Source organism: Gordonibacter massiliensis (ex Traore et al. 2017) (genome assembly GCF_019731765.1).
Lineage (GTDB): Bacteria > Actinomycetota > Coriobacteriia > Coriobacteriales > Eggerthellaceae > Gordonibacter > Gordonibacter massiliensis.
Genome location: NZ_JAASIO010000002.1, coordinates 56291 through 171633, shown reverse-complemented (window position 1 = coordinate 171633; position 115343 = coordinate 56291). Strand labels below are relative to the sequence as shown.

Annotated in this window: 99 protein-coding genes and 5 tRNA genes (1 of these 104 cut by a window edge); 77 read left to right on the top strand and 27 right to left on the bottom strand. The window is 67.8% G+C overall.

Features of this window, described 5'->3' with window-relative positions; all coding sequences use genetic code 11:
• Positions 1-599, bottom strand: partial view of a hypothetical protein gene (locus HCH03_RS04620; RefSeq protein WP_221688554.1) — the 5' portion only. The gene continues 346 nt to the left of window position 1, outside the view; only the first 599 of its 945 coding nucleotides appear in the window; its start codon is at positions 597-599; its stop codon lies beyond the left edge, outside the window.
• Positions 600-696: 97 nt separating this feature from the next.
• Here HCH03_RS04620 and HCH03_RS04615 point away from each other — a divergent pair, with 97 nt between their 5' ends.
• Positions 697-2541, top strand: coding sequence for a sensor histidine kinase (locus HCH03_RS04615; RefSeq protein WP_221688553.1), 1845 nt, complete (start codon positions 697-699; stop codon positions 2539-2541).
• A 190-nt stretch (positions 2542-2731) separates the two neighbouring features.
• A complete protein-coding gene (locus HCH03_RS04610) occupies positions 2732-3400 on the top strand; it encodes a DUF1847 domain-containing protein (protein ID WP_221688552.1) in 669 nt (222 codons plus the stop codon).
• A 42-nt stretch (positions 3401-3442) separates the two neighbouring features.
• On the opposite strand, the gene HCH03_RS04605 is transcribed toward HCH03_RS04610, so the two are convergent.
• From HCH03_RS04605 to HCH03_RS04595, 3 genes are all read right to left on the bottom strand, one after another.
• Positions 3443-5788, bottom strand: a complete 2346-nt coding sequence (locus tag HCH03_RS04605; protein ID WP_221688551.1) for a cation:proton antiporter — start codon at positions 5786-5788, stop codon at positions 3443-3445.
• Positions 5789-6003: 215 nt separating this feature from the next.
• Positions 6004-7041, bottom strand: coding sequence for a DUF5692 family protein (locus tag HCH03_RS04600; protein ID WP_221688550.1), 1038 nt, complete (start codon positions 7039-7041; stop codon positions 6004-6006).
• Positions 7042-7172: 131 nt separating this feature from the next.
• Complete coding sequence (locus HCH03_RS04595; RefSeq protein ID WP_080142910.1) at positions 7173-7778, bottom strand: TetR/AcrR family transcriptional regulator; 606 nt, start codon at positions 7776-7778, stop codon at positions 7173-7175.
• 201 nt (positions 7779-7979) lie between these two features.
• On the opposite strand from HCH03_RS04595, the gene HCH03_RS04590 reads away from it, so the two are divergent.
• The 4 genes from HCH03_RS04590 to HCH03_RS04575 are packed head-to-tail and all read left to right on the top strand — an operon-like array spanning position 7980 to position 11649.
• Complete coding sequence (locus HCH03_RS04590; protein ID WP_221688549.1) at positions 7980-8525, top strand: cytochrome c3 family protein; 546 nt, start codon at positions 7980-7982, stop codon at positions 8523-8525.
• A gap of 52 nt (positions 8526-8577) precedes the next feature.
• A complete protein-coding gene (locus HCH03_RS04585; RefSeq protein ID WP_221688548.1) occupies positions 8578-9075 on the top strand; it encodes an FMN-binding protein in 498 nt (165 codons plus the stop codon).
• Positions 9072-10922, top strand: coding sequence for an FAD-binding protein (locus tag HCH03_RS04580; protein ID WP_221688547.1), 1851 nt, complete (start codon positions 9072-9074; stop codon positions 10920-10922). Before HCH03_RS04585 ends, HCH03_RS04580 begins: the two co-directional genes overlap by 4 nt.
• A 1-nt stretch (position 10923) precedes the next feature.
• Positions 10924-11649 (top strand): hypothetical protein, encoded by a 726-nt coding sequence (locus HCH03_RS04575; protein ID WP_221688546.1) that lies wholly within the window; start codon positions 10924-10926, stop codon positions 11647-11649.
• 403 nt (positions 11650-12052) lie between these two features.
• On the opposite strand, the gene HCH03_RS04570 is transcribed toward HCH03_RS04575, so the two are convergent.
• Positions 12053-12997: a MarR family winged helix-turn-helix transcriptional regulator gene (locus tag HCH03_RS04570; RefSeq protein WP_221688545.1), complete on the bottom strand. Its 945-nt coding sequence runs from the start codon at positions 12995-12997 to the stop codon at positions 12053-12055.
• Positions 12998-13456: 459 nt separating this feature from the next.
• Here HCH03_RS04570 and HCH03_RS04565 point away from each other — a divergent pair, with 459 nt between their 5' ends.
• A complete protein-coding gene (locus HCH03_RS04565; RefSeq protein WP_221688544.1) occupies positions 13457-15787 on the top strand; it encodes a GHKL domain-containing protein in 2331 nt (776 codons plus the stop codon).
• 139 nt (positions 15788-15926) lie between these two features.
• Here HCH03_RS04565 and HCH03_RS04560 read toward each other — a convergent pair whose 3' ends face one another.
• Positions 15927-18767: a cation-translocating P-type ATPase gene (locus tag HCH03_RS04560; RefSeq protein WP_221688543.1), complete on the bottom strand. Its 2841-nt coding sequence runs from the start codon at positions 18765-18767 to the stop codon at positions 15927-15929.
• Positions 18768-19180: 413 nt separating this feature from the next.
• Here HCH03_RS04560 and mtnA point away from each other — a divergent pair, with 413 nt between their 5' ends.
• From mtnA to HCH03_RS04405, 32 genes are all read left to right on the top strand, one after another.
• Positions 19181-20278 (top strand): S-methyl-5-thioribose-1-phosphate isomerase, encoded by a 1098-nt coding sequence (gene mtnA / locus HCH03_RS04555; protein ID WP_080142918.1) that lies wholly within the window; start codon positions 19181-19183, stop codon positions 20276-20278.
• A gap of 64 nt (positions 20279-20342) precedes the next feature.
• Positions 20343-21386, top strand: coding sequence for a deoxyguanosinetriphosphate triphosphohydrolase (locus HCH03_RS04550; RefSeq protein WP_080142919.1), 1044 nt, complete (start codon positions 20343-20345; stop codon positions 21384-21386).
• 410 nt (positions 21387-21796) lie between these two features.
• Positions 21797-25552, top strand: a complete 3756-nt coding sequence (locus HCH03_RS04545; RefSeq protein WP_221688542.1) for a S8 family serine peptidase — start codon at positions 21797-21799, stop codon at positions 25550-25552.
• Positions 25553-25621: 69 nt separating this feature from the next.
• Positions 25622-26314: an AzlC family ABC transporter permease gene (locus HCH03_RS04540; RefSeq protein WP_185905450.1), complete on the top strand. Its 693-nt coding sequence runs from the start codon at positions 25622-25624 to the stop codon at positions 26312-26314.
• Positions 26314-26649 carry an AzlD domain-containing protein gene (locus HCH03_RS04535; RefSeq protein WP_221688541.1) on the top strand — a complete coding sequence of 112 codons (336 nt, stop codon included), beginning with the start codon at positions 26314-26316 and terminating at the stop codon, positions 26647-26649. The genes HCH03_RS04540 and HCH03_RS04535 overlap by 1 nt, the downstream gene beginning before the upstream one ends.
• A gap of 354 nt (positions 26650-27003) precedes the next feature.
• Positions 27004-27351: a 50S ribosomal protein L19 gene (gene rplS / locus HCH03_RS04530; protein ID WP_185905448.1), complete on the top strand. Its 348-nt coding sequence runs from the start codon at positions 27004-27006 to the stop codon at positions 27349-27351.
• A gap of 408 nt (positions 27352-27759) precedes the next feature.
• Complete coding sequence (locus HCH03_RS04525) at positions 27760-28548, top strand: ribonuclease HII (RefSeq protein WP_221688540.1); 789 nt, start codon at positions 27760-27762, stop codon at positions 28546-28548.
• A gap of 330 nt (positions 28549-28878) precedes the next feature.
• Positions 28879-29409, top strand: a complete 531-nt coding sequence (locus HCH03_RS04520) for a YraN family protein (RefSeq protein ID WP_221688539.1) — start codon at positions 28879-28881, stop codon at positions 29407-29409.
• 5 nt (positions 29410-29414) lie between these two features.
• A complete protein-coding gene (locus HCH03_RS04515) occupies positions 29415-30908 on the top strand; it encodes a YifB family Mg chelatase-like AAA ATPase (protein ID WP_221688538.1) in 1494 nt (497 codons plus the stop codon).
• Positions 30899-31945, top strand: a complete 1047-nt coding sequence (gene dprA, locus HCH03_RS04510) for a DNA-processing protein DprA (protein WP_246599652.1) — start codon at positions 30899-30901, stop codon at positions 31943-31945. Before HCH03_RS04515 ends, dprA begins: the two co-directional genes overlap by 10 nt.
• A 46-nt stretch (positions 31946-31991) precedes the next feature.
• Positions 31992-32258: a DUF4160 domain-containing protein gene (locus tag HCH03_RS04505; protein ID WP_114601480.1), complete on the top strand. Its 267-nt coding sequence runs from the start codon at positions 31992-31994 to the stop codon at positions 32256-32258.
• Positions 32259-32274: 16 nt separating this feature from the next.
• Complete coding sequence (locus HCH03_RS04500; protein ID WP_080142926.1) at positions 32275-32568, top strand: DUF2442 domain-containing protein; 294 nt, start codon at positions 32275-32277, stop codon at positions 32566-32568.
• 199 nt (positions 32569-32767) lie between these two features.
• The gene (trmFO, locus tag HCH03_RS04495) at positions 32768-34225 is read left to right on the top strand and encodes a methylenetetrahydrofolate--tRNA-(uracil(54)-C(5))-methyltransferase (FADH(2)-oxidizing) TrmFO (protein ID WP_221688537.1); all 1458 of its coding nucleotides are present in this window, start codon (positions 32768-32770) and stop codon (positions 34223-34225) included.
• Entirely contained in the window at positions 34218-35183 is a 966-nt protein-coding gene (locus tag HCH03_RS04490) for a tyrosine recombinase (protein ID WP_221688536.1), read from the top strand. Before trmFO ends, HCH03_RS04490 begins: the two co-directional genes overlap by 8 nt.
• Positions 35184-35333: 150 nt before the next feature.
• Positions 35334-35834, top strand: coding sequence for a hypothetical protein (locus tag HCH03_RS04485; RefSeq protein ID WP_221688535.1), 501 nt, complete (start codon positions 35334-35336; stop codon positions 35832-35834).
• A gap of 155 nt (positions 35835-35989) precedes the next feature.
• Positions 35990-36592 carry a TetR/AcrR family transcriptional regulator gene (locus tag HCH03_RS04480; RefSeq protein WP_221688534.1) on the top strand — a complete coding sequence of 201 codons (603 nt, stop codon included), beginning with the start codon at positions 35990-35992 and terminating at the stop codon, positions 36590-36592.
• Between the two features lie 5 nt (positions 36593-36597).
• On the top strand, positions 36598-37062 hold the full coding sequence (locus HCH03_RS04475) for a hypothetical protein (RefSeq protein ID WP_221688533.1): 465 nt from the start codon (positions 36598-36600) through the stop codon (positions 37060-37062).
• 132 nt (positions 37063-37194) lie between these two features.
• Positions 37195-37863, top strand: a complete 669-nt coding sequence (locus HCH03_RS16750; protein ID WP_080142931.1) for a response regulator transcription factor — start codon at positions 37195-37197, stop codon at positions 37861-37863.
• A gap of 16 nt (positions 37864-37879) precedes the next feature.
• Positions 37880-38905 carry a sensor histidine kinase gene (locus HCH03_RS04465; protein WP_221688532.1) on the top strand — a complete coding sequence of 342 codons (1026 nt, stop codon included), beginning with the start codon at positions 37880-37882 and terminating at the stop codon, positions 38903-38905.
• Between the two features lie 114 nt (positions 38906-39019).
• Positions 39020-39844, top strand: a complete 825-nt coding sequence (locus HCH03_RS04460) for an ABC transporter ATP-binding protein (RefSeq protein WP_221688531.1) — start codon at positions 39020-39022, stop codon at positions 39842-39844.
• Positions 39834-42026, top strand: coding sequence for an FtsX-like permease family protein (locus tag HCH03_RS04455; RefSeq protein WP_221688530.1), 2193 nt, complete (start codon positions 39834-39836; stop codon positions 42024-42026). Before HCH03_RS04460 ends, HCH03_RS04455 begins: the two co-directional genes overlap by 11 nt.
• Positions 42027-42035: 9 nt before the next feature.
• Positions 42036-42218 carry a hypothetical protein gene (locus HCH03_RS04450; RefSeq protein WP_221688529.1) on the top strand — a complete coding sequence of 61 codons (183 nt, stop codon included), beginning with the start codon at positions 42036-42038 and terminating at the stop codon, positions 42216-42218.
• A gap of 595 nt (positions 42219-42813) precedes the next feature.
• Complete coding sequence (locus HCH03_RS04445; RefSeq protein ID WP_246599650.1) at positions 42814-43167, top strand: nitrous oxide-stimulated promoter family protein; 354 nt, start codon at positions 42814-42816, stop codon at positions 43165-43167.
• A gap of 132 nt (positions 43168-43299) precedes the next feature.
• Positions 43300-45438 (top strand): PTS sugar transporter subunit IIC/EAL domain-containing protein, encoded by a 2139-nt coding sequence (locus HCH03_RS04440; protein ID WP_221688528.1) that lies wholly within the window; start codon positions 43300-43302, stop codon positions 45436-45438.
• 223 nt (positions 45439-45661) lie between these two features.
• Positions 45662-48538, top strand: a complete 2877-nt coding sequence (gene uvrA, locus HCH03_RS04435; protein WP_221688527.1) for an excinuclease ABC subunit UvrA — start codon at positions 45662-45664, stop codon at positions 48536-48538.
• Between the two features lie 141 nt (positions 48539-48679).
• A complete protein-coding gene (locus tag HCH03_RS04430) occupies positions 48680-50266 on the top strand; it encodes a GNAT family N-acetyltransferase (RefSeq protein WP_221688526.1) in 1587 nt (528 codons plus the stop codon).
• Positions 50267-50426: 160 nt separating this feature from the next.
• Positions 50427-52013: a GNAT family N-acetyltransferase gene (locus tag HCH03_RS04425; protein WP_221688525.1), complete on the top strand. Its 1587-nt coding sequence runs from the start codon at positions 50427-50429 to the stop codon at positions 52011-52013.
• Positions 52014-52129: 116 nt separating this feature from the next.
• Positions 52130-52663 (top strand): GNAT family N-acetyltransferase, encoded by a 534-nt coding sequence (locus tag HCH03_RS04420; protein WP_080142938.1) that lies wholly within the window; start codon positions 52130-52132, stop codon positions 52661-52663.
• A gap of 80 nt (positions 52664-52743) precedes the next feature.
• Positions 52744-53673: an alcohol dehydrogenase gene (locus HCH03_RS04415; protein ID WP_221688524.1), complete on the top strand. Its 930-nt coding sequence runs from the start codon at positions 52744-52746 to the stop codon at positions 53671-53673.
• Positions 53674-53827: 154 nt separating this feature from the next.
• Entirely contained in the window at positions 53828-54325 is a 498-nt protein-coding gene (locus HCH03_RS16305) for a hypothetical protein (protein ID WP_246599649.1), read from the top strand.
• A complete protein-coding gene (locus HCH03_RS04410; RefSeq protein ID WP_246599647.1) occupies positions 54322-55374 on the top strand; it encodes a GGDEF domain-containing protein in 1053 nt (350 codons plus the stop codon). The genes HCH03_RS16305 and HCH03_RS04410 overlap by 4 nt, the downstream gene beginning before the upstream one ends.
• Positions 55371-56705, top strand: a complete 1335-nt coding sequence (locus tag HCH03_RS04405; RefSeq protein WP_368042419.1) for a diguanylate cyclase domain-containing protein — start codon at positions 55371-55373, stop codon at positions 56703-56705. The genes HCH03_RS04410 and HCH03_RS04405 overlap by 4 nt, the downstream gene beginning before the upstream one ends.
• 138 nt (positions 56706-56843) lie before the next feature.
• On the opposite strand, the gene gdhA is transcribed toward HCH03_RS04405, so the two are convergent.
• On the bottom strand, positions 56844-58175 hold the full coding sequence (gene gdhA / locus HCH03_RS04400) for an NADP-specific glutamate dehydrogenase (protein WP_185905429.1): 1332 nt from the start codon (positions 58173-58175) through the stop codon (positions 56844-56846).
• 296 nt (positions 58176-58471) lie between these two features.
• Between gdhA and HCH03_RS04395 the strand changes: the two genes are divergently transcribed.
• The 3 genes from HCH03_RS04395 (at position 58472) to HCH03_RS04385 (ending at position 61042) form a co-directional block, all read left to right on the top strand.
• Positions 58472-59941, top strand: coding sequence for a DUF2130 domain-containing protein (locus tag HCH03_RS04395; protein ID WP_221688523.1), 1470 nt, complete (start codon positions 58472-58474; stop codon positions 59939-59941).
• A gap of 451 nt (positions 59942-60392) precedes the next feature.
• Positions 60393-60716 carry an antitoxin PHD gene (locus HCH03_RS04390; protein ID WP_221688522.1) on the top strand — a complete coding sequence of 108 codons (324 nt, stop codon included), beginning with the start codon at positions 60393-60395 and terminating at the stop codon, positions 60714-60716.
• On the top strand, positions 60713-61042 hold the full coding sequence (locus HCH03_RS04385; protein WP_221688521.1) for a type II toxin-antitoxin system RelE family toxin: 330 nt from the start codon (positions 60713-60715) through the stop codon (positions 61040-61042). The genes HCH03_RS04390 and HCH03_RS04385 overlap by 4 nt, the downstream gene beginning before the upstream one ends.
• 14 nt (positions 61043-61056) lie before the next feature.
• Here HCH03_RS04385 and HCH03_RS04380 read toward each other — a convergent pair whose 3' ends face one another.
• A complete protein-coding gene (locus tag HCH03_RS04380) occupies positions 61057-61551 on the bottom strand; it encodes a YaiI/YqxD family protein (protein ID WP_221688520.1) in 495 nt (164 codons plus the stop codon).
• Positions 61552-61783: 232 nt separating this feature from the next.
• Between HCH03_RS04380 and dltA the strand changes: the two genes are divergently transcribed.
• The 18 genes from dltA to gpmI all read left to right on the top strand — a co-directional run bounded on the left by dltA (position 61784) and on the right by gpmI (position 83021).
• Positions 61784-63334, top strand: a complete 1551-nt coding sequence (gene dltA, locus HCH03_RS04375) for a D-alanine--poly(phosphoribitol) ligase subunit DltA (RefSeq protein WP_221688519.1) — start codon at positions 61784-61786, stop codon at positions 63332-63334.
• Positions 63335-63346: 12 nt separating this feature from the next.
• Positions 63347-64519, top strand: coding sequence for a D-alanyl-lipoteichoic acid biosynthesis protein DltB (gene dltB, locus HCH03_RS04370; RefSeq protein WP_221688518.1), 1173 nt, complete (start codon positions 63347-63349; stop codon positions 64517-64519).
• Positions 64512-64766 (top strand): D-alanine--poly(phosphoribitol) ligase subunit DltC, encoded by a 255-nt coding sequence (dltC, locus tag HCH03_RS04365; protein ID WP_080142949.1) that lies wholly within the window; start codon positions 64512-64514, stop codon positions 64764-64766. Before dltB ends, dltC begins: the two co-directional genes overlap by 8 nt.
• 15 nt (positions 64767-64781) lie before the next feature.
• A complete protein-coding gene (gene dltD, locus HCH03_RS04360; RefSeq protein ID WP_221688517.1) occupies positions 64782-66095 on the top strand; it encodes a D-alanyl-lipoteichoic acid biosynthesis protein DltD in 1314 nt (437 codons plus the stop codon).
• Positions 66095-66268, top strand: a complete 174-nt coding sequence (locus tag HCH03_RS04355; RefSeq protein WP_185905420.1) for a hypothetical protein — start codon at positions 66095-66097, stop codon at positions 66266-66268. The genes dltD and HCH03_RS04355 overlap by 1 nt, the downstream gene beginning before the upstream one ends.
• Before the next feature lie 16 nt (positions 66269-66284).
• Positions 66285-67916 (top strand): serine hydrolase domain-containing protein, encoded by a 1632-nt coding sequence (locus HCH03_RS04350; protein ID WP_221688516.1) that lies wholly within the window; start codon positions 66285-66287, stop codon positions 67914-67916.
• A gap of 41 nt (positions 67917-67957) precedes the next feature.
• Positions 67958-70150 (top strand): ATP-dependent helicase, encoded by a 2193-nt coding sequence (locus HCH03_RS04345; protein ID WP_246599646.1) that lies wholly within the window; start codon positions 67958-67960, stop codon positions 70148-70150.
• A 207-nt stretch (positions 70151-70357) separates the two neighbouring features.
• The gene (locus HCH03_RS04340) at positions 70358-71245 is read left to right on the top strand and encodes a hypothetical protein (protein ID WP_221688514.1); all 888 of its coding nucleotides are present in this window, start codon (positions 70358-70360) and stop codon (positions 71243-71245) included.
• 298 nt (positions 71246-71543) lie between these two features.
• A complete protein-coding gene (locus tag HCH03_RS04335; RefSeq protein ID WP_185905415.1) occupies positions 71544-71957 on the top strand; it encodes a hypothetical protein in 414 nt (137 codons plus the stop codon).
• A gap of 3 nt (positions 71958-71960) precedes the next feature.
• The gene (locus HCH03_RS04330; protein ID WP_221688513.1) at positions 71961-72344 is read left to right on the top strand and encodes a helix-turn-helix domain-containing protein; all 384 of its coding nucleotides are present in this window, start codon (positions 71961-71963) and stop codon (positions 72342-72344) included.
• A 77-nt stretch (positions 72345-72421) separates the two neighbouring features.
• On the top strand, positions 72422-74752 hold the full coding sequence (gene uvrC, locus HCH03_RS04325) for an excinuclease ABC subunit UvrC (protein WP_246599644.1): 2331 nt from the start codon (positions 72422-72424) through the stop codon (positions 74750-74752).
• Positions 74745-75713: an RNase adapter RapZ gene (gene rapZ / locus HCH03_RS04320; RefSeq protein WP_185905413.1), complete on the top strand. Its 969-nt coding sequence runs from the start codon at positions 74745-74747 to the stop codon at positions 75711-75713. Before uvrC ends, rapZ begins: the two co-directional genes overlap by 8 nt.
• 11 nt (positions 75714-75724) lie before the next feature.
• Positions 75725-76849, top strand: coding sequence for a gluconeogenesis factor YvcK family protein (locus HCH03_RS04315; RefSeq protein ID WP_221688512.1), 1125 nt, complete (start codon positions 75725-75727; stop codon positions 76847-76849).
• Entirely contained in the window at positions 76828-77757 is a 930-nt protein-coding gene (whiA, locus tag HCH03_RS04310; RefSeq protein ID WP_080142957.1) for a DNA-binding protein WhiA, read from the top strand. Before HCH03_RS04315 ends, whiA begins: the two co-directional genes overlap by 22 nt.
• A 250-nt stretch (positions 77758-78007) precedes the next feature.
• Entirely contained in the window at positions 78008-79009 is a 1002-nt protein-coding gene (gap, locus tag HCH03_RS04305; protein ID WP_221688511.1) for a type I glyceraldehyde-3-phosphate dehydrogenase, read from the top strand.
• 61 nt (positions 79010-79070) lie between these two features.
• Positions 79071-80255, top strand: a complete 1185-nt coding sequence (locus HCH03_RS04300) for a phosphoglycerate kinase (protein ID WP_221688510.1) — start codon at positions 79071-79073, stop codon at positions 80253-80255.
• A 203-nt stretch (positions 80256-80458) separates the two neighbouring features.
• Positions 80459-81229, top strand: a complete 771-nt coding sequence (gene tpiA, locus HCH03_RS04295; RefSeq protein WP_185905410.1) for a triose-phosphate isomerase — start codon at positions 80459-80461, stop codon at positions 81227-81229.
• Positions 81230-81449: 220 nt separating this feature from the next.
• Positions 81450-83021, top strand: a complete 1572-nt coding sequence (gene gpmI / locus HCH03_RS04290; RefSeq protein ID WP_368042418.1) for a 2,3-bisphosphoglycerate-independent phosphoglycerate mutase — start codon at positions 81450-81452, stop codon at positions 83019-83021.
• A 52-nt stretch (positions 83022-83073) separates the two neighbouring features.
• Here gpmI and HCH03_RS04285 read toward each other — a convergent pair whose 3' ends face one another.
• Both HCH03_RS04285 and HCH03_RS04280 read right to left on the bottom strand, forming a co-directional pair.
• Positions 83074-83409, bottom strand: a complete 336-nt coding sequence (locus HCH03_RS04285) for a branched-chain amino acid transporter permease (protein WP_185905408.1) — start codon at positions 83407-83409, stop codon at positions 83074-83076.
• A complete protein-coding gene (locus HCH03_RS04280) occupies positions 83406-84218 on the bottom strand; it encodes an AzlC family ABC transporter permease (RefSeq protein ID WP_221688509.1) in 813 nt (270 codons plus the stop codon). The genes HCH03_RS04285 and HCH03_RS04280 overlap by 4 nt, the downstream gene beginning before the upstream one ends.
• 239 nt (positions 84219-84457) lie before the next feature.
• On the opposite strand from HCH03_RS04280, the gene secG reads away from it, so the two are divergent.
• From secG to HCH03_RS04260, 4 genes are all read left to right on the top strand, one after another.
• On the top strand, positions 84458-84712 hold the full coding sequence (gene secG, locus HCH03_RS04275; protein WP_041238829.1) for a preprotein translocase subunit SecG: 255 nt from the start codon (positions 84458-84460) through the stop codon (positions 84710-84712).
• Between the two features lie 74 nt (positions 84713-84786).
• A tRNA-Leu gene (locus HCH03_RS04270) sits at positions 84787-84875 on the top strand.
• A gap of 70 nt (positions 84876-84945) precedes the next feature.
• Entirely contained in the window at positions 84946-85851 is a 906-nt protein-coding gene (locus tag HCH03_RS04265; RefSeq protein WP_221688508.1) for a cation diffusion facilitator family transporter, read from the top strand.
• A 119-nt stretch (positions 85852-85970) separates the two neighbouring features.
• A complete protein-coding gene (locus HCH03_RS04260) occupies positions 85971-86669 on the top strand; it encodes an HAD family hydrolase (RefSeq protein WP_221688507.1) in 699 nt (232 codons plus the stop codon).
• Positions 86670-86809: 140 nt separating this feature from the next.
• On the opposite strand, the gene HCH03_RS04255 is transcribed toward HCH03_RS04260, so the two are convergent.
• The 6 genes from HCH03_RS04255 to HCH03_RS04230 all read right to left on the bottom strand — a co-directional run bounded on the left by HCH03_RS04255 (position 86810) and on the right by HCH03_RS04230 (position 89527).
• A complete protein-coding gene (locus HCH03_RS04255; protein WP_221688506.1) occupies positions 86810-88180 on the bottom strand; it encodes a radical SAM protein in 1371 nt (456 codons plus the stop codon).
• Positions 88181-88450: 270 nt separating this feature from the next.
• Positions 88451-88526, bottom strand: a tRNA-Gly gene (locus tag HCH03_RS04250).
• 47 nt (positions 88527-88573) lie between these two features.
• Positions 88574-88647 (bottom strand) — tRNA-Cys (locus HCH03_RS04245).
• Between the two features lie 70 nt (positions 88648-88717).
• Positions 88718-88793 (bottom strand) — tRNA-Gly (locus tag HCH03_RS04240).
• A 345-nt stretch (positions 88794-89138) separates the two neighbouring features.
• Positions 89139-89213 (bottom strand) — tRNA-Val (locus HCH03_RS04235).
• A gap of 161 nt (positions 89214-89374) precedes the next feature.
• On the bottom strand, positions 89375-89527 hold the full coding sequence (locus tag HCH03_RS04230; protein ID WP_114602490.1) for an FmdB family zinc ribbon protein: 153 nt from the start codon (positions 89525-89527) through the stop codon (positions 89375-89377).
• A 302-nt stretch (positions 89528-89829) separates the two neighbouring features.
• On the opposite strand from HCH03_RS04230, the gene HCH03_RS04225 reads away from it, so the two are divergent.
• Positions 89830-91029, top strand: a complete 1200-nt coding sequence (locus HCH03_RS04225) for a GAF domain-containing sensor histidine kinase (protein WP_221688505.1) — start codon at positions 89830-89832, stop codon at positions 91027-91029.
• Positions 91026-91667 (top strand): response regulator, encoded by a 642-nt coding sequence (locus HCH03_RS04220; RefSeq protein WP_080142970.1) that lies wholly within the window; start codon positions 91026-91028, stop codon positions 91665-91667. Before HCH03_RS04225 ends, HCH03_RS04220 begins: the two co-directional genes overlap by 4 nt.
• 94 nt (positions 91668-91761) lie before the next feature.
• Here the strand turns inward: HCH03_RS04220 and HCH03_RS04215 are convergent, their stop codons facing one another.
• From HCH03_RS04215 to HCH03_RS04185, 7 genes are all read right to left on the bottom strand, one after another.
• Complete coding sequence (locus HCH03_RS04215; RefSeq protein ID WP_221688504.1) at positions 91762-92685, bottom strand: 4Fe-4S binding protein; 924 nt, start codon at positions 92683-92685, stop codon at positions 91762-91764.
• Entirely contained in the window at positions 92682-92939 is a 258-nt protein-coding gene (locus tag HCH03_RS04210; protein WP_185905397.1) for a chaperone NapD, read from the bottom strand. Before HCH03_RS04210 ends, HCH03_RS04215 begins: the two co-directional genes overlap by 4 nt.
• Positions 92940-93212: 273 nt before the next feature.
• Positions 93213-93545 carry a nitrate reductase cytochrome c-type subunit gene (locus HCH03_RS04205; protein ID WP_221688503.1) on the bottom strand — a complete coding sequence of 111 codons (333 nt, stop codon included), beginning with the start codon at positions 93543-93545 and terminating at the stop codon, positions 93213-93215.
• A gap of 5 nt (positions 93546-93550) precedes the next feature.
• The gene (napA, locus tag HCH03_RS04200) at positions 93551-96112 is read right to left on the bottom strand and encodes a nitrate reductase catalytic subunit NapA (protein WP_221688502.1); all 2562 of its coding nucleotides are present in this window, start codon (positions 96110-96112) and stop codon (positions 93551-93553) included.
• 80 nt (positions 96113-96192) lie between these two features.
• The gene (locus HCH03_RS04195) at positions 96193-96798 is read right to left on the bottom strand and encodes a 4Fe-4S dicluster domain-containing protein (RefSeq protein WP_221688501.1); all 606 of its coding nucleotides are present in this window, start codon (positions 96796-96798) and stop codon (positions 96193-96195) included.
• A 146-nt stretch (positions 96799-96944) separates the two neighbouring features.
• Complete coding sequence (locus HCH03_RS04190; RefSeq protein ID WP_185905394.1) at positions 96945-97721, bottom strand: teichoic acid transporter; 777 nt, start codon at positions 97719-97721, stop codon at positions 96945-96947.
• A 274-nt stretch (positions 97722-97995) separates the two neighbouring features.
• On the bottom strand, positions 97996-98451 hold the full coding sequence (locus HCH03_RS04185; RefSeq protein WP_221688500.1) for a hypothetical protein: 456 nt from the start codon (positions 98449-98451) through the stop codon (positions 97996-97998).
• Positions 98452-98825: 374 nt separating this feature from the next.
• On the opposite strand from HCH03_RS04185, the gene HCH03_RS04180 reads away from it, so the two are divergent.
• Positions 98826-99926: a TerC family protein gene (locus tag HCH03_RS04180; protein ID WP_221688499.1), complete on the top strand. Its 1101-nt coding sequence runs from the start codon at positions 98826-98828 to the stop codon at positions 99924-99926.
• A 193-nt stretch (positions 99927-100119) separates the two neighbouring features.
• On the opposite strand, the gene HCH03_RS04175 is transcribed toward HCH03_RS04180, so the two are convergent.
• Positions 100120-101031 (bottom strand): diacylglycerol/lipid kinase family protein, encoded by a 912-nt coding sequence (locus HCH03_RS04175; RefSeq protein WP_080142978.1) that lies wholly within the window; start codon positions 101029-101031, stop codon positions 100120-100122.
• A gap of 77 nt (positions 101032-101108) precedes the next feature.
• Between HCH03_RS04175 and rnd the strand changes: the two genes are divergently transcribed.
• The 6 genes from rnd (at position 101109) to HCH03_RS04145 (ending at position 107138) form a co-directional block, all read left to right on the top strand.
• Positions 101109-102254, top strand: a complete 1146-nt coding sequence (gene rnd, locus HCH03_RS04170) for a ribonuclease D (RefSeq protein WP_185905391.1) — start codon at positions 101109-101111, stop codon at positions 102252-102254.
• Between the two features lie 371 nt (positions 102255-102625).
• On the top strand, positions 102626-103300 hold the full coding sequence (locus HCH03_RS04165) for a zinc metallopeptidase (protein WP_221688498.1): 675 nt from the start codon (positions 102626-102628) through the stop codon (positions 103298-103300).
• A gap of 42 nt (positions 103301-103342) precedes the next feature.
• Complete coding sequence (xseA, locus tag HCH03_RS04160) at positions 103343-104881, top strand: exodeoxyribonuclease VII large subunit (RefSeq protein WP_221688497.1); 1539 nt, start codon at positions 103343-103345, stop codon at positions 104879-104881.
• Positions 104868-105122 (top strand): exodeoxyribonuclease VII small subunit, encoded by a 255-nt coding sequence (xseB, locus tag HCH03_RS04155; protein WP_080142982.1) that lies wholly within the window; start codon positions 104868-104870, stop codon positions 105120-105122. The genes xseA and xseB overlap by 14 nt, the downstream gene beginning before the upstream one ends.
• A gap of 59 nt (positions 105123-105181) precedes the next feature.
• Entirely contained in the window at positions 105182-105535 is a 354-nt protein-coding gene (locus HCH03_RS04150) for a histidine triad nucleotide-binding protein (protein WP_221688496.1), read from the top strand.
• A 361-nt stretch (positions 105536-105896) separates the two neighbouring features.
• The gene (locus HCH03_RS04145; protein WP_185905387.1) at positions 105897-107138 is read left to right on the top strand and encodes an acetate/propionate family kinase; all 1242 of its coding nucleotides are present in this window, start codon (positions 105897-105899) and stop codon (positions 107136-107138) included.
• A gap of 166 nt (positions 107139-107304) precedes the next feature.
• Here HCH03_RS04145 and pta read toward each other — a convergent pair whose 3' ends face one another.
• Positions 107305-108306, bottom strand: a complete 1002-nt coding sequence (gene pta, locus HCH03_RS04140) for a phosphate acetyltransferase (RefSeq protein ID WP_221688495.1) — start codon at positions 108304-108306, stop codon at positions 107305-107307.
• Positions 108307-108491: 185 nt separating this feature from the next.
• Here pta and glf point away from each other — a divergent pair, with 185 nt between their 5' ends.
• The 3 genes from glf to HCH03_RS04125 all read left to right on the top strand — a co-directional run bounded on the left by glf (position 108492) and on the right by HCH03_RS04125 (position 112005).
• A complete protein-coding gene (gene glf / locus HCH03_RS04135; RefSeq protein WP_221688494.1) occupies positions 108492-109706 on the top strand; it encodes a UDP-galactopyranose mutase in 1215 nt (404 codons plus the stop codon).
• A 4-nt stretch (positions 109707-109710) separates the two neighbouring features.
• Positions 109711-110733: a glycosyltransferase family 2 protein gene (locus HCH03_RS04130; RefSeq protein ID WP_221688493.1), complete on the top strand. Its 1023-nt coding sequence runs from the start codon at positions 109711-109713 to the stop codon at positions 110731-110733.
• A 204-nt stretch (positions 110734-110937) separates the two neighbouring features.
• Positions 110938-112005, top strand: a complete 1068-nt coding sequence (locus HCH03_RS04125) for a hypothetical protein (RefSeq protein WP_368042417.1) — start codon at positions 110938-110940, stop codon at positions 112003-112005.
• Positions 112006-112097: 92 nt separating this feature from the next.
• Here HCH03_RS04125 and HCH03_RS04120 read toward each other — a convergent pair whose 3' ends face one another.
• Together HCH03_RS04120 and HCH03_RS04115 are read right to left on the bottom strand one after the other, a co-directional pair.
• Positions 112098-112436 (bottom strand): hypothetical protein, encoded by a 339-nt coding sequence (locus tag HCH03_RS04120; protein WP_221688492.1) that lies wholly within the window; start codon positions 112434-112436, stop codon positions 112098-112100.
• A 178-nt stretch (positions 112437-112614) separates the two neighbouring features.
• Entirely contained in the window at positions 112615-114342 is a 1728-nt protein-coding gene (locus tag HCH03_RS04115) for an OPT/YSL family transporter (RefSeq protein WP_221688491.1), read from the bottom strand.
• A 177-nt stretch (positions 114343-114519) separates the two neighbouring features.
• On the opposite strand from HCH03_RS04115, the gene HCH03_RS04110 reads away from it, so the two are divergent.
• Complete coding sequence (locus tag HCH03_RS04110) at positions 114520-115338, top strand: type III pantothenate kinase (protein WP_221688490.1); 819 nt, start codon at positions 114520-114522, stop codon at positions 115336-115338.
• Positions 115339-115343 lie beyond the last annotated feature (5 nt).

The window sequence follows — 115343 nt, the reverse complement described above, 5'->3', positions numbered from 1 at the left end:
ACGGGACGATCGTTCTCGCCTTGGCCGATGCCCCCCTTGTCGCCGCTTCCGCCGCCGCCTTCGTCGGCAGAGCCCCCGCCGGCGTCCTCGCCCGGCTTCGCATCCTCGGGGACGGTGAAGAGCACGGGCGCGAACGCTGTTTCGACGGGTGCGCCGTTTACGGTGGACAAGGCGCGTGCGCGCAGATAGAAGGAGCGGTAAGACGTTTGCATCTCGAAGTAGTCCACGATGGGAACGTCGCCGTAGATGCCGCCGAAGTAGATGCTCTGGAACTCGTCTTCGAGCGCGGAGTACATGCCCCAATAGGGGAACCACGCGAACGTGTAAACGAGGCTCCAGGCGTTCGCGTCGTCGGCCCAGGCGCGCTCGACGTACAGGGTATCGAGCTCGGGGTGCCCGGGTAGCCCGGGCAGGAAAAGCGAGGCGAACAAGCGCCCGTCCTCGGTGATCCGCAGTATCTTGCCGTACGGCTCGGTCGGCTGGGACCCGTCCTCTGGCGGGGCCGTCCCGTCTGCGGCATCGGAAGCCGCCCAGGCCGCGCAGGGCGCGGCGGCAAGCAGCGCCAGAGCCAGGGCCAACGCGCAGGCGGCGACCGGCAAGCGAAAAACGACCTCGCTGAAGGGCGTATCGGAAGGGGGTGCCGCCGCTTTGGTACAATGTCGAACCAACGATACTCCGATACTCGTCCGAGGGGCCATGTCGTCGAAAACCTGCCGCAGAGCGGCGTCGTGCGCTGCCGTCCTCCTGCTTTTGGCGGTCGTGCTGGCCGCAGCCTATTTCTATGATAACAAATACGCCGTGCCCTCGCCGCGCGGCGAAGCGGGCGAATTCGCGTTTACCCAGGCCGATCTCGAGCGCCCGCTCGTTCTGACCGACGGCTGGCTCATGGAGCTCGACGGGGCGACGGGCCCTGCCGACGTCGCCCGCGAGACGTTCGCCGGGCAATACTCGAACTTCTCCTACGTGCCCGGGAGCGACGCGCCCGACGGGCGGGCCGTCTACACGCTCACGCTGCGCGCCGTGGATGCCGACGCTCCCGTCGTGCTCTCGCTGTACCTCCCCGAGGTGTTCGGCGACTACGTCCTGTACGTCGATGGGAAACGCGCGGCCTGGCGGGGGAGCGGGGCGTTCGTGGGCCTCGTGGTCGACGGCGCGGCCGAGCTGACGCTCGACGTGCGAAGCGCGGGCGGCTACTACAGCGGGCTCGTGTACCCTCCGGTGGCGGGGAGCGTGCCGGTTATGGAGGGGTGGCAGGCGGTGCGCACGGCGGCGTCCGGAGCCGCGTGCCTCGTTCCGCTCGTGCTGGCGGCCCTTGCGTGCGCGGTGTGGGCGCCGCGGCGTGTCGATTCGCCGTTGGCGCTGTTCGCGGGGTTGTGCCTTGTCTTGGCAGGGGCGAGCTTCGGCCCCTTCGCCTGGCAGCTTGGATGGTCGGGTCCGTGGCAGCACGCTGTTGAGGACGCGCTATGGACGGCGGTGCTGTCGTGCTCGGCGGCGATGGTCGTCCGCGCGGCGGGATTGGCGTCGGCGCGCTGGTACCGCATCGGCGTGCGGCCCGCTCTCCTCGCCGCTCCCTTGGCGGTGCTCGCGACGGTGGGGCTGGGCATCCCCGCCTTTCCGGTGCTCATCGGGATCAACGAAACCTTTCAGGTTGCCTTCCGCCTTGCCGTATGGGCGCTGGTCGTGGCATGCGCGGTCGCAGGCGTTAGATCGAGACGTCCGGAGGTTCCCTACATCCTGTGCGGTGCGGCCGTCATGGCCCTTGCCTTCGTCGCGAACCTTCTCGACGCCGGTTCCTACGAGCCCCTGTACGGCCTGTGGCAGAGCGAGTACGCCGGCTTGGTCCTCATGGCGGTGTTCGCCGCCCTGATCGCCTCGCGCGGACGGCGGCTCGTGGACCAGGAGGCCGTCGCCCGCGAAACGGCCGTGCAGCTGCGTGCCGCCGAGCAGACCGCAGCCCATGTTCGCAGGAGCGAGGAGGAGACCCGCATGCTGCGCCACGACCTCAAGCACCATGCGAACGCCCTCGCCGCGCTGCTCGACGAGGGCGCGTGGGACCGTGCCCGAGCGTACGCTCGCGACCTCGGGGAAGGCTGGGCGGACGCCGCGCCGGTCCGCTATAGCGGCAACCCCATCGTCAACGCCGCGTTGGCGGCTTACCTCGCCCCTGCGGCCGAGGAGGGGATCGAGGTGGCGTGCAGCGTTCGCGTGCCGGACGAGCTGCCCGTGAGCGACGGGGACCTGGCCGTGCTTCTGGCGAACGCGCTGTCCAACGCCGTCGAAGGGTGCCGCCGCGTTCGCGACGGACGTCGGCCGCGCATCCGATTCGACGCGAGCTGGGAGGACGGTGTGTTGTGCCTGCGCTGCGAGAACACCGCGCCCGTCGAGGGCACCGAGGGCCGCACGAGCAAGCGCGACGTCGCCGAGCACGGGTTCGGCCTGTCCTCCATGCGCCAGATCGCGAAGCGCTACGACGGCGCCGTGTGCGTCGAGCACGCGAACGGCGCGTTCGTCGCGCGGTGCCTGCTGCGTCCGAGGGCTTGACGGTACGCGGTCCGAAACGCTCCTCTCCCCATCCGCATCCTGGGTTGGCGCCGCCCGGCGCGGTCGTTTCCCGTGTTGTATCATCGTTGACCGGGGCGTTTCGCGCGGTGTCGGGCTGTGGTATATTTGCCGGCGTGAGAGCGCCGCGCCGCAAGGGGGGCGCGGCCGGTACGAGGAAAGGCGGCATCGGATGGACGAGGGCTTCTCCTGCCTGAACTGCTCGGGGCGGGCGTGCGAGTTCGAAACGGGCGAGAACCCGCCGCAGTGCGTCGGCGGCGCGGCGGCCGCGCTGCACGACGAGGTGCGCGCCCGCTACGCCGAGCCCGAGAACCGCCGCATCATGAAGGCGGCCGTGGTGTCGAGCTCGAAGTGCGGGAACCTCACGCGCGTGCAGGAGACCATCGAGTTCGCGCGCCTCGTCGGCGCCCGGAAGATCGGCATCGCCACGTGCACGATGCTCATCGGCGAGAGCCACATCCTGGGCGGCTTGCTGGAGCAGGCTGGCTTCGAGGTGTACGGCGTGGCCTGCAAGGTGGAGGGCAACCATCGCAGCGATTTGGACCTCGTGCTGGAAGACGGGGTGGAGGGGCCCGTGCTCTGCAACCCCGTCATGCAGGCGCGCCTGCTGGCCGAGGCCGGAACCGACCTCAACGTGGTCATGGGGCTGTGCGTGGGTCACGACGTTCTGTTCTACAAGTACACGAAGGCACCCACCACCACGCTCGTCACTAAGGACCACGTCACCGCCCACAACGCCTGCGCCGGCCTGTACGGCGCCAAGACGGTGCACAAGAAGCGCCTCGCCGAGACGATCGCCGCCTGCCGCGCCGACGTCGAAGCCGGCGGGGAGGATGCCTGACGGTTGGGCGAAAGCCGTCCGCCTCGGGTTGCGGCCTTGCTCTCAAGCCTGCTCGATGAGGCCCGCGGCGCGCGCGGGGTCGCCGACTAGCCACACGCGGTCGCCGGGGAACAGGCGCGTGTTGCGCGAGGGCTTCATGCGCACGAGGGCCTCGTGCTCGTGCGCCACCACCAAGCTCGCACAGGCCCCCTTGAAGTCGATCGAGGAGATGGTCTTGCCCGCGAAGGGAGAGCCTGCCTCCACGTCCAGCGCGAAGCAGGTGGCGTCGAAGCGGGCCGGGCCGCGCGTCAGATAGGCGTCCAGCATGACGCTTTCAGCTTCATCCTCCTCGAGCAAGCCGTCTTTGAGCATGCTCTGCAGATACGCGTCCACCTCGGCCTCGGTGCCCAGGAAGGCCAGCACGTCGCCCTCGCGCACGCCGAGCGGGTCGTTCGGGTCGTTGATGCGCCGGGCCAGCTCCTCCTTCGACAGGCGCGCGACGCGGTCGGCGTCCACGCGCCGCCCGTCGCGCACGATGGCCATGAAGTCCAGGTTGTGCGCGATGCCGAACATCACGTCCGCGGAGCGCTGCGCCCCCAGCAGCTTGAGCGTGCGGGAGGCCTCCACCTCCACCACGTACAGGTGCTTCTCCACCCAGTTCGCGTGGTCCTCGTCGGAGAGGCTGGCAAGGCGCTCTGCCAGCACGCTTTCCTTGAGGTTTCCGGTGAAGCTGGTCTCCAGCTTGAGGAACAGCGAGTGCAGCGTGCGCGAGCGACCGAGCAGCACGGTGCAGGCCGCGCCCAGAAGCACCATCCACGCGAGGTTGTCCGCGCCGGCCGCGTAGGCGATGGCCAGCACGGAGAAGAACGAGAGCGCGATGCCGGCGGCCGAGAGGGCGACGAGCGCGGGGCGGTTCCGCCGCCGGCGGATCCACAGCGCGCCGAACTCGTTCTTGCGGCCCGTGTAGAACAGGTTCGCCATGAACAACCCCGTGGCCAGGATGCCGAGCGCCGCCATGGCGCCGGTGAACAAGGGCTCGGGCACGGTGCCGCGCAGAAGGCGCGGGACCATCTTCACCAGCACCTCCACCGAGGCGGCGGCGCACAGCACCACGAGCCCCGCCTTGAAGAACCAGCGCTTCAGGTAGTCGCGCCACAGGTTCTCGCCCTCGTCGTCGCCCTCGTCCTCGGCGGCCTCCTCGCGGCGCTCGAGGAAGGCGAGCGCGCTCGCGGGCAGCAGGCGCACGAGCAGCCGGTAGGCGCGCTCGGAGTTGCGCACCAGCAGGGGCGAGGCGAGCGAGGTGACCACCGACACCGTCACGATCACGGGGTAGAGGAAACCCGCCGTCACGCCGAGCGAGGTGCCGAGCGCCGCGATGATGAACGAGAACTCGCCGATCTGCGCCAGGCTCAAGCCCGCCTTCACCGCGGTCCTGAGCGACTGGCCCGCCAAAAGCGCGCCCAGGCAGCAGAAGAGCGACCGCCCGATCACCGTCACGGCGGCCAGAAGCGCCACCGTGCCCAGGTTGTCGATGACGGCCTGCGGGGCCACCAGCATGCCCACCGACACGAAGAACACGGCTCCGAACAGGTCTTTCAAAGGCTTGAACAGGGCGGCGATACGGGGGGCCTGCACGGTGCCCGCCAAGATGGACCCCGCGAGGAACGCGCCGAGCGCCGATGAGAACCCGATGCCCACGGCCAGCGCGGCCATGCCGAAGCACAACGCGATGGAGGCGACGAGCAGGATCTCGTCGTTCACGGCGTCGCGGATGCGCTTGAGGGCGCTCGGCACCACGATGACGCTGAGCGCGAACCATACGATGAGATATAAAGCCATGCGACCGATCTTGAGCACCACGTCCGCCGCCTCGGCGCCCGCGCCGGCTCCGGCCGTTGAGAGCACCGCCAGCAGGAACACCGCCGCGATGTCCTCGATGACGAGCACGCCGAACACGAGCTCGGTGAAGCCCTGCCCCTTGATGCCCAGATCGGTGAACGTCTTCACGATGATGGACGACGACGAGATGGCCAGCATCCCGCCCAGGAACAGGCTCATGACGAACGACCAGCCCAGAAGCGTGCCCACCAGCAGCCCGAGGGCTATCATGAGCGACATCTCCGTGGCGGCGGTCACCACGGCGGGCCGACCCACGGTGGTGAGCTTCAGCACGCTGAACTCCAGCCCCAGGCCGAACATGAGGAAGATGACGCCGATGTCCGACCACGTGGTGATGCTGGCCGTGTCCACCACGGTGGGCACCCAAGCGATGGCCGGCCCCACCAAAAAACCTGCCAGCACGTAGCCCACCACGAGCGGTAGCTTGAGGCGCCGGCACGCGATGGTGACGACCGCGGCCACGGCCAAAATGAGCGCGAGGTCGGTGATGAGCGGAGGAAGGTTCTGCATGCGGTTCCTTCGGGGTGAAGTCAGCGTTTGATCGTGCGTTCGCTCAACCTCTTATTCTAGCAGGTTCGAGGTCTTGCGGCGGCCGCGGGTTGCTCTCCGCCGCGTCTGCTATGCGCGAGTCGAGGGCGTGCCGTTCCGTCGGGGAATGCATGAAGGCCGGGATCCTTCGCGGATTCCGGCCTTCTTCGTATCGGGTTGCCGTCAACGGACGATCGCTACGCGCCCTGCGGGGCCTCGTCGCCCGCCTGGGGCTTGGGGTCCTGCGGCAGCGCCGGGGCGTCCTCGCGACGGGCCATGGCCTGGTCGTAGTCGCGCGTTCCCACGAACACCTCGTTCAGGTACGGGTTCACCTTCAGCTTCCTGGCACGGTACATGATGTAGGCGAAGGCGGCCACGTTGGCCAGGAGCGCTATCACCGAGACTGCCAGGTTCACGTTCGGGTTGTTCACCGACTGCACGCTGAACACGCTGTAGTCCTGGAAGGCGGGAACCACCTGAGCGAACATGCACCAGATGGCCAGCGTGAACGCGCGGTTCTGTATCCAGCCGCCCTTGTTCCACAGCATCGCCGCCACGGTGGGGGCCAAAAGCAGCGCCAGGCCGCAGTAGAACGAGTGCGTGGGCAGGCAGTTGTAGGTGTAGCAGAAGTTCCACAGGTCGTAGGCGATGATGAACACCCACGTCATGTCGGGCCAGAGCATGTCCTGCTTCTTCTTGGACACGTAGATGCCGAACCAGCCGGTCATGCAGGCGATGTTGATGAGGCCCGCCACGCCGTTGAACACGTTGTGCCAGCCGCCGTAGAGCGTGACGCCCTCGGAGGACACCCAAGTGGTGCCGAACGCGCGGAACGCGCTCTCGAAGTCGCTCACCACGGCGATGAGGATGTTGATGGCCACGATGACGAACGGGAAGCACTTGAACCAGTGCGACTTGCCGATCTTGCCCCAGCGGTACTTGAGCGCCATGAAGCCGATGCAGCCGATGGTGGCCGCGTAGAGCTTCGCGTAGTGGAACCAGCTGTTCATGTGCACGTAGGTGGGGTTGTTGAGCGCCCAGTCGGCGCCTGCCGCGGCTCCGGCGTAGATGGCGACGAAATACGCCGTCAGCGCTATCGGCACGCCGATGAAGCAGATGGTGCCGCCGATCTTCGAGCGACGCGCCACTTCGTTGATGAGGATGAGGCCGATGAACACCATGGCCCACCCGAGCCACTGGTACAGGGCGTTCTCGCCGTAGACTTGGAACAACATGTCGGTTACCCCTTCTTTCTTGAGCTTGCCTCGCCACTTCCCACGCAGTGGCCGCGTTTGCCTCCTTCGTCGGCAGGGCGCACGTTTCCAAGGGCGCCCTCGCGTCCTCGTCGTCCTGCTGTTCGAATGCGCTAGATGCCCGCGTCCTCCCCGCCCGTTCGCTCGGGCGGAACCTCGGTGCCGCGGACGATATGCAGCGTTTGGGCTATCAGGTCCTTCAGCACCTCGTCCTGCGCCTCGGGGTGGTGCCGGACGTAGCCGACGATCCCCAGAACCAGCATGTAGAACGTCTCGTAGACGTGGTCCACCTTGATGGTGTGCAAGCGGCCGTAGTCGCGCACCGTGGTCTCCAGCATGTACGAGGCCACGCGATCGGCCACGCGGTTGACGAACTCCAGGTAGAGCGCCGCGTTCTCCTCTGAGGCGAGCGAGCGGCGGAACGCGTCGTTCTCGAACACGCCCAAGCGCAGCAACTTGACCACGCTTTCGAGCGCATGCTCGATGTTGCCGGGGCGGCGCTCGTTGTTCCAGTACTCGAGCGCCTCGATGTAGTCGGCCACGTAGGCGTCCAGCACGGCCGAGGTCACGGCGTCCTTGTCGGGGAAGTAGTGGTAGAACAGCGTGCGCGTCACGCCCAGGCGGTCGGTGATGCTCTGCACCGACGTGCGCGAGAGGCCCTGCTCCTCGTAGAGCTGGCGGGCGGCTTCGATGATCTCCTCGCGGCGCTGGTCGCTCATCGCCCCTCCTTACGCTTCGCCGGACGGCTTGTCCGACGACCCTGTCGATGAGCGCAGAATACGCCCCCGATTGACAGGGTGTCAATGTACACTTTTGGTTTTTCGTCAATGATTTTATGAAGATTGCGTGCTAGTATTCCGCCCATAAGATTCACAAGTGAAATAAAAACAAAACACTAGTGAACAAAAAAGGAGGAGGGCATGGAAGGGAAGAGGCGCACGAAGCGGTGGCCGGTCATCGTGGGCGTGGTGGTTGTCGTCGTCGCCTGCGCGGGCGCGGGGTTCTGGGCGTGGCACGAGCAGCCGAGCTTCTGCAACGCGATCTGCCACGAGCCCATGGACAACTACGTGGAAGGCTACTTCGACGACGCGACGCTCATGGCCAACGCGCACGAGCAGGCGGGCACGACCTGCTTGGACTGCCACGAGGCGAAGCTGTCGGAGCAGGTGGCCGAAGGGTTGTCGTGGGTGCGCGGCGACTTCTCCGTCGACGAGGCGGGCAACCTGTCCACGGTGGGCGTGCGGGCCGACGCGAAGATGTGCACGCGGGCGGGGTGCCACGATTTCGACGAGGTGGCAGCCGCGACGGAGAACTGGGGCGGCGAGCCGGGCGTGAACCCGCACGCGTCCCATCAGGGCACGGCCATCGACTGCAGCAACTGCCACGGCGCGCACGAGGTGTCGTACATGTACTGCAACGCCTGCCACGCATACCAGGTTCCCGACGGTTGGGAGAGCCCCCGGTAAGGGGCGCCCGGCAGCCGGGGAATCGCCATCACGCGCGAGAAGGAGGACGACGATGAAGAAGACAACGGCCGTCGCATGCGGCGCGGCGGCGCTCACCTTGGGTTTGACGGGGTGCAGCGCCGGGTTCGAGGGAACGGGTTCGAAGGATGCGGCGAGCGCCGAGCAGCTCGCGATGCGCTTGGACGACCCGTGGGATCGGGAGATCGCGGCCGACGCCCAGAAGAGGGCGGAAGGCGAGCTGCGCGACGGCGTGTACACGGGGACGGGAAAAGGGATGGAGGGACTCGTCACCGTCACGCTGCTCGTGCAGGACAACCGCATCTCGTGTTTGGAGACCACGCAAGAGGGTGAGAGCCAGAGCAGGGGCGGTTACGAGGCCGTGCGCGACGGCACGTTCGCGGCCCTGATCGAGGCCGCTCAAGGATCGGACATCGACGCCGTGAGCGGCGCCACCATCACCACCGCGGGCATCAAGCAGGCGGTCGACGACGCGCTCGCGCAGGCGGAAGCCGGCGCGGCGGCAGCGGGCCAGGGAGGGGAAGCGAGATGAGCGAGAACAGGGAACGGGCGGCGCGCGGCCTTTCGCGCCGCGACTTTCTGGCGCGCGCCGCCGTCGTGGTGGGCGGCACCGCCGCCGCGGCGGCGGTGCCGGGCGCGGCCTACGCCGTGCAGGAGGGCGTGATAGGCGACTGGGCGGCCGACGGGTCCGCGCAGGTGGCGGTGCCCCCGAGCGCGGACACGAACGCGTCGTGGTCGGACGGCACGTACCGCGAGCACAACGGCGCGGCCTTCCCGGCCGACGACGCGACGCCCATTCCCCCGCGCGCGGTACCTGCGGAATGGGACTACGAGTGCGAGATCTGCGTGGTGGGCGCGGGCGGCGGCGGGCTGAACGCGGCGGCGCGTGCGGCCGAGCTGGGCGCCGACGTCATCTGCGTGGAGGCCCTGGGCCTGCACGGGGGCAACGCGCAGGAGGCGGGCATGTGCGCCATCCTGGGCGGCTCGAAGCTGCAGGAGTCCAAGCGCTTCGCCTTCCCGTCCTATCCCTTCGACGCCAAGAAGCTGGCCGACTGGGCCATCGACGAGTACCACTACGCATGCGACCCGCGCCTCATCAACCTCATCGCCGAGGAGGGCGGCCACTGCATCGACTGGATGGCCGACTGCGGGGTGCAGTGGCGCCTCGGCGAGGTGCCGGTGTACGTGGCGCCGAAGAACTCGACGCTCGACCACCACGTGCTCAAGATGAAGGACGCCACCGACGCCATGTTCAGCTTCGGCCAACGGCACGGGGTGGACTACCGTTTCCAGAGCCCGGCCGAGGCGCTCGTGCAGGACGGCGACGGGCGCGTGGTGGGCGTGGTGGTGCGCGAGGATTACGGGGACGAGAAGTACATCCACGCCACGCGCGGCGTCATCCTCACGGCGGGCGGCTTCTGCAACAACAAGGCGCTGCTCGAGCGCTACATCCCCACGGCGGCCATGGGCTGCGCTTCGAGCTACCTCACGGCGGGCGAGACGGGCGAGTGCTTCCGCATGGGCCTGGGCGCGGGTGCCGACGTGTCGGGCTTCAACAGCTCGGCCAGCTTCGACGGCGGCGTGGACTGGGAGGCCGAGGGCGGCCAGTGGGCTCGCTTCCTCTACGACGGCATGACGCAGCTGTCGCGCCAGCCGTGGTTCACGGTCGACCGCTGCGGCAACCGCCTGCGCTACATGGACAGCCGCGTGGGCGAGGACGGCGCGAACGCCATCTACGCGCTGGGCGATTTGGCCACCATCCAGATGACGCCGCCGGGGCACCGCTCCTACATCGTGTTCGACGCGCATTACGAGGACCATCTGGCAGGCTTCGCGCAGGAGCACTGCCGCAAGCTGATCACGCCCGACCTCGAGCAAATCGACAAGGTGCCCGAGCACTACCGCGACTGGCACCACGGCGTGCAGGACGCCATCGACGCCGACGTGCTGAAGAAGCGCGACACACTGGAGGAGCTGGAGCGCGACCTGGGGTTCGAGCCCGGCATCCTCGTGGAGGCCGTGGAGAAGTGGAACGCGTGCTGCGAGAAGGGCGAGGACGACTTCATGTACCCCATGCCGCCCGAGTGGCTGCACGCCATCAAGGACCCGCCGTTCTACGGCTGCCGCATCGGCGGCAACCTGTACGGCACGAAGGCGGGCCTGCTCATCAACGACGAGATGCAGGTGGTTTCGACCAAGGGCACCGTGATCCCCGGCCTGTACGCCGGGTGGCACACGGCCGGCGGCGCGTGCGGCGAGAACAGCTACATCGGCGATCCCATCCTAGGTTCGTTGCTGGGCGACGTGAGCCTGGCGTTCTGCGGCGGGTACCTGTGCGGCACGTTCGCGGTGGAGAACGAGATGAAGGGAGGGGAGTAGCGTGAAGGAGCAGATGAAGGGCATGGCCCGTCCGTTCGCGATGCTGTTCTGCCTCGCCGCCGCGGTGGCGGTGGTGGGGCGCGTCGGCTTGGCGGTGATGGATTTGACGGGCACGATCTCCTACGACTACATCTCGGCGGCCGACGTGCCCATCTTGGACGTGGTGTGCTCGATCCTCACCGGGTCGGCGTTCGTGGCGTTCATGTTCGCGGCAGGGCTCGCGCTCGTCGTGTCGACGGCGGGGCCGGCGCTCTACGGGCTTTTGTGCGCGCGCGGCGCGGCGGGGCCGGGCAGGCCCGCATCGGCGTTTCTGTGGGGATGGGCGACGGCGTTCGTCGCGCTTTTATGCCTGCTCGTGGTGGTAAGCGGCATCTTGTCGGCCGTGCAGGTGGGTTCGATGAGCTCGAAGCTGCCCTCCGCGCCGGTGCTGGCCCTCGCGCTCGTGGGCTTCGCGGCGTTCCTCGGCACGCTTCTGGGTGCCGCGTCCATGACGGTGTGCGCGTGCTTCGCGCGGGCGCGGGACGAGGCGCGTGCCGGGTGGAACCTGGTGGTCGCCGCGCTCGCGTGCGGGTTCGTGGTCATGGTGCTCACCGTGGGCACGTTCGCGGCCCTCAACGCGGCCAGCATCCAGCTGGGCGTCGTGGGCGCGTGGCTCGCCGCCGACGTGGTCGTGAACCTGGTCATCATGTTCGGGGCGAATGCGCTGGCGAAGAAACAAGTTCGGTAGCCGACGCCGCAGAGGGGAAGGCGAGGGCCCTCCCCTCTGCGGGCGCGGACAGCGTGCGGTTCCGCTGTGCACGAAAATCACCGATGCCCCCCTTCGAGGGATCTGAAAGGATCGCCACAGCACGCGCGGTTGGTTCGGCAGGGAGCGTTTTCCCAGGTTGCGATCTGAGGCCGCAAGAAAGGGACCTCGGCCTGCGGCTGCAAGAGGGGGACATCGGTGATTTTCGTGCGCGCGGGATCCTCCGTCCCCGCTTCGCGGGGCCTCTCTGCGCCCGCTCCGCGTGCTCGGGAGTTCGACAGTCCACTGGACTGTCGAATGCTCCGCTCGCTCAGGATGACAACGCGCTGGCTTCGTAATATCAATGCTGGTTTAGCATAGAGGAGGTCTCCGAGGCGCACCGCTCTTACGTAAGAGGTTGCAACCGGCCGAGGGCGGCTTTGCGCTCGGCCTCCTTGCGCGCCTGGACGTCGGCGATGACGACGCGCCAGGTGCGGGCCAGGGCACGGCGCTGCCCGTCGTCCAGCCGGCTCCACAGCTGCGTGCGCGCGAGGGCGTCGATGGTGCGGGCGACGGCCCGCTGCTTCCGCTTTCCCTGCTCGGTGGCGGCAGCGAACACGGCCTTGCGGTCGTTCGGGCTGGCCAGGCGAACGACCCAGCCGCGCTCGGCCAGGCGGTCCACCGCACGGGCCACGGCCACGGCCGTCATCTGCAGCTGGCTCGCGACATCGCCGATGCGCAGCGGCTCGCCCACCTCGCCGAGGCGCTGCAGCACGCGGCACTCCGCAAGCGACGCGCCGCACCTCTCGCGCAAGGTCGTCTCCATCGCCCGCTTCACCAGCTCCAGCGACACGAGCGCCCGCGAGGCGGCGAAGCGTCCGGGTTCGCCGGTCGAGAGCGGCGGGTCGATGGAAGCGCCGGCCGCGATGGCCGCCTCCAGGATGGCGCGGTGGTCGGCGTCTTCGGTGGGAAAGAGCGCGTAGAGGCGCTCCACGATGGACTCGTTTGCCCGGGCCACATGGGCCGTGCCGGCCTCGGTGATGCGGGCGGTGCGCACGCGGCCGTCGGCGCCTTCGTCGCGGCGGCGCTCGGCGAACCCGGCCACCTCGAGCGCGTTCACGGCCTGCGTGACCACGTTGGGCTTGAGGTCGAGCAGCGCGCCGAGGTCCGATTGGGCGACGCCGCGCTCCCCGGCGGCCAGCAGTTTCACCAGCATGCGGTACTGCGTGACGTTGAGCGGGCTCGCGGCGGCCAGCCCGCTCTTGAGCGCGCGGTGGGTGAGGTCGAACGCGACGAAGAACGTCGAGTCGAGCTCGAGGTCCCCTTCGTCATGCGTTGGTTGTGCGGTCATGCGGCTCCTCGTCAAATGTTTCAGCGATGAAACGATAGTAGCTCTTGGCCGGTCGAAAGGGGGCGCCGCGTCCTGCGGCCGCGCAAACTCTCCACGTGCAGCGCGCGGAAGAGTCCCGCCACCACCTAACGGGCGGGCCTTTTTATTGCTCGCCACCCGGCAGCCCTGTCGCCCGAAACGGTCGGTTTTTCAGCGAAAACCGACCGTTTCGGGCGACAGGGCGCATGCGGTGGCACCCTGTTCGATGCTTCGGTCGGCCGTCGCGGCTCACCGAAAACGCCCGAAGGGGGCAGTCCCTTTTTGGGAACGTCGATGGAAGACGGGCGCCTTTTGGGCCGCTCGAGGGCTTGCGGCGCAGCCGCCTGCGGGGCGGGCGCTTGCGCTTCGCGCTTCCGCTTGCCATACTGGACGCATCGGGCGCGCGGCGCGAACCGGCCGGTTGAAGGAGGAGAACGGGAAATGGGCGCTATCACCTTGCAGCATTTCCCTTGGGCGGGCATCTGCTTCGCGGTGTTCTTGGCGGTGTGCGGTATGCTGTTGGAGCCGCGGTTCGATCGGAAGGGGACCGCCCTCGCGGCGGGCGGCTTCTTGGCGGCGATCGCATCGGCGCAGGCGGCCCTGCTGCTTTCCGGGCAGGACGAGACGCTCGTCCTCACGCTGCTGCCCCTGACCGCGTACCTCCCGGCCATCGTCGGGGTGCACGTGCTTTCGCGCGCGGGCTTCTTCCAGACGGTTGCCGTGTGGGCCGTGGGGGCCATGGCGTCCCTTGTTCTGGCGTTTCTGCAGAAGCTGCTGATGGCAGCCCCGCTGGGCCCCGCGTCCCCGACGGGCGACCTCGTCCACACGGGGTTCGTGCTGCTGGCCGCCGCCGCGCTGGCCTTCGCCGTGCTCCGATGGCTCCGTGCGCCGTTTCGCTCCGGCGCCTTGCGCGGCGACGGCGCGTGGCCTCCCGTGTGCCTGGCGGCCCTCGCGGTGTTCCTCCTGCTCTCCTATTTCGAGGCGGCTGCGGCCGATCCGACGGTGACGGCGCTGGCCTTCCTGGCCGCCGTCTCCGTCTTCGCCATCGCGGTGCGGACGCTCGCAGCGTCGGCGTCGGCACGGCGCGCGCGCGAGGCCGAGCGGGCGCTTGCGGCGCAGCTCGACGTCCAGCGCGGGGAATACGAAGGCGTGCTCGAGAAGCTGCAGGCGGGGCGCGCCTTCCGACACGACCTGCGCCACCACCTCAAGGTGCTGGAAGGCCTTGTCGGCGAAGAGGGCGGTGGGCGTGCGGCCAGCTATATCGACGGCCTCGGCGCGCAGCTTCGCGCGACCGAGCAGGAATCCTATTGCGACAACCCGGCGGCCAACGCCCTGCTGGCCTTCTACTTGGGTCAGGCGCGGGAGGCGGGGTGCGCCGTGACGGCGAGGGCCTCGATACCCGCCGCCATCCCCTTCGACGAGCTGGACGTGTGCGTGGTGCTGGGCAACGCGCTGGAGAACGCCCTGCGCGCCTGCCGGGAGATCCCGGAGGCGGACGGGCGCTCCATCGACGTCCTCGCCGTGTTCGAGGACGATCGGCTGCTCGTGTCCGTCGAGAACCCGTGCGCCGAGCCGGTGCGCTTCGGCGCGGACGGGTACCCGATCGCGCCGCAGCGGGAGGGGCACGGCGTGGGGCTCAGGAGCGTCGGGGCGGTTGCGAGGAAGTACCGCGGCCTGCTGCGCTGCTCGTGCGACGAGGGGGCGTTCCGGCTGCAGGTGGCGCTCGTCGACAGCGCAACGGAAGCGCCCGCGCCCGAGAGGAGGCGCACGTCCACGCGCCGGATGGCGCAGGGATCGCTGCCGCTCGCCTGCGTCCTGCTCTGCGTGGCCGCCGGCATACCGATGATGGCGCAGGCCTCGGAAGACGTGCTGGGGTCGGGTCCGTTCGCGCGCGTGGCCGCGTCGAGGGTGGAGGGTTTCAGGTGGGGCGACACGGGGTTTCGCGCCGTCGTGCCCCGCGTGGAGGACCTGTCCTCCGGGGCCGCAAACGAGGGGGCCGGCGAATCCGGCGCCGACGGGATCGAACCCGCCGCATCCGAGCCCGATGCCGCGGCCCAGCCGGAAGCGCCGGCCGCCTTCGAGGTGGACCCGCCCGCCTCCGGTTCGGTTTCGTGGGAGAGCGGCGGAGAAGGGGGGCAGACGGGCGATCCGGGGCTCGTCGTTCCGGTCGTGCCCAAGCCTCCCGAGGCGGCGGACCCGGACGGGCCTTCGGGCGGGGCCCTGTCCGAAGGCGTCGACGACATCAACCGCCGGATGGAGGAGTACGTCGCCACGATGCGCGACAAGTTTCTGTGGTACGCCGCGCGCAAGTACCAGGGATACGTCGGGATGGACGTAACCTATCGCGTGGTGCGCAACGACGGGGCGCTTCTGTCCATCCGCTTCGACGGCGTGCTCAACGCGGGCGGCTCGGGCGAGTACGCGCGCACGTTCACGCTGGACAAGCGCACGGGCGCGGTGCTCGAGCTGGCCGACCTGTTCGTCCCCGGCAGCGACTACGTGTCCGTCGTCAGCGCCGAGGTGCTGCGGCAGATGGTGGAGCGCGTGGACGCGGGCGAGGCCGACTACTTCGTGCCCGGCGGCATCTGGCCGGCGAGCGACTGCTTCACGACGATCGACCCCGACCAGCATTTCTACATCGACGAGCACGACCGTTTGGTCATCGCGTTCGACAAGTACGAGATCGGGCCGGGCAAGGACGGCGCGCCGGAGTTCGCCGTGCCCGCCGAGGCGCTCGCGGGCATCCTGCGCACTCCGACGCTGCTCGGGTGAGGACGCGCCGGCCGCGCGGGTGCCGAAGGGGCTGCCGCGCGGCGGAAGGCGCTGGGCGGCGCTTCGTCCCCGTTCGGGGCTCGCGTCGCGGCGATCTCGCCCGCCGCCGCTGAGCCCGAGGGCGATGCTTCCCGCGGGGTCAGCGCCGCGCCCGCCAGCGGCCGACGGCCTTCGCGAGCTCGGTCTGCACGAGCGAGAGGAACGCCAGCCCCAGCACGGCCGCCCATTGCCACGCGTTCATGGCCGCGCCCCCGAACGCCTCGCGCACGGGCGGGACGAGCAGCACGACGAGCACGAGCGCCGTGCTGGCCGCGGCGGCCCATCCGAGCCACGGGTTGCGGCCGCCTTCGCGGTCCCACACCGGGTCGGTGGTGGAGCGCTGGTTCAAGGCGCGCAGCACCTGCGAGAACGCCAGCACGCCGAACGCCATGGTGCGTCCGAGCGCGTCGCCGCCCGCCTCGCGCCCCACCACGAACGCGAACAGGGCGAAGCACGCCACGAACAGCCCTTGGAACACCACGCGGCGCGCCAGGGGCCCTTCCAGCAGCGTGCCCGCGCGCAGGGGAGGGTGCTCCATGATGTGGCGGCTCGCGGGCTCCACGCCCAACGCGAGCGCCGGCAGCGTCGCCGTGGCCAGGTTCACCCACAGTATCATGACGGCCGAGAGCGGCGCGTTCCAGTTCAGCGCCACGGCGGCCAGCAGCACCACGATCTCCGCCAGGTTGTCGGCGACCAGGAACTGCACGACCTTCTGGATGTTGCGGTGCACGCGCCGCCCCTCGCGCACCGCGTACACGATGGTGGTGAAGCGGTCGTCCAAGAGCACCATGTCGGCGGCGTCCTTCGCCACGTCGGTGCCCGTGATGCCCATGGCCACGCCGATGTCGGCGGCCTTGAGCGCGGGAGCGTCGTTCACGCCGTCGCCCGTCATGGCCGTGACCTCGCCGTCGTGCTTGAGGGCGCGCACGATGCGCAGCTTGTGGTAGGGGGACACGCGGGCGAACACGCTCGCGCGGCGCACGGCCTCGTCGAGCTGGGCGTCGTCCATGTCCTCCAGCTCTCCGCCCGTGACCACGAGGTCGCCGGGGCGGTAGATGTCCAGCTCCGCGCCGATGGCGCGGGCCGTGGCGGCGTGGTCGCCCGTTATCATGACCGTGCGCACGCCGGCCGCGCGGCACGTGTCCACGGCCGCCCGCACGTCCGGGCGCGGCGGGTCCATCATCCCGACGAGCCCCACCAGCACGAGCTCGCGCTCGATGTCCTCTTCGTCGCCCGGCACGGCGGGCAGCGCCCGCGTGGCGAACGCCAGCACGCGCAGGGCCTCGTCGGAGAGCTTGCGGGCCACGTCGAGCGCGCGGGCGCGGTCCTCCTCGGTCATCGGGCGGGGGCCGTCGTCGTCCATGACGAAGGCGCAGCGGGGCAGCAACCCGTCGAGCGCGCCCTTCACGAGCGCCACGATCTGGCCGTCGCGCTCGTGCACGGTGGCCATGCGCTTGCGGTCCGAATCGAAGGGGCGCTCGGCCAGGCGCGGATAGGCGGCGCGCAGGGCGGCCGGCTCCACGCCGATGTCGCGCGCCAGCACGAGCAGCGCGCCTTCGGTGGGATCGCCGATCACGGCGTCCGCGCGGGGCTCGGCGGATCCGCTCCCGCCTCGCGCTCGGGCCCCCGCGCTCCCGCCCGCGCCCTCCTTCGCGCCCGTGCCCGCGGCTCCGTCCTCGTCCGGGTCGGCCACCTCGATCGGCCAGCCGCACTCGTCCACGGGTCGGACGTCCTCGTCCGGGTCGGCGGCGAAGCTCGCGTCGTTGCAGAGCGCCGCCACGAACGCCAGGTCGCCGAAGAGCGCCGGATGCGCCTCGAGCGCGGCGACGGGTTCGGCCGCCGCGTCGCGGTCGAGGTCGGGGCCCAGCGCCACGCGCACGACGCTCATGCGGTTCTCGGTGAGGGTGCCCGTCTTGTCCGTGCAGATGACGGTGGCCCCGCCCAACGTCTCCACGGCGGGCAGGCGGCGCACGAGCGCCTGGTGCTTGGCCATGCGCTGCACGCCCAGCGCCATGACGATGGTGGCGGTGGCGGGTAGGCTCTCGGGGATGACGGAGATGGCCAGCGACACCGCCAGCAGAAGGAGCGGCACGAACGGCCGGCCGTAGGCGAGCCCGATGGCCACCACGGCCAGCGCCGCCGCCACGCCCACGATGGTGAGCAGCTTGCCGAACGAGGCCAGCTTGCGCTTGAGCGGGGTGTCGAGCTCCTCGTCGCCTTCCAAAAGCCCTGCGATCCGCCCGACCTCGGTGTCCATGCCCGTGGCCACCACCACGCCCCGGCCGCGCCCGCCCGTGACGATGGCGGTGGCGAAGGCCATGTCGGCGCGGTCGCCCAGAGGGGCGCCGGGCGCGACGAGCGCGTCCGCGTCCTTCTCCGAGGGCACGGACTCGCCGGTGAGCGAGGCCTCCTGCGTCCGCAGGCTGGCCGTGTCCAGCAGGCGCAGGTCGGCGGGCACCATGCTGCCGTCGTCCAGCAGCACCACGTCGCCGACCACCAGGTCGCGCGCCGCCACGACCTCCTCCGCGCCGTCGCGCACGACGCGGGCCGTGGGCGCGCTCATGCTGCGCAGGGCCTCGAGCGACGACTGCGCCCGGCTCTCCTGCACGATGCCGATGACGGCGTTCACCACCACGATGGCGAAGATGATGCCCGCCTCGGCCCACTCCTGCAGAAGCGCCGAGAGCACGGCCGCCACCACGAGGATGAGCACCATGGGATCGCCCAGCTGCTCGCGCGCCATGGCCCCGAGCGACTTGGGAGGCTTCGAGGCCAGCTCGTTGGGGCCGTTCTGGGCCAGGCGTCGGCGCGCTTCGGCGGCCGAGATGCCGTCCGGAGCGGATTCGAGGGCCGCAAGCGCGTCGTCGACGGGCTTGGCGTGCCAGGGGACGGCTTCCGCGCGGGGCGCTTCGGCATGCGGCGAATCGGTTCGAGAGCTCATGGGACGGTTCCTTTCGGGGTCGGGCGGGGAAGGGGCGGCGCGGCGCACACGCTGAGGCCCACGATACCTCGCACCGGGCGGCGTCCTCCAAACCGTGAAGGCCCGGTAGCGAAGCCATTACGCGCCGCGCGGCGCCAGCCGGAGGCGCCCCGGCTGGCGCCGCGCGGGATCCTTCGACTCCGGCGGCTCGCGCCGCTCATCGCTTCGCGACGCCTCCCTGCGCCCGCTCCGCGTGCTCGGGAGTGCAACAGTCCGCTGGACTGTTGCATGCTCAGGATGACAATCTGAGCGGGTGCATGTCGATGGTGGTTTAGCAGCAGATCGCCGGATTGCCCGCTCGGGCGACTCGGCCGCGCGTTCAGAGGTGGGCTTCTTGGGTTAGAATGGCCCCATCGACTCCGAAAGGACCCGCTATGGAACGCACGCTCCACCTTGAGAACCTGCCGCGCACCATCGAGCTCGAGCGCGACGGCGACGGTCGCGCGCGCCTCGTCTACATCGACCAGCGCCGCCTTCCCGACGAGCTCGTCTTCGAGCGCACGGGGGATTGGCGCGCGGTGGTGGACGCCGTCAAGGCGCTCGCCGTGCGCGGGGCGCCCGCCCTCGGCATCGCCGGCGCGGCCGCCGTGGCGTTGTGGGCGGGCAACGCGGGCACCGCCCGCGCCGTCGCGCGCGGGTGCGCCGGAGCGGGGGAGTTCTTCCTGGAGGAGCTCGAGCCCGTGGCCGCCGAGACGGCCGACGCCCGCCCCACCGCCGTGAACCTCGCTTGGGGCGTGCGGCGAGCGGTGGCGCTGGCCCGCGACCTCGTGGCATCCGGCGCCGCCCCCGGCGAGGCGGCCGACGCGCTTTACGACGAGGTCAAGCGCATGGAGGCCGAGGACGAGGCGGTGAACCGCGCCATCGGCGATCGCGGCGCTGAGCTGATCGCGCCGGGCAGCCGCATACTCACGCACTGCAACGCGGGAAGCCTGGGCACCGCGTTCTTCGGCACGGCGCTCGGCATCGTGTACGCGGCGGCCGCGCAGGGCAAGGTCGAGCGGGTGTTCGCCGACGAGACGCGCCCGGTGGGGCAGGGCGCGCGGCTCACGGCCTGGGAGCTGTCGCGCGCCGGCGTGCCGTGCACGCTCATCTGCGACGACATGGCCGCCAGCCTCATGGCGGCGGGCGGGGTGGACGCCGTGCTCGTGGGGGCCGACCGCATCGCGGCCAACGGGGACGTGGCCAACAAGATCGGCACGTACGGCGTGGCCGTGCTCGCCCGGCACCACGGCATCCCGTTCTACGTCGCCGCGCCCACCTCGACTATCGACCTCTCGCTGGCGTGCGGCGAGCAGATACCCATCGAGGAGCGCGACCCGCGCGAGGTGCTGCCCCGTCCCATCGCCGGCGTGGACGTGTGGAACCCGGCTTTCGACGTGACGCCCGCCGCCCTCGTCGACCGCATCGTCACCGAGAAGGGCGCCTTCGCGCCGGGCGAGCTCGAACAGGCCCTTTCGAGCGTTCGCGCGTGATGCTACACTGAACGGGAAGGCTTAGGGGCGCGGCCGCACGCCGCGCGGAACGGAAGGAAGCCTCATGCGCATCATCTACCGCGAGGACCAGGAGCAGCGCGAGCACGGGACGCTGGCCGACGACGCCGCCTTCTCCGACGAGAGCGAGGGCCGTGCCCGATCGACCGAGCCCGACATCCTGCGCAACGACTACCAGCGCGACCGCGACAAGATCCTGCACACGAAGTCGTTCCGCCGCCTGTCGCACAAAACGCAGGTGTTCCTGGCCGCCGAGGGCGACCACTTCCGCACCCGGCTCACCCATACGCTCGAGGTCGCGCAGATCGCGCGCACCATCGCCCGCGCCCTCGGGTTGAACGAGGACCTCACCGAGGCCATCTCGCTCGGCCACGATTTGGGGCACACGCCGTTCGGCCACACGGGCGAGGAGGCGCTCGCCCAGAGCCTGGCGCGCCACAAGGGGGTCGACCCAACCTCGCGCGAGGCGGCCGCGCTCTACCGGCACAACGAGCAGAGCCTGCGCGTGGTGGAGCTCATCGAGAACGGCGGCAAGGGCCTGAACCTCACGCCCGAGGTGCGCGACGGCATCCTGTGCCATACGGGCGATTTGCGCGCCGAGACGCTCGAGGGGCGCATCGTGGGCACGGCCGACCGCATCGCCTACGTGAACCACGACATCGACGACGCCATACGCGCGGGCATCCTGTCCGAGTCCGACCTGCCCGACACGACGCACGCCGTGCTGGGCCCTGACCACTCCTCGCGCATCCAGACGCTCGTCATGGACATGGTGGAGACGTCGGCCGCATGCGACGACATCCGCATGAGCGACCCGGTGTGGAACGCCATGATGGAGCTGAGGTCCTTCCTGTTCGCCCGCGTGTACACGGCCCCCGTCGTCATGGCGGAGGTGGACAAGGCAACCCGCCTCGTGGGCAGCCTGTTCGACTACTACGTCGCGCATATCGGCGAGGTGCCCGAGGAGTACCGCGCCATCGCCGAGGGCGACGATTTGCGCGCCGTGAGCGACTACGTGGCCGGCATGACCGACCGCTACGCCAAGAACCTCTTCCAACAGCTGTTCATCCCGCATTCGCTGCACTACTAGGTTCCGGCGGCCTGCCGGCCGCCGGAACTGCCCGACGCTGCGAAGCCCCCTCGCGCCGATCCTCGGCCCTTTCTCGCTTGCCCTCGCGTGCGGAAGCACGCTCGGCCGCGAGACGGGCCGATTATCGGCGCGAGGGGGCTTCTCGCTGACTTACTACGCCAACCTGGGCGGCTGTTTTCGCGCTGGCGCGCGAACGGGCGCTCTGGAGAGCGCCCCTACGGCAACCCGCACGGCTGTTTTCGCGCTGCGCGCGAAGCGCGGGCCGCTTCGCTTCCGTGCGGTCGACCTGGGTTGCGGCGTTCGTGCCGGATGGCGCGCGGTTCGTGACGCCCCCTTTCCCGCGTGCCGCGCCGTGCGGGCGGCGCACGGTATCATGAGGTCGTCTGCACCGAAAGCGAAGGGGTTTCGCCATGAAGAGCCGTTTCCTGTCCTGCCTGTTGTCCCTTGTGCTCGCGCTCGGCCTCGCGCCGCGGTTCGCGTTCGCGGCCGACGACGTCGAAGCCGGCGGCGCGGCTGCGCCTGCGTTCGACGCGTCGAGCGGAAACTACGTCGAGGGCGAGGCCCTCGTCGTCTACCATGCGGGGTCGGTGCCGGAAAACGCCTTGCGCTCGCGCTCCGACGAGCCGTCGCCTCTGGTCGACGCTGGCTTCTCGCTCGAGGAATCGTGGGATGTGAGCGCCGCCGACGAGGCGGCTCCCGCGCCCGCCAACGCGATCTCGCCGCTCTCGGGCGACGACGCTCCCGCTTCCGCCTTGGAGGACTCCTACGAGGGCGAGATCGGCGGATCCGACGTGCGCGTGGCGCTCGTGACGAAGGAGGGCTCGACGACGGCCCAGCTCGTCGAGGAGCTGTCCGCGCTTGAGTGCGTGGAAGCCGTCCAGCCGAACTACGTGGTGGAGCCGACGTCGCTTCCTTCTCCGGACGACCCTCTGTACACCGGCGGCTTGCAGCAGAGCCTTTCGGGTCCGAGTTCCGAAAGCGGCGCGGTCGACGCGAGCATCGGCTACGAGACGGCCCTCGCGCAGGACAATGCCTCGGGGTCCGACAACGTGGTGGCCGTCATCGACACAGGCGTCGATTACCTGAACCCCGACCTCGCGGCAGCCATGTGGCACAATCCCGGAAACATCGGTTTGCCGGGCGATGTGGGCTACGACTTCGGCAACCGGGACGACGATCCCATGCCGGACGACGCCCTCGAGTCTTCCCACGGCACCCACTGCGCGGGCATCATCGCAGCCAGCTCGAACAACGGTGCCGGCATCGCCGGCATCGCCCAGCACACGAAGATCATGGCACTCGAAGTCAGCACTCAAGGAGGCGGCAGCATACTCTTATCGGCGGTCGCCGGCGCCTACGACTACCTTATCAAGGCAAGGCTCGCGGGCGTGAACGTGGTTGCCGCCAACAACTCGTGGGCAGCCAACGGTGCGTCGTTCCCCGTCCTGGACTACCTGGTGAACCAGGCGGGCAAGGCGGGGGTCCTCTCGGTGTTCGGAGCGGGCAACGACGGCAAGGACGTTGGGGGCATTGTGAGTCTCACCTCAACGTTGAACAGCCCCTATGCCGTTGTGGTCGCCGCCACCAACGAGGCGAACGCGCTCGCGGCGTTCAGCAGCTACAGCGCCACCGCCGTGGACGTGGCGGCGCCGGGCACCCATATCGTGTCGACGGTCAAACGGGGCGGCGCTATGGAGGTGTTCCAACCCTTGTACTCGAATCGGTGCGGCGGGGAGCTCGTCTACTACGAGGGCTTCGAGACCCTGCCCGAGGGCCTGACCGGTGTGCTGTACGGCTACGATGACGAGCAGAAGACGTTCGTCAAGCTGCCCGATGCCGATCAGGGACGGCTGACGCTCGCGCCTTCTTCCACCAGCAGCGGCACGCATGCGCTCAAGGCCAGCATCAACGCGGGCGCGCTTTCGAAAGCGTATTCTATCTACCGAATCGATGTGGCATGGCCGGCGGTGAACCCCTTCAAGGATCTTGATCCCTCTGATCCGGGCGCCTACCGCTGCGCCGTCACGCCCTTTATCGACATGGCGGACGGGCTGGGCGGCGGGTGTGCCCAAATCGAAACCTACGTCTCGGTGAAGGGAGGCGAGGGAGAGCTTGCCGAGCACGACAGCGGCAGCGTGGCGACGCTCGACTACCGCATCGCCAACGCCTGCCCGTTCTCGTCGCTCGACACGACCGGCGAGAGCCTGACCATGGGCTTCACCATAGCCCTCGTGGCTCCGACGGGCCAGCCTGCGACGGTGTCGGGGTATTGCGCCGGTTTCGGCATCGGGCGCGCCGACCAAGCGGTGCCTTACGCCGACATGCAGGGCACGTCCATGGCGGGGCCCGCCGTCACCGGCGCGGTCGCCGAGCTGGCGGCGCTGTACCCGAGCGCCACGCCGCTCGATTTGCGCGGGCGCGTGGTTGGCGGCACCGAGCCCTTGGCAACCGAGGCCGACCGGGCGAAGATCGCCTCGGGCGGGCGCTTCACGTTCCAAGCGGCGCTCGACGACGCGAGCGTGAGCGCCAACACGTGGTCGGCCTCGTGCGAGGGGGCGCGCGTCACGGTGCACGGCCGGGGGCTGGCCGACGCCGAACTGCTCTTCGACGGCGCTCCGGTGGCTCTGACGGCTCAGAGCGATTCCGCCGTATCCTTCGACGTGCCGGAGACTTCCCTCGACGGCGCGCGCCATCGCTTCGACGTGGTCGACGCCTCCACCGGACGTGCACACAAGGCCGCCTACGCGTTGCCGAAAGCCGGCGCGACCTCGCTTCTGGAGCGGGTGGGCGGCCTGCCCGAGGGCATCGGCGGATCGGGCTCGCTGGTGGCCGCGACGGATCGTTTGTTCTACGCCTCGCCCCTCGGCGACTACCTGTTCGTCTGCGACGATCCGGCGGCGGACGCGCCGCAGTGGCGCAGGCTCGCCGATCCTGTCGTCCCTTTTAGGGGACCGGGCTCAGTCGCGCGCGGAGGCATGATCCAATACGGCTACGTGGACGGCAAGCTCTACGGGTTCTGCACCGAATTGGGGGGAACGGACGAGGCCCGCACCCTCGAGGTGTGGTGCATGTCCTACGACATCGCCTCAAACGCCTGGGCTGCTCCCGTCTTGGCCGGGTCGTTCGACGCCGGTTCGGCGAGCGACACGTTCTCTCAGTTTCTCAGCTCCGCCTTCTGGAACGGGAGAGCCTACGCGGCGATGTACTTCCTCCGCAATTCGGGGAAACCCGACCAGTTCGCGGATCAAAGACTGTGGGCATTCGACCCTCGAAGCGGCGCTGTCGATCCGGTGGAGCTCGATCCGTCGTTCCCCTACGCGATCGTTTCCCTGATGGGAGCCGACCGACTGTACCTGCTCGGTTTGGGGGCAACGACTCAAGTGGAGCTTGTCGCCTACGACGGATCCGCGTTTTCGGAGGCCCGCGCGGTCGAAGGGCTCCAGTTCACGAACGTCCTCAGGACGTGCGTGTCCGCGCCGGTGGGCAACGGGGCGGTGCTCATCGACCAGACCGGCCATCTCGCGCCTTCGTTGACGGGCGACGCGTTTTTGCTCGACGCTTCGGCCGCGAGGATCGACAGTCTGGGGACGCTTTTCGGCGACGGCTCGGCGGGGCTGATCGCGTCGTCGGCCGCCATGCTGGGCGGCAGGCTGTACGTGACGGCTCAAGACGGCGAGGCGGCGACGGCGCGGGAAGGCGGCTCCGACTCCTACGGCGCGCTGTACCGCGCGTCCCAAAGCGTGTCGGACGCGTTGGGCTCGACCGAGCGCATCGTGTCGGCTGCGGCGGCGTCGGGGGGCACCGCGGCGGTGTCCGATTGGCGCGGAACGGCGCGCTCGTCGCTCGCGATGCTCAGGAGCGACACCGCCACGTGGACGGCGACGCCCGCGCCCGGCCACGCGTTCTCGGGGTGGTACGATGCGGAAGGAAACCTCGTGTCGTCGGCGTCGTCCTACAGCGCGCCCGTCCTGTCCGACACCGCGCTCGAGGCGCGCTTCGCCAAGCAGCCGACAAGCGGCGGGGGAGGCGGCGCCGAACCTAAGGAGCTCGCGAGCACGGGCGACGGTTTGGGCGCGCTCGCTGCCGCGCTGGCCGCGTGCGCGGCGGTCGGCCTTGCCGCCGCCGTGCGAACCCGCCGCAAGGGCGCCGCACGCGCGGAGCGATAAGGACGCGCGCCCGGCGCGCCTCGGCGCCGCGCAGGGCATTGCGCGCATGCGGGAAACTTGTATAATCGGATGGCTGTGCTTTCCGGGGACCACATACGCCAATCGTTTTCCGCCGCGCTGCCCATCATGCTGGGCTACGTGGCCATCGGTGTGCCCTGCGGCATCCTGTGCGCTTCCATCGGGTTGAACGGGCTGCAGGTGTTCCTGCTCTCGGCGCTGTTCTATTCGGGCGCGGGGCAGTTCATGATCCCGAACATGTGGCTTGCGGGCTCCCCGCTCGCGTCCATCATCGCCAGCGTCTCGCTCGTGAACACGCGTCAGATGCTGTACTCCGCCTCGTTCGCGCCCGCGTGCAAGGGCGTGAGGAAGCGCCTGGCGTTTTTGTTCTCCGCCACCGTGACCGACGAGAGCTACGGCGTGAACACGGCCAGGTTCGAGGCGGGCGATTGGTCGGTGGGCCGCGCCACGCTGGTGAACCTGTTCTCCCAGAGCTCCTGGGCGCTCTCGAACGTCGTGGGCGTGCTCGTGGGCAACGCCGTCGGCGTGCCGCTGGCCATCGCGTCGTTCGCCATGACCTCCATCTTCATCTGCCTGCTGGTCACGCAGAAGGCCACGGCGGCGAACCTCGTGGCCGCCGCCGTGGCCGCCGCGGGCGTGTTCGCGTGCAAGGCGGCGGGGCTGGGCGGGCCCGCCATCCTGGTGGGGGCGCTCGCGGGCGTCGCGGCGGCGCTCGCGTTCGCCTGGGCGAAGGAGCGCGCCTGATGGAGGCTATGGGCTGGGGCGACTTCCTCGTGGTGCTGGTATGCTGCGCCGTCACGATGCTCGTGTGCCGCGCAGTGCCGCTGTTCGCGCTCAAGGGAAGGCAGTTGCCCGAGGGCGTGGAGCGGGCGCTCGGATTCATCCCGCCGGCCGCTTTCGCGGCGTTGGTGGCGAACGACCTGCTCTCGCCCGGCATGTTCGACGCGGGCCTTTGGCCGGCCGCGGCGCCGCTCGTCGCCGCCGGCGCGGTGGCGCTCGTGGCGTGGAAGACGAAGTCGCTGCTCTGGTGCGCCGTGTCCGGCGTGGCCGTCTACGCGCTGCTCACGCTCGTGCGGTAGTGCGACAGACCCCGGGTCTTCGGCCGATATCGCCGCAGCCGGCGGGTGAGCGGGGGTGGCGGACGGAGCGAAGAGGCCGGCCCGCCTCGCGCAGCCGAAGCGGGCGCGCGTTCGCGGCTCGTTCGCTCGGGCATGCGATCCCGGCATCCCGGGGTGGCTCGCGGCGCGCAACGATGAGCGTTGGGCGCGTCGAATTTGGGTTTTGCATGGAAAGCGGCGGGGTTTGAGAAAAATTGCAGGAAGGTGTCGCTTTTTTCCTTGCGCCGACGGGTATGGGGCAGTATACTGTCCAATTGTGTCTTTCCACAGAACACGCTACGAGATCCATTTTGAACGCATAGAAGGATAACGAACATGGACATCATTCGCGCCATCGAACAGCAGCAGATCAAGCAGGACCTCCCCGACTTCAACGTGGGCGACAACGTGAAGGTCCACTACCGCATCGTCGAGGGCAACCGCGAGCGCGTCCAGGTGTTCCAGGGCGACGTCATCCGCCGTCACGGCGCTTCGAGCCGCGAGACGTTCACGGTGCGCAAGGTCAGCTTCTCCATCGGCGTGGAGCGCACGTTCCCCGTGCATTCCCCGAAGATCGAGAAGATCGAGGTCGTGCGCCAGGGCGACGTCCGCCGCGCCAAGCTCTACTACCTGCGCGACAAGGTCGGCAAGGCTGCCAAGATCAAAGAGAAGTCTTACCGCTAGTAGGTTCCGGCGGCCTACGGCCGCCGGAACGACTCGACGCTGCGAAGCCCCCTCGCGCCGATCCTCGTCCCTTTCTCGCTTGCCCTCGCGTACCAAAGTACGCTCGGTCGCGAGACGGGTCGATTATCGGCGCGAGGGGGCTTCTCGCTGTCTTGCTAGCGCCAACCTGGGCGATGGTTATGCGGCCTTCGGCCGCATGGGCGGGACGCTTCGCTTCCGCCCGTTCAATCCGCGCGTCCGTTATGCGGCCTTCGGCCGCATGGCAGGCGTCGCTGCGCTCGCCTGCAGGGGGCGACCTGCGCGGTTGTTTTCGCGCTGCGCGCGAACTGCTATCATGGGGCGAGACGAGAAGGTGCGTCGCGGCCGCGGGGGCGGCCGCGCGAATGCGAGAGGGAGCGTGCGGAGCCCATGGGTTTGACGGTCGCCGAGATCAAACGCCGCCTGCAAGAGGCGGACGAGCGCGAGTTCGCCGTGCTCGAACGGTCCCTCGTGGCGGACGCGCGCAAGGGCGTGCGCGATGCCGTGGAGGTGGCGCGCCGCCGCATCGAGGCCGAGCGCGCCGAGCGCGAGCGCTTGGCGGCGCTCTACGCGTACGAACGGGAGCTGGCGCAGGGCCGCGGCGCGGGCGTGTGCGTGGGCCTCGACGAGGTGGGCCGCGGACCCCTCGCGGGACCCCTCGCGGTGGGCGCCGTGGTGCTCCCCCTCGAACCCGCCGTGGACGGCCTCAACGATTCCAAGCAGCTCAAACCCGAGGTGCGCGAGCGCATCGCGCTCGAGGTCAAGCGAGTGGCCGTGGCGTGGTGCGTCGAGTACGTGGAGGCGGCCGACATCGATGCGGCGGGCATGACGGCGTCGCTCGTCACGGCTTTCAGGCGCGCCGTGGCGCGCATCGAGGCGGCCGGCGTGCGGCCCGACGTCGTCCTGCTCGACGGCAACCCGCTGCGCCTCGACGAGCGCGAGGTCAACGTGGTCAAGGGGGACGCGCGCTGCGCCTCCATCGCCGCGGCCTCCGTCGTGGCGAAAGTGGAGCGCGACGCGCTCATGTGCCGCTACGCGCAGGAGTACCCCGAATACGGTTTCGACGCCTGCAAGGGGTACGCGAGCCCGGCGCACATCGAGGCCATCAAGCGCTACGGCCTCACGCCCATCCATCGCATCTCGTTCTGCACCGCCTTCACGCAGCCCGCCTTGTTCTAAGGCTCCTCCGCCGTCCGACCCGCGCAGCCGCATGCGCTTCGAACCCCGTCCCAACCGCGTTTTCCACCGGCGCGCGAAGCGGCCCGTTGCGGGCCGCGGCGAGCTCGCCTCGTTTGCGGCCTTCCTTCTGACCTGCGATTATCATAAAGGTTGCATCGGGCGGCGAAAACCGGCTTGATTCGCGTTGGATCCGTGCAAGGTTCGTGAAAGCTTTGCGCGGCGGGCGCGCAAGGTGCGTGCAGGGTTCGGCCGGTTCCGGGCAGGTCTTCGCGACGGTTCCCCGGCAAGGTTGCGGCTCTATGATGCCCTCAGAGAAGAAAGGGGCATCGTATGGGAGAGATCGACGCCGCGGCCGTGAGGGAACGGCCGCAAGCAGAACGTTCGAACGGCAGGCAAAACGGCTCGGGCGGAGCCGACGAGGTCGGCGGGCGCTGCCCGGCGGCGGCGAAGGGCGAGCGGAAGAGGCGCGCGTCCGGCAAAGGGTCTTCGGGACAGGGCCGGCGCAACCGGGAGCTCGGGCGGCGCGGGGAAGACGCCGCCGCGCGCTTCCTCGACCGACGCGGCTACGACATAATCGAGCGCAACTGGACGTGCGCGGCCGGCGAGGCCGACATCATCGCGCGGGACGGCGACGCGCTCGTGTTCGTGGAGGTCAAGACGCGCTCGAGCACCGACAAGGGGCTGCCGTCCGAGGCGGTGGACGCGGCCAAGCGCGGCCGTTACGAGCGCATAGCGGCGCTTTTCCTGCAAAGCTACGACGTGGTGGACGTGCCGGTGCGTTTCGACGTGGTGTCGCTTGTGCTGGTGTCGCCCGACCGCGCGCTCGTGCGCCACCACATCGACGCATTCGTCGCGGAGTGAGCGGCGTGTACGGACGATTCGCCGTGAAGGGGGCCACGCTGCGCGGCGTGGAGGCCGTGCCGGTTGACGTGGAGGTGTGCGTGGGGAGCGGCATACCCGCGTTCTGCGTGGTGGGCATGCCCGACGCCGCCGTGCAGGAGGCCCGCGAGCGCGTGAGGGCCGCCCTGCGGGCGACGGGTTTCTCCATGCCGAACGAACGGGTGGTGGTGAACCTCGCGCCCGGCTCGCTGCGAAAGACGGGGTCGGGTTTCGACCTGCCCATCGCGGTGGGGCTGCTCGCGGCGACGGGGCAGGTGGACCCGCGCATCGCCGAGGGAGCGCTTTTCGCGGGCGAGCTGTCGCTCGAAGGGGCGGTGCGGCCCGTCGACGGGCTCCTGGCCTACGCCCTGCGCGCCCGCGATCTGGGAATGCGGCTCGTGTGCGCGGAGGCGCCGGAGCGGCTCGTGGCCATCGACGGCCTCGAGCTGCGGGCGGCCCGCACGCTCGCGGACTTCCGCACGGGCGCGTTCGCGCTCCTGTCCCCCGCGAGGCCCTCCCGGGCGCGCTCGGCCCTCGACTTCCGCGACATCTCCGGGCACGACATGGCGAAGCGCGCGCTGCAGATAGCCGCCGCGGGCCGCCACGGCGTGCTCATGATGGGGCCTCCCGGCTCGGGCAAGACGATGCTCGCCTCCCGCCTGCCGTCCATCCTGCCCCCGCTCGAGGAGCACGAGGCGCTCGAGGCGGCGCTCGTCCACTCGGTGGCGGGCGAGGACGTGGGGCGGCTGCTCGGCGGCGAGCGCCCCTTCCGCAGCCCCCACCATTCCGCCACGACCGCCGGCCTCGTGGGCGGCGGGTCGCCCCCTCGGCCGGGGGAGATATCGCTGGCGCATCGGGGCGTGCTGTTCCTGGACGAGCTGCCCGAGTTCAAGCCGTCCGTGCTGCAGGGCATCCGCCAGCCTTTGGAGTCGGGGCGCGTGACGGTGACGCGCGCCGACGGCAACGTGACGTTTCCGGCCCGGTTCATGCTGGTGGCGGCGGCGAACCCGTGTCCCTGCGGCTACTACGGCGACGCCGAGCGCGACTGCACGTGCACGTCCGCTCAGGTGAGCGCCTACCAGAACCGCATCGGCGGACCGCTCGTCGACCGCATCGACCTGCATATCGACGTGGGGCGCACCCGCCCGCGTGACGTGCTGGGAACGGGCGGGGGAACGTCCTCGGACGACATGCGCGCCGCGGTCATGGCCGCGCGCGAGTACGCCTCGTGGCGCCGGGCGCGGGCCGAGGACGACGGAAGCGCCGAGGCCCTCGTGCGGTCGTGCGCGCTGGCGCCCGACGACGAGGGGTTCTTCGAGGAGGCGGCCCGCGCGGGGCGCATGAGCGGCCGCGCCATCATGCGCACGCTCGCGGTGGCGCGCACCGTCGCCGACATGGATGAGACGGCGTCGGTGGGACGCGGGCATCTGTGCGAGGCGCTCGCGTTCCGCCTGCGGGAGGGGGTGGGGCTATGCGGTTGACAGGACCTCGGACGGAGCTTGCCCTCGGCGGCGAGCTCTACCCTTCGGCGCTCGCGGGCGCGCCCGACCCTCCGAAGAGGCTCTACGTGGTGGGCGACCCTGCGGCGCTGCGCGCGGGGCTCGCCGTGGTGGGCGCGCGCAAGGCCACGCCCTACGGCATCGGCTGCGCGCGCCGCTTCGCGGGCGCGGCGGCGAAGCGCGGCGTGACGGTGATCTCGGGAGGGGCCCGCGGATGCGACGCGGCCGCCCATCGCGCCGCGCTCGAGGCGGGCGCGCCCACGGTGGCGTTTCTCGGAGGGGGCTGCGACGAGCCGTACCCGGCCGCCCATGCGGGCCTGTTCCAGCGCATCGTCGACGGCGGGGGAGCGGTCGCGTCCGAGCAGCCGTGGGGCCAGAAGCCGCGACCCTATATGTTCCGGCTGCGCAACCGCCTCATCGCGGGGCTCGCGCGCGCCGTGCTCATCGTGGAGGCCGGGCTGCCCTCGGGCACGTTCTCCACGGCCGACGAGGCGCTCGCGGCGGGTCGCGACGTGCTCGTGGTACCGGGCGCCATCACGGCCGCGTCCTCGCGGGGCGCGAACCGCCTGCTGCACCAAGGCGCCGTGCCCGTCGTGGACGACGAGACGTTCGAGGACGCGCTGTTCTCGCTGTTCGGCTGTTTGAGGCAGGAGCAATGGCCGCCCGAAGGGCACGCGGCTCGGACGGCGGGAGAAGCGCCGCGCGGTTTCGCGCGGCCCGGTGCCACGGAGGCGGGGCTCCTCGACGCCGCCGAGAAGGCGGCCCCCGCGCCCGGCTCCGTCAGTGCCGGGCGCCGCGAAGCGCCCGCACCCTCGAAACCGCGCAGGTCCGCGGCGTGCGACCCCGTCGCCGCCGCGCTGGCCGCCGAGCCGTTGGGGATGGAGGACCTCTACGCCCTCGCCCGCGACGTTTGCGGCACCGCCGAGCCGCGCGCCTGGCTCATGGAACGCCTCGCCGAGGCCGAGCGCGCCGGCATCGCCGCCCGCTACCCCGACGGCCGCTGGGGACCCGTGGGGTGAGGACGGTAAGGCGCCGTCCGAGCGGAGGAGCGCGAAAGGATGCGACATGGCTACGATCTCCATGTTTTTCGGCATAGTGGTCATCATGTATAATGAATCGGATGGAAGGCATCACGCTCCGCACGTCCATGCGCGCTACGCCGAATTCAGCTGCTCGCTCGACTTCGACGGTCGCGTGCTCGACGGGTACCTTCCGCCGAAGAGGCTCACCCTGCTGCGCGCATGGGTCGTCCTGCATCGGGAAGAATTGGAGGCCGATTGGCGGCTGCTGTCGGAGGGGCTTGATGCGTTCAAGATCGATCCGTTGCGCTAGGGAGGCGGTGACGCTCATGTGGGAGCTCGTTGAGACGGACGGGATCGCCCTTGGGATGAACAAGAGCCAACCCGACTTGACGCGGGTCGTGCCGAAGGGCGGAAGCCTTCTTCTTCTTGAGTTCGAGACGGGGCAGAGGCGCCTGTTCGACGCTGCTCCGTTCATCGAGCGCGGCGGCTCCTACGAGCTCCTCGGGGACGAACGGTATTTCGGGCAAGTGCGCATAATCGACGGCGGAATGGCCCTTGGCTGGCCAGGAGGTCAAGAGGTGTATCCCGAAGCCCTGTTCGAGATGAGCGAGCCCGTCTAGCAGGCGGCTCGCACGCCGCTGCAAGGGGGATCGGGCGCCTTGCCCGCGCCTTTGCCCTGGGCGAGGCGCATCGAAGGCGCCTTCTTCCCCCACCGCCCTTCTTCCCGGCCTCGCTTTCCTGCTGCCTCGTCCCGGGCTATCCCTCGATTTTTCCCCTTCGCCGCCGCCTGCGGCCCTTGGGTTTGGTATCCTTGCAGGCATGCCTGAAAACGTGACCATACTCGGAGCCGGGCTCGCGGGAAGCGAGGCGGCGCTCCAGCTCGCCGACCGCGGCTTTCGCGTGCGCCTCGTGGAGATGCGCCCCGGCAAGCCCACCCCCGTGCACGACACCGACGCGTGCGCCGAGCTCGTGTGCTCGAACTCGCTCAAGAGCATGAAGCCGGAAAGCGCCGCCGGCATGCTCAAGGCCGAGCTCGAGGCCCTGGGGTCGCATGTGCTGGCCGCCGCCCGCCGCCATGCCGTGCCCGCCGGCGGCGCGCTCGCCGTCGATCGCGCCGCGTTCGCCCGCGACGTCACGGAGCGCATAGAGGCCCATCCGCTCATCGACCTCGTGCGCGAGGAGGCGACGAGCCTCAAGGCCGCCGCGCGCGGCGCCGACGCGCTCGTGGTTGCCACGGGGCCGCTGACGAGCGACGCCCTGGCCGCCGACCTGGCCGCCGTCGCGGGCGGCGCGCGCCTGGCGTTCTACGACGCGGCCGCGCCCATCGTCATGGCCGACTCGCTCGACGAGGGCCTCCTGTTCCGCCAGAGCCGCTACGAGGACGGCTCGGAGGGGGAGGGCGACTACCTGAACGCGCCCTTCTCGCGCGAGGAGTACGACGCCTTCATCGCCGAGCTCGTGGCCGCCGAGCGCGTGGTCCTGCGCGATTTCGAGTCCCGCGACCTGTTCCAGGCCTGCCAGCCCATCGAGGAGATCGCGCGCAAGGGCGCCGACGCCCCCCGCTTCGGTCCGCTCAAGCCCGTGGGCCTCGTCGACCCGCGCACGGGGAGGCGCCCCTGGGCCGCGCTGCAGCTGCGCGCGGAGGACGCGCACGGCTCGTGCTACAACCTGGTGGGCTTCCAGACGAACCTCACGTTCCCCGAGCAGCGCCGCGTGTTCCGCATGATCCCCGGCTTGGCGCGCGCGGAGTTCGCGCGTTTCGGCGTCATGCACCGCAACACGTTTTTGGACGCCCCGCGCCTGCTTGACGAGCGCCTGCGCCTCGCGATCCCCGCAAGCGCCGCGCCGGGCGCGCCCGTGTTCGCGGCCGGCCAGCTGACGGGCACGGAGGGGTACTGCGAGGCGGTGCGCTCCGGGCTGCACGCGGCCATCTGCGTCGCGGCCGAGCTCACGGGCGTCGAGCCGCCCCCGCTTCCGCGCGAGACGGCCTTCGGCGCGCTGCTCGCCTGGGCCACGAGCCCGGACACGTTGGACTACCAGCCCATGCACGTGAACTTCGGCATCATGGAGCCGCTTGCCACGCGCGTGCGCAACAAGCGCGACCGCTACGCCGCCTACGCCGCCCGCGGAGCCGAGGCGCTCGAAGGCTACCGCGCCCTCTTGGCGAAGCGGGGCCTCGCGCCCGTCGAAGCGCCACGGACCCGCGCGCGCGGGGACGGCCGCCCGGCCTGCGGCGAGGATCCCGCCGCCTCCGCCGAAGGCGCCCTCCATGGCTGACGCGCCCCTACCGCCGGAAGACGGCGCCGAAGCCGTCGACCCGCGCGCGCAGGGCCTCGTCGAGGGCTTCTGCGACGCCATGCGGGTCGAGCACAACGCCTCGGTCCACACGCTGCGCGCCTACCGCATCGACCTCATGGACTACCTGCGCTGGACGGCGCGCGAGAGCATCGACCCCTTGGCGGCCACCCACAAGCAGCTCCGCCGCTACCTGGGTGAGCTCGACCGCGCCCAGTACTCGCGCACCACCATCAACCGGCGCCTCTCGGCGCTGCGCAGCTTCTTCCGCTGGCTCAACGTCACGAACGTGACCGACTGCGATCCGGCGAGCGTGCTGCAGGGCCCCCGCCAGCAGAAGAGCCTGCCCCACGTCATCCGCGCGGTCGACATGGTGAAGCTGCTGAGCGTGTACGGCAAGCGCGACGCCGCCGGCAACCCGCGCACGCAGACGCCCGTCGACATGCGCAACCTGGCCCTGCTCGAGTTCCTCTACGCGTGCGGCGCGCGCGTGTCCGAGGCCTCGGGGCTGGCCACCTCCAACGTCGATTTCGAGCGCGGGCAGGTGAAGGTGTTCGGCAAGGGGTCGAAGGAGCGCATCATACCCCTGCACGACCTGGCCCTTTCGTCCATGCGAACCTATCTGTTGCTCGGCCGGCCCAAGATGCTCAAAGGTCGGGAGAGCGAGTTCTTCTTCGTGTCAACGCGCGGCAACGGCATGACCACCGACGCCATCCGCAAGATGTTCAAGGAGGCGCTGCGGGCGGCGGGGCTCGACGAGACCCTCTCGCCCCACGACATGCGCCACACGTTCGCAACCGACCTTTTGGACGGCGGCGCCGATTTGCGCAGCGTGCAGGAGATGCTCGGCCACGCGAGCCTGTCCACCACGCAGATATACACGCATCTCTCCCCGAGCCGCTTGAAGCAGGTGCACCACCGCGCCCATCCGCGCGGCTGAAGCCCGTCTCTTGCGCGAAGGTTGCAACGCCGCAACCGCTGCCTGACGGTTGCCGCGAACCCCTCGCGCCCGCGCCCCGCGTCCCTCACAATCGGTACCCGAAACAGCGCGCCACGCCGCGCGGCAAACCTGCGTCGAAGGGACACGATTATGAACAAGCGTAAGATGAGGATGATGGGCATGGTTCTGGCCGGCGTTCTGGCCTTGACGCCGTTCTTGCACGGGTGCGCCACCGACAACGGCGCCTCGAACGACAACGGCTCGCAGAACGCGACCGAGCAACAGCAGAACGGCTCCGAGCAGCAGAACGCCGGCAGCCAGGGCGACGTCGCGCGCTACGGCCAGGTCATGGCCGTCAACGGCGACGAGATCACCGTCGTGCTGGGCGAGATGAAGGATGCTCAGGACGGCAGCGGCAAGAAGACGTTCGTTGCCGAGGAGGACGAGATCACGTTCAACAAGGGCGACGTCGACATCGTGGACGAGTCCGGCGCCGTGATCGACGACCCCGTGCTTGTGGCCGACGACGTCGTCGTCATGAACGGTACGGGCGAGGGCACCGACTACCGGCCCTCGAAGGTCGAGATCGTCGATGTGGTGGAGAACGGCGTGGAGGAAGCCGCCCCGAGCGCGTCCCAGGACGCCGCGTAAGGGCCGTCTGGCTGGACCTTCCAGAGCCCCCGTTTTCCCGCCATTTGCAAGCGGTTTATGAACGTCGTTCATAAACCGCTTGCTTCGTTTTCGGGCTCGGCTATAATGGGTTCGGAAATGAACAGGGTTCAACAAAGCGAACGGGAGGTGCTGCCATGGCGCGACAGGGCATCGGCCGAGAGGCGATAGCCGAGGCGGCGTACGCGCTGGCGGAGGAACGCGGCCTGGCGGGCCTCGACATCCGCGGCGTGGCCGAGGCGTGCGGCGTGTCCGTGGGCACGATATACAACCACTTCCCGACGAAAGACGACCTCCTCGTGGAGGTCATCGGCACGTTCTGGCAGCGCGCCTTCCACGAGGACCTCTGCCGCATCGTCGAGGGCGAGCGCTTCGACGTCTTCGTCAGCCGGGTGTACGCCGCCATGTGCTCGGCGCTCGCAGCCTTCCGATCCGACTGGCTGCCCCAGATCAGCGCCCTGTCCATCCAAGGTCGCGACGAGGGCAAGATGCGCGAATCGGAAACGTTCGACCATATCCGCGCCGGCATGCTGGCCGTGCTGGGCGCCGATGAGCTGGCCGATCCCGCCCGCGCGGGCGTGGAGCCCGCCGAGCTGGTGGCCTTCGCGCTGGAGAGCATGGTGGCCGGCCTGTGCGCCGGCGATGCCGACTGCCGCGTGCTCGCGGCGCTTCTGCGCGCGGCCCTCTACGGCGACGTAAGCGATAGGGAAAGGGCGGCGCTCGCCGCCGGGGAAAGGTGATAGCCATGTTGAAGATCACAACGAACAAGCTCATGCTCGTGGCGGGCATCGTGTGGGCCATCGCGGGCGCGAACATAGCGAACATAGGGCTCACGGCCTACCGGCACGAATGGGGATGGGTGCTCTGGGCGCTGCTGGCGGGTTCGGCGCTCATCTTCGTGCTGTTCCATTCGCGCATCTTCCAGAAGATGGTGGGCAAGCACGCCAAGCGCATCGGCGGCTACGAGGAGGCCAAGACGAATGTCCTCAAGTTCTTCGACAAGAAGGGCTATATCATGATGGCCATCATGATGGGCGGCGGCATCGGGCTGCGCATGTCGGGGCTGGTGCCCGACTGGTTCATCGCCTTCTTCTACACGGGCCTCGGCATCGCGCTCACCGTGGCGGGGCTCACGTTCCTGCTGCGCTACTTCATGAACGTGGAGCCGGGATGCCCCGTGCTGCCGCGCACCTACGCGAAGCGCGGGTAGCGACGACGGTTCTTCTATGAAGAAATGGTTACGGCTGGAGGGCGCTTGCGCCCTCTTGTCATAGTATGATGGAAGAGCCGAGGCGTCGGGCCCCACGTGCCCGACGCGCACACCGAGCGCGAAGGAGGCCCCGTGGCCAGGATATTCGTCGTTGAAGACGACGCGGCGCTGCGCGGCGAGGTCATGCGCCTGCTGGAGCTGCAGGGGCACGTGGCGCTCGCCAGCACGGAATTCGACCGCATCGCGGAAGAAGTGCTCGCCGCCGACCCCGACTGCGTGCTGCTCGATCTCAAGCTGCCCGGCGACGGCGGCCATGCCGTGTGCCGCGACCTGCGGCGCGCAAGCGACGTGCCCATCGTCATGCTCACGTCGTCCGACAACGAGTTCGACGAGGTCATGAGCATGAACCTGGGTGCCGACGACTACGTCACCAAGCCGTACAACCCCGCCGTGCTGCTGGCGCGCATCCAGTCGGTGCTGCGCCGGGCCGCCCGTCCGGAGCCGCCCGCCCGCATCGAGCATGGGGGCGTGGTGCTCGACGTGGCGAAGAGCCGCGTGGAGTACGAGGGCCGCGGGGTGGAGCTCACGCGCAACGAGTTCCGCATCCTGCACCTGCTCATGGAGAACAAAGGCGCCATCATCTCGCGGCAGGAGCTCATGATGGAGCTGTGGCAGTCCGACGCCTTCATCGACGACAACACGCTCACGGTGAACGTGAACCGCCTGCGCAAGAGCCTGGCCTCCATCGGCGTGCCGGAGGGCTTCCTGGTCACGCGCCGCGGGCAGGGCTACCTCGTCTGATGGGCGGCGTGCGCCCATGAGCCTGTCGGCCTACCTGCGCGACAACCTCGCCGCCATCGTCGCAGGCGCGCTCTGCTGCCTGGGCGTGGCCGGCATGATGGCCGCCCTCGGCACGGGCCCGGACGCCACGGTGCTCGTGCCGTGCTTCGTGGCGGCATGCGGAGCTGTGGCGCTCGGCATCGGCTACGTGCGCCGCCGCCGCTTCTACGCCGAGCTCGCGCGCATCGTGGAGGACCTCGACCGCACGTACTTCGCCTCCGAGCTCGTGGACGCGCCCGACTTCCTGGAAGGCCGCCTCGCCCACGAGGCGCTCGAGGCGGTGGGGAAGGCGGCCGCCGACGACGTGTCGTTCCACCGCCAGCAGGCCGAGTCGTACCGCGACTACATCGAGCTGTGGATCCACGAGATCAAAACGCCCATCGCCGCCGCGCACCTCATGGCGGCGGACCTGCACGGCGAGACGGCGTCGAAGCTCAAGGCCGAGCTCGACCGCATCGAGTCCTACGTGGAGCAGGCGCTGTTCTACGCGCGCTCGACCTCGTTGGCGCGCGACTACGCCATACGCGAGATCGGGCTGGCCGACGCGGTGCGCACGGCCTGCAAGAAGAACGCGCGCTACCTCATCGAACGGGGCGCCGTGCCCTCCGTCGAGGTGGGCGAGGACGTGACCGTGTTCGCCGACGCATCGTGGCTCGCCTTCATCCTGGGCCAGATCGTGGTGAACGCGGCAAAGTACGGCGCCGCCGTCGTGCGGTTCTCGGCCCGCGAGGAAGACGCGGGCACGAGCGCGGCGCGCACCGTGCTGGAGGTGGCCGACGACGGGCAGGGCATACCGGCCGCCGACGTGCCGCGCGTGTTCGACCGCGGCTTCACCGGCCGAAACGGCCGCGCCCAGGGCTCGGCCACCGGTATGGGGCTCTACCTCGTGGCCATGCTCTGCCAGAAGATGGGCCTGGGCGTTGGCCTGGCCTCCGAGGAGGGCGCGGGCACCCGCGTGATGCTCGCGTTCCCCCACGACCGCAGGCGCAAAGACGCGCTGTAAGGCGCCGCTCTTCGCCCAACCTTGCAACTTCGTAAGGTTGCGGTAAGTTCCTTCGATGGCTGCCGTGCCCGCCGGCCCGTACCATGGGGACGTACGCAAGAGAAGGAGACATCAATGACCGAAGTGTACGCAACCCCCTCAGCGCCCGTCTGCGCTCCGAGCGCCGGCGGCTCCCGCCCCATCCTGTCGGTGCGCCAGATAGAGAAGGTGTACGGCTCCAAGGACTCCGTGACCAAGGCCGTGCGCGACATCAGCTTCGACGTGATGCCAGGCGAGTTCGTGGGCATCATGGGGCCGTCGGGCTCCGGCAAGACCACGCTGCTCAACTGCGTGGCCACCATCGACACGGTGACGAGCGGCCACATCCTGGTGGACGGGCGCGACATCACGGGGCTGCGCAGCCGCGCGCTCGCGAAGTTCCGCCGCGACGACCTTGGCTTCATCTTCCAGGACTCCAACCTGCTGGACACGCTGACCGGCTTCGAGAACGTCGCGCTCGCGCTCACGGTGAAAGGCGAGCCCACGGGTCAGGTGAAGCCGAAGGTCGACCGCGTCGCCGCCACGCTCGGCGTGGCCGACGTGCTGGGGAGGTACCCCTACCAGATGTCGGGCGGCCAGAAGCAGCGCATCGCCGCCGCGCGCGCCATGGTGGCCGACCCGAAGCTCGTGCTGGCCGACGAGCCCACGGGCGCGCTCGACTCGCGCAGCGCCACCGTCATGCTCGAGACGCTCGAGATGATGAACGCCTCGCTCGGCGCGACCATCATGATGGTGACGCACGACTCCTACGCCGCGTCGTTCGCCAGCCGCATCCTGTTCATCAAGGACGGCGTCGTGTTCAACGAGATACGCAAGGGCGACACCTCCCGCAAGGACTTCTTCAGCCGCATCATGGAGGTCGTCACGTTCTTGGGCGGTGACGCGGCCGATGCTCGCTAAACTCGCCTTCCGCAACATCCGGCGCTCGGTCAAGGACTACGGCGTGTACTTCGTCACGCTCGTTTTCGGCGTCGCGGTGTTCTACGCGTTCAACTCGGTCACGAGCCAGTCCATCCTGTTCGACCTCGAGGACACGGCGTCGGCCAGCGTGTTCGACATGACCGGCCAGATGCTGGGGATGTTCAGCGTGGTCATCGCCTGCGTGCTGGGCTTCCTCGTGCTGTACGCGAACGGGTTCCTCATCCGCCGCCGCAAGCAGGAGTTCGGCACCTACCTCATGCTCGGCATGAACCCGTCCAGCGTGTCGGTCATCGTGCTTCTGGAGACGGTGGCGGTGGGCCTCGTGTCGCTCGTCGTGGGCCTGGCCTTGGGCTTCGCGCTGTCGCAGGGGCTGTCGTTCGTCACGGCGGGGCTGTTCAACATCCAGATGACGCAGTACCGCTTCGTGTTCTCGACCGACGCCTTCCTGCTGACGCTGGGGTGCTTCGTGCTCATCTTCGCCGTGACGGGGCTGTTCAACACGCTGTCCATCCGGCGCTACAAGCTCATCGACCTGCTGTCGGCCCGTTCGAAGAACGCGCGCTTCCGCGTGCGCAACCCCTGGATCAGCCTCGTCGGGTTCGTCGCGGCCGTCGGCGTGATCGCGTGGGCCTACGTCACGCTCGTCGACAACGGCCTCATGCAGTTCGACGAGGGGTTCTGGCGGGCCACCGCGCTCATGGTGGCGGGCACGTTTTTGTTCTTCTGGTCGCTCGCCGGCTTCGTGCTCGCGGTGATCGAACGCACGCGCGGCGTGTACTTCAAGGGCCTGGCCATGTTCACCACGCGCCAGATAGCCAGCAAGGTGAACACGGCGTTCGTGTCGCTGTCGGTGGTGTGCGTCATGCTGTTCTTCTCGCTCACCGTGTTCTCCACGGGGATGGGCTTGGCGCGCGCGTTCACGGGCAACATCGAGGACGGCACCCTCTACGACGCCACGCTCACGGCGAACGTGTACCTGAACGCGGGCGGCGTCCACGACGAGGAAGCGCTCGCGAGCATGAGCGAGGAGGACCGCGCGTACCAGCGGGTGGCCGACGAGAAGGCGGCCGCCATCGCCGCGGACGCCGAGGCCTACGACTGGGACATCGCCGCCAAGCTGGCCGATTCCTCGGGCGTGTGGGACGAGCTGGTGGACCGCTTCGCGCAGGTGGACGTGTACCAGACCTCCGACACGACCTACGGCGACCTCATGGACCGCTACGGGAAGGACCTGGGCAACGAGAAGCAGAGCGCGGCGGTGCACAAGCAGGGCATCGCGGTGATCGGCGTCTCGCAGTTCAACGCGCTGGCCGAGATGACGGGGCGGCCCACGGTGGACGTGGGGGAGGACGGTTACGCCGTGAACAACGCCTTCGACGCCACGCGCGCCCTGGCTGACGCGTCGGCGCGCAAGGGCGAGATGATCGAGGTGGCCGGGCGCATGCTGACGGCCACGGGCGAGCGGCGCAGCCAGCCGACGCAGGATGCGGCGTTCGCCGCGGACGGGGCGAACTTCATCGTGCCCGATTCGGTGATCGCCGACCTGCGCGGCCAGGGCGTGCGGCCCGACCAGAGCTTCCTCGACATCATGTACAAGACGGATCGCGTGCAGGGCGATGCGCTGCTCGAGCAGATGCTCGCCGAGGTGTCGCCCCCCAGCGCGGAGGTGTCCTCCTCGGGCTGGGCGTTCGGCCCGAAGCCCTGGCCCGTGACGCTGTCGTTCACGGCCGAGGAGGTGCTCGTCCAATCGAGCGGCATGAACCTCATGATCTCGTACTTGGCGCTCTACATCGGCTTCGTGTTCCTCATCGCCACGGCCGCGGTGCTGGCCATCCAGCAGCTGTCCGAGACGAGCGACTCGCTGGCGCGCTACAAGGTGCTCGCCGAGATCGGCTGCGACCGCCGCATGATCTTCCGGTCGCTGCGCGCGCAGGTGCTCGTGTACTTCCTCGTGCCGCTTGCGCTGGCCGTGGCGCACACCGTGTGCGCCGTGAGCGTCATCAGCGACGCGGTGCTCGAGCAGCTGGGCGTGTCGGTGTTCGAGCCCGCCCTGATGACCGGCGTGCTGGTGGCGGTGGTGTACGGCGCGTATTTGCTGGTCACGTACTTCGCCAGCAAGGGCATCATCCGCGCGTCGCTCGGCAAGAAGCTCATCGGATAGGGGGAAGGCATGCTTTCGAACGCGTTGCTGGTCGTGTCGGTGATCGCGCTCGCCATCGTGCTGGTCGCGGGGGTTCGCGCCGTGCTCGAGCGGGGCCTCGCCGGCTTGGGGAAGATGGGGGCATGGGTGTACGCGGCCCTCGGCGTCTACGTGCTCGCGTTCGCCGGGTTCCTGCTGACGCAAGGAGCCTAGCAAGCTGATGCGCGGCCCCGCCGGATGCGTCCGGCGGGGCCGTTTTCGCGTTTGGGCGGCTTCTATGCCAAACCAGCGCCGACGCAGGGAGCCGCCCAGAGCGAACGCTTGCCCTTTCGCCGGCGCGGGACGCTCCCGCCTCCGCCATGAAGGTGCGCCTCCGCAGCTATCCCGGAATCGGCGCATGCCCGTTCGTCTTCGCGGAGCGTCGGGTTGCTATCGGGCGCCGCGCAGGAGCGCGCGAACGGTGGTTTGACAGCGAACGGTGTCCGAAATGCACGAAAATCACCGATGTCCCCCCTCTGACGGTAACCCGGCGCGCACAGCTGGAAGGCATCGCTATTCGCGACCTGCGAAAACGATGGAGGTTGCGGCAAGGTGCGCGGGTGCGCAGCGCTTGCAGCCCGCAAAGAAGGGGGACATCGGCGATTTTCGTGCACGAGGGAACGGTCTGCGACTCGCTTCGTTCGACGCCTGGCCTCGAAGGGGTCTGGCGAGGGTTCGCTGGGCTGTTCTGCCTCGACCCTCTAATCGCATGCCGTTTGCCGCGCAGGCGGGAAAATCCCCCTCGCCCCGGCACGGCGCTTCTGCTACCATGTTTACCATGGTTGACTCTCCGAAGACAGCGAAGCGCCGCGCGCGCGAGAAGCGCACCATCTCCCAGATGGTGGCGCTGTACTGCGCCGGCAACCACGAGGCTCGCGACCGCACCGAGACGGCGCATTGCGGCGAGCCCGTGTGCCCTGCGTGCGCGGCCGTCGACGCGTACGCGGTCCTGCGCACCGAGCGCTGCCGCAAGATGGAGGTCAAAACGTCGTGCGAGCAGTGCGGCAACCATTGCTACGCCCCCGAGAAGCGCGAGGAGATCCGCGCCGTCATGCGTTACGCCGGTCCGCGCATGCTGGGCAAGCACCCCGTCGCCGCGGTGCGCCACCTGCTGGGATGCTGAATCCCCTGTCGTTCCCGTCCGTTTTATAAATCGTTAACGTTCCGTTTCCTTGCGTGTCGCCCCGGCGTTTCGTTCGGGGTACAATGGTCGGAATGGTTTGGGGAGGGCGTCGGCGGCAGCGGAAGGGCGGGCATGTTCAACAAGGTCAACGAATGGTTCGCCCGTTTGGAGGACGTCATGTCGTTCCAGGCCATTCGCCAGGGCCTCATCCTCACCATACCCGTGCTGCTCGTGGGGTCGTTCTGCCTCATCTTCCTGAACCTTCCGCTCGCGCCGTACCAGGACATGCTCGTGTCGCTGCCCTGGCTCGAGGGCGTGCTGCGGCTCGTGTACAACGCCACGATGGGCATCTTCTCCCTGTACGTGGCCGTGGCCATAGCCCTTCGCTACGCGAACGCCTGCGCCGACCGCTTCGGCGACTTCTTCGTGCAAGGCGCGCCCTTCGCGGCGCTCGCGTCCTACCTCATGTTCGTGGGCTTCGGCTCCGAGGGCTTCGACTGGGCGGTGCTCAGCACGCGCTCGCTGTTCATCGCCATCGTGTGCGGGCTGGTGTCGTCGATGCTGTACTGCCGGCTCGTGCGCATGAAGCGCTCTCGAAGGCTGTACGGCGACGGCATGGACAGCGTGTTCAACCAGGCCGTCGCCGGGCTCGTGCCCATAGCGGTCGTCATCGTGCTGTTCGGGGCGGTGAACGTTTCCGTGGCCCAGATCGCGGGCGTCGACAGCGTGGAGGAGCTGTTCTTCCAAGGCGTGAGCGCCCTGTTCCCGCTGGCCACGGCCACGTTGGCGAGCGGGCTTCTCTACCTGCTCATGAACAACGTCATGTGGTTCTTCGGCATCCACGGGGGCAACATGCTCGACAGCGTCGCCCAGAGCGTGTTCGTGCCCGGCACGGCCGCCAACGCGGCGGCGCTCGCGGCGGGCGGCGAGCCTGCGCAGATCGTCACGAAGACGTTTTTGGACGTGTTCGCCTCGATCGGCGGCGCCGGTGCGCTGCTGTCGCTGCTCGTGGCCATCCTGCTGTTCGGAAAGCGCCGCAGCTCGCGCCGCCTGTCCTCGTTCGCGGCGGTGCCCATGTTCTTCAACATCAGCGAGATCATGATGTTCGGCTTGCCGGTCGTGTGGAACCCGGCGCTGTTCGTGCCGTTCATCGTCGTTCCCCTGGTGAACATGGTGGTGTCCTACGCGGCCATGGCCGTCGGCCTCGTGCCGCCCGTGTCCGTGGACGTGTCGTGGACCACGCCGCCGCTCGTGGGCGGCTACGTGGCCACCGGGTCCTTGTCCGGCGCGGTGCTGCAGTTGGTGTGCATCGCCTTGGGCACGGCGCTCTACCTGCCCTTCTTGCGCCGCTACGAGCGGGCGGCCGACGATCGCGCCCGGGCGGGGTACGTCGCGCTGCTGGCCTCCTTCCAGGAGGACGAGCGCGCGGGCCGCGACTCGAAGCTCATGGCCGCCCCCGGCTCGCCGGGGGCCGTGGCCCGCTCGCTCGCCGAGGACGTGCGCGCGCTCGTGCTCGAGCGCACGTTCGAGCTGCGCTACCAGCCGCAGTTCGACGCGTCGGGCGAGGCGGTCGGCGCGGAGGCGCTGCTGCGGTTCGAGCACCCCGTCTTCGGCTCGCTGTACCCGCCCATCGTCATCGAGCTGGCGAAGGAGGCGGGCATCGGCGGCGATTTGGAGCGCGCCGTGTTCGACCGGGCCCTCGACGACGCGCAGCGGGCGGAGGCGCTCGCGCACGCCGGCATCCTGCGTTCGGGCTTCGACGTCAGCGTGAACGCCACGGCCGCGATGCTGCAGGACGAGGCGTGCGTCGACTTCATCATCGCCGCGTTCCGCGCCCGCGGCCTCGACGAGGGCCGCGTGGTGGTGGAGGCGACGGAGCGGGAGGCGCTGCGCTGGGACGCGGGGGCCTCGGCGCTGCTGCACCGTTTGGCGGACGCGGGCATCCCGCTGGCCATCGACGACTTCTCCATGGGGCGCACGTCGTTCCAGTACCTGGAGACCAGCGTGTTCTCCGTCGTGAAGCTGGACGGCACCATCGCCAAGGGCGTCATGGAGAACGAGCGCTACGCCGAGATCGTGGCGTCCATCACGCGCCTGTCCGAGCAGCTGGGCTTCACGGTGCTGGCGGAGTACGTGGAGACGGCCGAGCAGCGCGACCGTCTCGTCGCGCTGGGCTGCTCGTACTTCCAGGGCTATCTGTACGCGCCCGCGCTGCCGTTCGACGACATGGTCGAGCTCGCCGGAGCGTCGCGGTCGGCTCCGGCCGCCTGACGCGCCGCCCGCGCGGGCATCCGCCCGGCGGAAAGCGAACGAATTGTGCGCATCGTTTGAACGCTTGAACACGAACGGATGTTTTCGCAAACTCATTCCCCGCTCTGCGCTAGAATAAACGATTGCACAGAATTGATAGTATTCCAGTATCCATATACGCGGTCTGGAATCGAGGAGCGCGCCGCCACGGCCGCGAGCTATACGAGAAAGAGCGATAAGCCACATGGGACAGAACGCCATCGTCATCAAGGGTGCCCGCGAGCACAACCTCAAGGACATCGACCTCATCATCCCGCGCGACGAGCTCGTGGTCATCACGGGCCTGTCGGGAAGCGGTAAGTCGTCGCTGGCGTTCGACACGATGTATGCCGAGGGCCAGCGCCGCTACGTGGAGAGCCTCTCCAGCTACGCCCGCATGTTCCTGGGCCAGATGAGCAAACCCGACCTCGACAGCATCGACGGCCTGTCGCCCGCGGTTTCCATCGACCAGAAGACCACGTCGAAGAACCCGCGCTCCACGGTGGGCACCACCACCGAGATATACGACTACCTGCGCCTCCTGTTCGCGCGCGTGGGCGTGCCGCACTGCCCCGAGTGCGGGCGCGTCATCAAGAAGCAGACCACCGACCAGGTGACCGACGAGATACTGGCGCTCGCGCCCGACGCGAAGGCCATCATCATGGCGCCGGTGGTGACGGGTCGCAAGGGCGAGTTCACGAAGCTGTTCGCCGACCTGCAGAAAGAGGGCTTCAGCCGCGTGCGCATCGACGGCGAGATCGTGAAGCTGGAGGCCGAGCCGCGCACGCTCAACAAGAAAATCAAGCACTTCATCGACGTGGTGGTCGACCGCGTGCAGCTGAAGGCGAGCGCCACGAGCCGCATCGCCGAGGCGGTGGAGCTGGCCTGCAAGCTGGCCGACGGGCGCGTGCTCGTGCAGGTGCTGGGCGACGACGGCGAGCCGCTGGGGGAGGGCGGCGGCCAGTCGAGCGGCGCCACGGGCGGCCTCGGGGCCGGGGAGCACCTGTTCTCGCTCGCGCTCGCGTGCCCCGAGCACGGCCACTCCATGGACGAGCTGCAGCCGCGCGACTTCTCGTTCAACGCGCCCTACGGCGCCTGCCCGGACTGCCTCGGCATCGGCAGCCGCGAGGAGGTGGACCCCTCGCTCGTGGTGCCCGACCCCTCGCTCACGCTGGCCGAAGGCGTCATCGCGCCGTTCAAGACCGGCAACTACTACCCGCAGGTGCTGCGCGCCGTGGCCAAGCACATGGGCGTGGACGAGAACACGCCGTGGGAGGACATGCCGAAGAAGGCGACCGACGCGCTGCTCTACGGCCTGGGCAAGAACAAGGTGCGCGTGGACTACGTGACCGTGGACGGCCGCGAGACGTACTGGTACATCGAATGGGAGGGCGCGCTCGCCGCCGTGCAGCGCCGCTACCAGGAGGCGCAGTCCGACAATCAGCGCGAGAAGCTGTCGGAGTACTTCGCCATCGTGCCGTGCCAGACCTGCGGCGGCAAGCGCCTCAAGCCCGAGATCCTGGCCGTGACGGTGGGCGACAAGTCCATCCACGACGTCACCGAGATGAGCGCGGCCGACTCGCTCGACTACTTCGAGGGCCTTTCCTTCAAGGGCCAGGAAGAGCACATCGCCGGGCCCATCGTGAAGGAGATCAAGGCGCGCCTGCGCTTCCTGGTGGACGTGGGCCTGGACTACCTCACGCTCGAGCGGGCCACGGCCACGCTCTCCGGCGGCGAGGCGCAGCGCATCCGCCTGGCCACCCAGATCGGCGCGGGCCTCATGGGCGTGCTCTACATCCTGGACGAGCCCTCCATCGGCCTGCACCAGCGCGACAACGAGCGGCTCATCGCCACGCTCGAGCGCCTGCGCGACTTGGGGAACACCGTCATCGTGGTCGAGCACGACGAGGACACCATCCGCAGCGCCGACTACGTCATCGACATGGGGCCGGGCGCGGGCGAGCACGGCGGCGAAGTGGTGGCGGCCGGCAAGCCCGAGGAGATCGTGAAGTTCGAAGGCTCGCTCACGGCCGACTACCTGTCCGGGAGGCGCACCATCGCGGTGCCCGAGAAGCGACGCAAGCCCCGCCGCGGTTCGCTCAAGCTCACGGGAGCGCGGGAGAACAACCTGAAGAACGTGACGCTCGAGGTGCCCTACGGCACGCTCACCGTGGTCACGGGCGTGTCGGGCTCGGGCAAGAGCTCGCTCGTCACCGACACGCTGGCGCCGGCGCTCGCGAACCGCGTGAACCGCGCGCACCGCCGCGCGGGCGCGTACAAGAAGATCACGGGGCTCGACAAGATCGACAAGGTCATCAACATCGACCAGAGCCCCATCGGCCGCACGCCGCGTTCGAACCCGGCCACCTACATCGGCCTGTGGGACGACATCCGGGCGCTGTTCGCCAGCACGCAGGAGTCGAAGGCGCGCGGCTACGGGCCGGGCCGCTTCAGCTTCAACGTGAACGGCGGTCGCTGCGAGGCGTGCAAGGGCGACGGCCAGATCAAGATCGAGATGCACTTCCTGCCCGACATCTACGTGCCGTGCGAGGTGTGCGGAGGCGCGCGCTACAACCGCGAGACGCTGCAGGTCACCTACCGCGGCAAGAACATCTCCGACGTGCTGGACATGACGGTGGAGGACGCGCTGGCGTTCTTCGAGAACATCCCCGGCATCAAGCGCAAGTTGCAGACGCTGCACGACGTGGGCTTGGGCTACATCCGCCTGGGCCAGCCCGCCACCACGCTCTCCGGCGGCGAGGCCCAGCGCGTGAAGCTGTCGAGCGAGCTGCAGCGCCGCCAGACGGGCAAGACGTTCTACATCCTGGACGAGCCCACCACCGGCCTGCACTTCGAGGACGTGCGCCAGCTGCTGGAGGTGCTGGAGCGCCTGGTGGACGCCGGGAACACGGTGCTCGTCATCGAGCACAACCTCGACGTCATCAAATGCGCCGACCGCATCATCGACCTGGGACCCGAAGGCGGCGACCGCGGCGGCACCATCGTGGCGCAGGGCACCCCCGAGGAAGTGGCCCAGGTGGAGGGCAGCTACACCGGCCAGTTCATCAAGCGCATGCTGTAAGGTTCCGCGGGCCTTCGGCTCGCCGCTCTGCGCTGCCTCCCTGCGCCCGCTTCGCGTGCTCGGGGCGTCGGGGGCTCCGCTTCGGATTTTACCGGAATCTTGCTGAATACCTTCTTTACCTGATGGCGCACTCGTGCGACAATGCCGTGCGGCCTTTTCCGGCCCATCGAAATCATACAAAGCGAAAGGGCGGGGCACGTGGCTGAAACGACGGAGGGCCGGCATCTGGCGCGCGGCATCGTATGCGCGTTGGCGGGCGGGGTGTGCTGGGGCTTCTCGGGCACGTGCGCGCAGCTGCTCATGCACGACTACGGCGCTCCGGCCGAGTGGATCACCTGCGTGCGCATGGTCATCGCCGCCGCGTTCTTCCTGTTCCTCACCGCGGTCAAGGACTGGCGCGATCTCGTGGCCGTGTTCCGCGACCGCCGCTCCCTCCTCCAGATCGCGCTGTTCGCCGTGTTCGGCGTGCTGCTCACCCAGATGAGCTATCTGAACGCCATCAAGTACACGAGCGCCGGCGTGGGCACCACCATCGAGCAGATCGGGCTCGTGCTCATCATGCTCTACGTGTGCGTGCGCGGCAAGCGCCTGCCGCGCCTGCGCGAGGCCCTGGGCTTGGCGTGCGCGCTCGGCGGCATGGTGCTCATCGCGACGCAGGGGGAGCTCGACCAGCTGGCCATCCCGCCCGAGGGCCTGGGGTGGGGGCTCGTGTCGGCCGTGGCGCTGGCGTTCTACACGCTCATGCCCGTGCGCGTGCTCAAGAAGTGGGGCGCCATGCTGGTCACGGGGCTCGCCATGCTGTTCGGCGGCTCGGCGGCCTCGCTGGTCGTGCAGCCGTGGGCGATCCCGGTGCAGCTCACGGGCGGGGCGCTCGCGGCGCTGGTGGCCATCGTGCTGGTGGGCACGCTCGGCGCCTACATGCTCTACCTGCAGGGCGTCGCCGACGCCGGCCCGGTGAAGGCGAGCCTTCTGTGCTGCGTCGAGCCGGTGTCGGCCATGGTGCTGGCGCTGTTCTGGCTGCATACGCCCGTGTCGATGTGGGATATCGCGGGCTGCGGCCTCATCGTGGTCATGATCTTCCTCGTCACCGAGCGCGAGAAGCGCCCGCAGGCGGCGGAGGGGGTGGCCCCCGCGCCGGCCGCCGCCTTCGATGACCCGCCGCTGTTCGCCGGGCGCGCGTCGGTGCTGGGATACTACACCAGCCGCCCGGCCCGCCGCGAGGACTTCGACCGGGTGTCCGCGCTGCTCGACGCGGGGCACGAGACGTTCGCCGCGCTCGGCATCGACGAAGGGCGCAAGAAGTACCCCTCGGCGCGCCGCCTCATGCACAGCATCAAGAACGGCACCACGCACGTGGTGGAGGACGCGCACGGCCGCATGATAGCCGTGTTCGCCGTGTCGTTCTCGCCCGACAAGAACTACGCGGGCGGGGCGGGCGCCGCCTGGCTCACCGATTCCGACGCCGAGCCCCAGCCCTACGCCGAGCTGCACTGGGTGTCGGTGGCGCCCGAGGCGCGCCGGAGGGGCGTGGGCATGTTCATCCTGGAGACGGCCGACCGCATCGCGCGCGCCGGCGGCCGCCAGAGCATCCGCGCCGACGTCTACGAGCGCAACGTGCCCATCCAGAAGCTGCTCGAGAAGCACGGCTACGCGCCGTGCGGCACCATATCCATGAAGGACGTGTTCGGGCGGCGCAAGGTGCGCGCCGCCTACGAGCGCATGCTCTAGGCGCGTCGCGCGCATCGCTCGCGCGCTGTTTTGCGCACTCGCTCAAAAACACGGTAAAAGACTCGTCAAAGCCCTTTACCGGGGTGGGCTTCCGTGCGACAATGCGCTGATGGACCGCAACGGGAACGCGAGTTCCCGCGAGAAGAGGAAAGGGGGAGCCATGGTCGGCCAGACGGCGGTCGCGCAAGCGGCACCACGGAAGAGCCATGTGGCGCGCGGCATTGTGTTCGCGGCGCTCGGCGGCATCTGCTGGGGTTTCTCGGGCACGTGCGCCCAGCTCATGACGAGCGAGCTCGGCGTGCCGGTGACCTGGATCACCTGCGTGCGCCTGCTCTTGGGCGCCCTCATCTTCCTCGTCGCCTGCCTGTTCAAGAACTGGCGCAGCCTGCGCGCCGTGCTGCGCGACAAGCGCTCGCTTCTGCGCATCGCGGCCTTCTCGATGTTCGGCGTGCTGCTCACCCAGATAAGCTACCTGTCGTCCATCTCGTACACCAACGCCGGCACCGGCACGGTCCTCGAACGCCTGGGCCTCGTGGTCATCATGTTCATCGTGTGCGTGCGCGTGCGCCGCTGGCCGAAGCCGCGCGAGCTGTTCGGCCTCGTGTTCGCGCTCGGCGGCACGTTCCTCATCGCCACGAAGGGCAACATCGGGGCGCTGGCCATACCGGCCGAGGGGCTCATGTGGGGCGTCGTGTCGGCCTTCGCGCTGGCGGCCTACACGCTCATTCCCGGCAAGGCGCTGGCGAAGTGGGGCAGCTTCATCGTCACGGGTCTGGCCATGCTGCTGGGCGGCACGGTGGCCACCGTGTTCATACAGCCGTGGAACATCCCCGTGCACGTCACGCCCGACCTCGTGGGCGTCATGGCGGCCATGGTGCTCATCGGCACGTTCGCCGCATACCTGTTCTACCTGCAGGGCATCACCGACGCCGGCCCCGTGCGCGCCGGCCTCGTGGGCTGCGTGGAGCCCGTGTCGGCCACCGTCATCTCGGCCGTGTGGCTGGGGACGCCCGTCACGCCCGTCGACGTGGTGGGCATCGCCATGATCGTGGTCATGGTGCTGCTCGTGACGCAGCGCGAGGAGGCGCCGGCGAAAGGCGAGGGGGGTCTGGACGGCTCTCCCGACGACCTGCCCCCCTTCGAGGGGCGCGCCTCCCTTTTGGGCTACTACCGCGTGCGGCCCGCCGTGCACGACGACTTCGTCCGCTTCCAGCAGGTCTTGGAGGACGGTCACGAGGCGCTCGACGAGCTCGGCATCGAGGAGAAGGGCGCTAAGAAGTACCCTTCGGAGCGCCGCGTCATGCGCGCCATCGACTGGGGAACGGCCTACGTGGTCACGATCCCCGAACGGGGCGGTTCCGAAGACGAGGACGCCGAGGGGGAGCGCATCATCGGCGTGTTCGCCGTCGATCCGCGCGGCGACGCGGCCTACGCCCGCTCCTCGGGCGCGCACTGGCTCACCGAATCGCCCGACCCGCCGGGGGGCGAGGCCTCCTACGCGGCGCTGCACTGGGTGTGCGTGGCGTCCGAGGCGCGGCGACGCGGTGTGGGCATGTTCATTCTGGGCGAGGCCGAGCGCATCGCGAAGGCGGCGGGCAAGCGCAGCCTCCGATGCGACGTGTACGAGGGCAACGGCCCCATGCGCGCGCTGCTCGTCGAGTACGGCTTCTCGCCGTGCGGGTCCATCGTCCTCGGCGACCGCCTGGGCCGCGAGAGACGCCGCGACGTGTTCGAGCGCATATGGTGACGCCGGCGCGAACCGCCGGCCGCCGGGCCGCTTGACGATCTTCGAACTGCCTGCGGCGGCCTTCGGCCGCCGCCTTTTCCCGAACGACCCTTTTCGAGAAGAAAGCGAACACCTCCGTGCAATTCCGCCTAACCCGCGCGTCGGATATCGACCGCATCATGGACATCCTCGCCGACGGCCGCCGGGCCCTCGCCTCGCTCGGCATCGACCAATGGCAAGGGGGCTACCCCCATCGCGACGCCATCGAGCGGGATATGGCGTGCGGCTGCTCCTACGTGGTGGTCGACGAGGGCGGCTCCGTCGTGGCCACGGCCATGGTGGGCTTCGCCGGCGAGCGCGACTACGACCTCATCGACCGGGGCTCTTGGCTCACGGAATCGCGTTCGGGCGAGCCGTGCTACGGCGTGGTCCACCGCGTGGCGGTGTCGGCGGCGTGCAAGGGACGCGGCGCCGCGTCCCTTCTGCTGGAGAACGCCGAGCGCCTGACGCGCGAGCGGGGATGCGAGAGCGTGCGCATCGACACGCACCCCGGCAACCTGCCCATGCGCCGCCTCCTGGAGAAGCGGGGCTATGCGGAGTGCGGCACCATCTACATCGCCCACGCCGGGGAGGCCACGCCCGACCGCATCGCCTACGAGAAGCTCGTGTAGGAAGGGCGCGGCTGTCGAAATTCTGTCGGTTGCCTGTTGCGGCGACCGGCGCGCCGCGAGACGCTATAATGATGGGCACTATGTCGGTGAAATCTCGCGAGAAAATAGCGCTTGTCGTGTTCTTGGGCCTGATCGTCCTGAGCTTGTGCGGTTTGGGGTGGTACCTGTTGGCCGGCCATTCCTGGAACGTGGCGGCCTCGAACCTCGACGACACGTTCGGCAGCATGGACGGCTACACGGCCATCGTGTACCCCGGCACCGCCGTCGAGGCGGAGGCCGAGGCAAGCGCCGACGGCGGGAAGCCGTCCGCGAAGGGCGCTTCGAAGGAGGCTGCGGACGCAGCCGGGACGAGCGGTTCCGCGGATGCGGTCGACTTCCAGGACGATGCCGCCTCGACCGATGCCGCGACGGGAAGCGGTGCCGCGCAGGAACCCCGCGCCGACGACGGGAAGCCCGCATCCGACGAACCCGCATCCGAAGCGGGCGCCGACGCCGCCGCGGCCGGGTCGGTCGGGGATGGGCCCGCAGCCGGCGCGGCGACCTCCTCGGGCGTCGCCGGATCGACCGACGGCTCGCTCGCTCCCAAGAAGAAGGCGCTCAGCGTCGCCGAGGCCAAGGAGGGGTACGAGGACAAGGGGGCCACGGTCTTCTCGCTCGACACCGTCAACCTCGGCGCGTACAGCGAGGGCGTCATCCTCAAGAAAGGCGGTCACCGCTTCGGCGTGTTCAGCATCGGCGCGCCCACGTCCAGCATCGTGCTGGAGAAGCAGATAGCCTACTTCAAGCGCTACAAAGTCGATTTCATCGTGCTCGTCACGCCCGACAAGGAGTACGCCGAAGGGGTGGCCGGCATCGACATCGTCGTGTCGACGCAGGACGAGGGCCTGTTCGTCATGGGCGAGACCATCGACGGCACGTTCTACGTGGACGCCCCGGCCGTGGGCTCGGTGGGCGCCATCCTCATCTCGCCCAGCAACGTCGTGTCGGCGAAGGTGCTGCAGGCGGCCTAGCGGTTGCGCAACCTCGTGCGGCGACCTACGTTCCCCCTTTTTCCTCCATCGTCGGCTCGTTTTCCGCATCGGCCCTGACCGGGGGGGGGGGGGTCTATGTTACAATAATGCTTTCATTGATGTTATATGCAAGAAGGGGCGGCTTAGGGGCTGTATGGGCGCATCTCGAAAAACGGCACGGTTCTCGTTTCGGCGCATGGCCGCGTGCGGCGTCGTCCTCGCCCTGCTGTTCCTGCTGGTCGTCAGCGCCACGGCGGTGGCCATGGCCGTGCGCGACATGAAGCACGAGGCCGACTTGTCCCTTGCCGCTGCGCAGCCCCGCATCGAGTCGCGCATCACCGGCACGTTCAATTTGCTGGAGTCGCTGGCCGAGCAGCCCACCTTGTACGACCCCTCCGTGCCCATTATGGACAAGGTCAACATGATCGACCAGGTCAACGAGCATTTCGGATACTACCTGATCTGCTACGTCGACATGAACATCGACGTGTGGGACGCCACGGGGCCCGCCAGCCTGGCCAGCCGCGACTACATGCAGCAGGTCTACTCCACCGGCGAGCGCACGTCACCGACAGCTTCGCTGCCGGAGCCGACGGCTCCACGCTCAACTACACCGTGGTCGTGCCGCTGCGCGACGAGCAGGGCGCCATGACGGGCACGCTGTTCGCGGCCGTGTACTTCGACGAGATCGTCGACATGCTGAACGACGGCCTGGCGAACTCCTACGTCGACTCGGTGCTCATCGGCAGCAAGGGCCAGGTCATGTCGGCGACGAGCGGCTACGTGTACGACGACTTCTTCCTCGACCCCATCCGGCAGAACATCGCGTTCGACATGTCGGCCGACGTGATAGAGGCGGAGCTGCTGTCGATGAATCCCGTGAGCTTCTGGACCGTGGACGGGCTGGACGTGCGCTATTACGCCGCGGCGCCCATCGCCGACACCAAATGGGACGCGGTGTGCGTCGTCGGCTTCTGGGACTCCTACGCGAAGATCATGGCGAACCTGCTGCCGATGATCGTCGTCGGCCTCGTCATCCTCGCCGGCGGATTCCTGCTCATGTACCGCAACTTCCTGCATCAGATGAATTCCGCGCGCATGCTCGAGAAGTCGGTGGAGGAGCTGCAGAAGAAGGTGTACAGCGACGAACGACCCGCCGGCGCCGAGATCGAGGACATCCTCGAGCTGACCTCGTCGGGCCTGTCCGACGGCCTCACGGGCACCGTCACGCGCTCCGTGTTCTCCAGCAGGTTGGAGAACGTGCTGGAGAATGCCGACGACGAGGAGATCTACGCGCTGTGCTTCGTGGACCTCGACGACTTCAAGGCCATCAACGACACGCACGGCCATGCGACCGGCGACATCGCGCTCAAGAGCATCGGGTACCTGCTGCGCGAGTACGAGCGGCGCTACGAGGGCTTGGTGGGCCGGTACGGCGGCGACGAGTTCGTGCTGCTCATGACCGACTTCGACGACGAAAACGAGCTGCGGGACGTTCTGGAGGACCTGACGGCGGGCCTGCAGGTCGACGTCCAGTCGGGCGATTCGGTGTTCTCGGTGGGCTGCAGCGTCGGCGTGTCGGTGTGGGACCACCGCGTGGGGGCCGACGAGCTCATGGAGCAGGCAGACCAGGCGCTGTACGGCGTCAAGCAGCGCGGGAAGCACGGGTACGGCGTGTACCAGGACGGCGGGAAGAAGTGAGGCGCCCGAGCGCGCGCACCGTTTTTGCCGTCGCGGCGCTTTCCCTGGTCGTGTGCGTGCTGTCGGCCTCGATGGCGATGTTCGTCCATAGCGGGATCTACGATTTCCGGCGGAGCGAGGCGGAAAGCGTGCTCTCGCTCTACCAGCAGACCATGACGCTGAAGCTGCGGGGCGACCTGAGCGAGGTGGGCGATCTGGCCGTGAAGCTGGAGGCCGATCCGGACGACGAGGCCTGGCTCGCCAAGGCGTCCTCCGAACTGCTCGCGCGCGACGAGGTGGCCTACGTCGCCTACGTGCAGGGCGAGACGATGCGCGCCGCGTATCCCGAAGACGCGTTCGGCGACATGGTGGGCCGGAGCATCAACGAGTTCTCCTACCTTTACACGCTCGCGAAGGTCACCAACGGTTTCGTCGTGGAGGGGCCGATCGAGCTCGCGAACGGGGAGAGCGCGTTTTTGTTCGTGCAGCCGATCGACATCGACGGCGCTTACTACGGCGAGGCCGTGATGGCCTTGAAGGCCGACTACGTCATCGGGCAGTTGGATTTCGCCTCCTTGGAGGACGCCGGCTACCGCTACGAGCTCTGGGCGGTCAGCCCGCAGGACGGCAGCAAGGACGTCATCGCCGCATCCGAGGGCGAGCGCGATTTCTCCAACGCGGTGAAGATGTCCTTCAACATGCCGACGCTCTGGACCCTGTCCATCATGCCGGCGAACGGGTGGGTTCCCTCCAACTGGACGGCCGCCCTCGCGGTCGGCTTTTCGGCGCTGTCCCTGTTGGCGATCGGGGTTATCGTGGCCGCCTCGCGGCTGCGGCGCATGCGCCGCCAGCTCGAGGAGGAGCGTCGCCTCGACCCCGAGACGGGACTGCTCACCTACGGCGGGTTCGTGGAGCGGCTGGGCAAAGAGGCTTCGCAGGGCCAGGAGCCGCAGCCTTTGACGCTGGTCTGCCTCATGGTCGACGACTTCGAGCGCACCGCGCTCTCGCTGGGTTGGGACGCGCGCCGCCGCTACCTGCAGGAGGTGGGCGACGAGATCGCCCATGTGGTCGAGGGCGACTACTTCGCCGCGCGGGTGAGCGGGGCCGGATGCTTCGTCATCGCCCTGCGCGAGCGCGTGGAGAAGCGCGCGCTCGGCGATCTCATGCGCGGGTTGGAGCTCGCGCTGCTGTGGAAGGCGCGCATCGACGGCAAGAAGGTGTTCTGCCGGGTCCGCTCGGCCGCCGTGCGCTATCCCGAGGACGGCGCCGATCCGGCCGCGCTCGTCGAGCGCATGGTGTCGCTGCTCGAACGCGACAGGCCCGAGGGCTTCGAGCGGAAGCGCCGCGGCTGACGGGCGGGCGGCGCGACGGCGGGATCTTTTCCTCCCGCCTTGGCGAACGGGCGGTTGTCAACGGCCATGCAATGAAAAGCGGCTCCGTCGATGACGGAGCCGCTTGTTTTTCCGCTGCGCGTTGCGAGAAGCGGAAACCTACACGATACCCTGCGCCATCATGGCGTCGGCGAGCTTCTTGAAGCCCGCGATGTTCGCGCCCATGACGTAGTTGCCCTCGTGGCCGAACTCCTTGGCCGCGTCGTCGGCCGCATGGTAGATGTTCTTCATGATGCCCTGCAGCTTCTCGTCCACTTCCTCGAACGTCCAGGAGAGGCGCTCGGAGTTCTGCGACATCTCCAGGCCGGAGGTGGCCACGCCGCCGGCGTTCGCCGCCTTGCCGGGGCAGAACACCACGCCGTTGTCCATGAGGTAGTCGGTGGCGTCCATCGTGGTGGGCATGTTCGCGCCCTCGGCCACGATCTTCACGCCGTTCTCGACGAGCGCCTTCGCGTCGTCGATGAGCAGCTCGTTCTGCGTGGCGCACGGCAGCGCGATGTCCACGGGCACGCTCCACACGCCGCGGCCCTCGTGATACTCCACGCCCTCCTTGCGCTTGGCGTACTCGGAGATGCGGGCGCGCTCCACTTCCTTGATCTGCTTCACCAGGGCCACGTCGATGCCCGCCGGGTCGTGGATCCAGCCGGTGGAGTCGGACAGCGTGACCACCTTCGCGCCCAGCTGCTGGGCCTTCTCCGTAGCGTAGATGGCCACGTTGCCGGAGCCGGACACGGCCACGGTCTTGCCTTCGAAGGAGTCGTCGTGGCAGGTCAGGTACTCCTGCACGAAGTAGATGAGGCCGTAGCCCGTGGCCTCGGTGCGCGCGAGCGAGCCGCCGTAGGAAAGCCCCTTGCCGGTGAGCACGCCCTCCCACACGTTCTTGATGCGCTTGTACTGGCCGAACATGAAGCCCACCTCGCGCGCGCCCGTGCCGATGTCGCCGGCCGGCACGTCGGTGTCGGCGCCGATGTGGCGCTGCAGCTCGGTCATGAAGCTCTGGCAGAAGCGCATGACCTCCATGTCGGACTTGCCCTTGGGATCGAAGTCGCAGCCGCCCTTGCCGCCGCCCATGGGCAGGGTGGTCAGGCTGTTCTTGAAGATCTGCTCGAAGCCCAGGAACTTGATGATGCCCAGGTTCACCGACGGGTGCAGGCGCAGGCCGCCCTTGTAGGGCCCGAGGCAGCTGTTGAACTGCACGCGGTAGCCGCGGTTGACGTGCACGTTGCCCTCGTCGTCAACCCAGGGCACGCGGAACATGACCACGCGCTCGGGCTCGACGATGCGCTCGAGCAGCCCCGCCTTCTCGTAGGCCGGGTTGGACTCGATGACGGGCTCGAGGGATTTGAGCACCTCGGTGACGGCTTGGATGAACTCGGGCTGGTCGGCATCCTTGGCCTTCACCTGTTCGATGACGCGATCGACGTAACTCATCTTCGTGGGACCTCCTTCGGGGAATTTGCACATGGGCTTATTATAGGGTGCGAAACATCGCGGTAATGATTATTTAAACGTTTTGAAACAAACGGGCCGGTGGAGGGGGCGTCGGGAGGAGCGGCGGCCGAGGCCGCGCCGAGGAGGGTCGCGCCTTCGCCGGATGCTCGGCTTCGAGCGGCCCCTGCGGCGTGTGCGGAAAAGATGCGAGCGGCGGGAACCGTTTGGAAAGGAGGGCCAGCGCGCGGGGCGATAGGGTAGAATCGAGGGGACACGGGAGAAGGAGACCAGCGAGCATGAACGACATCAAGTGCCCCCATTGCGGAACGGTGTTCCAAATCGACGAGGCCGGCTTCGCCGCCATCGTGAAGCAGGTGCGCGACAGCGAGTTCGACAAGGAGATCCGCCGCCATGCGGATCTGCTCGAGACGGAGAAGCGGCAGGCCGTGGAGCTCGCCGTCGCCCAGGCCCTGGAGACGGCCCAGGGAACCGTGACGGAGAAGGAGGCGCGCATCGCCGAGCTGACCGCCCGTTTGGAGGCCGCCCTCGGCGAGCAGGAGAGCAGGACGCGCGTCGCGCAAGCCGAGTTCGAGCGCACGCTGACCGAGACGGTGTCCCAGAAGGAGGCGCGCATCGCCGAGCTGGAGGCCGGGATCGAAGCGGAGCGGCGCGAGCGCGAAAGCCAGGCGCGCGTCGCCCAGGCCGAGCTCGATCGGGCCTTGGCCGACGCCGCCGCGGCCAAGGACGCGCGCATCGCCGAGCTCGAGCAGCGCATCGCCGCGCAGGGTAGCGCCTTCGAGACGGAGAAGCAGCTGGCCGTGGAGCAGGCGCGCTCGGCCGTGGAGCGCGAGCGCGACGCGCTGGCGGCCCAGGTGGCCCTCAAGGAGGCCGAGAAGAGCCAGTGCGAGAGCGCCCTCAAAGAGCAGCTGGCCATCGAGCTCAAGGCGAAAGACGACATCATCGCCTACAAGGACGGCGAGATCGAGCGCTACAAGGACATGAAGGCGCGCCTGTCCACCAAGATGGTGGGCGAGTCGCTCGAACAGCACTGCGAGACCGAGTTCAACAAGATCCGCGCCACGGCGTTCCCCCATGCCTACTTCGAGAAGGACAACGACGCCTCGGAAGGCTCGAAGGGCGACTTCGTGTTCCGCGAGTGCGACGACGAGGGCAACGAGATCGTGTCCGTCATGTTCGAGATGAAGAACGAGTCCGACGAGTCGACGCACCGGCACAAGAACGAGGACTTCTTCAAGAAGCTCGACGCCGACCGCACGAAGAAGGGCTGCGAGTACGCGGTGCTGGTCACGCTGCTCGAACCGGAGAGCGAGCTGTACAACCAGGGCATCGTTGACGTGTCGTACCGCTACGAGAAGATGTACGTCGTCCGGCCGCAGTTCTTCCTACCCATCATATCCGTCCTGCGCAACGCGGCGCTGAACTCGATGACGTACAAGGCCGAGCTCGCGGCCGTGCGCAACCAGAACATCGACATCACCCGCTTCGAAGAGCAGATGGAGTCCTTCAAATCCGGCTTCGCGCGCAACTACGATTTGGCCAGCCGCAAGTTCCAGACGGCCATCGACGAGATCGACAAGACCATCACCCACCTGCAGAAGACGAAGGACGCCCTGTTGTCCTCCGAGAACAACCTGCGCCTGGCGAACAACAAGGCCCAGGACCTCACCATCAAGCGCCTGACCCGGAACAACCCCACTATGAAAGCCGCCTTCGAGGAATTGGGGCGGTCGCAGGATGAGTCGTAGCGCCGGGGAACACGACGGGTCGAAGCGCTCGGGAGCAGAGCATTGAAAGCCCCGTCCGACCCGCGTTGCGGCGTCGGCGGCTTCCTTTGCCGCCCCGATGCGGCAAACGACGACCTCGAAGCACGAAATTCACCGCTGTGAAGCTCCAGGGCGGCGATTTCCCCGGCTGCGGCCATAGCTCTTTGAGAAAAGACCTGCTCAGGGAAAAGGGAAGCCCGAAAGAATGCCCGAGGTTCGCGCTTGGAGCGGCCGAAGAGCTTCAGAGCGGTGAATTTCGCGTCTTTCGAGGGCGTTTTCGTGCACCGGGGCTTTCTGCGCGCTCCTTCGCCTGCTCGCATCCTTGGGATCGCGTCTTCGGCGACGCGTCCGTTTCTCTTGGTGCTTGCGTGGAACGAGCATGCACAAAATCGTGAAAATATGCTAGTATATTTTCACGATTGAAAGGAGGCGTATGGCAACTCCCGCTGAGCTTTTGGACAACATGGTGCCGGTTTCGGCTTTCAGCCGCGGCAAAGCCGCGCAGGCGTTCTCGTCCGCTTCGAGCTCGACACCCGTTATCGTGCTGAAGAACAACGTCCCGTACCGCATAATCACCACGCCAGACGAGTACGCGTATCTGTCCGAGGTCGAGGCGGACATGGTGCTGATGGCCGAGGCGATCGCTCGCCTGACGGGCAATCAGGGAGGGGACTCCCTCTCCGCCGAGCAGGTGTACGCGGAGCTGGGCGTCGCGCCCGAAGACGTCGCCGATGCCGACGACGTGGAGCTTGCATGACGTGGGAGCTTCTCTTCCTGCCCGAAGCCCGGGACGATCTTCGCGGTCTTGACGGAGCGCAGCGCGTTCGCGTGGCGAAGGCTCTTGCGAAAGTTCAGGCGAACCCGCTGCCTTCCACCGAAGGAGGCTATGGGAAGCCTTTGGGCAACAAACGCCTGTCGCAGCTGAGCGGTCTCATGAAAATCAAGCTGAAGGCGGACGGCATTCGGATCGTGTACCAGCTGATGCGCACCGAACGCTCCATGCGCGTCGTCGTTATCGGAGTACGCTCCGACAACGAGGTGTACCGCGAAGCCCAGAAGCGGCGGGAGTCGCACGGGCTGTAGGGCGCTTCCGGTGCCTACCCCTCCTCCCGCAGCGCCTCGTCCACCAGGCGCTGGAGGTTCGCGACGAAGCGCTCGCGGTCGTCGTCCTCGAAGACGGCGGGGCCGCGCGTCCGGCCTCCCTGGCGGCGCACCTTCTTCTCCTCGTGGCGTATGTGCAGGTCCAGGTCGATGGTGGCCAGCGTGTACACGCGCCCGCGCACGCCGATGGCCCGCGCGCCGCGGCCGAGGGCCATGGCGGCCAGGCCGATGTCCTGCGTGACCACGATGTCGCCGGGCTCGAGCTCCTGCACGATGGCGAAGTCGGCGGCGTCGGCGCCCACGCCCACGGCCAGCGTGTCCGCCCAGAACCCGTCCACCGGCTCGCGCGGATCGCCGCGCCGGATGTGGCGCGCCAGGTTCTGCGTGGAATTGCCCGCGATGACCACGGGAACCCTGCTCTTGCGCGCGACGGCGAGCGCCTCGGCGGTGACCGGGCACGCGTCCGCGTCGATGTAGATGGTGGGCGGCATGGCGGATCGTCCTTCCGTGCGGTTTCGAAGGCGGGGGCTCCCTCGATTATACGGCGCGCGGGCGGCATCGCGGCGAATTCTAGAGGCTTTGTGCGGCTTGTGCGCCAACTTGGTTATCAAAATGTGCGTAGTTCGTGATCGCTACGGCACGCACATATTCTACGACTATTTTGAACCCGCCCAGACGGCAGGGAAGGCTTGGGCGAAGGTTCGAAGAGACAGGCGGAGAAACATGGCGGGCGAGAACGAATTGCTGGCGGTGGTCGAACGATGGGCCTTGGATCGTCCGGATGCGCCGGCGTATCGATCGGGCGACGGGGCGGCGATGACGTACGGGGAGCTGTGGAAGCTGTCGGACGCCATCGCCGCGACCTTGGCCGACCGAACGGCGGATCGCGACCCGGTGGTGGTGCTCGGGCACAAGTCGGCGCTCATGGCGGCGGGCTTCCTCGGTTGCCTGAAAAGCGGGCATGCCTTCGTGCCGGTGGACGTGGAGATGCCGGCTGCGCGGTTGGCGGACATAATCGGCCAGTTGGGCGAGCCCCTGCTGCTGGCGGCGGAAGAGGTGCCCGGCGCGCTGCGCGCGATCGTGCCCGTGGAGCGCGCGATCGACCTGCGCGCCCTGGTCGAGGCGCGGCGCCCGGTTGCCGCGCTCCCGCCCGACCGCTCGTGCTGGGTGTCGGGCGAGGAGACCCAGTACGTCATCTTCACGTCGGGCTCCACGGGACGCCCCAAGGGCATCGAGGTGAGCGCCGACAACGTCGCGCGCTTCGCGGAGTGGGTGCGCACGTTTCCCGTCGTCGCGGACGGCGGTTGCGTGTTCCTCGACCAGCCGCCGTACTCGTTCGACCTGTCCGAGTACGAGGTGGCGGGAGCCTTGGCCACGGGCGGCTGCCTGTACGCCGTCCCCCGCGAGAAGGCGGAGGACGCGCGCGCCCTGTTCGCCGATTTGCGCGCGTCGAAAGTGGAGGTGTGGGTGTCCACGCCGTCCTTCGCCGATCTCTGCCTGGCGGACAAGGCGTTCGACCAGGACCTTCTGCCCAATGTGCGCCTGTTCTTGTTCTGCGGCGAGGCTCTGCGCCACGGCACGGCCGCGGCCCTCGCGCAACGCTTCCCGCGCGCCCGCATCGCGAACACCTACGGGCCCACGGAGTCGACGGTGGCCGTCACGTACGGCGAGATCGGCGCGACGGAGTTGGCCGATCCCGCCCCGCTTCCGGTGGGCCGGCCGCGCCCGGGCACCGAGATACGCATCGTGGATCGGGAGACGGGCGAACCGTGCGCGACGGGCCGAACGGGCGAGATCGTCATAGCGGGCGACACGGTGGCGAAGGGCTATTTCCGCAATCCCGAGAAGACCGCCGCGGTGTTCTTCGAAACGCGCCTGTCCGACGGTCGGCCGGTGCGCGCCTACCGCACGGGCGACGCGGGGCGCCTCGACGCGGCGGGAGTGCTGCACTGCGAAGGCCGTTTCGACACGCTCGTGAAGGTGAACGGGTTCCGCATCGAGCTCGAGGACGTCGAAGAGAACATCGGCGCGCTGCCCTCCGTGAAGCAGGCGGCCGTCGTGCCCGTCGTGCGTCGCGGCCGCGTGTCGCACCTGAAGGCGTGCGTCGTGCTCGAGCCCCGCGCGCGCGACGAGTTCGAGGCGCGGCAGGCCATCAAGCGCGGTCTTGCCGATCGCGTGCCTTCCTATATGGTCCCGCGCACGGTGAAGCTGCTCGACGAGCTGCCGCTCACCTGCAACGGCAAGGTGGACCGCAGGGCCCTCGCCGAGGCGTAGGGGCGGGGCGCCGTGTCGTTCTACGTCGATCCGAGCTTCTTCATGCTGCTGGCCGCGGCCGTTGCGGGCGCGGCCTTCCTCGGCCTGCGCGAAAGGCCGCTCAAGCGCTACGGCCTGGTCGCGTCGGCCGCGTTTTTGGCGTGCCTGTTCTGCAAGGACCTGCCCGGGCTCGCCGTGGCGGCGGGCTTCACGGTAGCGGCGACGTTGGCTACGAGATGGCTTCTGGCCAGGCCCTCGTCGAACGCGCGCTTCTACGCGTCCGTCGGCGTCGTGCTCGTTCCGCTCCTTTCCGCCAAGGTGGGCGCGGTCTTCGACCAGAACCTGCTCGGGTTCGCGGGCGTTTCCTACGTCACGTTCAAGGCTCTGCAGGTGCTGTTCGAGGTGCACGACGGCATCGTCGGGAAGATGGGCGTTTTCGACTACCTGTACTTCCTGCTGTTCTTCCCGGTGTTCACGTCCGGACCCATCGACCGCTCGCGCCGCTTTCTGGAAGATGCGGAGGCGGTGCGTCCGCGCGACGAGTACGCAGGGCTGCTGGCGCGCGGCATTCTCCTGCTGCTTGCGGGCGCCGTCTACACCTTCGTGGTGGCCGTGTGGCTGCACCGGTTCTACGCGCCCTCAGCGTGGGGTTCGGGGCCGTTCGTCGCGGAGCTGGGCGGGCAGGTCCAGACGGCGTACGTGTACGGGCTGTACCTGTTCTTCGACTTCGCGGGATACAGCCTCATGGCCATGGGCGCCAGCTACTGCTTCGGCATCCGCACGCCCCGCAACTTCCGCGCGCCGTTCGCGTCGGTCGACATCAAGGACTTCTGGAACCGGTGGAACATCACGCTGTCGTTCTGGCTGCGCGACTTCGTGTTCATGCGGCTTTCGCGCCTGGCGCTTCGGCACCGTTGGTTCAAAAGCCGCTTGACCACGGCGTGCTTGGGCTTCGTGTTCGACATGGCGCTCATGGGCGCCTGGCACGGCCTGACGGCGGACTACCTGCTGTACGGCCTGTACCACGGCCTGCTTCTGGCGGGCACGGAGGCGTTCCAGAAGAAGTCGAGGTTCTACCGGGCCCACAAGAAGAGCCCCCTGTTCAGGGCGGCGTCCTGGTTCGTCACCCTGCAGCTGGTGATGTTCGGGTTCGCCCTGTTCTCGGGGCAGGTTACGATGCTCGTGAAAGGAGCGTTCCATGGCTGAGATCACGCACGAGGAGCTCGAGGGGCGGATGCTCGACATCCTGGAGGATATATGCGAGGACGACGAGGTGCGCGTCCGTCGCGACGAGGACCTGTTCGCGCTGGGCCTTCTGGACTCGATGGGCGCCATCGAGCTTCTGGTGACCATCGAGGAGGAGTTCGGCGTGTCCATCGCCCCCACCGAGGTGGAGCGCGACGAGATGAACACGGCGAACCTCATCGTCCACCAGGTGGAGATCCGCCTGTAGGCGGAGGAGCGCCCTATGGCTTCGAGTCCTTCGGCATCCGCATCGAACGAGCCCGCCGCATGCGGCGCGCGCGACGGCAAGCGAGGCCGCCTGCTGTTGCGCGGCGTGCTGGCGGGCCTGTTGGCGGTCGTGCTCGCGTTCGCGGGCGCGGACGCGTTCCTCTTGCCGCGCCCGACCGACCACGATCCGGCGCGGCTCTACGACTACGTCTACTCGGGCGTGAAGTCCGAGAGCACCGCGTTCACGCTGTCCGCCATGAGCGACGACGGCTACCTGGCGTTCGGGTCGTCCGAGTTCTACATCTCGAAGGACAAGGTGCCCCAGTGCCCCCAGGCGGTGTTCGGTGAGAACGCGTGCGGCGTCGATCTCACCTACATCGGGGAGGCCTACGACCAGAGCCTGTGGCAGGCCGTCGCGGCCGGGGCCTATGGAAGCGAGGTCAAGAACAAGAAGGCCCTGATCGTGGTGTCGCCGCAGTGGTTCTTCAAGGGCAACGGCGCCCAGGACAAGTTCGCCTCCAAGTTCTCCTACCCCCTGTACCGGCAGTTCGTGGCGAACCCCCGGGTGTCCGACGAGACGAAGGCCTACGTGCGCTCTCGCGTGGAGGCGCTCGGCGCGGACGCCGCGCACGTGGCCGCCGCCAACCGCGACTCGGTGCCGGACGCCGCCAACGACGCGGCGTTCTCCTTCGCGGAGGACCTGCGCGTCCGCAGCCGGCTGCCGCAGGTGATCGCGCAGTCGCCGCTCAAGAGCGCCGTCCGGTCGTCCGGCGAGCCCACGGGAGAGCCCGACTGGGAGGCGCTGCTGGCGCAGGCCGACGCGTCGGGGGACGCCGCCTGCACCACGAACCCCTACGGGGTCTACGACGCGTACTGGCAGAAGAACTCCCACTACGACGCGGAGCGCGGGCAGGACTTCGCGCACGCCGACGAGGAGTACGCCGACCTCGCGTGCTTCTTGGACGTGTGCCGCGAGACGGGCATCGAGCCGCTCGTGGTCATCCTGCCGATGCACGGCGCCTGGTACGACCGCGAGGGCGTCGACGCCGGCACGCGGAGCGTGTTCTACGAGCGCGTCCGTTCGATCTGCGACGATGTGGGCGCGGCCTACGCCGACTTCTCCAGCTGCGAGTACGAGAAGTACTTCCTGTGCGACACCGTGCATCCCGGCTGGCGCGGCTGGGTGCGCATCGAGCGGGCCTTCTACGACTTCGTCCACGGCCGCGACGACGCGTTTCTGGGCGGCGGCGCGTTCGGTTCGGCCGAGGGGCTCGAGGCGGCTGGCGATGCGGGCGCGTCTTTGGTCGGCGTGGCGGAAGGGGGCGCGTGATGGAGCGGTTCCGTGCGGCGGTCGACGGCGCGCGGCGCGCGGTCGAGACGCGCCCGGCTCTGGCGGCCGCGCTCGCGTTCGGCGCGGCGGCGGGCCTTGCGGCGCTGCTCGCGTGGTTCGTTTTGTTCTCGGGCCTGAGCGGGCCCGTTCAATTCGTGTACAGCAATTTCTAGGGCAAGGCGGCGATTCGTGCGGAAACGGGGAACGAAACGGGAGAGCGGCGGGCCGGCGGCCCTTGCCGCGGCATGGTGCGCCGCGCTGGCGTTGGCTCTTGCATGCCTGGGGGTTCCGGGATGCGCGCCGGAGCCCGAACCGGAGCCGGATGCCGCCGCTTCCGCGTCGGACGCCGAAGGCGACGGCGCGCCCGAAGGCGATCCGAGCGGTTTGGGCGACGTGGGGGACGTGGCGCCTCCCGAAGGGCAGGAGCCGGAAGGCGCCGCACTTGCCGCGCGCATCGACGCGTACCTGGATCGGAACTTTCCCGCCACGGGCGTGCCCGGCGTCGCCGTCGCCGTGGTCGACGGCCAAGACGTCCGCTACCTTCGCACGCTGGGGGACGTTCCCGGCCCGGACGCCCCGTTCGTCATCGGCTCGCTGAGCAAGTCCTTCACCGCCCTCGCGGTCATGCAGCTCGTCGAGGAGGGCGCGATCGACCTCGACGCTCCGGCGTCGGCCTACGCGCCCGCCTACGACGTGCCCGCCGCCGTGACGGTGCGCGATCTGCTCAACCAGACGAGCGGGTTCGGGTACTACGAATCGCTTGCCGACGCGCGCGCAGGTGACGCGTTCGGGAAGTTCTCCTACGCGAACGCGAACTACGACTTGCTCGGACGCATCGTCGAGGCCGTGTCGGGGCAAAGTTACGCCGACTATCTGGACGGCCGGGTGCTCGGCCCCTTGGGCATGGCGACGTCGAGCGCGGATCCTGCCCGGGCCGCGGCGTTCGGCATGGCGCCGGGGCATCGCGCCTGGTTCGGCGTTCCCGTGGCGGACGGCTTCGTGCACGGTTCGAGCGACGAGACATGGGGCGCGGCTCCGTCGGGCTACGTGGCGTCCAGCGTCGAGGACATGGCGCGCTACCTGCAGATGTACCTGAACGGCGGCGTGGGTGCGAACGGGGCGCGCGTGCTGTCGCCCGAGGGCGTGGCGAGCATGTTCCTCGACCGCGTGCCCGACCCCGAAGGCGACACGTACTACGGCATGGGGTGGACGTCGTTTTGCTGGGACGACGGCGAGCTCGTGCTGTCGCACGACGGCCAGGTGGAGAACTACGTGGCCAGCATGTGCCTGCTGCCCGAGCGCGACCTGGGCGTGGTGGTGCTGGGGGACGCGAGCGACCACGCGGGGGGAGACGGCCTGTTCTTCGACATGGCGAGCGGCGTGGTGGCGGCGGCGGTGGGCGCGGACCCCGAGCCGGTGGACGCCGCCTGGGTGTGGCGGGCGCACCAGCGCGACGACGTGCTGTACCTGAGCGTTTCGCTGGCCTGCGCCCTGCCGCTCGTCACGCTTCCGCGGTGGGCCGCGCGCAGGGGGGACGGGTCGGCATCGCGCTCCTTTGGCGGGCGGGGGAGGAGCGCGCGCGTCGTGCGCGCCGTTCTGCTGCACGTCGTCGCGCCTCTGGGCCTGCTCGCGCTGCCGTTCGCTTGGGGCGTTCCCTGGCGCGACCTGCTCGCGTTCGCTCCCGACGTGTCGGCCGTGCTTTTGGTTTGCGCGGCGCTGCTCGTCGTCGCAGGGGTTGCGAAACTGATGCTCGTCGCCAAAGGCTCGCGCGACGACGGCCCTCGCAACGGTCCCGCTGTGAAAAACACGCATGCGGTATAAAAACATCCGTACGTTTTTGATATACTGCACGCATGGAACAGATGATCGATAGTGCAAAGAACGCTCGACCCGGCGATGACGGGAGCGGCGAGCCGCGCCTGAACGCCGCGCAGCGCGAGGCCGTCACGGCCACCGAGGGCTACGTGCGCGTGATCGCCGGCGCGGGCACGGGCAAGACGCGGGCGCTCGCGCACCGCTTCGCCTACCTGGTGAACGACCTGGGCATCATGCCCGGCAACATCCTGTGCGCCACGTTCACGAACAAGGCGGCGAACGAGATGAGGCGGCGCATCCGGCGCCTCACGGGCGACAACGACACCGGCTACATCAACACGTTCCACGGCTTCTGCGTGTCGGTGCTGCAGGAGGATTCCCACGCCCTCCAGTACCCGAAGAGCTTCCTCGTGCTGGACAACGCCGACATCGACGCCATGCTGCAGACCATCTACGAGGAGCGCGGGCTCACGCTGCGGGACATGACGTTCTCCAAGGCCCGCGACATGATCGAGATCATGAAGCTGAAGGAGCGCCCGGGCTACTACCGCGACATGCTGGCCATGCCGCTCGAGGGCCTGCGTCAGAAGTACCTCGAAGCGACGGACGCCCGCGACATCATCTTCTACGGCTACCTCTACCAGGAGAAGAAGTGCTTCGGGCTGGACTACAACGACCTCATCGTGTTCGTGCTGTACCTCTTCGAGCAGAACCCCGACATACGGTTGAAGTGGCAGAAGCGGCTCGAGTACGTCATGGTGGACGAGTTCCAGGACATCGACGGCCTGCAGCACGAGCTCATGGAGGTGCTGGCCGGCTACCACAAGAACCTGTTCGTGGTGGGCGACCCCGACCAGACCATCTACACCTGGCGCGGCGCCGACGTGCGCTACCTGCTGGACTTCGACAAGCGGTTCCCCGGCACGCGCACCGTCATGATGCTGGAGAACTACCGCTCGGCCCCGCGCGTGGTGGCCGTGGCCAACTCGCTGATCGAGAAGAACCGCGAGCGCGTGCCCAAGCGGCTGGTCGCCATGCGCGCGGTCCACGGCCCCACGGTGTGGCACCACGCCAAGAGCTCGGACGACGAGGCCGTGTGGATCGCCCAGGGCGCCCTCGCGCTGCACGGCGAGGGCGTGGCGTACCGCGACATGGCGGTGCTCTACCGCGCCCATTACGCGTCGCGGCCCGTGGAAGAGGCGCTGCTGCGCGCGGAGGTGCCGCACGCGGTGTGCAGCGGCGTGCCGTTCTTCGGCCGCCGCGAGATCAAGGACGCGCTTGCGTATTTGCGCCTCGTCGCCTACCAGGACGACCTCGACTTCGCGCGCGTGGCGAACGCGCCCAAGCGCAACCTGGGCGCCCGGCGCATGGCGTTTTTGCGCGAGAAGGCCGACGAGCTGGGATGCAGCCTGTTCGAGGCGCTCGAGCGCTTCGTTGACGACGAGCTGTTCAAGCGCACGAAGGCGCGCCAGCTGCTGCAGCTGGTCGACCGCTTCCGCTCGTCGTACGAGGGCCGGCCGGTGTCCGAGGTCCTGGCGGCCGTGCTGTCGGAAAGCGGCTACGAGCGCGCGCTGCGCACCGAGGGCAGCCAGGAGCGGCTCGACAACCTGGCCGAGTTGAAGCAGTCCGTCTACGAGTTCGAGACGACGTGCGGCGAGGAGGTGACGCTCGAGCACTACCTGGCGCACACGGCCCTGCTCACGAACGCCGACGCCATGGACGACGCGCAGGACAAGGTGCGGCTCATGACCGTCCATGCGGCCAAGGGCCTCGAATTCGCGCACGTGTTCCTCTGCTCGATGAGCGAGGGCGTGCTCCCGTCGCGCAAGACCAGCACGCCGCAGGGCATGGAGGAGGAGCGGCGGCTGGCGTTCGTGGCCATGACGCGGGCGCGCGACGGGCTGTACCTCACCGAGGCGGAAGGGTGCGGCCACGAGGGCGCGCCGCGCTACCCGTCGCGCTTCCTGCTGGACATCGACCCGGCGGCGCTCGAGTTCTCGAACAAGCCCGTCGACCGCGAGCTCGACGACGCCCGCGCCGCCTACGCGCTCGCCGACCGCTGGATCGCCGACCTCGTTCGCGACGCGCGCTTCGCGGCAGGCGATCGCGTGGTGCATGCGGTGTTCGGCGCGGGGCGCGTGGAGGCCGTGGACGCCGAGAAGCGCGCCTACGAGGTGGCGTTCGACGATCTGGACACGCCGCGCACCATCTCGTTCAAGGCCAAGCTCGACGACGCCTGAACGCCGCCCGCTTCGAGGCGCCGTTTGCTATACTGGATTCCCGGATCACGTTTCAAACGGATTGGGAGCAGGCCCATGACTGCAGGCAACTCTCGATTTTCCCTCTCAGCCGGATCGCGAGTCCGGCGACGTCTCGCTGCTGCGCAACGTCGTCCTTTCGTGCGCCCTGGCAGGTGCCCCGTCGTCTTTGGAAAAGAGCTGATGAACATGATTTCTGCTTGCGAAGGTTCGCTTCACGCGTTACTCGGAGCCGCGAAGCGGGCGGTGCCGTTTGCGGCGCTGCTCCTTCTGGCCTCGCTTACCGCGGGCTGCTCGGCCCCTGCGCAGACGGAAGCTCCCGTCGCGGCGGCTCCGCCGATAGGGGCGACCGCCCAGCCGTTCGTGCCCGACGCAGGCGTTGCGTTCGAAACGCCGTACTACATGATCGACCTGCCCGAGTCGTGGGCGGGGACGACCACGTTCAGCTACTCCAACGATTACACCATGCCGGACCCCGGGCTGGGCTTGGGCTATTCGACGGGCGTGCTGTCCAACGATACGGGGATGGCGCTGTTCAGCGTCACGTGCTTCACCGACGCCTGGGGCCCGCAGGGAACGTTCTACGCGACGAGCGCCGGATCGACGCCGTTGCTCGAGGGCAATTACGTGAGCGTGTACAGCGCGATGTTCGACCCGCAGCACAGTCGGCTTTCCGACCATACCGAGGAGTACGCCTCGTACGTGTCGGTGAAGCGAGGGGCGGTCGCCGATGCCGAGCGGGCGCTCGAGTTGCCGTACTACTCGTTCGATCTAACCGCGCCGGAAGCCGCGAACTGGCAATTCTCGTACGACGGCACGCATCGGATCGAGGGGGACGAGGGCGTGGGCTACGCTTTGAACGTGAGCGACCGGACGACGGGCGAGCCCCTGTTCTATGTGGTGTGCGCCACCGAAGGGTTCGGCCCGAACGCGGAAGACGAGCGGGCCGTCGCCGTGGGCTCTCCCTCGACATGGTCGAAAGCGCAGGTGTACGTCGCCCAACAGCGCTTCGACGCCGACGGCGAAGCTCCGCTCCTCGACTTGGAAGCCTGCGCTCGGTACGTCGCCGTGAAATAATGTCGCCGTCGAAAGATGATTTGCTCAAAGCGTTCGCGCTCGTCTCTCTATCGGCACCTTTAGCCCTAGCATCATTTTCATTATTTCGTACATTATAGAAACAAATGTACGTGTAATATGCTATACTGCCTATAGTCTTTTAGAACTGGTTGGTGTCGCCTAACCCTTGATGGGGGACAGCCGCAAAGAAGTGGAAAGCGGTTGTCTATTTGCGGGGAAGGCATGCAATCGGCCATTCACGGAAGCCGCTTCCTTCTTTACAAACGGAGGGTATTAGGATATAACCTAAGGAGGCGGTATGTTTGATCCGGATCAATGGGAGCTTCAAAGCGTACCTTCCTGTTCATGCCTGTACGCACTGGTGCCGAAGGGTGCTGGTAGAACGTTTTTGCAGAGATTCGCAGAAAAAAGGCAGAACAGGGAGGCGGCGTTGTGCCTTTTCAAAGCGTTGCGAAGAATCGACAGGGACGGAATCGGACGCAGTCTTGCAATCGGTCTGATAAGAAGGCTCAGGGGCCCTGTCGTCGAAGTGAAGGTTTTCGGAACGGTGATAAGAGGCATCGCATACCAGAAATCAGGGCAGAACGCGCTTGTGCTTCTCTCCGTCGAAAAGACCCATCAGGGTTCGGGGAACATGCATGCGCTCATCGACGAGGCTGAACGAAAAGCAGCACTAGTCGAAGCTTTGCTAGCCGCTCGGGAAGAAGGTTGAAAGATGGTCAGGGATTACGAAGCCGAGAAGCTGTTCGGCGTCGAGCTCGAGGAAACCCCCCAAACGCTCGCTTACAGCGTTGCGGGCGAGTTCAGCAGCGCCGTCATGGATGAGGCGGCTCGACAGGGATTGACGTTGGCGGAGCTCGCCAGGCGCATGGGCATCAAGCAGCCGACGTTGTGCGGCATGCTGCGTGGCGAGTCGAACATGACGGTGAAGACCATGGCGCGAATGGCCCTTGCCCTTGACTGCGGCCTCGAGGCTCCTCGGCTGGTCGGTTCGGGGAAGGGGCCGGGTTGCGCTGTGTCCTCAAAGGTCGTTGCCTTTGATTCGCCTGCCACTGGCAAAGCTCCCCGCGCGACAACCTCCCGAGCTTTGCGGGCGTAAGGGGCACCGCTTTTGCAAACCGCGTGGAGCGGGGGCGCGCTCAGGGGAACGCCTGTGCGGTTTGCTATACTGACGGCATGGACGATCCCACCGACATCATTCCCGAAGACGGCTTCCCGTTCGCCGACGACGGCCTCGGTCCCGCCGACGCGGGCGGTTTCGAGCGCTGGGACGACGGCGATCGGGCGTGCTTCGACGGCAGTGCGGCTGAGGGCGGCGCCGATGACGCGGGCGATGCCCCCGCACCCGGCTCCGAAACCGCCGCGCGCCTCGAGCGCGAGGGCCGCCGCCGGCCGTCGCTCGAGAGCGCTGCGCGCGCGTTCAACGCCGAGGCCCGCGCCGACGAGGCGCTCGCCGCCAAGCTCGAGCGCATCAAGCAGGAGCTGAACGCCGTGCCCGCGCTGCCGGGCGTGTATTTGTGGAAGGACAAGTCCGGTCAGGTCATCTACGTGGGCAAGGCCAAACAGCTGCGCGCCCGCATGCGCCAGTACGTGAACTTCCAGGACGAGCGCGCGAAGATCCCTTTGCTGGTCGACCAGATCGACAGCTTCGACTACCTGGTGGTGGAGAACGAGCACGAGTCACTCGTGCTGGAGAAGAACCTCATCAACCAGCACGCGCCGTTCTTCAACGCCGACTTCAAGGACGACAAGTCCTACCCGTTCATCGCGCTTACGAAGGGCGACGTGTTCCCCGCCATCAAGTACACGCGCGAGAAGCACCGTGCGGATACCAAGTACTTCGGCCCCTACACCGACAGCCGCGCCGCCCGCGACATGGTGGACATCGCCCGCCGCGTCGTGCCGCTGTGCGCCGCGTCGTGCGCCGACTGGCGCGGGCTCAAGCGCCGCTTGGAAAAGGACCCGCTCGCGCTGCTCGGCAGCGACGCCCGCCCGTGCTTCGACGCGCACGTGGGCCTGGGCCCCGGTGCCTGCTGCGGCGGCATCACGCCCGAGGAGTACCGGACGCACGTCAAGCGCATCGAGCGGTTCCTGTCGGGCCAGCACCGCGAGTTCACCGACGAGCTCACGACCGAGATGCAGGAGGCCGCCGCCGAGCTGGACTTCGAGCGCGCCGCCCGCATCAAGGCGCGCATCGACACCATCGCGAGCCTCACCGACAAGCAGCACGCGGTGTCCACGCGCAACCTCGACGCCGACGTCGTGGGCCTGTTCCGCGAGGAGACGGTGGCGGGCGTGCACGTGTTCATGGTGCGCGAGGGCCGCATCATCAACTCCAACGAGTTCGTGCTCGACCGCGGCAAGGACGTCCCCGACGACGACCTGCTGCACATGTTCCTGCTGCGCTACTACGACGCCACCACGTCCATCCCGCACGAGGTCATCCTGCGCGACGAGCCCGAGGACCGCGAGGCCATGGAGGCGTGGCTCACCGAGAAGCTGGCCAGCCTCCACGGCGCGAAGGTGCGCATCAACGCGCCGCAGAAGGGCGAGAAGGCCGAGCTCGTGGGCATGGCCGAGACGAACGCGAAGCACACGCTCATGCGTTACAAGGTGCGCACGAACTACGACGACAAGCGCATCAACAACGCGCTTCTGCAGCTGGAGAGCGCGCTAGCCCTGGACGCGCCGCCCCTGCGCATCGAGTGCTTCGACATATCCACCATCCACGGCTCCTACACGGTGGCCTCGATGGTGGTGTTCACGAACGGCAAGCCCGACAAGAACCAGTACCGCCGCTTCAAGATCAAGACGCCGCTCGACGAGGCGAACGACTTCCTGTCCATGCAGGAGGTCATGAGCCGCCGCTACGCGCCCGAGCGCATGGCCGACGAGCGCTTCGGCAGCAAGCCGGACCTCATCATCCTCGACGGCGGCAAGCCGCAGCTCTCCGCGGCGCTCGCCATGTTCGAGGAGATGGGCATCGACGACATCGCGCTGTGCGGCCTGGCCAAGCGCGACGAGGAGCTGTTCGTGCCCTGGCAGGACACGGGGCCGGTGGTGCTGCCCAGCGGCTCGGCGTCGCTCTACCTGGTGAAGCAGGTGCGCGACGAGGCGCACCGCTTCGCCATCACGTTCCACCGCGAGCTGCGCGGCAAGGGCATGACGGCCTCTATCCTGGACGACGTGGTGGGCATGGGGCCCGTGCGCAAGAAGGCGCTGCTCAAGCACTTCAAATCGTTCAGGAACCTGAAGGCCGCCACGCTCGACGAGATCAAGGAGGCGCGCGTCGTGCCCGTCGAGGTGGCCGAGGAGCTGTACCGGGTGCTTCAGCAGTATAATAGGGAGCGGAAAGACGAGCGCGTCGTGGGCGGCGAGGCCGACGAGGCCGCGTGCCCGCCCGCGGGCGAGGGCCCGGCGGCGGTGACGTCGGCCGTCGTGGACGCGGCGGTCGAGGCGGCCGTGCAGGGCGCGGAGGAGACGAGGGAAGGACGGCAGCATGACTGACGAAACCGCCGATCTGGCGAGCATGCCCGAGCTGGTCATCGTGAGCGGCATGAGCGGGGCCGGGCGCACCGAGGCCATGCACTCGTTCGAGGACCTGGGGTACTTCTGCGTGGACAACCTCCCCTCCAGCCTCATCGGGAACCTGCTCGAGCTCACCGGCATGCCGGGGCAGCCCGACGAGCACCGCCGTCTGGCCGTGGTGTGCGACGCGCGCAACCGCGACTTCTTCGCCAGCCTCACGGCCGAGCTCGGAAAGCTGAAGGCGCAGGGCATCGACTACCGCATCCTGTTCCTGGACGCGGCCGACGACAAGCTCGTCGCGCGCTACAAGTCCAGCCGGCGCCGGCATCCGCTGTGCGCGGACGGCGCGTCCATCGTGCAGGGCATCGAGCGCGAGCGCGACCTTTTGTTCGAGGTGCGCGAGGCGGCTCACCACGTCGTCGACACCACCGACATGCTGCCGGCGCAGCTGCGCGCCACCATCCGCGCGCTGTTCGCGCCAGGCTCCGAGCAGCAGGGCCTGGCCGTCACCGTGTACTCGTTCGGCTTCAAGCACGGCGCCCCGCTCGACGCCGACCTGGTCATGGACGTGCGCTTCCTGCCGAACCCCTACTACGAGCCGCAGCTGCGCGCCCTCACGGGCCTCGACAAGCCGGTGCGCGACTACGTGCTGTACCGCCCCGAGACCGAGGAGTTCGAGCAGCGCTGGCGCGCGCTGCTCGACTGCGTCATGCCGGGCTACGTGGCCGAGGGCAAGCAGCAGCTGGCCATCGCCGTGGGCTGCACGGGCGGCCAGCACCGCTCGGTGGCCTTGGCGGAGTCCACGGGCGACTACCTGAAGACGAAGGGCTACCGCGTGAGCATCGCGCACCGCGACCTCGCGCTCGCCGAGGGCGCCGACGGCCGCATCGCGGGCGTTCCGCAGAAGGCCGCGCCCGAACCGGCTTCCCCGCGGGCTTAGGGGCGAATCGCATGGCGACCCCCGCGTTCACCCACGATCCGTCCGCCACCGCCGCGTTCGCGGCGCTCGGCTTCACGCCGCCCGTCGTCGGGCCCGACGAGCACCTGCGCGCCGTGGTCATCGGCGGGGGCACCGGCGCCCCCGTGTCCATCCGCACGCTCCTGTCCATGGGCCTGGACACGAGCGCCGTCGTGGCCATGGCCGACGACGGCGGCTCCACGGGCGTGCTGCGCGAGCAGGCGAACGTCACGCCTCCCGGCGACGTGCGCAAGTGCCTGGCCGCCATGGCGGGCGACCCCACCGACCCGCTGGCCCGCGCCTTCAAGTACCGCTTCCCGTTCGCGGGCAACCACACGCTCGGCAACCTCATGCTCTCGGCGCTCGAGGACGCAGCCGGGTCGTTCCCCGAGGCCATCGCCATCTGCGAGCGGCTGCTGAACGCCCAGGGGCGCGTATGCCCTTCCACGCTCGATCGCGTGACGCTCGTCGCGCGCACCCGCGACGGCCGCGAGCTCGAGGGGCAGGCGGTGGCGTGCCATTCCCGCACGGCGCTCGCCCGCGTCACGCTGCGCGCCGAGCGGCCCATCGAGCCGTACGAGCCGGCGCTCGACGCCATCCGCGCGGCCGACCTCATCGTGCTGGGGCCGGGGTCGCTCTTCACGTCCATCATCCCGAACCTGCTGGTGCCGGGCGTGGTGGACGCCGTCCGCGCCTCGCAGGCCAGCACGCTGTTCGTGTGCTCGCTGGCCGACATGCAAGGCGAGACGTGGGGCCTCACGGCGCGCGAGCACGTGGAGGCGCTCATGGACCACGGCATGCGGGGCCTGGTGGACTATGTGCTCGTGCACACGCCGGTGCCGCTGCGTCCCGACAGCCCGGCCACGGGCGTGTTCGGCGCCATGACCGGCGCCGAGCCCGAGCACGCCTCGACGTCGGACCTCGACGACGCGGAGCTCTCCGGCCGCATCCGCCCGGTGCGCATCAGCTACCGCGACGTGCAGGCCATCCAGCAGCAGGGGCCGGTGGTCATCGCGCGCGACCTCGTGGACGCGAACAACCCCACCTGGCACGATCCGCAGGCCCTGCGCGACGCGTTCTCGGGGGTGTTGAAGCTATGTCGTTCACGGCAGAGGTGAAAGACGAGCTCGCCCGGGTCCCTCCCGTGTGCTCGCACTGCGAGAAGGCCACGCTGGCGGCGCTCGTGCGCATCGAGGGCACGCTGTTCTTCAGCGGCCAGGGCACGTACCGCATCGAGATAGCCACCGACGCTCCCAGCGTGGCGCGCCTCATCATCAAGCTGCTCCACGAGCTGTACCACCTGAAGACCGAGCTCACCGTGCGCCGCAGCGTGCTGCACAAGACGCCGAACTACCTTATCGAGGTGCCCGCGCAGCCGCATCTGGCCGACGCGCTGCGCGACATGGGGGTGCTCTCGGGCGAGGGGCTCGAGCTGGGCATCAAGGACGAGCTCGTGGCGAAGGAGTGCTGCACGGCGGCCTACCTGCGCGGCGCGTTCCTCGGCAGTGGCTTCGTGTCGGATCCGCGCGGCGACTTCCACTTCGAGATCACCGTGGAGAACGAGGACTTGGCGGAGGGGCTCGTGGAGCTGCTCGAGCGCAAGGACATCAACGCGCGCGTCATGCAGCGCCGCAGCTCGTACATGGTCTACCTCAAAAGCGGGGCCGCCATCCTGGAGTTCCTCGCGTTCACCGGCGCGCACCAAAGCGCGCTCTCCATGGAGAACGCCCGCGTCATCAAGAGCGTGCGCAACGACGTGAACCGCATGACGAACGCCGAGATAGCCAACCAGGCGAAGGCCGCCAACGCCTCGGTTGACCAGATATACGCCATACGCACGGTGCTGGAGGCCCACGGCATGGACAACCTCCCGCCCGCCCTGCAGGAGTTCATCCGCCTACGCGTCACCTACCCCGACGCCACGCTCAAGGAGCTGGGGGAGCGCGCGACCCCGCCCCTGTCCAAATCGGCCGTCTACCACCGCGTCCGCCGCATCGAGCAGATGGCCCGCGAGGTCCGCGGCTGACGTTCCGGAAAGGCGACGGCGTCCTTGCGGGGCGTTTTCCGCGCGTCGAAACAGGGGAGGGCCCAGGGCTTGGAGCGGGGCCTTTCGCAGCGGCGCCCGCGCAGGGGTTTTCCGATGGATGACGGCGGAAGAACCGTTCGTCGGCTTTTTCTCGGGAGAGAACGGCAAGGTTGCGCCTGTTGGCGGCTTGCGTGGTATGATCAGCGCGTTACGATGGGCAACCAAGTATCTTTTACGAAAGGGGATACGCATGGCAATCAAAGTAGGCATTAACGGATTCGGTCGCATCGGCCGCCTGGCGTTCCGCGCGATGGTGAACGATCCCGAGATCGAGGTCGTGGCAGTGAACGACCTCGGCGACATTCCGACGATGGCCCACCTGCTCAAGTACGATTCCATCCACGGGCGCGCTTTCGACACGGTCGAGGTCACCGAGGACGGCTTCGTGGCCGACGGCCATGCGGTCAAGGTGCTCTCCGAGCGCGAGCCCGCCAACCTCCCCTGGGGCGAGCTGGGCGTCGACGTCGTCGTGGAGTCCACGGGCTTCTTCACCGACGGCACGAAGGCCAAGGCGCACCTCGACGCGGGCGCCAAGAAGGTCGTCATCTCCGCGCCGGCCAAGAACGAGGACATCACCATCGTCATGGGCGTGAACGACGACCAGTACGATCCCGAGAAGCACAACATCGTATCGAACGCCTCGTGCACGACGAACTGCCTGGCCCCCTTCGCGAAGGTGCTGCTGGACAACTTCGGCATCAAGCGCGGTTACATGAACACGATCCACTCCTACACGAACGACCAGAAGATCCTCGACCTTCCCCACAAGGACCTGCGCCGTGCCCGCGCGGCCGCCATGTCCATGATCCCCACCACCACGGGCGCCGCCCGCGCGGTGTCGCTGGTGCTGCCCGAGCTCAAGGGCAAGCTGGACGGCTTCGCCACCCGCGTTCCCACGCCGGACGGCTCGATGGTCGACCTCACGGTGGAGCTTGAGAAGGACGCGACGATCGACGAGATCAACGCCGCGATGAAGGCCGCCGCCGAGGGCCCGCTCAAGGGCATCCTGGAGTACACCGAGGACCCGATCGTCTCCATCGACATCGTGGACAACCCGCACTCCTCCATCTACGACGGCAAGCTGACCATGGTGCTGGGCGGCGAGGGCAACTTCATCAAGTGCATCTCCTGGTACGACAACGAGTGGGGTTATTCGAACCGCGTGAAGGATCTCGTCAAGATTCTTCTTTAACAGTATTCCCCGAAACGAGCCTGCCTTGGCAGGCTCGTTTCTCGTTTAGACAGGAGGACCCATGGCCGAGATCAAAACCGTTGACGAGCTGGACGCGCGCGGCAAGCGCGTGCTCGTGCGCGTCGACTTCAACGTACCGGTGAAGGACGGCGGCGTCACCGACGACACGCGCATCCGCGCGGCGCTGCCCACCATCGAGAAGCTCGTTGCGCAAGGCGCGCGCGTCATCCTCATGAGCCATCTCGGCCGCCCGGCGGGCGAGGGTTTCGAGGAGGCGTTCACGCTGCGTCCCGCCGCCCAGAAGCTCTCGGAGCTCTTGGGCAAGCCCGTGGTGTTCGCTGCCGACACGGTGGGCGACGATGCCCGCGCGAAAGCCGCCTCGCTGCGCGACGGCGACGTGCTGGTGGTGGAGAACCTGCGTTTCGACAAGCGCGAGAAGAAGAACGATCCCGCGTTCTGCGAGGAGCTGGCCGCGCTCGGCGAGGCGTACGTGAACGACGCGTTCGGCACCGCGCATCGCGCCCATGCGTCGACGGCGGGCGTCGCCGCGCTCTTGCCGGCGTACGCGGGCTACCTCATGCAGCGCGAGGTGGGCACGCTCTCGGGCATGCTGGAGAACCCGCGCCGCCCCTTCGCCGCCATCCTCGGCGGCTCGAAGGTGTCGGACAAGATCAAGGTCATCGACGCGCTCATGGACAAGTGCGACACGCTCGTCATTGGCGGCGGCATGTGCTTCACGTTCCTGCTGGCCCAAGGCAAGGCCGTGGGCACGTCGCTCAAGGAAGAGGACTGGGTGGAGCGCGCTGCGGCCATGATCGCCAAGGCCGAGGAGCGCGGCGTGCGGCTGCTGCTGCCGGTGGACGTGGTCGTCGCCGACCGCTTCGCGGAAGATGCCGAAACCAAAACGGTTTCGGTCGATGACATTCCCGGTGATATGATGGGCCTCGATATCGGGCCCGAGACGGCGAAGCTCTATGCCGACGCCGTGGCCGAGGCCAAGACCGTGTTCTGGAACGGTCCCATGGGCGTGTTCGAGATGAAGGCGTTCGAGGCCGGCACGAAGGCCGTGGCCGACGCCGTGGCCGCCAACGCCGACGCGGACACCATCATCGGCGGCGGCGACAGCGTGGCCGCCGTGAACAAGTTCGACCTGGCCGAGCAGATGACGTTCATCTCCACCGGAGGCGGCGCCTCCATGGAGCTCGTCCAGGGCGAGGCGCTTCCCGGCGTGGAGGCGTTGAAGTAAACGGCGGCGAGAAACAGGGGGAAGCAATCCTTCTTAATGAGGCATCGCTTCCCGTTAACGCAGCGAAGGGCGAAGGACGGTGTCCGCCAAGCGAGTTCCGCACGAGCCGGACGGCCCGGTGGGCTGTCCGTGCGAGCAGGACTGCTTGAGCGATTGGATACCGTCTTGCGCTTGAAGCGAAGGACACGGAAAGGAAGTGCGGAATGGCACGCAAACCCATGATGGCGGGCAACTGGAAGATGAACAACACCGTCGGCGAGGCGGTGGTGCTCACGCAAGAGATATCGAACCAGTACGAGAAGGAGTGGCCCGAGTCCCTGGACATCGTCATCTGCCCGCCCTACGTGGACCTCAAGCCCGCCAAGACGGTGCTCGATTTCGACAAGACGAAGATCGCCGTAGGCGCGCAGAACGTGTACTGGGAGGCGTCGGGCGCCTACACGGGCGAGATCTCCGTGCCCATGATCAAGGAGATCGGTTGCGCGTGCTCCATCGTAGGCCACTCCGAGCGCCGCGAGCTGTTCGGCGAGACGAACGAGGACGTGAACCGCAAGGTGAAGGCGCTCGTCGAGGCGGGCCTGTACGCCATCGTGTGCGTGGGCGAGTCGCTGGCCGTGCGCGACGAGGGCACCACCGAAGAGTACGTGTGCGCCCAGGTGCGCGCCGCCTTCGCCGGCGTCGACGCGCGCGATGCGGAGACGTGCGTCGTGGCCTACGAGCCCATCTGGGCCATCGGCACGGGCCGCACGGCCACGCCCGAGCAGGCCGAGGCCGTGTGCGCCGCCATCCGCGCGACGCTGGCCGAGCTCTTCGGCGACGAGACGGCCGAGGCGATGCGCGTGCTGTACGGCGGCTCCATGAACCCGGGCAACGTGGACGGCCTCATGGCCCAGCCGAACATCGACGGCGGCCTGGTGGGCGGTGCAAGCCTCAAGTGCGAATCGTTCGTGCAGTTGATCGAGGCGTGCCTGTAAACGCCCCTTTCGTCATCCTGAGCGGGCGAAGCGAGTCGAAGGATCTCCCCGCAAGCGGAGATCCTTCGACTTCGGCCTCCGGCCTGCGCTCAGGATGACAACCTGCACCCCCCCCTGTCATCCTAAGCGGAGCGCGCGAAGCGAGTAACCCCCTCCCTGCCATCCTGAGCGGAGTGAACGAAGCAAGCATCCCCTTGTCATCCTGAGCGGAGTGAACGAAGTGAACGTAGTCGAAGGATCCCGTGCGGCATCAGCCGAAAACCTCACCCTGCCCGCATGCCTCATCATCATGGACGGGTTCGGCCTGGCCGAGCCGGGGCCGGGCAACGCCATCTCGCAAGCGCGAACGCCGTGCCTGGACGAGCTGCTCGCCACCCGTCCGTGGACGAAGCTCGAGGCGTCGGGCGAGGCCGTGGGCCTGCCCGCAGGGCAGATGGGCAACTCCGAGGTGGGACATCTCAACATCGGCGCCGGGCGCGTGGTGTACCAGGAGCTCACCCGCATCAACCGCGCATGCGCCGACGGCTCGCTGGCGGCGAACCCCGTGCTGAACGATGCGTTCGCGGCCGCCGCGCGGCCGGGTGCGGCGCTGCATCTCATGGGGCTCGTGTCCGACGGCGGCGTCCATTCCTCCAACGAGCACCTCTACGCGCTCGCGCGCGCCGCGAAGGCGGCCGGCGTGGCTCATATCGCAGTGCACTGCTTCATGGACGGCCGCGACGTGCCGCCCAAGAGCGGCGCGGGCTATCTGGAGGAACTCGAAGGAGTGCTTGCCGAGCTGACGGACGAGGGCTGCACGGCCGAGGTGGGCAGCATCTCGGGACGTTACTACGCCATGGACCGAGACAACCGCTGGGAGCGCGTCGAGCAGGCGTGGCGGGCCGTCGTGCGCGCCGAGCCGCACAAAGACGCGACGCCCGCCGAGGTCATGGCCGCCTCCTACGCCGCGGACGTCACCGACGAGTTCGTCGTGCCTGTGGCGCTCGCCGACCGCGGCGTGCGCGACGGCGACGCGGTCGTGTTCTTCAACTTCCGCCCCGACCGGGCGCGCGAGATCACGCGCGCGCTGGTTGACCCGGCGTTCGACGGCTTCGAGCGCGGAGCGTGGCCGCAGGTGGGCTTCGTGTGCCTGACCGAATACGACCCCGAGATCCCCGCGCCGGTGGCCTTCCCCAAGGAGTTCCCCAGCGACGTGCTGGCCGACGTGCTGGCCGAGGCGGGCCTTTGCCAGTATCACATCGCCGAGACCGAGAAGTACGCCCACGTGACGTTCTTCCTGAACGGCGGGCGCGAGGAACCGAAGGAGGGGGAGGAGCGCGCGCTCATCCCCAGCCCCAAGGTGGCCACCTACGACCTGAAACCCGAGATGAGCGAGCCCGACGTGGCGGCCACGCTGGCCGCGGCCATCGATGCTGACGAGGCCGACGTGTACATCGTGAACTTCGCGAACCCCGACATGGTGGGTCACACGGGCGTCATCCCGGCCGCCGTGGCCGCCGTCGAGGCTGTGGACGCGGGCGTGGGCCAGGTGCTCGCGGCGCTCGAGCGCAAGGGCGGCGTCGCGCTCGTCACCGCCGACCACGGCAACGCCGACAAGATGCTCGCCGAGGACGGCAGCCCCTTCACGGCCCACACCACGGCCCCCGTGCCGCTCGTCCTCGCGGACTTCGCGGGCACGGGCCGCACGCTCGACGGCCGTTCGGGCGCGCTCTGCGACATCGCCCCCACGCTGCTGGAGCTCATGGGCGTTCCCGCTCCCGCCGCCATGACGGGCGCGAGCCTGCTGGCATAGGCGTCCCGCCCCGAAATGTCCCAATGGGGGACTGTCCCCAATTGGGACATTTTCATGCCAGCGGGAACACCGTGCGGATGAGCAACATGTACACCAGGGTGCCGCCTATCATGGACAGCGACATGTTCCGCTTCCACAGGTGCAGGCCCACCACCACGGCGGCGGCCAGCAGCTCGGGCGCCATGTGGTAGCCCGACAGGGGGTCGCTCGTGCGGAAGCAGTACACGATGAGCAGCCCCCACATGGTGGCGGGCAGCACCGTGCCCAGGTACGTGACCACCTTCGGCGTCTTCTCGGCGGTGGGGAAGGCCAGAAACGACGCCCAGCGCGTGATCTGCGTGGCCAGCGCGCCGGCGGCTATCATGACCAGCATCTCGAGCGCGCTCATAGCGCCTGCTCCGCTTCCGCCTCGGTGGGCGAGCTTGTTGCGCCGTCCTCTCCACCTTTGCGGTCGAGCTGCTTGCGCAGCAGGAGCAGGAGCGCCACGATGGACAGCAGCGCCGGCACCAGGAAACCGTCGCTTCCGAACGCGACCAGGCACGCGAGCGCGGCTCCCAGGCCGATGAGCGACGCGCGGTGGTCGTCCTCGCCCATCCAGCAGTCCAGGAAGATGACGATGAACAGCGCCTTCATGATGAAGTCGATACCCGTGAGGTCCACCGGCAGCCCCGAGGCCACGTACGACCCCATGGCGGCGAACCCGGCCCAGTACACGAGGTTGAGCCCGGTGATCCACGCGTACACCCAGAAACGGTCCACCCCGCTCGGCGCCTCGAGCGGCTGGCACAGCGCGAACGTCTCGTCGATGAGGCCGTAGCGGAGAAAGGCCGTCTTGCGCCCGGCGCCGCGGTACTTCTCCAGCATGCTGATGCCGTAGAACAGGTGGCGCGCGTTCACCATGAGCACCACGAGGAACAGCGAGAGCGGTGCGAACGACGCCGTCAGCATGTCGGCGGCCACGAACTCGGCTGAGCCGGCGAAGATGGAAACGGCCATGAGCGGCGCCGCCCAGGGGGGCAGCCCGATGGACGTGGCGTACACGCCGTAGGACAGCCCGCAGAACGCGAAGCCCGCCATGAGCGGCAGCGTTTGCCTGAAGGCGAAGGGGAAGGCCCTCGCGGCCCGTGCCCGCCGCGTCCCCGCGACGCCGCCGGGCGGCGCGGCGTCGGCCTCGATGCGGTCTCTCGGTTCGTCCATGATGCTCCTCGTCGTGTTCGTTCGGTGGTCGTTATGCTATGCCAGCCGCGAAAACCATGCAATATCGAAATCGCCCGCAATGCAAACGCGCATCCCGCGCCGACTCTCGCGCGGGGGTCTGGTCGTTTTGCGACGCTTGCAACGCCGCTTGGCGTCGTGCTTGCCATGACGGGCTCCTTTCGGGTATACTTCATAACTTGTGTAAACGATTGTTCTCACGTGGAAAGAAGAGAGACGCCTTGAACCCGTTCCTTATCATCATGCTCATCCTGCTCGTCGTTTCGGGCCTGGGCCTTATCGTGTTCATCCTGCTGCATTCCGGCAAGGGCACGGGCATATCCGACATGATCGCCAGCTCGGTGTACTCCACGCAAACCGGCACGAGCATCGTGGAGAAGAACCTCGATCGCATCACCATCATCTTCGCGGTGGTGTTCTTGCTCTCGCTCATCGTGCTCATGATCATCTATCCGCAAGGCACGATTGCAAAATAGAGGAAATTCGCTCTTCACAAGCGGCAACGGTTCGGGTAGAATAACCACCGTTGCTTGCAAGGCAGCAAACATACGTCGGAGTGGTGGAACGGCAGACACGCTAGCTTGAGGTGCTAGTGCCCACACAACGGGTGTGCGGGTTCAAATCCCGCCTCCGACACCAGAAAAGCTAGAAGGAGAGTCCGAGTGGCTCTCCTTTTCGTATATCGGCCCGGTTCGAACGGAGGGACGCCATGTCCAAAACGCTTGCGACGAAAGGCCCCGTGTCCGAGCGCATGGGCTCGATCCGCCGTGTGCTGTGGATCGTCCTGTTCCTCAACCTGGGCGTGGCTGCGGCCAAGTACTTCTACGGCGTTGCCAGCGGGTCGGCGTCCATGCAGGCGGACGGCATCCATTCCGTGTTCGATTCCGCCGGCAACGTCGTGGGGCTCGTCGGCATCGCGCTGGCCGCCCGTCCCGCCGACGAGGGGCATCCGTACGGCCATGCGAAGTTCGAGACGTACGCCAGCCTCGTCATCGGCGTGCTGCTGCTCCTTGCTGCCTTCGAGGTGGGCTCGAGTGCCGTGGGCAAGCTCGCGTCGGGCGTGTACACGGCCGAGGTGACCCCCGTCTCGTTCGTGGTCATGGCAGGCACGCTGGCCGTGAACCTGGGCGTGACCACCTACGAGCGCCGTTGCGCCAAGCGCCTCAAGAGCGAGGTGCTGGGTGCCGACGCGAACCACACGCTGTCCGACGCGCTCGTGTCCATCGGCGTCATCGTCGGCCTGGTCGCCGTGGCCTTGGGCTTCCCCATGGCCGATCCCGTCATGGCCTTGGTGGTGACCGTCGCCATTCTGGCGACCGCCTACGACGTGTTCAAGCATGCGCTCGCCACGTTGTCGGACCGCGCCCGCATACCCGAAGAGGACGTGCGCGCCGCAGCGGTCGCGGTTCCCGGCGTGCGCGACGCGCATCGCATCCGCACGCGCGGCACGGAAGGGGAGGTGTACGCCGACCTGCACGTGCTCGTGGACCCCTCGATGACCGTGGGGGAGGCCCACGCCCTTGCGGACGAGGTGGAAGACGCCGTGCGGGCGCGCTTTCCGAACGTGGCGGACACGCTCGTGCACATCGAGCCCGACGACGGGCACACGGAATAGGAGATTGCGCCAAAAGCCGCCGAACGCGCGCCTTGGGCAGCCCTGTCCCTGCGAAGGGCGTTTCGGCGGCGCTTGCGGCGCGGTCTATCGATCGAGAACCGACAGGAGGGAGGCGCGACATGGTGGAAGCCGTTTTGTTCGACGTGGGATCGACGCTCGTCTATCCGAGCCCTTCCGTGGCCGAGACGTTCGCGCGCGTGGCGCGGGAGCGCGGCCACGCCCTCACCGTGCGCGACATCGAGCCCCACATGCCGGCGATGGACGCCTTCTACGAGGCCGAGTACCTGCGCGACGGCGACTTCTGGTGCTCGCACGAGGGCTCGGTGGCCATCTGGCTCGACCAGTACCGCTACGTGTGCCACCTGGCGGGCATCGCCCACGACGCCGACGGCATGGCGGCCGCCGTGCACGAGGCGTACCGCAAGGGGGACCACTGGGCGCTCTATCCCGACGTGGCGGGCTGCCTGAGAACCCTCAAGCGGCAGGGCCTCATGCTGGGCGTGGTGTCGAACTGGGACGCGGGACTCGAGGGGCTCCTGCGCGATCTGAGGCTGCTGCCGTACTTCGACGCGGTCGTCTCGTCGGCCGTCGTCGGCTACCGCAAACCCGATCCCGTCATATTCGACCTGGCGTGCGAGGAGCTGGGCGTGGCGGCGTCGCGCGCCGTGCACGTGGGGGACCGCCCCGACGCCGACGGGGACGGGGCGCATGCGGCGGGCATCCGGCCCGTCATCGTCGACCGCCACGGCGCCGAGGCGGAGTGCGGGTACGAGGTCGTGGAAACGCTCACCGACGTGCCGAAGCTATTGGAAGAATAGGCGCGCGTCACGCGGCACAGGGTCGCTTGCAGGGACGGCGCGCGACCAGAGTCCGCGTCGGCCCTGTTCGCACGCCCTGCCGCGCGGGCCACGCCGCATGGTCCCGACCTCTTAAGCGGCCCTCCGGTGCTCGTCGGGGCTTATTTGCGCCGGCCCTTGTTAGGACCGGTCGTCCAGTGGCCGCCCTCCCATATCTCTTGCGCCACGGGAGCCCAGCGATCGGCGGTGTCGTGCGTTTTCGCGCAGAGCGCCGCCGCGTCCTCGGGCTGCGCGAGGTCGGTGGAGCGCGCGCCGGAGGAGGCCACCATCTGGGCCAGCATGTCCTTGTTGTCGAGCACGGGGCAGGGGCGCAGGTGGTTGTCGTGGTAGGCCATGAACAAGGGGCGCCGGAGCGCCTCGAGGACGGTGGTGTCGCGGATGTTCGAGTCGGAGTAGTGGATGAAGGCGCACGGCTCTATGTCGCCGTTCGCGTTGACGTGCAGGTAGCGGCGCCCGCCCGCGATGCAGCCTTGCGTGAACTCGCCGTCGTTCCAGAAGTCCATGGTGAACAGCGGCTTCGTCTCGCGGAACTTCCTTACTTGCCGATACATGAACGCACGGTCCTCCGCCGTGGCCAGCAGGTCGACGGGTGCCGAGCGCCCTACGGGCATGTAGGTGAAGAACCAGGCGAACTTGGCCCCGCGCGCCACGAGATCGTCGACGAACTCCTCGCTGCCGACGGAGCGCGCGTTGGCGTGCGTGTAGCAGCACGACACGCCGAAGGGCAGGCGGTGCGCCTTCAGCACGTCCATGGCGCGCAGGACGGCCCGGTATGTGCCGTCGCCGCGGCGGGCGTCGGTCGCCTCTTCGAAGCCCTCGACCGATATGGCGGGGATGAAGTTCTTGACGCGCAGCAGGTCCTCGGCGAACGCGTCGTCGATGAGCGTGGCGTTCGTGAACGCGGTGAACGCGCAATCGTCGTGCTTCTCGCACAGGCGGACGATGTCCTTCTTGCGCACGAGCGGCTCGCCGCCCGAGAACAGGTAGAAGAACACGCCCAGCTCCTTGCCCTGCTCGATGATGCCGTCCAGCTCCTCGAACGAGAGGTTCAGCTTGTCGCCGTACTCGGCGGCCCAGCAGCCGTTGCAGTGCAGGTTGCAGGCGCTCGTCGGGTCGACGAGCATGGCCCACGGCACGTTGCAGCCGTATTCGGCCGCCGCGTTGTCCTGGCGTTTGAGGCCGATGAGGCAGGCGTTCACGAGGAAGTTCTCCACGACCTTCGCGCGCACGCCGTCGTCGACGTCGGTCCACAGGCTTTTCAGCAGCACCATCCAGTTGTTGTCGGGGTCGTCGACTACCTGGTGGAACAAGGCGCGTTGCTCCACCAGGTAGTCGCTGGGAAGCAGCGCGTCCACGGCCTTGAGCATTCTAGGCAGCTGGACGGCCGGATCGCCTCCCTGCGCGTAGTCGAGGATCTTGCGCGCCACGGTCGATTGCGCGCTTTCCGCGATAGTCTTCTTCGTGCCCGCCATAGAAGTTCCTTCCCCTTGGTGCGCTTCCGCCGTGCCGGGAGGGAGCCGTCGCGTCCGTCGAAGCGAAAGCGCCGTTCTCGCACGGCTGCCCTAAACCGCAGTATATGGATAATGGTTTGGACGAACGGAGCGGGCGGCGAAAGTTCACCGAACCGTAAATTTAGGCGGGAAGGGCCCAAGGAGGGCTGCGCGCTCGCGACTTCGCGGGCGCTCGAAGGTCTGGGCGAAAAAAACCGACCGAACGTTTCCGTTCGGCCGGTCGGCGTGTTATGGAGCGGACGACGGGGTTCGAACCCGCGACCCCGACCTTGGCAAGGTCGTGCTCTACCAGCTGAGCCACGTCCGCATGAAAAGCGTTGCAGTGCTTGGGCATCCGTCCCCGAAGGGAGCGAATGGAGGCGACGCCCGGATTCGAACCGGGGGTGAAGGCTTTGCAGGCCTCTGCCTTACCACTTGGCCACGTCGCCGTGTTGCGGCAATACCGTCAAGAAAAAGGCCGGCCAAAACTGTTGAGTATGACCGGCCTCGTACTGACGATGGAGCGGACGACGGGGTTCGAACCCGCGACCCCGACCTTGGCAAGGTCGTGCTCTACCAGCTGAGCCACGTCCGCGTCGCGAGGAAATATGATACTGGAACGCGCCTGCGCGCGCAAGGGTTAATTTGAGAAATTTGCACCTCTTCGCAGGTATCGATGCCCGAGCGACCGGCTGCAACGCAAATGCCGCGTTGCCGGGGCGGGAGGGCGTCCGCATGGGCGGCGCCACTCTGTGCCATGATCCGGCGCGGAGCGCAGGGATTTCCGGGCGTAGAAGGGCGGGCAGCGCAAAACGGGGCAGAATAAGTGCAAATCGTTTGCACTTCCGCATTCGAACGGTTCATTTTCGAAAGGGGCCCAGCCTTGGGACCGAAAACAAAAAAAGAGCCCCTGACCATCAGAGACTCTTTAGAATTTCGATGGTGCGCGATGCAAGATTTGAACTTGCGACCCCCACCGTGTCAAGGTGATGCTCTCCCCCTGAGCTAATCGCGCACGCTTTCAAGCTGCGGGAACGTTTCCGTTCCAGCAAGCAGATAGTCTACCAGATCGAGCGCGTCTGTCAAAGCACAATTTTGCAGAAATAGGGGTCTTCCCGCGAGCAAGGGCCGGGCGCCCGGCGTCGCCGGCCGTTCGAGCCCGCGGGAGGCGGCGCGTCAGTCCTCGTCCTCGAGCTTCTCGAAGTCGTGATGGCCGCAATTGGGGCAAGCGGGGAGCTTCTCGGTGTCGCTCGTTATCCTCACCACGTAGCCGCAGTTCTTGCACCGGTAGCGTCCTTCGCCCGGTTGGTCTCCCGTATGGAATTCCATAGCCAGCTCCTTTCTTAGCAGCGGTTGTCGATCGGACGATCCTACCACGGCCCCTTCCGGCGAGGGTGGCGGGCGGTCAACGGCGCGTCGAGCGTTCGGCGACGTCGCGCGCTGGGCTTCGCCGCGGCGCTCCGGCCCCCCGATTCCCCGGCGGGCCTCCCTTGCCGCTCGGTCGGCGACGACCAGGCGCGCGGGCGGCTTTCTCGTGCATTCCGTCGAAGAATGGGGGATAATGGCACCTCGAAGAACGGGACGACACGACGGCGCGGTTCGAAACCGCACAAGACGGGGGCGATGGGGCTATGGGCGCATCCAACTTCACCGACGACACGCTCGCAGGCGGCTGCGCCGCGTACCGCGACGCCGTGGAGGACCTCAAGGCCCGCCACGGGTTCGACTTCGTGTCTATCGGGCTCACGGCGTTCATCGGCGCGCCGCTCAAATGGGTGTACAGCGCCGGTGCCACCGGCGAGCGGCATCGGCGCATCGTGCTGGCTCCCGGCCACGGCATCGGCGGCATCACCATCAAGTCGGGCAAGCCCATGATGTTCGTCGACATCGACGAGGAGATCGATCCGCGCGAGTACTCGTCGTATCCCATCGTGTTCGCCGAAGACCTGCGCAGCTTCTGCGCGCTGCCGCTCAAGAAGGACGGGCGCGTGGTGGCGGTGCTGCTGTGCGCGTACCGCTCGGTGAGCGACCGGCACGAGGAAAGCTACCGGCGGCTCATCGAGGATTTGGATGGCAGGCTGCTCGATTTCGACGTGATGTCGGACGATTTCATGGACTTCGAGAGCATCGCCGCCGAGAAACGCGCCGACTCGGCTACGAACCCCATCTTCGTCCGCTCGGAGCTCTCTCGCGTCATCGCCGCGCAGGAGGACGAGCGCAAGCGCATCTCGCGCGAGCTGCACGACGGCGTGGCGCAGGAGCTGCTGAGCATCTCGTTTCTGTTCAACCAGATGGCGGGCCATCTTGACGACGTGGGCACGGGCCTTTTGGGGCAGGCGCGCAACACCGTCGACCGCATCTTGGACGAGCTCCACAACATTTCGGTCGAGCTGCGCCCCTCGGCGCTGGACCATCTGGGTTTCCTGCCGGCCCTGCGCTCGCAGGCCGCCGTGTTCGAGAAGACGTACGGTGCCGAGATCGTGTTCGAGGGAAGCCTGTCGTGCGACCGCTTCGACCAGGCGCTCGAGACGCAGGCGTACCGCATATGCCAGGAGGCCATCTTGAACGCCTGCAAATACGCCGACACCGAGCGGGTGTTCGTGACGCTGGAAGACGCCGACGGCTGGCTGCATGTGAGCGTGGTCGACCACGGCCGCGGGTTCAACACCGCGAACCCCGAGATCAAGGGCAGCGGCTGCGGCTTGTACGGCATGCAGGAGCGCGCCAACCTCATCGGCGCGAGGCTCACCACCTCGTCGGGGCCGGGCGGCACCACGGTGACGCTCGTGGCGCCCATGCACGTGGTCGAGGGCAAGGAGGCCTCCCGATGATCCGCATCGTGCTGGCCGACGACCACGAGGTCGTGCGCGCCGGGTTCAAGATGATACTGGAGCAGGACCCCGAGATGAAGGTGGTGGCAGAAGCGGCCGACGGCGCGCAGGCGTACTCGATCGTCGCGCGCGAGAAGCCCGACGTGCTGCTCATGGACATTTCCATGCCGCCGGGGCAGAGCGGGCTCGTGGCGTGCGAGAAGATAGCGGGCGACTTCCCCTCCACGAGGATCGTGATACTTACGATGTTCGCCGAGCCCGAGTACCTGTTCTACACGCTGCGCGGGGGCGCTGCGGGCTACATGCTGAAGAACTCCACGTCGGAGGAGCTGATCGCCGCCGTGCGGGCCGTGGCCGGGGGCGGCAGCTACATCCATCCGAAGATGGCCGCCCTGCTCACCAAGCAGCTGGTGGGCGGCGAGGGGGAGGACCGCTCCTACCAAAGCCTTTCGAACCGCGAGCTGGAGATCCTGCAGCTTCTGGCCAAGGGGTACACGAACAAGGAGATATCCGAGCGCATCTTCCTGTCGGTCAAGACCGTCGAGGCCCATCGCTCGAAGATATACCGGAAGCTGGGCTTCAAAACGCGCGCGGACCTGGTCTCCTACGCCCTGAACCACAAGCTTCTGGACGTGTGAGGAAGCGGGCTAGGATACCGTGCGGCCGCAGTTGAAAACGTCACGGCTGGCTCCGCACGGGATCCTTCGACTACGCTCCCTTCGGTCGCTTCGCTCAGGATGACAGAACCGGCGGAACCTTTTCGCTGGGTTTCGACGTTTCTGTCGGCTTCGCGCCCTTTCCCAATCCCATGGACAGGGCGTGGGTGGGGCAGGCGTCCACGCAGGAGCCGCAGGCCATGCAGTCGCCCGCGCGCACGACCGCGTCGCGCTCGGTGAGCACGGGATCGAGTATGGAGGGGTCGGCCAGGCAGGCCTTGCGGCAGGCGTCGCAGTGGATGCAGGCCGTGCGGTCGTACTTCACGTTCACCAAGCCGGCGCGCCCGATGGCCTCGTAGAAGCCGCCGAGCGGGCAGAGCGAGCGGCACCATACCCGATGCCCCCAGAACAGCTCGGCCGCCACGACGGCCCCGAGGGTCCAGAGGCCCGCCACGCTGCCGAACAGGATGCCCTTGTTCACGGCTCCGATGGGGGAGAACGCCTCGAACACGGGAACGCTCGCCACGGCGGACAGCGCGAGCACCGCGAGGGCCGTCCAGAGCTTCGCATGGCGCGGCACGGGCGCTTCGCTCACCTTGATGCCCAGCTTGCGTCGCAGCGCGTCGACCAGCTCCAGCAGCAGGTTCGTCGGGCACACCCAGCCGCAGAACGCGCGGGCGCGCACGAGGCCGTAGAACACCACGATCGGCAGCGCGAACAGCAGCCAGTCGAGTTCGAACGTTTTGGAGGCGGCGACGACCTGAAGGACCCCGAACGGGTCCAGGAGGGAAAGCCCCCCGATAGATGAAGAGGAAAGGCTGCCGAAAAAGGGGAGGTCGGCAGGAGTGGGAACAGGACCGTCGCCGCCGACGGACACCCCGAACAGGCCCCAGCCGGCAAGCAGCAGCGGCGCAGCGAACAGCAGCAGGGCCGCTACCTGCACCGCGTGCCGCAGCCAGGACCATTTGAACGCATGCGAGGTGTTCGGGGTGCGCTTCATTTCACGGCTGCCCTTCGCAGCGTGGGGTCGTCCTCGAAGTTGGCGTACACCAGGTTGATGCCGGTGACGCCCTCGATGCCCACGAACGTGCTCGCGACGGCGTGCGAGTCGTCGAGGGTCTCGGCCTCGACGGTCACCACGACCTTGCAGCCGTTCGTCTCGTGCACTTCGACGCCTTCGATGCGGCCGAGCTCTTCGGCCGCGCGCGCCGTGGCTTCGGGCGTCGTCTCCACGACGAGGCTTGATATGACCATGATGCTCTCCTTACTGCACGTACATGGCAGGTTGATACGTTGCAAGTCGGTTTCCGTAGGGGCGCTCTCCAGGGCGCCCGCTCGCGCGCAGCGCGAGAACGCGGGCTTCGGCTGCTTTTCCGGCTTTGCCGGAACGGGCGCCCTGGAGAGCGCCCCTACGGTTCGACTCGAGGCAGGGACGAGGTGCGGTTCGAGGCGTTCGACGCAGCCGAAGTGCTCGTGCGGGGCGGCGGAGGGGGGCCGCCCCGCACGGAGGGAAGGGCTTCTCGAGCGCTAGCTTTGCACGTGGCACGTGTTGCACTGCTCGTGCGTGGGGTCGAGCTCGAGCGTTTGGGACGAGCCGTCCACGTAATGGTCCTCGGGCAGGGCCACCGTGCCGTTCAGCATGGGGTTCGAGCGCTCGCTCGCGCCGTGGCAGCCGTAGCAGCCGGGGGCGCCCAGGCTCTCGAAGCGGCCGTCGTGGTTCGCGGGCATGAGCGGCGGCGCGCCAGCGGGCACGTCGGGACGCGCGTCGCTCGTCGGCGCGGTGCTCGCGCACCCCGCCGCCGTCACCGTTCCGGCCAGCATCGCGAGCGCGAGGGCGCCGGCAACCAATTGCTTCTTCATGGCTATCACCCCTCGACCTTCGTGATAGAGACGCAGGTCTTCTTGTAGTCCGGCTCCTTCGAAAGCGGGCAGTACGTGTCCTGCACCGCCAGGTTCACGAGCGTCTCCTCGGCGAAGAAGGGCGCGAACACGATGCCCTCCTGCGGCTCGGTGCGGCCGGCCGTGGACGCCTTGATGTCGAACTCGCCGAAGCGCGACTTCACGTGCACGAGGTCGCCGTCGGCCACGCCCAGCTTGGACGCGTCGTTCGGATGGATGTTCAGCAGCGCCTCGGGCAGCGCGCGGTCGAGCTCGGGCACGCGGCGCGTCATGGTGCCGGTGTGCCAGTGCTCCAGCAAGCGCCCGGTGCAGAAGTAGAACGGGTACTCCTCGTCGGGCGTCTCCGCCGGCGGCTCGTAGGGACGGAACACCACGGAGGGCTTCATGTTGCCCGACTTGTAGAACGACAGGTTGTTCGCCAGGCCCGGCTTGCCGTACTTCGCCACGCCGATCTCGTCGAAGCCGTCTTCCTGCTTGCCGTCGGCGAAGCGCCAGTGCGTCTCGAGCCACTTGCCGTCGACGTTGCGCACGGGCCAGGTCATGCCGTGGTGGGCCAGGTACTCCTCGTAGGGGGCCAGCTGCTTGGCTTCCATCTTCAGCTTCGCGTTGAACGTTCCGTCGGCGTCGTCGTTGATGGCCTTGGCGCGCTCGTTCATCTCGGGGTTCGAGAAGATGCGGTACTCCTCCCACAAAAGGCGGTTCGTCTCGCGGGAGTCGTTTTTGAAGTCGCGCGCGCCCTTGTCGTAGATGAAGCCGAACAGGTGGTCGAAGGAGTCCTTGCCGTCGATCTGCTCGCCGTCGAGCACGCGGTGCGCCACCTCCATGAACGCCCACAGGTCCCACTTGGCCTCGCCCGGCGGGTCCACGGCCTTCTCGAACACCGCGCTTCGGCGCTCGGCGTTGCCGAACTGGCCCTCGCGCTCCACCCACAGGGCCACGGGCAGCACGACGTCGGCGTACTGGGTGGACAGGGTGGGGTACACCTCGTTCACCACGATGAACGTGTCGAAGATGCCCTTCTTGTCCTCGCCGCGACCCAGGAAGCGCTGCAGGTTCGGCATGGACTGGGCCCAGTTGTTGTGCGCGGTCCACAGAAAGTCGATGTTGCCCTTCGACATCTCGCGGAATATCTTCACCGTATGCATGCCGGGCTTCTGGATGGCGTCGAGGTAGCCTTCGGGCAGGTCCCAGATGGCCTCGGTGTAGCGGCGATGCTGGGCGTTGGCGACCAGCAGGTCGGCCGGCAGGCGGTGCGAGAACGTGCCCACCTCGCGAGCCGTGCCGCAGGCCGTGGGCTGGCCGGTGAGCGAGAAGGGGCCGCAGCCGGGACGGGCGATCTTGCCCGACAGCAGGTGGATGTTGTACAGGTTGTGGTTCATCCACGTGCCGCGGTTGTGCTGGTTCACGCCCATGGTCCACAGCGACATGATGTTCTTGTCGGGATCGGCGAACTCGAAGGCGAGCGCCTTCAGGTCCTCAACCGGCACGCCGGAGAGCTCGGACGTGTATTCGAACGTGTAGGGCGCCAGGCGCGCGGCGTACTCCTCGAACGTGATGTTGCTCACCGCGTCGACCTTCTGGCCGATCTCGCTGGCGTCGTAGCCGTCGTCGGTGGCGTTGCCGATGTCCTCGGTGCCCTGCTTGAACTGCAGATGGTCGTTCACGAACGCCTCGTCGTACTTCTTGTTCTGCACGAGGTAGTTCGCGATGCAGTTGGCGATGGCCAGGTCGGTGTTCGGCTTGAACAGCATGACGGTGTCGGCGCTCGCCGACGTGCGCGTGCGCAGCGTGCCCAGATCGTAGTGCTTCACGTTCTTGCCCGAGAGCTTGCGGGCCGTGAGGCGCGAGTACAGCATGGGGTGCGCCTCGGCCATGTTGGCGCCCCAGGTGACGAACACGTCGGCGTTGTCGAGGTCGGCGTAGCAGCCGGCCGGCTCGTCGGTCTGGAACACGTTCATGAAGCCCACCACGGCGCTGGCCATGCACAGGCGCGCGTTCGGGTCGACGTTGTTCGAAAGCAGGCCGGCCTTGATGAACTTGGCGCAGGCGTAGCCCTCTGTGATGGGCTGCTGGCCGGAGAGCCAGAACGCCAGGCGCGACTTGTCGGCCTTCCACGTTTCCTTGAGCTTCGAGGACACGAGGTCGAGCGCCTCGTCCCACGTGGCCTCGCGCAGGCCCTCGTCGGTGCCCTTCGTGGACTTGTCCTCGCGGATGAGCGGCTTGGTCAGGCGGTCGTCCCCGTAGAGGATCTTGCCCAAGAAGTAGCCCTTCACGCAGTTGAGGCCCTTGTTCGACTGGTTGTCCGGGTCGCCCGTGACGCTCACGAGCTTGCCGTCCTTCGCCTCGCAGATCACGCCGCAGCCGCAGCCGCAGAAACGGCACACGGCCGTGTACTTCTGGCCGCCGCCGTCCGCCGCGCCCTGGCCGCCGCTTGCGCAGCCGGTCATCGACGCAAGGCTGCCAGCCGCTGCGGCGCTCGCCAGCGCCACGGCCGTCGCCTTAACGAACGCTCGTCTTGAGATGTCCATGACACCCCTCCTTCTCTCCCTTTTCGCTCTTCACTCTCTATCCCACCGTTTCCTCGAACGGATTGATGGCGTCGAAGCCGTCAGGCGCCGCCTCGGGCGCGTTCGGCGTGCGTTTCGATGCGGATGGCCACGTTCGGCTCGTCGACGACGCAGCGCTCGACGCACAGGCCGCATCCGGCGCACCGTTCCTCGTCTATGACGGGGGCGAACACGGAATGGATGGCGTCGCCCTCGCGCATGCGGTAGTCGATGGTGATGGCCTGGTCGATGAGCGGGCACGTGCGGTAGCACACCTCGCAGCGCATGCCCTGGAACGCGATGCACAGATCCTCGTCGATGACGGCCGTTCCCATGCGCACGTCCAAACGCTGCTCCACGTCGCGCAAAGCCCCGGTGGGGCAGGCGTCGACGCAGGGGAAGTCCTCGCACAGGCGGCACGCCTGGGAGCGGGCATCGACCATGGGCGTTCCCGTGGCGAAACCCTGGTCGCCGGGGGCGGGGAAAAGGGCCAGGTACGGGCAGGCCTCGATGCATTTGCCGCACTTGACGCATCGGGCGGAGAAGTCCTTCTCGCCCTGCGCGCCGGGGGGCCTAAGAAGGCTCGCCTCGCCTTGGGCGGCGTAGGCCACGCCCTGGAAGGCCACGACGGCTGCGGACAAGCCGGCTACGACGCTGGACAGTTTCATCGATCCCCTTTCCTCACACCATATATGATGCGCTTGCATCGAGGGTGTGCCAATCGGGGTAGCCCCGAAGCGGCAAGGGGGAAGCCCCTTTGAAGGGGAAGGGTTTTATACTATTGTTTTCCGAGGATGATTAAGGAGAACGCGCCCTACGCGTACAGGCGGATGCCCACGTACACCGCGGTTTCCGGCAGGCCCTTCACGTCGTAAACGCTCGAAAGCCCGATGGCCGAAACGCGCCAGTGGTACGTGTCGTCGCCCACCGCGACGGTGCCCTCCAGAAACGTGTTGCCGGATTCGTCGACGCCCACCTCGCCGGCCGTTGCCGGGTCGAAACCCTCGGAGGCGATGGCCGTCTGCACGGCGGCTTCCACGCTGCCCGACGAGAAGTCGGCGTACTTCACGCGCATGTCCGTGTAGTCGCCGGGTTCGGCCGTGAACTGCCACGAGCCGTTCAGCAGCAAGGTGGCGTCCGCCGCCGACAGGCCGGACACGTTGCTGTACATGACGAGCGCCTGCGCCTCGCTGACGTCGGCGGGTAGCTTTATAAGATCGATCTTCCCGCTCGTGTCGCCGGAGAGGGCGCCTTTGTCCGCGATGCTCCAACCCGCTTCCGCGAACGCCGCCTTGATGCCTTCGACGTCCAACCCGACGAGCGACGCGAGGTTCGGCAGGCTCTCCATAGAGGCGGGGCGGGCGAGGTTCTGCTCCATTGTGGCCTGCGCGCGCTCGGCCGAATGCGACACGTTGTCGATGACGTTGAACAGGAAGACGCCGCCGATGATGGCCGCGACCAGGACGAACGCAGCCATGATGACCATCTGGGGGCGCGGTGCGTTCAGCGGCCGGGCAAGCGAGCTGCCGTCCAGGTAGCGAACGGGTCCGTCGCCGGCGTCGTAACCGTTTTTTCGCGCGTTAAAAAACATGAGCGTACTCCTGAGGGGTTTGTGTGCTTTGGGCATTATAACATTGCCCGTCTCGACCTGCCCGCAAGCGGCTACATCAACCTTATTTGCGGAGATGCGGATGATTCGAATCTCCGTCTTGGTCGCATACTGCCTCGATGCCGCATCTGCCATTCTAAGCGAACGGGGCGAGTCAAGGGGCCTTGCCGCTTACGGCATGAGCCTTCGACTTTGCTTGGCGCCCGTGTTCGGGATGGCGGGCGCGGTCATGCGCGGTTCGATGGCCGATCTCGGCTCATCCTAGTTCGAGCTCTCCGACGACCGTCGTGCCGTCCTGTTCGTATACGGTCACGATGGTCTTGCCTTTCGCTTTTCGAGCTTCCATCATCTTGACGGCTTCGTCCGGGTTGGCGGGAGGCGGGGGGTCGATTTCGTCCTTCCATACGTATCCGGTGTCGCCGTTGGTCGCTACGGCCGACACGAGGTCTGGATACAGTGCATGCATGTCCTCATACGAGCCGGTGACGTCTTGCGGCACGTCGGCCGCCGATCCGTAGGTGTTGCCGTGCTCGTTGACCGGGTACGGCACGGTGACGTCCTTGGCATCGCGCATGGGCGCGCTCGTTTCGCCTGGGGAAGGCGCTGCTTTTTCTTGGTTTTCCGGAGAATCCGTACAAGAAGGCAACAGCAGGGCGCAAAAGACGGCGAATGAAAGCGCGATGGCGATCATGCGACCGATACCGTTTCGCATACGCGTCACGTCCTTCGGGCAAATGGCGTTTTCCTCACTATAGTCCCAGCGCGATGTCGGGCGCAATGCCGACTGGCCTAACAGCATGAAAACGGAGGATTAGGCTGGTTTGTACACGTTGCGTTGAATTGTGCTTTTAGCAATTGCCGACTCGAGGGCGTCGTGTTAGGATACCAAACGCCCGTGGGGGAGTAGTTGGCTTGCGCATGCAGTGCAAGCGGCACGTTCAACATCATGGCTTGACAGCCTGGCGTGTCTGAAATAACGAGACTCATGGCGCAGTTGGCATCGATGCGGCTGCGCCATGAGTCTTTTTTTATGGACTCTGCCGACCTACGGAAAAGACGAGTATACGAAGAAGGAGCTAACAACCTGTGGACCTATCAATCTTCACCTCGCCCGAGGCTTGGATCAGCCTGGTCAGCCTCATTTTCCTGGAAATCGTGCTCGGCGTGGACAACCTGGTGTTCATCTCCATCACCACGAACCGCCTTCCTCCCGAGAAACAGCACATAGGCCGCAAGCTGGGCCTGGCCGGCGCGCTCGTCATGCGCATCATCTTCCTGTGCTTCGCGTCGTTCCTCGTGCACATGACCGCCCCGCTGTTCACCATCGACCTGGGTGCGTACGCGCACGGCTTCTCGGTGCGCGACCTCGTGCTGCTCATCGGCGGCGGCTACCTGATATACAAGGGCATCGCCGAGCTGCGCGAGACGCTCAAGCTCACCGAGGTCAAGGCCGAGCACTGCGAGGAGCACAAGGCCCTGCACCTCATATCGCTTCCGCAGGCCGTGGGCACCATCATGATCATGGACGTGGTGTTCTCCATCGACTCGGTCATCACGGCCGTGGGCATGGCCGACCACCTCATCATCATGATCATCGCCGTCATGTTGGCCGTGTTCCTCATGATGATCTTCATCGACCCCATCTCGAACTTCATCAACGGCCATCCCGAGATGAAGATGCTCGCGCTCACGTTCATCGTGGCCATCGGCGGCCTGCTGGTCATCGACAGCGTGGGCTTCCATACCGGCATCGAGCTTCTGCACATGCCGCTCGAGAAGCTGATCGTGTACTTCGCCATGGTGTTCTGCATCGTGCTTGAGCTCATCCAGATGCGCTACAACGCGAATTTCCTCGCCTGGCGCAAAGAGCGTTGGAAGACGGAGACGGCCGCGCAGATCGAGAACGTGCGCGCCGAGATGATGGAGCAGATGGAGCGCGAAGCCGCCGAGGACGCCGCTTCCGGCGAAAAGGGCGGCGCGGCCAAGGGGGCTTCCGAGCGCATCCAGCCCGTCATCATCGGCAACAACGTGTACGTCATGATGCCCATGGCCGGCGAGGACGCCGCGTCGTTCAAGGAGCTCATGGCTACGTCGTCCGCAGCCAGCGCCTCGTTCGACGCTCCGCTCGAGATAGCCGCGCAGGTGGAGGACGCCGAGCCCACGTACGAGGAACCCGAAGGGAAGTAAGGAGAACCCGTAGTGGAACGGCGCTTGAAGCAGCGCCGTTCCCGCAGGTCTTCCGTAGGGGCGCTCTCCTGAGCGCTCGCTCACGCGCAGCGCGAGAACGCGAGCCTCGGTTGCTTTTCCGGCTGCGCCGGAACGGGCGCTCTGGAGATCGCCCCTACAGAGAGCCTCCGCTCAGGATGACGATGAGAAGCCTCTACGCCTCGGCGAAGAGGTCCCAGCCCTCTTCCGAGATGAAGAAGCGCGCGGCGCGGCGCATGATGTGGGCGGTGAACGGCGTGGTGAGGCGGGTGGCCTCGCCGTCGTACTGCACCTCCATGGGCGGGTCGGCCTCCACGCGCACCTCACGGGCGCGGTGCAGTTCGAGCGAGTCCGTGCGGTCGGGGAAGTCGCCTCCCCGGTCGAGCAGCCCGGCGAGCACGGCGGGGATGAGCTCGAAGGCGTTCTGCGCCTTGAGCACCACCACGTCGAACACGCCGTCGCGCGGCTCGTTGCCGTGCGTGACCGAGATGTCGAACTGGATCTTCGAGAAGTTCACCAGCAGGATGCCCAGCCCCTCGCTCTCCACCGTCTCGCCGTCGAGCGTCAGCTTGAACTTCGACGTTTGCGGCAGGGGGTTCGCGATGGCGGCGGACAGGTAGGCCATGGGGCCCAGCAGGCGCTTCGCGGGTGCCGCGCCGTGCATGATGGCCGCGTCGTAACCGGCGCCCGCCATGATGCCGAAGCCGAAGCGGCGCCCGGCTACCTCGATCTCGCCCAGGTCGAAGTCGAGCGTGCGCTCCTCGCGCACGAGCTTCGCCAGTGCGTGGGGCTCCAGGGGCGAGGCCAGGTTCGCGGCCAGCAGGTTCGCCGTGCCGGCGGGAAACGGCAGGATGGGGATGCCCGTGTTCGCCAGCCGGTAGCTCACCGTGGCCACCGTGCCGTCGCCGCCGCTCGCCACCACGGCGTCGAACGCCTCCGCGTCGTCCAGCAGGTCGCGCACGTCGGTCGTGCCGTCGGTGGAGCGCAGGCACACCTCGTCGCCGTCGCGCGCGAACGATCGGACGAAGTCGTAGACGGACCCCTCTCCGAAGCCCGATGCCAGGTTGTTGATGACGAGCAGTTTCACCGGTTCCCTTTCGCTCTCTTTGCTATGATGGCATAGTACAACATGAAACGCGGATGACAAGGCAAGGAATCTCGTACATGTATATTGCTACCCAAGAAAACCTCGCGGCGTTCGTCGAGCGTGCGCGCACCTCCAGCGTGCTCGCCATCGACACGGAGTTCCTGCGCGAGAAGACGTACTACGCGCGGCTGTGCCTTCTGCAGATGGCCACCGACGACGAGGTGGTGATCGTCGATCCCTTCGAGATAGACGACCTTTCCGTGCTGGAACCCTTGCTCACGGACGAGGGCATCGTGAAGCTGTTCCACGCGGCCGGGCAGGATCTGGAGATCATCCTGCGCGAGGTTGGCGTGCTGCCGCGTCCCGTGTTCGACACGCAGATCGCCGCAGCGCTTTTGGGCCACACCCAGCAGATCGGCTACGCGGCGCTCGTGCACGCGGAATGCGGCGTGTCGCTCAAGAAGATCGACTCGTTCACCGACTGGTCGCGCCGGCCGCTGTCGGCCTCGCAGCGCGACTACGCGGCCGACGACGTGGTGTACCTGCCGCGCCTGTACGAGAGCATGCGGGCGTCGCTCGAGGAGAAGGGCCGCCTGCATTGGCTCGACCACGACTTCGCCGAGCTCTCGGACCCGGCGCGCTTCGAGACGAACGAGCGCGAGCGCTTCCGCCGCCTCAAGCGGGTGTCCCAGCTCTCGCGCCGCCAGCTCTCGGCCGCGCGCGAGGTGGCGGCCTGGCGCGAGCTGGAGGCGCAACGCCGCGACATCCCGCGCAAGTGGGTGATAACCGACGAGCAGGTCGTGGAGGCTTGCAAGCGCGAGGCGCGCTCGATCGACGAGCTGTTCATGGTGCGCGGCCTGTCGGACCGTCTGTCCACGAAGGACGCGCGCGCCGTCGTGTCGCTCATCTCCTCGGCGCTCGACGCGCCCCCCGACACCTGGCCGGAGCTCGACCGCTGTTCGAAGAGCGAGCCGAACGTCGACGCCCAGCTCGACCTCATGAGCGCCTTGGTGCGCCTGCGCGCCAAGGAGAACGGCATCGCGTTTCCCACGCTGGCCAGCCACGACGATCTCGCCCGCGTCGCGCGTGGCTACCGCGAGGGCGTGGATCTGCTGCGCGGGTGGCGGCGCGCCATCGTAGGCGAGGAGCTTCTGGAGCTTTTGGAGGGCCGCTTGGCGCTGAGCCTGGACGGCGACGGGCTCGTGGTGGAGCGGCGCGATTGAACGTCCCGCATCACGGAACCCCCGACTCTCTGGGAACCCCGTAGGGGCGCTCTCCGGGGCGCCCGTTCCGGCGAAGCCGGAAAATAACCGAGGCTCGCATTCTCGCGCTCCGCGCGAGCGGGCGCTCTGGAGAGCGCCCCTACGGAGTCTCGCGGGAAGCGGAGAGGGCGCCCGTTGCGGGATCTCGCGGGAAGCAGGGAGGGCGCCTCTGCGGAGGGCGGTTGGCGAAACGATGACGGGCGTTTGATGATTCGGCGCTGTTTGCCCTGCGCTCATCGTCGGATTTCGCGCTTTTGTATAATACAGGTGTACGGTAAAAGCGGCCGAAAGCGGCCGCGGACGCAACCTCTTCGAAGGAGTGGTTTCATCCTATGTTTTTCGGATTGAGCAACGGATACCTGCTGCTGATCGTGGTCACGCTCATCATCGGCGGCTTCGCCACCTGGTACGTGAACTCGCAGCTTAAAAAATACACGAGGGTGCCCATCTCCAACGGGCTCACCGGCGCCGAGGCAGCGCGGCGCATGCTCGCCTACTACGGCGTGACGAACGTGGCGGTGAACCGCGGCGGCGCGGGCCAGGATTTCTTCGACCCGCGCACGAACTCGGTCACGCTCTCGCCCGACGCGTTCGACGGACGGTCGATCACGGCCACGGCCACCGCGTGCCACGAGGTTGGCCATGCCTGCCAGTACGCGCAGGACTACGCGCCCATGAAGATCCGCGGCGCCATCGTGCCGGTGGTGAACCTGGCGTCGAACGCCTGGATATTCTTGCTCATGATCGGCATATTCGCCAACATCACGCAGCTCACCACGCTCGCCATCGTCATGTACGCCGTGGTGGTGCTGTTCCAGCTGGTCACGCTGCCCGTGGAGTTCAACGCCTCGCGCCGCGCCATGACGTACATGGACACCATCGCCCTGCCGCAGTCCGAGCAGAGCGGCGCGTTCAACGTGCTGCGCGCCTGCGCGCTCACGTACGTGGCGGCGGCCCTCACGTCCATCCTGCAGCTGCTATGGCTGCTGGACCAGCGCCGGGACTAGCGGGGTCGTATGGGGGCTCAGGGAGAAGGAGAGCGCGCGGCCATGGTCGACGCGCTTGAGCGGGCGCGCGCGGCGACTGGGTCGTGCGCCAGCGCACCGGCGGGCGGCGGCTCCGCACACGCAGCGGGAGCGGCGGATCCCGAAGGCGCGTCTTCGGCGCTTTCCGTCTCCGCGGCCATGGCGCTCGCGAAGGGCGCGCTCGAGGGCGTGGTCGTGCGCCTGGTGGGCGAGGTGTCCGAGACGAGCAGCAAGCGCGGCTACAAGGCCATGTACTTCACGGTGAAAGACGCCGACGCCGCGCTGCCCTGCATGATGTGGATGGGCCGCTACAAGGCCTCGGGCATCGACCTGGCCGTGGGGCAGCTGGTCGAGTTGACCGGCAGGTTCACGCTGTACGCGGCGAAGGGCCGCATGAACTTCGAAGTGTTCTCGATCGAGCTGGCGGGCGAGGGGCGGCTGCGCGCGCAGGTGGCGGCCCTCGCGCGCAAGCTGGAGGCCGAGGGGCTCATGGATCCGGCGCGCAAGCTGCCCATCCCGCAGTTCCCGCTGACCATCGGCATCGTCACCTCGCCGCGCGGCGACGCCGTGCACGACATGCTGCGCACGCTGCGCAACCGCTTCCCCGTGGCGCGCGTGTTCGTGGCGGGCGTGCAGGTGGAGGGCGCCCAGGCCGCCGCCAACATCGTGGAGGGCATGCGTTGCATGTACCGCGCCGGCGTGGAGGTCATGCTGGTCGGGCGCGGCGGCGGGTCGTACGAGGACATGATGCCCTTCAACGACGAGGCTCTGGCGCGCGCCATCGCGGCATGCCCCATTCCCGTGGTCACCGGCATCGGGCACGAGCCCGACACGTTCATCGCCGACATGGTGGCCGACCGGCGGGCCTCCACGCCCACGTACGCGGCCATGGCCGTCACGCCCACGCGCGAGAACTTGGAGGAGCTGTTCTGCGCGCACGCCCGCTCGCTGTCCATGAGCGCCGGGCGCGCCGTGGAGCGGGCGTGCGCCGAGGTGCGCCGCTGCGCCGAGCGGCCCGTTATCCGGGACCCGAACTCGCTGCTCGCCGCTCCGATGCAGGGCGTCGATATGGCCTCGGAGCGGCTGTTCCGCGCCATCCCCGCCAGCCTGGAGCGCGACCGCGCCACGCTCGACCGCCAGCGCGAGCGCCTGTCGCGTCTTCTGCCCGAGGGCGTGGCGCGCGAGCTCGCCGCGCTCGAGCGATGCCGGGAGCGTTTGCTGCCGGCCCTGCCCGCGAGCCTCGAGTGCGACCGCGTGCGGGTGGGGCACGCGCGGCAGCGCCTCGCTTCGCAGGGGCCCGGGCTCGTGCCACGGTTCGGCCAGCAGGCGGCGCTCGCGGCCGCGCGCTTGGAGGACCTGTCGCCCCTGTCCGTCATCGGGCGCGGCTACGCCATCGCGCGCACCCAGGAAGGCGTTGTGGCGAAGAGCGTCGAAGACGCGCCACCGGGCTCGGCGCTCGAGGTGACGGTGTCGGACGGCGTGCTGGCGTGCCGCGTGGAGTCGGCGCGGCGCGAGGATATCGAGATGATACTATGGGAGGATGAGGGCAATGGAGACAGGTGATCGCAAGCCCATCGAGGAGCTGACGTTCCGCGAGGCCATGGGCGAGCTCGACGGCATCGTGCGGGTTCTGGAGAGCAACACGCTGGAGCTCGAGGACAGCTTGGTGAGCTACGAGCGCGGCGTGGCGCTGCTGCGCGCGCTGCAAGGCCGCCTGAACGAGGCGCAGCAGAAGGTCGAGGTGCTGATGGGCGAGCTCGAGGGCGAGGTGGACGACGCCACGCGCGACGCCACGCTGTCGTAGGCCGACGCCGCCCCGGCGGGCGGCGCACGGAGAAGAAGGAAAGAGAAGGAGAGGGCGTTATGCGCAAGGACGACTGCCTGTTCTGCAAGATCGTGGCGGGGGAGATCCCGTCCACCAAGGTGTACGAGGACGATCGCGTGCTCGCGTTTCGCGACGTGAACCCGCAGATGCCCACCCACGTGCTCATCGTGCCGAAGAACCACTACGACAACATCGGCGACGGCATCCCCGACGAGGAGATGGGCTACCTGTTCAACACCGTGCGCAAGGTGGCGGAGCTCGAGGGCATCGCCGAGAGCGGCTACCGCGTGATCGTGAACACGAACGACGACGCGCAGCAGTCCGTGCACCACATCCACGTGCACGTGCTGGGCGGCGCTCCCATGAACTCGGGCGACCCTTCGCAGAAGTAACCCGCGGGCTCGCATTTACGCGCCTGCGGGTCTCCGCGCGGGAGCAGGGGAGGCGGGCACCGGCCGCAGCCGGGTCCTCCGTAGGGGCGCTCTCCAGAGCGCCCGCTCGCGCGCAGCGCGAGAACGCGAGCCTCGGTTGTTTTCCGGCTTCGCCGGACGGGCGCTCTGGAGAGCGCCCCTACGGAGGCTTGCCGTCGCAGGAGGCGGCAAGCCCCCTCACTTGTCTCGCGCGGCCCGCCTGTCCGAACCTTTTCGGTGAGCGGCATGCCGTTTGCCGAAACAAGGGCTTGCAACCATTCAACGACCGTGCCGCTTCCCTAAAATCAATGATTTAGGAATTGAGCCCAAAGGAGGCAGGTCGTTGAACGTACTCGTTATCAATGCAGGATCATCTTCCTTGAAGTACCAGCTGGTGAACGTGGAGCAGCACGAGTTGCTCGCCAAGGGCATCTGCGAGCGGGTGGGCTCGGCCGAGGCGTTCCACAAGCACGGCCTCGACAAGAACGAGGAGGTCATCGACGCGAAGATGTCGGACCACGACGACGCCATGGCGCTCGTGCTCGAATCGCTCACTGAGGGATCCACGAAGGCCATCGACTCGCTCGACGAGATCGACGCCGTGGGGCACCGCATCGTGCAGGGCGGTAAGTACTTCGACCGCTCGGTGCTCATCGACCAGGACGTCATCGACAAGATCGACGAGCTGGCCGAACTCGCGCCGCTGCACAACGGCGCCGCTCTCATGGGCATCCGCGCGTGCCAGAAGCACATGCCGGACGTGCCCATGGTGGCCGTGTTCGACACGTCGTTCTTCCAAACGCTGCCGCCCAAAGCCTACATGTACCCCTTGCCCTACGAGCTGTACGAGAAGTACGCCATCCGCAAGTACGGCGCGCACGGCACGTCGCACCGCTACATCTCCGAGCGCGCGGCCGTCGTGCTCGACGAGCCGCTCGACGAGCTGAAGCTCATCACCTGCCACCTGGGCAACGGCTGCTCCATGTCGGCCATCGACCACGGCGTTGCCGTGGACACCTCCATGGGGCTCACGCCGCTCGACGGCCTCATGATGGGCACGCGCTGCGGCGCCATCGACCCCGCCATCGTGCCGTTCGTCATGGAGCACGAGGGCCTTTCGGCCGCCGAGGTGAACGACCTCATGAACAAGAAATCGGGCCTGCTGGGCATCTCGGGCATCTCGAACGACCTACGCAGCGTGCGCGACGCCTCAGAGAAGGGCGACGAGCGCGCCATGCTCGCCTACGACATGTACTCGAACTCGGTGAAGAAGTACATCGGCCAGTACATCGCCGTCATGGGTGGCGTGGACGCCATCGTGCTCACGGCCGGCGTGGGCGAGAACTGCGAGAAGATGCGCCGCATGATCTTCACGGGCCTGCAGCCGCTCGGCATCATCCTCGACGAGGAGAAGAACCGCCAGCGCGGCTTCGAGCGCGAGATATCGGCCGATTCCTCGCAGGTGAAGATCATCATCATCCCCACGAACGAGGAGTACATGATCGCGCGCGACACCTACGAGATCGTCCACGAGCAGATGCGCGTGGAAGGCGACGTGTTCGACGAGGAGCCGGCGCTGGTGTAAGAAGCGCTGTTTCTTAGGCGAGGGCGGACTATCGAGGCGTTTCCGTAGGGCAAAGGCTCTGCCCTTGCCGCCCGGTAAGGAACGTTTTCGCAGGCTGACGGCAAGGGTAGAGCCTTTGCCCTACGAGGACCCCGCAGCTGCCTTCGCTGCGGGGTCCTCGCGCTTTCTATTCGGCGGCCTTGTTCGCCTGCGCCTGCACGCAGGTGATGGCGATGACGCCCACGATGTCGTCGGCGACGCAGCCGCGCGACAGGTCGTTCACGGGGGCGGCGATGCCCTGGGTCACGGGGCCGTAGGCCTCGGCCTTGGCCAGGCGCTGCACGAGCTTGTAGCCGATGTTGCCCGCGTCGAGGTCGGGGAAGATCAGCACGTTCGCGCGGCCGGCCACGGGGGAGCCGGGCGCCTTCGAGGCGCCGACGGACTCCACGATGGCCGCATCGAGCTGCAGTTCGCCGTCGAGCGCGAGCTCGGGCGCGAGCGCGCGGGCTATCTCGGTCGCCTCCACGACCTTGGCGGCGTCGGCGTTCTTGGCCGACCCGTGGCTCGAGTGCGACAGCAGCGCCACGCGGGGCTCCTCGCCCATGAGCGCTTTCCACGACTTCGCGGAGTTCACGGCGATGTGCGCGAGCTTCTCGGCGTCGGGCTGCACCTCCAAGCCGCAGTCGGAGAACAAGAACGTGCCGTTGTGCCCCAGGTCGCAGTCGGGCACGCACATGACGAAGAACGAGCTCACCAGCTTCACGCCGGGGGCGGTCTTGAGTATCTGCAAGCTCGGACGCAGCACGTCGCCCGTGGCGTGGCAGGCGCCGGCCACCATGCCGTCGGCCAGGCCCTGCTTCACCATCATCACGCCGAAGTACAGCACGTCGTCCATAAGGGCCAGGGCCTGCTCGGGCGTCATTCCCTTGTGCTTGCGCAGCTCATAGAGGGCGTCGGCGAACCCGTCGCGCTCGGGCGCCGTGCGCACGTCGACGACGCGGGCGCCGTCGAGCGCGTAAGGGCTCGCCTCGATGGCCGCGGCGTCGCCCAGAATGACGAGGTTCGCCACTCCCTCGGCCAGGATGCGCTCGGCCGCCTGGAGCGTGCGCTCGTCGTCGCCCTCGGGCAGCACGATCGTACGCTTGTCGGCCTTCGCGCGGGCCAGCATGGATTCCAAAAATGCACTCATCGGCAATTATCCTTTCACGTTCAAATGGAGCTCGCACGGCAGCAGGCATGCGAAAAATAACGATACTTATATGATAGCGTGCATGCCGCTTTCATTTTTCGGTAAACTAGCTTCTCGGTGCAATATGCGCATACTTCGGGCCGCAGCGGCCCTATCGCTCGTATAAGACAAGAGGAAGGTGCCCCATGGGTGTGCAGTACTGCGATTTCAAAGACGTCGACATGGACGAGATCGACGCGGTGGTGGTGGGCAGCGGCTTCGCGGGCGGCGTTATGGCGCGCGAGCTGGCCGAGCGCGGAGGTGCGCGCGTGCTCGTCATCGAGAAGCGCCCCCACATCGGCGGAAACATGTACGACGAGGCCGACGAGGCCGGCATACTCGTGCACCGCTACGGGCCGCACATCTTCCACACCAACGACAAGCGCGCCTTCGACTACGTGCGCCGCTTCACCGAATGGCGCGACTACCAGCACGAGGTGCTGGCCGACTGGTACGGCACCTACCTGCCCGTGCCCTTCAACAAGAACTCCATGGAGATCGCCTTCGGCGAGGAGAAGGCCGCGCGCCTGACCGAGAAGCTCATCGACACGTTCGGCGACGAGCGCAAGGTGACCATCACGGAGCTGCGCGAGCAAGACGACCCGGAGCTGTCCGAGATCGCCGACTTCGTCTACAAGAACGTGTTCCTGTACTACACGCAGAAGCAGTGGGGCCTCACGCCCGAAGAGGTGGACCCCTCCGTCACCGCACGCGTGCCCGTGTTCGTCTCGCGCGACAACCGCTACTTCCAAGACGCCTACCAGGGCATGCCCCTGCACGGCTACACGCCGCTGTTCGAGCGCATGCTGGACCACGACAACATCCAGGTGTGCTTGGGCGTGGAGGCCGAAAGCGTGTTCGACCTGGAGTTCGAGAGCGACGAGGAGGACGCCCCCCTCACGGTCATCAACATCAAGGACCGCCCCTTCGAGGGTCCGATCGTGTACACCGGCCCGCTCGACGAGCTGTTCCTGTCGCGTTTCGGGCGCCTGCCGTACCGCAGCCTGGACTTCGCGTACGAGACGCACGACGCCGAGCACGTGCTGCCCTGCGGCACGGTGAACTTCACGGTGACGGAGGACTACACCCGCATCACCGAGTTCAAGTGCCTCACCGGCCAGGAGAGCGACAAGACCACCATCATGAAGGAGTACAGCCACTCCTACGACGACCCGAAGAAGCAGATCCCGTACTACGCCATCATCAACGCCGAGAACGAGGCCCACTACGGGCGCTACCGCGCGCTGACCTCCGCGCTGCCGAACTTCCATCCGCTGGGCCGCTTGGCCGAGTACCGCTACTACAACATGGACGTCATCATTGGGCGCGCGCTGGCGCTGGCCGACGAGCTGGTGGGGTAGAGCCGTGAAGACCATCTCGTTCGCCGTTCCCTGCTACAACTCGGCCGAGTACATGGACGCGTGCATCGAGTCCATCCTGAAGTGCGGCGACGACATCGAGATCATCATCGTCGACGACGGCTCCACGAAGGACGACACGCCCGCGAAGGCCGACGAGTGGGCTGAGCGGCATCCGGGCATCATCCGCGCCGTGCACCAGGAGAACGGCGGGCACGGGCAGGCCGTGAACACGGGGCTCGCGCACGCCACGGGACGCTACTTCAAGGTGGTGGACTCCGACGACTGGCTCGACGAGCACGCCATGGGCGAGATCATGGCCTACCTGCGCCGCCAGAACGAGCTGGCGTGCGCCACCGACCTCGTCATCGGCAACTACGTGTACGAGAAGGTGCACGAGGGCGCGCGGGCCGTCATGCACTACCGCAACGTGTTCCCCGAGGGCCGCGAGTTCGGTTGGAGCGAGGTGGGCCACTTCGGGCAGAGCCAATACCTGCTCATGCACTCGGCCATCTACCGCACCGAGCTTCTGCGCGACATGGGCCTCGTGCTGCCGAAGCACACGTTCTACGTGGACAACCTCTTCGTGTACGTGCCTCTGCCCCACGTGAAGACCCTGTACTACCGCGACGTGGACATGTACCGCTACTACATCGGCCGCGAGGACCAGAGCGTGAACGAGAGCGTCATGATGGGCCGCATCGACCAGCAGCTGCGCGTGACGCGCCTCATGATCGACGCCGTGCGCCTGCCCGACGACGTGCCGGAGAAGCGCCTGGAGCGCTATATGGAGAACTACCTGTCCATGATGATGTGCATCTGCTCCATCTTCCTGCGCATGATCGGCACCGACGAGGCGGAGGACAAGCGCGACGACATCTGGGCCTATCTCAAAGAGGGCAATCCCGACGTCTACCGGCGCATCCGCCGCAGCGCCCTCAACATGGGCACGAACCTGCCCACGGAGCTCGGCCGCAAGATCGGCATCACCGGCTACCGCATGGCCCAGAAGATATTCAAGTTCAACTAGGGCGCATGCGGGGCGTGGACGCTCGCGTCCCGCTCCGCATGCGTTCGACGGTGCGCATTGTCGCCCGAAAGCCTCGTTTTTCCGAGAAAAACCGCGGCTTTCGGGCGACAATGGTTATTGCACGCGGGATTGTCATGCTTTTTCGGGCTGCTCGTCTTTCGTGGGATAATGGAGAGAGGCGAGACGGGCGGACGGCGGTGATGCGTGACGAAATCCAACGATATTGAAATGGCTCGGCTCTTTTTGAGGGCCGAACGCATGGGAATGTGCCTCGTTGCGCCATCTCGGCGCGTTCGCGATGTTCTGCGGCGTCGGATCGAACGTGGAGAAGCGATCAAACCTGTCCGGGGCATGTACGTGCGCGCTCCGTATTGGAATTCCCTTTCAAAGCCGCAGCGCATGCTGCATGTCATGCGCACCCTGCAGAGCCTGCATCCCGATTGGACGTTCTGCCGTGAATCGGCTGCGGTTGCGTTAGGCTTGCCGGTCTCGTATGGGGAAATGGACGTCGTCCACGTTGCGACGACGCGCGGCAACCGCAACGCGAAATCAAGGGATGTCCAATGGCATGTCATCGACGACGAAGAGTTCGCTGTCGTACGCGGTTTTCGCGTGACGCCTTTGGCAAGGACGGTTTTCGACTGCATGCGCACGACTGATTTCCCGCAAGCCTTGGCAATCGCGGACGGGGCGCTGCGCGTGAGCAGGACGTCGTCAAGCTCGTTCGTCCGTCGTTTCGAGCGCATCGGCGGTAGTTGTCCGGGCAAGGCCCATGCTATCAGGACGATGCGCTACGCCGACGCCCGTAGCGAAAGCGGCGGCGAGTCCATCGCGCGAGCGGTAATGATCCGAGAAGGCTTCGCGCTTCCGGAGCTCCAGGTCACCTTGCCGCAGCCGCTGAGCCCGCAGCGCTTTTTCCGCGTCGACTTCCTTTGGACCCGGTTGGACGGCAGCATGGTGCTTGGTGAATTCGACGGCATGCAGAAGTACGAGGACGAGGCTCTGTTGGGCGGTCGCTCCTCGCTGCGGGCGCTTGCCGACGAACGGCATCGAGAGGCCCAGCTCACCTTGTACGGCATGCCGATCGTGAGGTTCACGTATCAGGATGTGACGAATGCGAGTCGCTTCGTCGAGCTTCTGGACCGGTACGGTCTTCCTCGAAGCGAGGAAGACGCCCGTATCGAAAGGCGTTTGGCACGTTCTCGTTCGGTCTCGGCCCATATTTTCACCGTGTGCTCGTTGTCCGATGAGCCCATTCGCGCAACCGGCTAGCAATTGTCGCCCGAAAGCCTCGTTTTTTATTGGGAAACCGAGGCTTTCGGGCGACAGATTAGCAATCTAGTCTGACAGAGCGAACGCTCGCGTTATTTGCGGCGCACGAACTCGTAGAAGGCGAATATGATGGAGACGACGGTGAGCACGCCCACGATGAGCTCAGACATGTTGTTCGCGTAGTCGGCCTGGTCGGGGTAGAGCGCTCCGATGACCAGGAATCCCGCGCACCAGATGAGGCCGAGCGCGAGAACCGTTCCTGTAACGAAGCGCATGACGACGGACCCCGTCTTCCACAGCTTTCGATACGCGGTTACTTTTTCCTCGGGGTAATCGCGGTTCCTGTTCAGGCGGTACTTGATGCCTCCGCAGCCGACGCCGCATGCGATGCCCGCGGACAGCGCGGCGCACAGGATGATGATCTGCTCCATGAATCCTCCGTGACGGTGTCGGTCGCTTCGGACGACGGCACGGCGGAGGTGCTTCGTCCCGTTCAGCATAGTACCATGAAACGCGCGGAACCGGGCGTTTGCCAGCGGGGAAACGCGACGCGGGACAAGAGCGGGGGCACGCGATGCGGGCGCCGGCACACCCGCATCGCGCCGGAATTCACGCTCCCATGCCCATGAACACAGCGGCCAGGGCCACCAGCACGCCGACGATGGACTCGCCGCCCAAGAGGCCGCTCGACACGACGAGGCCGGTCTCGCCCTGCGCCTTCGCTTTGGATGCGGCCTCCTCGGTTGCGAGGCCGCGGCGGCGCAGCTTGCACACGGCGTCGTAGGCGACCTTCGCCATCGCGCCCAGAAACGCGGTCAGCGACATGTAGAAGGGCAGGTAGATACCCAAGCCCAGCATCATCGCCGGGAAGCCGACCAGGTACAGGACGAAGCCCGCCGCGAGCCCGATGCCGAACGCCGGCACCGAGGGGATGCCCGACACCATGGTTGCCACGACGGATGCCTGCGCCGACACGAACGATGCCGTGGGGCCGAACGACTCGGGGCCGTAGGCGCTCACGAGCACGGCCATGACGGCCACGGCCACGAACGCGCCCAGCACGGCGCCGATGGCCTGGCCGATCCACTGGGCCTTCGGGTTCGTTCCCAGCACGTGCCCGGCGTGGAAGTCGTTCATCACGTCGCCGGCCAAACCGCACGCCACGGCCACGATGCCCGCCACGAAGAACAGCTGCACCTGCGGCACGCTCGAGGTGGCGGCCACGGCCAGAAGCACGATGAGCCCGAAGATCTCCATGGGGTCGATGCCTGTCTGGCCGACGCTCTGCGCGCTCATGGCTGTCGCGACGAAGGCCAGCAGCACCACGATGACAGCCGGCACGGGGCCCAGCTGCAGGCCGAAGCAGGCGATGAGTGCGACCGCGGCCACGGTCAGCGCAGCCAGCCCGGCGGTGACGCGGAAGCTGCCGAAGCGCATACGTCCGTCCTTCGCGCCGCTCGCGCGCGTGCCCAGGGTGCTGGCAGCAGTGAGGCCGAACGCGTTCGAGCTGCGGGCGTCGCGCAGCATGCGCCACGCCTTGGGCAGGATGTTCTTGAAGATGACGCCCAGCCCCGCGCCCATCATCACGCCCATGCCGAGGCTCGATACGATGCCCTGCGCGGACGCCACGTCCCAGAGGCCCGCGGCCGAGCCGCCCACGACGATGCCGAAGTTCGCGAACAGCGCGCCGGCGAACCACACGACCACGGCGCCCGTGCCCACAAGGAAGCCCACGGCCAGGAGCATGGGGGAGAGGTACACGCCGAACGCCACGCCGGGGATGGCGGCGTTGCCGAAGAGCATGGCCGGTATCACGCCGAAGAAGTCGCGCAGCGCCGTGAACACGCCGGCGAAGCCCATCGACCCGAACAGCTTCCATCCGGTCTTGCCGCCGGAGTTGCCCGCGATGAGGGTCTGCGCGGCCGCCTCTCCGATGGGATACTCCAATTCGGCATCCTCGATGAAGTGGCGGCGCAGAAGCGCGGTGCACACGAGGCCCAGGATGACGCCCGAGACGGCCACGAGGAGCATCTCGAACCAGCCGACCTCGTCGGCGTAGCCCAGCATCCAAATGCCGGGTATGGTGAACGCCAGGCCGCCTGCCACCATGGCGCCCGCGCTCATGACGGTGTGCGTGACGTTCGCCTCGTTGAGGTTGGCCTTGCCGTGGCCGAGCGCTTTCAGGAAGAACAGGGAGATGATGGCGGCGAACACGATGGGCCAGGGAAGCGCCCCCATCTTGAGGGCCGTGTAAACCGACGCCGCGGTGATGATCGCGCAGCCGACGCACCCGATGGCGACGCCGCGCAGGGTCAATTGCCCTTTCAAGGCTTGCATGGTCTGCTCCTTCTCGTATATCCGCTTCCCCTCTCTTCGGGAAGTCGGGTTACTGGTGAGACGGGTACAGTATAATCGGGTCGAACGTCGGAGAACATCGTTAATTTCACGGTATTGGGTAAAAAAGGGCGTTTCGCACCGGTTCGACGGTGCGTGACGTGGAAGGCGGGAGGCGGTATGGAGGCTGAAGCGCGGGAAGCGGTCGGAATGCTGGCGGTTGACGTGGGCAACACCGTCACGCGGCTGGGACTGTTCGCGGACGACGGGCTCGCGGCCACCTGGGAGGTCACCACGCCCGAGCATCTGACGATCGACGAGGCGCGCCTTGTGGTCGCGGGCTTCCACGACGCGCTCGAGCGGCGGGCTACGGGCGGGGAGCCCCCGCTTCGAGCGGGCGACTCCATCGTGTCGTGCGTGGTGCCCGACCTCACGGGCGTATGGGCGTCGGCCTTGCTGGCTGAATGCGGACGGCGGCCGCTCGTGGTGGGCCCCGGCCTCAAGACCGGCATCAAGATGCGCTATCGCGATCCCGCCGAGGTGGGGCCCGACCGGGTGGCCGACCTGGCGGCGGCGCTCGCGGACTACGGCGGGCCGCTCGTGGTGGTGGACTTGGGCACGACGACGAACTTCGAGGTGATCGACGCCGAAGGCACGTTCAGGGGCGGCATCATCGCGCCGGGGCTGGCGCTGGGCGCGAAGGCGCTCGCGCAGGCCGCCGCGCGCCTGCCGCACGTGGAGTTGAAGGCGCCGACGTCGGTTATCGGCACGTCCACGCGCGAAGCCGTGCAGGCCGGCGTGGTGATGGGCGAGGTGGCGCGCATCGACGGGCTCGTGGACAAGGTGGAGGCGGAGCTGGGATGCGAGGCCGAGGTGGTGGTGACGGGCGCCGACGCGGCCGCCATGGCGGCGCTGCTCGCCCACGAGGCGCGCGCCGACGACACGCTCACCCTGCGCGGCCTGCACCGCCTGTACGAGCTGAACCGCAAGAAGCCGTAGGAGGA

Bases quoted from the DNA above. Each gene is read 5' to 3' on its own strand.
- HCH03_RS04615 (WP_221688553.1), top strand. From the start codon at position 697: ATGTCGTCGAAAACCTGCCGCAGAGCGGCGTCGTGCGCTGCCGTCCTC.
- HCH03_RS04610 (WP_221688552.1), top strand. From the start codon at position 2,732: ATGGACGAGGGCTTCTCCTGCCTGAACTGCTCGGGGCGGGCGTGCGAG.
- HCH03_RS04605 (WP_221688551.1), bottom strand. From the start codon at position 5,788: ATGCAGAACCTTCCTCCGCTCATCACCGACCTCGCGCTCATTTTGGCC.
- HCH03_RS04600 (WP_221688550.1), bottom strand. From the start codon at position 7,041: ATGTTGTTCCAAGTCTACGGCGAGAACGCCCTGTACCAGTGGCTCGGG.
- HCH03_RS04595 (WP_080142910.1), bottom strand. From the start codon at position 7,778: ATGAGCGACCAGCGCCGCGAGGAGATCATCGAAGCCGCCCGCCAGCTC.
- HCH03_RS04590 (WP_221688549.1), top strand. From the start codon at position 7,980: ATGGAAGGGAAGAGGCGCACGAAGCGGTGGCCGGTCATCGTGGGCGTG.
- HCH03_RS04585 (WP_221688548.1), top strand. From the start codon at position 8,578: ATGAAGAAGACAACGGCCGTCGCATGCGGCGCGGCGGCGCTCACCTTG.
- HCH03_RS04580 (WP_221688547.1), top strand. From the start codon at position 9,072: ATGAGCGAGAACAGGGAACGGGCGGCGCGCGGCCTTTCGCGCCGCGAC.
- HCH03_RS04570 (WP_221688545.1), bottom strand. From the start codon at position 12,997: ATGACCGCACAACCAACGCATGACGAAGGGGACCTCGAGCTCGACTCG.
- HCH03_RS04565 (WP_221688544.1), top strand. From the start codon at position 13,457: ATGGGCGCTATCACCTTGCAGCATTTCCCTTGGGCGGGCATCTGCTTC.
- HCH03_RS04560 (WP_221688543.1), bottom strand. From the start codon at position 18,767: ATGAGCTCTCGAACCGATTCGCCGCATGCCGAAGCGCCCCGCGCGGAA.
- mtnA (WP_080142918.1), top strand. From the start codon at position 19,181: ATGGAACGCACGCTCCACCTTGAGAACCTGCCGCGCACCATCGAGCTC.
- HCH03_RS04550 (WP_080142919.1), top strand. From the start codon at position 20,343: ATGCGCATCATCTACCGCGAGGACCAGGAGCAGCGCGAGCACGGGACG.
- HCH03_RS04545 (WP_221688542.1), top strand. From the start codon at position 21,797: ATGAAGAGCCGTTTCCTGTCCTGCCTGTTGTCCCTTGTGCTCGCGCTC.
- HCH03_RS04540 (WP_185905450.1), top strand. From the start codon at position 25,622: ATGGCTGTGCTTTCCGGGGACCACATACGCCAATCGTTTTCCGCCGCG.
- HCH03_RS04535 (WP_221688541.1), top strand. From the start codon at position 26,314: ATGGAGGCTATGGGCTGGGGCGACTTCCTCGTGGTGCTGGTATGCTGC.
- rplS (WP_185905448.1), top strand. From the start codon at position 27,004: ATGGACATCATTCGCGCCATCGAACAGCAGCAGATCAAGCAGGACCTC.
- HCH03_RS04525 (WP_221688540.1), top strand. From the start codon at position 27,760: ATGGGTTTGACGGTCGCCGAGATCAAACGCCGCCTGCAAGAGGCGGAC.
- HCH03_RS04520 (WP_221688539.1), top strand. From the start codon at position 28,879: ATGGGAGAGATCGACGCCGCGGCCGTGAGGGAACGGCCGCAAGCAGAA.
- dprA (WP_246599652.1), top strand. From the start codon at position 30,899: ATGCGGTTGACAGGACCTCGGACGGAGCTTGCCCTCGGCGGCGAGCTC.
- HCH03_RS04505 (WP_114601480.1), top strand. From the start codon at position 31,992: ATGGCTACGATCTCCATGTTTTTCGGCATAGTGGTCATCATGTATAAT.
- HCH03_RS04500 (WP_080142926.1), top strand. From the start codon at position 32,275: ATGTGGGAGCTCGTTGAGACGGACGGGATCGCCCTTGGGATGAACAAG.
- trmFO (WP_221688537.1), top strand. From the start codon at position 32,768: ATGCCTGAAAACGTGACCATACTCGGAGCCGGGCTCGCGGGAAGCGAG.
- HCH03_RS04490 (WP_221688536.1), top strand. From the start codon at position 34,218: ATGGCTGACGCGCCCCTACCGCCGGAAGACGGCGCCGAAGCCGTCGAC.
- HCH03_RS04485 (WP_221688535.1), top strand. From the start codon at position 35,334: ATGAACAAGCGTAAGATGAGGATGATGGGCATGGTTCTGGCCGGCGTT.
- HCH03_RS04480 (WP_221688534.1), top strand. From the start codon at position 35,990: ATGGCGCGACAGGGCATCGGCCGAGAGGCGATAGCCGAGGCGGCGTAC.
- HCH03_RS04475 (WP_221688533.1), top strand. From the start codon at position 36,598: ATGTTGAAGATCACAACGAACAAGCTCATGCTCGTGGCGGGCATCGTG.
- HCH03_RS04465 (WP_221688532.1), top strand. From the start codon at position 37,880: ATGAGCCTGTCGGCCTACCTGCGCGACAACCTCGCCGCCATCGTCGCA.
- HCH03_RS04460 (WP_221688531.1), top strand. From the start codon at position 39,020: ATGACCGAAGTGTACGCAACCCCCTCAGCGCCCGTCTGCGCTCCGAGC.
- HCH03_RS04455 (WP_221688530.1), top strand. From the start codon at position 39,834: ATGCTCGCTAAACTCGCCTTCCGCAACATCCGGCGCTCGGTCAAGGAC.
- HCH03_RS04450 (WP_221688529.1), top strand. From the start codon at position 42,036: ATGCTTTCGAACGCGTTGCTGGTCGTGTCGGTGATCGCGCTCGCCATC.
- HCH03_RS04445 (WP_246599650.1), top strand. From the start codon at position 42,814: ATGTTTACCATGGTTGACTCTCCGAAGACAGCGAAGCGCCGCGCGCGC.
- HCH03_RS04440 (WP_221688528.1), top strand. From the start codon at position 43,300: ATGTTCAACAAGGTCAACGAATGGTTCGCCCGTTTGGAGGACGTCATG.
- uvrA (WP_221688527.1), top strand. From the start codon at position 45,662: ATGGGACAGAACGCCATCGTCATCAAGGGTGCCCGCGAGCACAACCTC.
- HCH03_RS04430 (WP_221688526.1), top strand. From the start codon at position 48,680: ATGCCGTGCGGCCTTTTCCGGCCCATCGAAATCATACAAAGCGAAAGG.
- HCH03_RS04425 (WP_221688525.1), top strand. From the start codon at position 50,427: ATGGTCGGCCAGACGGCGGTCGCGCAAGCGGCACCACGGAAGAGCCAT.
- HCH03_RS04415 (WP_221688524.1), top strand. From the start codon at position 52,744: ATGTCGGTGAAATCTCGCGAGAAAATAGCGCTTGTCGTGTTCTTGGGC.
- HCH03_RS16305 (WP_246599649.1), top strand. From the start codon at position 53,828: ATGGGCGCATCTCGAAAAACGGCACGGTTCTCGTTTCGGCGCATGGCC.
- HCH03_RS04410 (WP_246599647.1), top strand. From the start codon at position 54,322: ATGACGGGCACGCTGTTCGCGGCCGTGTACTTCGACGAGATCGTCGAC.
- gdhA (WP_185905429.1), bottom strand. From the start codon at position 58,175: ATGAGTTACGTCGATCGCGTCATCGAACAGGTGAAGGCCAAGGATGCC.
- HCH03_RS04395 (WP_221688523.1), top strand. From the start codon at position 58,472: ATGAACGACATCAAGTGCCCCCATTGCGGAACGGTGTTCCAAATCGAC.
- HCH03_RS04390 (WP_221688522.1), top strand. From the start codon at position 60,393: ATGGCAACTCCCGCTGAGCTTTTGGACAACATGGTGCCGGTTTCGGCT.
- HCH03_RS04385 (WP_221688521.1), top strand. From the start codon at position 60,713: ATGACGTGGGAGCTTCTCTTCCTGCCCGAAGCCCGGGACGATCTTCGC.
- HCH03_RS04380 (WP_221688520.1), bottom strand. From the start codon at position 61,551: ATGCCGCCCACCATCTACATCGACGCGGACGCGTGCCCGGTCACCGCC.
- dltA (WP_221688519.1), top strand. From the start codon at position 61,784: ATGGCGGGCGAGAACGAATTGCTGGCGGTGGTCGAACGATGGGCCTTG.
- dltC (WP_080142949.1), top strand. From the start codon at position 64,512: ATGGCTGAGATCACGCACGAGGAGCTCGAGGGGCGGATGCTCGACATC.
- dltD (WP_221688517.1), top strand. From the start codon at position 64,782: ATGGCTTCGAGTCCTTCGGCATCCGCATCGAACGAGCCCGCCGCATGC.
- HCH03_RS04355 (WP_185905420.1), top strand. From the start codon at position 66,095: ATGGAGCGGTTCCGTGCGGCGGTCGACGGCGCGCGGCGCGCGGTCGAG.
- HCH03_RS04345 (WP_246599646.1), top strand. From the start codon at position 67,958: ATGATCGATAGTGCAAAGAACGCTCGACCCGGCGATGACGGGAGCGGC.
- HCH03_RS04340 (WP_221688514.1), top strand. From the start codon at position 70,358: ATGATTTCTGCTTGCGAAGGTTCGCTTCACGCGTTACTCGGAGCCGCG.
- HCH03_RS04335 (WP_185905415.1), top strand. From the start codon at position 71,544: ATGTTTGATCCGGATCAATGGGAGCTTCAAAGCGTACCTTCCTGTTCA.
- HCH03_RS04330 (WP_221688513.1), top strand. From the start codon at position 71,961: ATGGTCAGGGATTACGAAGCCGAGAAGCTGTTCGGCGTCGAGCTCGAG.
- uvrC (WP_246599644.1), top strand. From the start codon at position 72,422: ATGGACGATCCCACCGACATCATTCCCGAAGACGGCTTCCCGTTCGCC.
- rapZ (WP_185905413.1), top strand. From the start codon at position 74,745: ATGACTGACGAAACCGCCGATCTGGCGAGCATGCCCGAGCTGGTCATC.
- HCH03_RS04315 (WP_221688512.1), top strand. From the start codon at position 75,725: ATGGCGACCCCCGCGTTCACCCACGATCCGTCCGCCACCGCCGCGTTC.
- whiA (WP_080142957.1), top strand. From the start codon at position 76,828: ATGTCGTTCACGGCAGAGGTGAAAGACGAGCTCGCCCGGGTCCCTCCC.
- gap (WP_221688511.1), top strand. From the start codon at position 78,008: ATGGCAATCAAAGTAGGCATTAACGGATTCGGTCGCATCGGCCGCCTG.
- HCH03_RS04300 (WP_221688510.1), top strand. From the start codon at position 79,071: ATGGCCGAGATCAAAACCGTTGACGAGCTGGACGCGCGCGGCAAGCGC.
- tpiA (WP_185905410.1), top strand. From the start codon at position 80,459: ATGGCACGCAAACCCATGATGGCGGGCAACTGGAAGATGAACAACACC.
- HCH03_RS04285 (WP_185905408.1), bottom strand. From the start codon at position 83,409: ATGAGCGCGCTCGAGATGCTGGTCATGATAGCCGCCGGCGCGCTGGCC.
- HCH03_RS04280 (WP_221688509.1), bottom strand. From the start codon at position 84,218: ATGGACGAACCGAGAGACCGCATCGAGGCCGACGCCGCGCCGCCCGGC.
- HCH03_RS04265 (WP_221688508.1), top strand. From the start codon at position 84,946: ATGTCCAAAACGCTTGCGACGAAAGGCCCCGTGTCCGAGCGCATGGGC.
- HCH03_RS04260 (WP_221688507.1), top strand. From the start codon at position 85,971: ATGGTGGAAGCCGTTTTGTTCGACGTGGGATCGACGCTCGTCTATCCG.
- HCH03_RS04255 (WP_221688506.1), bottom strand. From the start codon at position 88,180: ATGGCGGGCACGAAGAAGACTATCGCGGAAAGCGCGCAATCGACCGTG.
- HCH03_RS04230 (WP_114602490.1), bottom strand. From the start codon at position 89,527: ATGGAATTCCATACGGGAGACCAACCGGGCGAAGGACGCTACCGGTGC.
- HCH03_RS04225 (WP_221688505.1), top strand. From the start codon at position 89,830: ATGGGCGCATCCAACTTCACCGACGACACGCTCGCAGGCGGCTGCGCC.
- HCH03_RS04220 (WP_080142970.1), top strand. From the start codon at position 91,026: ATGATCCGCATCGTGCTGGCCGACGACCACGAGGTCGTGCGCGCCGGG.
- HCH03_RS04215 (WP_221688504.1), bottom strand. From the start codon at position 92,685: ATGAAGCGCACCCCGAACACCTCGCATGCGTTCAAATGGTCCTGGCTG.
- HCH03_RS04210 (WP_185905397.1), bottom strand. From the start codon at position 92,939: ATGGTCATATCAAGCCTCGTCGTGGAGACGACGCCCGAAGCCACGGCG.
- HCH03_RS04205 (WP_221688503.1), bottom strand. From the start codon at position 93,545: ATGAAGAAGCAATTGGTTGCCGGCGCCCTCGCGCTCGCGATGCTGGCC.
- napA (WP_221688502.1), bottom strand. From the start codon at position 96,112: ATGGACATCTCAAGACGAGCGTTCGTTAAGGCGACGGCCGTGGCGCTG.
- HCH03_RS04195 (WP_221688501.1), bottom strand. From the start codon at position 96,798: ATGAAACTGTCCAGCGTCGTAGCCGGCTTGTCCGCAGCCGTCGTGGCC.
- HCH03_RS04190 (WP_185905394.1), bottom strand. From the start codon at position 97,721: ATGTTTTTTAACGCGCGAAAAAACGGTTACGACGCCGGCGACGGACCC.
- HCH03_RS04185 (WP_221688500.1), bottom strand. From the start codon at position 98,451: ATGCGAAACGGTATCGGTCGCATGATCGCCATCGCGCTTTCATTCGCC.
- rnd (WP_185905391.1), top strand. From the start codon at position 101,109: ATGTATATTGCTACCCAAGAAAACCTCGCGGCGTTCGTCGAGCGTGCG.
- HCH03_RS04165 (WP_221688498.1), top strand. From the start codon at position 102,626: ATGTTTTTCGGATTGAGCAACGGATACCTGCTGCTGATCGTGGTCACG.
- xseA (WP_221688497.1), top strand. From the start codon at position 103,343: ATGGTCGACGCGCTTGAGCGGGCGCGCGCGGCGACTGGGTCGTGCGCC.
- xseB (WP_080142982.1), top strand. From the start codon at position 104,868: ATGGAGACAGGTGATCGCAAGCCCATCGAGGAGCTGACGTTCCGCGAG.
- HCH03_RS04150 (WP_221688496.1), top strand. From the start codon at position 105,182: ATGCGCAAGGACGACTGCCTGTTCTGCAAGATCGTGGCGGGGGAGATC.
- pta (WP_221688495.1), bottom strand. From the start codon at position 108,306: ATGAGTGCATTTTTGGAATCCATGCTGGCCCGCGCGAAGGCCGACAAG.
- glf (WP_221688494.1), top strand. From the start codon at position 108,492: ATGGGTGTGCAGTACTGCGATTTCAAAGACGTCGACATGGACGAGATC.
- HCH03_RS04120 (WP_221688492.1), bottom strand. From the start codon at position 112,436: ATGGAGCAGATCATCATCCTGTGCGCCGCGCTGTCCGCGGGCATCGCA.
- HCH03_RS04115 (WP_221688491.1), bottom strand. From the start codon at position 114,342: ATGCAAGCCTTGAAAGGGCAATTGACCCTGCGCGGCGTCGCCATCGGG.
- HCH03_RS04110 (WP_221688490.1), top strand. From the start codon at position 114,520: ATGGAGGCTGAAGCGCGGGAAGCGGTCGGAATGCTGGCGGTTGACGTG.